Origin of the sequence: Acetobacteroides hydrogenigenes (assembly GCF_004340205.1) — a bacterium.
Lineage (GTDB): Bacteria > Bacteroidota > Bacteroidia > Bacteroidales > ZOR0009 > Acetobacteroides > Acetobacteroides hydrogenigenes.
Genome location: NZ_SLWB01000004.1, coordinates 173,015 through 256,303, shown reverse-complemented (window position 1 = coordinate 256,303; position 83,289 = coordinate 173,015). Strand labels below are relative to the sequence as shown.

Annotated in this window: 65 protein-coding genes, 4 tRNA genes and 1 rRNA gene (1 of these 70 running past the window's edge); 37 read left to right on the top strand and 33 right to left on the bottom strand. The window is 44.6% G+C overall.

Going from position 1 to position 83,289, the window contains the following annotated elements:
* The first annotated feature begins 226 nt into the window (after positions 1-226).
* The 3 genes from rrf (at position 227) to CLV25_RS06475 (ending at position 3,807) form a co-directional block, all read left to right on the top strand.
* Positions 227-338 (top strand): 5S ribosomal RNA (rrf, locus tag CLV25_RS06485).
* A gap of 48 nt (positions 339-386) precedes the next feature.
* Positions 387-2,399 (top strand): putative porin, encoded by a 2,013-nt coding sequence (locus tag CLV25_RS06480; protein ID WP_131838816.1) that lies wholly within the window; start codon positions 387-389, stop codon positions 2,397-2,399.
* 73 nt (positions 2,400-2,472) lie between these two features.
* Positions 2,473-3,807 (top strand): transglycosylase SLT domain-containing protein, encoded by a 1,335-nt coding sequence (locus CLV25_RS06475; RefSeq protein ID WP_131838815.1) that lies wholly within the window; start codon positions 2,473-2,475, stop codon positions 3,805-3,807.
* Here CLV25_RS06475 and CLV25_RS06470 read toward each other — a convergent pair.
* The 4 genes from CLV25_RS06470 to CLV25_RS06455 form a co-directional block, all read right to left on the bottom strand.
* Positions 3,804-4,433 carry an NUDIX hydrolase gene (locus CLV25_RS06470; RefSeq protein ID WP_131838814.1) on the bottom strand — a complete coding sequence of 210 codons (630 nt, stop codon included), beginning with the start codon at positions 4,431-4,433 and terminating at the stop codon, positions 3,804-3,806. The two genes, CLV25_RS06475 and CLV25_RS06470, sit on opposite strands and share 4 nt — an antisense overlap.
* Position 4,434: 1 nt before the next feature.
* A complete protein-coding gene (locus tag CLV25_RS06465) occupies positions 4,435-5,607 on the bottom strand; it encodes an ABC transporter permease (protein WP_131838813.1) in 1,173 nt (390 codons plus the stop codon).
* Positions 5,608-6,216: 609 nt separating this feature from the next.
* Positions 6,217-7,416: a pyridoxal phosphate-dependent aminotransferase gene (locus tag CLV25_RS06460; RefSeq protein WP_131838812.1), complete on the bottom strand. Its 1,200-nt coding sequence runs from the start codon at positions 7,414-7,416 to the stop codon at positions 6,217-6,219.
* Positions 7,417-7,442: 26 nt separating this feature from the next.
* Positions 7,443-7,832, bottom strand: a complete 390-nt coding sequence (locus CLV25_RS06455) for a DUF1573 domain-containing protein (protein ID WP_131838811.1) — start codon at positions 7,830-7,832, stop codon at positions 7,443-7,445.
* Positions 7,833-8,178: 346 nt separating this feature from the next.
* Here CLV25_RS06455 and secDF point away from each other — a divergent pair, with 346 nt between their 5' ends.
* The 5 genes from secDF to CLV25_RS06430 all read left to right on the top strand — a co-directional run bounded on the left by secDF (position 8,179) and on the right by CLV25_RS06430 (position 13,957).
* The gene (gene secDF / locus CLV25_RS06450; protein ID WP_131838810.1) at positions 8,179-11,163 is read left to right on the top strand and encodes a protein translocase subunit SecDF; all 2,985 of its coding nucleotides are present in this window, start codon (positions 8,179-8,181) and stop codon (positions 11,161-11,163) included.
* A 153-nt stretch (positions 11,164-11,316) separates the two neighbouring features.
* The gene (locus tag CLV25_RS06445) at positions 11,317-11,973 is read left to right on the top strand and encodes an ABC transporter ATP-binding protein (protein WP_131838809.1); all 657 of its coding nucleotides are present in this window, start codon (positions 11,317-11,319) and stop codon (positions 11,971-11,973) included.
* Positions 11,966-12,748, top strand: a complete 783-nt coding sequence (locus tag CLV25_RS06440) for a TIGR02757 family protein (RefSeq protein ID WP_131838808.1) — start codon at positions 11,966-11,968, stop codon at positions 12,746-12,748. The genes CLV25_RS06445 and CLV25_RS06440 overlap by 8 nt, the downstream gene beginning before the upstream one ends.
* A gap of 48 nt (positions 12,749-12,796) precedes the next feature.
* The gene (locus tag CLV25_RS06435; RefSeq protein ID WP_131838807.1) at positions 12,797-13,204 is read left to right on the top strand and encodes a GxxExxY protein; all 408 of its coding nucleotides are present in this window, start codon (positions 12,797-12,799) and stop codon (positions 13,202-13,204) included.
* Between the two features lie 36 nt (positions 13,205-13,240).
* Complete coding sequence (locus CLV25_RS06430; protein WP_131838806.1) at positions 13,241-13,957, top strand: tRNA1(Val) (adenine(37)-N6)-methyltransferase; 717 nt, start codon at positions 13,241-13,243, stop codon at positions 13,955-13,957.
* 159 nt (positions 13,958-14,116) lie between these two features.
* Here CLV25_RS06430 and CLV25_RS06425 read toward each other — a convergent pair whose 3' ends face one another.
* The 10 genes from CLV25_RS06425 to CLV25_RS06380 all read right to left on the bottom strand — a co-directional run bounded on the left by CLV25_RS06425 (position 14,117) and on the right by CLV25_RS06380 (position 32,701).
* Entirely contained in the window at positions 14,117-14,623 is a 507-nt protein-coding gene (locus CLV25_RS06425; protein ID WP_131838805.1) for a lipid-binding protein, read from the bottom strand.
* A 69-nt stretch (positions 14,624-14,692) separates the two neighbouring features.
* A complete protein-coding gene (locus tag CLV25_RS06420) occupies positions 14,693-16,156 on the bottom strand; it encodes a SusD/RagB family nutrient-binding outer membrane lipoprotein (RefSeq protein ID WP_131838804.1) in 1,464 nt (487 codons plus the stop codon).
* Between the two features lie 25 nt (positions 16,157-16,181).
* Positions 16,182-19,394 carry a SusC/RagA family TonB-linked outer membrane protein gene (locus CLV25_RS06415; RefSeq protein WP_131838803.1) on the bottom strand — a complete coding sequence of 1,071 codons (3,213 nt, stop codon included), beginning with the start codon at positions 19,392-19,394 and terminating at the stop codon, positions 16,182-16,184.
* Between the two features lie 588 nt (positions 19,395-19,982).
* Positions 19,983-20,177 carry a hypothetical protein gene (locus CLV25_RS06410; RefSeq protein ID WP_131838802.1) on the bottom strand — a complete coding sequence of 65 codons (195 nt, stop codon included), beginning with the start codon at positions 20,175-20,177 and terminating at the stop codon, positions 19,983-19,985.
* Between the two features lie 232 nt (positions 20,178-20,409).
* The gene (locus tag CLV25_RS06405; RefSeq protein ID WP_131838801.1) at positions 20,410-21,198 is read right to left on the bottom strand and encodes a hypothetical protein; all 789 of its coding nucleotides are present in this window, start codon (positions 21,196-21,198) and stop codon (positions 20,410-20,412) included.
* Between the two features lie 25 nt (positions 21,199-21,223).
* Positions 21,224-22,771, bottom strand: a complete 1,548-nt coding sequence (locus CLV25_RS06400) for a RagB/SusD family nutrient uptake outer membrane protein (RefSeq protein WP_131838800.1) — start codon at positions 22,769-22,771, stop codon at positions 21,224-21,226.
* 21 nt (positions 22,772-22,792) lie between these two features.
* Positions 22,793-25,939 (bottom strand): SusC/RagA family TonB-linked outer membrane protein, encoded by a 3,147-nt coding sequence (locus CLV25_RS06395; protein ID WP_131838799.1) that lies wholly within the window; start codon positions 25,937-25,939, stop codon positions 22,793-22,795.
* 493 nt (positions 25,940-26,432) lie between these two features.
* Complete coding sequence (locus CLV25_RS06390) at positions 26,433-27,059, bottom strand: hypothetical protein (protein WP_131838798.1); 627 nt, start codon at positions 27,057-27,059, stop codon at positions 26,433-26,435.
* Between the two features lie 772 nt (positions 27,060-27,831).
* A complete protein-coding gene (locus CLV25_RS06385) occupies positions 27,832-29,430 on the bottom strand; it encodes a RagB/SusD family nutrient uptake outer membrane protein (protein ID WP_131838797.1) in 1,599 nt (532 codons plus the stop codon).
* Between the two features lie 10 nt (positions 29,431-29,440).
* Positions 29,441-32,701: a SusC/RagA family TonB-linked outer membrane protein gene (locus CLV25_RS06380; RefSeq protein WP_131838796.1), complete on the bottom strand. Its 3,261-nt coding sequence runs from the start codon at positions 32,699-32,701 to the stop codon at positions 29,441-29,443.
* 547 nt (positions 32,702-33,248) lie between these two features.
* On the opposite strand from CLV25_RS06380, the gene mutS reads away from it, so the two are divergent.
* From mutS to CLV25_RS06365, 3 genes are all read left to right on the top strand, one after another.
* Complete coding sequence (gene mutS / locus CLV25_RS06375) at positions 33,249-35,828, top strand: DNA mismatch repair protein MutS (protein ID WP_207895597.1); 2,580 nt, start codon at positions 33,249-33,251, stop codon at positions 35,826-35,828.
* A gap of 101 nt (positions 35,829-35,929) precedes the next feature.
* Positions 35,930-36,002 (top strand) — tRNA-Gly (locus tag CLV25_RS06370).
* A gap of 6 nt (positions 36,003-36,008) precedes the next feature.
* A tRNA-Leu gene (locus CLV25_RS06365) sits at positions 36,009-36,093 on the top strand.
* A 900-nt stretch (positions 36,094-36,993) separates the two neighbouring features.
* On the opposite strand, the gene CLV25_RS06360 is transcribed toward CLV25_RS06365, so the two are convergent.
* The 3 genes from CLV25_RS06360 to CLV25_RS06350 form a co-directional block, all read right to left on the bottom strand.
* Positions 36,994-37,500, bottom strand: coding sequence for an RNA polymerase sigma factor (locus CLV25_RS06360; protein WP_131838794.1), 507 nt, complete (start codon positions 37,498-37,500; stop codon positions 36,994-36,996).
* Positions 37,501-38,025: 525 nt separating this feature from the next.
* Positions 38,026-38,667: an O-methyltransferase gene (locus CLV25_RS06355; protein WP_131838793.1), complete on the bottom strand. Its 642-nt coding sequence runs from the start codon at positions 38,665-38,667 to the stop codon at positions 38,026-38,028.
* 1 nt (position 38,668) lies between these two features.
* On the bottom strand, positions 38,669-39,889 hold the full coding sequence (locus tag CLV25_RS06350) for a M16 family metallopeptidase (protein WP_131838792.1): 1,221 nt from the start codon (positions 39,887-39,889) through the stop codon (positions 38,669-38,671).
* A 222-nt stretch (positions 39,890-40,111) separates the two neighbouring features.
* Between CLV25_RS06350 and CLV25_RS06345 the strand changes: the two genes are divergently transcribed.
* The 3 genes from CLV25_RS06345 to CLV25_RS06335 all read left to right on the top strand — a co-directional run bounded on the left by CLV25_RS06345 (position 40,112) and on the right by CLV25_RS06335 (position 41,251).
* Positions 40,112-40,187: transfer RNA gene (locus tag CLV25_RS06345), tRNA-Phe, on the top strand.
* A 68-nt stretch (positions 40,188-40,255) separates the two neighbouring features.
* Positions 40,256-40,328 (top strand) — tRNA-Phe (locus tag CLV25_RS06340).
* Positions 40,329-40,438: 110 nt separating this feature from the next.
* Positions 40,439-41,251 carry a M48 family metallopeptidase gene (locus CLV25_RS06335; RefSeq protein WP_131838791.1) on the top strand — a complete coding sequence of 271 codons (813 nt, stop codon included), beginning with the start codon at positions 40,439-40,441 and terminating at the stop codon, positions 41,249-41,251.
* A gap of 76 nt (positions 41,252-41,327) precedes the next feature.
* On the opposite strand, the gene porE is transcribed toward CLV25_RS06335, so the two are convergent.
* The gene (gene porE / locus CLV25_RS06330) at positions 41,328-43,307 is read right to left on the bottom strand and encodes a PorE family type IX secretion system protein (protein WP_131838790.1); all 1,980 of its coding nucleotides are present in this window, start codon (positions 43,305-43,307) and stop codon (positions 41,328-41,330) included.
* A gap of 68 nt (positions 43,308-43,375) precedes the next feature.
* Positions 43,376-44,575, bottom strand: a complete 1,200-nt coding sequence (locus CLV25_RS06325) for a lipoprotein N-acyltransferase Lnb domain-containing protein (protein WP_165877013.1) — start codon at positions 44,573-44,575, stop codon at positions 43,376-43,378.
* 477 nt (positions 44,576-45,052) lie between these two features.
* On the opposite strand from CLV25_RS06325, the gene CLV25_RS06320 reads away from it, so the two are divergent.
* The 4 genes from CLV25_RS06320 to CLV25_RS06305 all read left to right on the top strand — a co-directional run bounded on the left by CLV25_RS06320 (position 45,053) and on the right by CLV25_RS06305 (position 50,197).
* Positions 45,053-45,502 (top strand): alanyl-tRNA editing protein, encoded by a 450-nt coding sequence (locus CLV25_RS06320; RefSeq protein WP_165877012.1) that lies wholly within the window; start codon positions 45,053-45,055, stop codon positions 45,500-45,502.
* A 386-nt stretch (positions 45,503-45,888) separates the two neighbouring features.
* Positions 45,889-48,075: a glutamine synthetase III family protein gene (locus CLV25_RS06315; protein ID WP_131838788.1), complete on the top strand. Its 2,187-nt coding sequence runs from the start codon at positions 45,889-45,891 to the stop codon at positions 48,073-48,075.
* Between the two features lie 213 nt (positions 48,076-48,288).
* Positions 48,289-48,840 carry a CAP domain-containing protein gene (locus tag CLV25_RS06310; protein WP_131838787.1) on the top strand — a complete coding sequence of 184 codons (552 nt, stop codon included), beginning with the start codon at positions 48,289-48,291 and terminating at the stop codon, positions 48,838-48,840.
* Positions 48,841-49,483: 643 nt separating this feature from the next.
* Positions 49,484-50,197, top strand: coding sequence for a DUF6261 family protein (locus CLV25_RS06305; protein WP_131838786.1), 714 nt, complete (start codon positions 49,484-49,486; stop codon positions 50,195-50,197).
* A 146-nt stretch (positions 50,198-50,343) separates the two neighbouring features.
* Here the strand turns inward: CLV25_RS06305 and CLV25_RS06300 are convergent, their stop codons facing one another.
* The gene (locus CLV25_RS06300) at positions 50,344-50,610 is read right to left on the bottom strand and encodes a hypothetical protein (protein ID WP_131838785.1); all 267 of its coding nucleotides are present in this window, start codon (positions 50,608-50,610) and stop codon (positions 50,344-50,346) included.
* 485 nt (positions 50,611-51,095) lie between these two features.
* Between CLV25_RS06300 and tnpA the strand changes: the two genes are divergently transcribed.
* Positions 51,096-51,542, top strand: coding sequence for an IS200/IS605 family transposase (gene tnpA / locus CLV25_RS06295; protein WP_131838784.1), 447 nt, complete (start codon positions 51,096-51,098; stop codon positions 51,540-51,542).
* Between the two features lie 455 nt (positions 51,543-51,997).
* Here tnpA and gpmI read toward each other — a convergent pair whose 3' ends face one another.
* The gene (gpmI, locus tag CLV25_RS06290) at positions 51,998-53,515 is read right to left on the bottom strand and encodes a 2,3-bisphosphoglycerate-independent phosphoglycerate mutase (protein ID WP_131838783.1); all 1,518 of its coding nucleotides are present in this window, start codon (positions 53,513-53,515) and stop codon (positions 51,998-52,000) included.
* 213 nt (positions 53,516-53,728) lie between these two features.
* A complete protein-coding gene (locus tag CLV25_RS06285) occupies positions 53,729-54,802 on the bottom strand; it encodes a CDP-glycerol glycerophosphotransferase family protein (protein ID WP_131838782.1) in 1,074 nt (357 codons plus the stop codon).
* Positions 54,803-55,087: 285 nt separating this feature from the next.
* Between CLV25_RS06285 and CLV25_RS06280 the strand changes: the two genes are divergently transcribed.
* A complete protein-coding gene (locus CLV25_RS06280) occupies positions 55,088-56,125 on the top strand; it encodes a glycosyltransferase family 10 domain-containing protein (RefSeq protein WP_131838781.1) in 1,038 nt (345 codons plus the stop codon).
* Positions 56,126-56,262: 137 nt separating this feature from the next.
* Positions 56,263-56,991, top strand: coding sequence for a glycosyltransferase family 2 protein (locus CLV25_RS06275; RefSeq protein ID WP_131838780.1), 729 nt, complete (start codon positions 56,263-56,265; stop codon positions 56,989-56,991).
* Between the two features lie 22 nt (positions 56,992-57,013).
* On the opposite strand, the gene CLV25_RS06270 is transcribed toward CLV25_RS06275, so the two are convergent.
* A complete protein-coding gene (locus tag CLV25_RS06270) occupies positions 57,014-58,147 on the bottom strand; it encodes a glycosyltransferase family 4 protein (protein ID WP_131838779.1) in 1,134 nt (377 codons plus the stop codon).
* A gap of 186 nt (positions 58,148-58,333) precedes the next feature.
* Between CLV25_RS06270 and CLV25_RS06265 the strand changes: the two genes are divergently transcribed.
* The 3 genes from CLV25_RS06265 to CLV25_RS06255 all read left to right on the top strand — a co-directional run bounded on the left by CLV25_RS06265 (position 58,334) and on the right by CLV25_RS06255 (position 60,603).
* Positions 58,334-59,011, top strand: coding sequence for a CAP domain-containing protein (locus tag CLV25_RS06265; RefSeq protein WP_165877011.1), 678 nt, complete (start codon positions 58,334-58,336; stop codon positions 59,009-59,011).
* Positions 59,012-59,202: 191 nt separating this feature from the next.
* Entirely contained in the window at positions 59,203-59,823 is a 621-nt protein-coding gene (locus CLV25_RS06260) for an ATP-binding cassette domain-containing protein (RefSeq protein WP_131838777.1), read from the top strand.
* Between the two features lie 3 nt (positions 59,824-59,826).
* Positions 59,827-60,603: an ABC transporter permease gene (locus CLV25_RS06255; protein ID WP_131838776.1), complete on the top strand. Its 777-nt coding sequence runs from the start codon at positions 59,827-59,829 to the stop codon at positions 60,601-60,603.
* A gap of 118 nt (positions 60,604-60,721) precedes the next feature.
* Here CLV25_RS06255 and CLV25_RS06250 read toward each other — a convergent pair whose 3' ends face one another.
* Together CLV25_RS06250 and CLV25_RS06245 are read right to left on the bottom strand one after the other, a co-directional pair.
* Positions 60,722-62,266: an arylsulfatase gene (locus CLV25_RS06250; protein WP_243649602.1), complete on the bottom strand. Its 1,545-nt coding sequence runs from the start codon at positions 62,264-62,266 to the stop codon at positions 60,722-60,724.
* Between the two features lie 388 nt (positions 62,267-62,654).
* Entirely contained in the window at positions 62,655-63,320 is a 666-nt protein-coding gene (locus tag CLV25_RS06245) for an NAD(P)H-binding protein (protein WP_131838775.1), read from the bottom strand.
* Between the two features lie 210 nt (positions 63,321-63,530).
* On the opposite strand from CLV25_RS06245, the gene CLV25_RS06240 reads away from it, so the two are divergent.
* Positions 63,531-64,709, top strand: a complete 1,179-nt coding sequence (locus CLV25_RS06240) for an AIR synthase related protein (RefSeq protein ID WP_131838774.1) — start codon at positions 63,531-63,533, stop codon at positions 64,707-64,709.
* A 77-nt stretch (positions 64,710-64,786) separates the two neighbouring features.
* On the opposite strand, the gene CLV25_RS06235 is transcribed toward CLV25_RS06240, so the two are convergent.
* Entirely contained in the window at positions 64,787-65,788 is a 1,002-nt protein-coding gene (locus CLV25_RS06235) for a hypothetical protein (protein WP_131838773.1), read from the bottom strand.
* 125 nt (positions 65,789-65,913) lie between these two features.
* Between CLV25_RS06235 and CLV25_RS06230 the strand changes: the two genes are divergently transcribed.
* The 7 genes from CLV25_RS06230 to CLV25_RS15920 all read left to right on the top strand — a co-directional run bounded on the left by CLV25_RS06230 (position 65,914) and on the right by CLV25_RS15920 (position 71,811).
* Positions 65,914-66,567 carry a lactate utilization protein gene (locus tag CLV25_RS06230; RefSeq protein ID WP_131838772.1) on the top strand — a complete coding sequence of 218 codons (654 nt, stop codon included), beginning with the start codon at positions 65,914-65,916 and terminating at the stop codon, positions 66,565-66,567.
* Positions 66,568-66,660: 93 nt separating this feature from the next.
* Positions 66,661-67,173 (top strand): AmmeMemoRadiSam system protein A, encoded by a 513-nt coding sequence (amrA, locus tag CLV25_RS06225; protein ID WP_131838771.1) that lies wholly within the window; start codon positions 66,661-66,663, stop codon positions 67,171-67,173.
* A gap of 114 nt (positions 67,174-67,287) precedes the next feature.
* A complete protein-coding gene (gene amrS / locus CLV25_RS06220; RefSeq protein WP_131838770.1) occupies positions 67,288-68,289 on the top strand; it encodes an AmmeMemoRadiSam system radical SAM enzyme in 1,002 nt (333 codons plus the stop codon).
* A 21-nt stretch (positions 68,290-68,310) separates the two neighbouring features.
* Entirely contained in the window at positions 68,311-69,144 is an 834-nt protein-coding gene (gene amrB / locus CLV25_RS06215; RefSeq protein ID WP_131838769.1) for an AmmeMemoRadiSam system protein B, read from the top strand.
* A gap of 153 nt (positions 69,145-69,297) precedes the next feature.
* Positions 69,298-69,882: a DUF3109 family protein gene (locus tag CLV25_RS06210; RefSeq protein WP_131838768.1), complete on the top strand. Its 585-nt coding sequence runs from the start codon at positions 69,298-69,300 to the stop codon at positions 69,880-69,882.
* Positions 69,883-69,990: 108 nt separating this feature from the next.
* The gene (locus CLV25_RS06205; protein WP_131838767.1) at positions 69,991-71,364 is read left to right on the top strand and encodes a dipeptidase; all 1,374 of its coding nucleotides are present in this window, start codon (positions 69,991-69,993) and stop codon (positions 71,362-71,364) included.
* 282 nt (positions 71,365-71,646) lie between these two features.
* The gene (locus tag CLV25_RS15920; protein WP_165877010.1) at positions 71,647-71,811 is read left to right on the top strand and encodes a hypothetical protein; all 165 of its coding nucleotides are present in this window, start codon (positions 71,647-71,649) and stop codon (positions 71,809-71,811) included.
* A 27-nt stretch (positions 71,812-71,838) separates the two neighbouring features.
* On the opposite strand, the gene CLV25_RS06200 is transcribed toward CLV25_RS15920, so the two are convergent.
* The 4 genes from CLV25_RS06200 to CLV25_RS06185 form a co-directional block, all read right to left on the bottom strand.
* Entirely contained in the window at positions 71,839-72,144 is a 306-nt protein-coding gene (locus tag CLV25_RS06200; RefSeq protein WP_131838766.1) for a nitrous oxide-stimulated promoter family protein, read from the bottom strand.
* 106 nt (positions 72,145-72,250) lie between these two features.
* Entirely contained in the window at positions 72,251-73,081 is an 831-nt protein-coding gene (gene pyrF, locus CLV25_RS06195; protein ID WP_131838765.1) for an orotidine-5'-phosphate decarboxylase, read from the bottom strand.
* A 57-nt stretch (positions 73,082-73,138) separates the two neighbouring features.
* Positions 73,139-74,227, bottom strand: coding sequence for a peptide chain release factor 1 (gene prfA / locus CLV25_RS06190; protein WP_131838764.1), 1,089 nt, complete (start codon positions 74,225-74,227; stop codon positions 73,139-73,141).
* A gap of 273 nt (positions 74,228-74,500) precedes the next feature.
* Positions 74,501-75,574, bottom strand: coding sequence for an alkaline phosphatase (locus CLV25_RS06185; RefSeq protein WP_131838763.1), 1,074 nt, complete (start codon positions 75,572-75,574; stop codon positions 74,501-74,503).
* A gap of 246 nt (positions 75,575-75,820) precedes the next feature.
* Here CLV25_RS06185 and CLV25_RS06180 point away from each other — a divergent pair, with 246 nt between their 5' ends.
* The 4 genes from CLV25_RS06180 to CLV25_RS06165 all read left to right on the top strand — a co-directional run bounded on the left by CLV25_RS06180 (position 75,821) and on the right by CLV25_RS06165 (position 79,094).
* Positions 75,821-76,540 carry a LiaF transmembrane domain-containing protein gene (locus CLV25_RS06180; RefSeq protein ID WP_165877009.1) on the top strand — a complete coding sequence of 240 codons (720 nt, stop codon included), beginning with the start codon at positions 75,821-75,823 and terminating at the stop codon, positions 76,538-76,540.
* Between the two features lie 15 nt (positions 76,541-76,555).
* Entirely contained in the window at positions 76,556-77,620 is a 1,065-nt protein-coding gene (locus tag CLV25_RS06175) for a sensor histidine kinase (RefSeq protein WP_131838761.1), read from the top strand.
* Entirely contained in the window at positions 77,617-78,357 is a 741-nt protein-coding gene (locus CLV25_RS06170; RefSeq protein ID WP_131838760.1) for a LytR/AlgR family response regulator transcription factor, read from the top strand. Before CLV25_RS06175 ends, CLV25_RS06170 begins: the two co-directional genes overlap by 4 nt.
* A gap of 122 nt (positions 78,358-78,479) precedes the next feature.
* Entirely contained in the window at positions 78,480-79,094 is a 615-nt protein-coding gene (locus CLV25_RS06165; RefSeq protein WP_131838759.1) for a YqaA family protein, read from the top strand.
* Positions 79,095-79,508: 414 nt separating this feature from the next.
* On the opposite strand, the gene CLV25_RS06160 is transcribed toward CLV25_RS06165, so the two are convergent.
* Both CLV25_RS06160 and CLV25_RS06155 read right to left on the bottom strand, forming a co-directional pair.
* Positions 79,509-80,885: an NCS2 family permease gene (locus CLV25_RS06160; protein ID WP_131838758.1), complete on the bottom strand. Its 1,377-nt coding sequence runs from the start codon at positions 80,883-80,885 to the stop codon at positions 79,509-79,511.
* Positions 80,886-80,907: 22 nt separating this feature from the next.
* Positions 80,908-82,026, bottom strand: a complete 1,119-nt coding sequence (locus CLV25_RS06155; RefSeq protein WP_131838757.1) for a DEAD/DEAH box helicase — start codon at positions 82,024-82,026, stop codon at positions 80,908-80,910.
* A gap of 220 nt (positions 82,027-82,246) precedes the next feature.
* Here CLV25_RS06155 and CLV25_RS06150 point away from each other — a divergent pair, with 220 nt between their 5' ends.
* Complete coding sequence (locus tag CLV25_RS06150; protein WP_131838756.1) at positions 82,247-82,975, top strand: YjjG family noncanonical pyrimidine nucleotidase; 729 nt, start codon at positions 82,247-82,249, stop codon at positions 82,973-82,975.
* Positions 82,976-83,088: 113 nt separating this feature from the next.
* On the opposite strand, the gene CLV25_RS06145 is transcribed toward CLV25_RS06150, so the two are convergent.
* A protein-coding gene (locus CLV25_RS06145) for a Crp/Fnr family transcriptional regulator (protein WP_131838755.1) crosses the window boundary here: on the bottom strand, positions 83,089-83,289 show its end. 498 nt of this gene lie beyond the right edge of the window; only the last 201 of its 699 coding nucleotides appear in the window; its start codon lies beyond the right edge, outside the window — the gene reads right to left on this strand; the stop codon is at positions 83,089-83,091.

The window sequence follows — 83,289 nt, the reverse complement described above, 5'->3', positions numbered from 1 at the left end:
TAAGGCGCTCAGCCGAGCGGTACTAATTGCCCAGTAGAGCTCCGAGAGGGCCGCGCCCTTAGCGGGCAGACGCCGCTTCGTCCGAAGAATGTCAAAATACCAGACATTAGATATGAGATATTAGATTTTAGATGGCTAACGCCAGAAAGGTCTAACATCTAGGTACTAAAATCTAACGTCTAAAAGAAACCTGGCGATGTCCTATACGGACGTAAGCCGAAAAGACTTAGGTGGCTAGGCGGCGGGGCTCCACCCCTTCCCATTCCGAACAGGGCCGTTAAGCCCGCCAGCGCCGATGGTACTGCTACACCAAGCGGGAGAGTAGGTGGCCGCCAAACCTATAGAGCCCCAGAATTTTTCTGGGGCTTTTTTACATTTAGTATACTATGCTAATAAGGACGTTAATTCTCACTCTTTTCTGCCTTATTTCTGCTACATCGTTCGCTCAATCTAAGAAGGGAGGTCGTGATGGTGGTGGTGCCAAGATAAATGTGCCAGATTCAGTCCTCAAAAAGAAATTAAGTAGTTTATATTTTGATGACTCGCTAAACAGAGTTCGTGTTTTTTCATGGAAAATTAACTCCTATACGAATACTCCGACACGAGTTGCCATTGATACAGGGCAGCGAAATCTGCAAAAGATTTATCCCTTTTATAAAGATGAAAATGTAGGTGCAACCTACCTTGGAAATATTGGTGGAGCACAGGTTCTATATGATTTTTTTAGAGTAGGCGCTCCGACTTCTTTTATATTCCAAAATCCTTATCAGGTATTTACTGAAACCCCCGAAAATGTCAAGTTCTATAATACGAAAGTTCCTTATTCGAATTTGCGCTATTCGATGGCGGGCAATAGAACTGAAGCCGAGGAAATTTTTGGACTTACGCTGGCCGAAAATGTAAATCCATCTCTGAGTTTTGGAATAAACTATAACCGTTTTGGAACAAAAGGTCTTTATAAGAATCAGCGTTCTAAAACCAAGGGATTTAGCGGGTACGTTTCTTATTTAGGTAAAAAATACTCTGCTTATGCTGGTTACATCTATAATCTTGTGGATGTAAAAGAAAATGGAGGTATTCAAAATGATGGGGATATTGTTGATACAACTATAAAGCCAAGTTACATATCTGTAAACTTGCAGAACGCCTCTAATCTTATTAAGAATAACTCTTTCTTTCTATCACAAACCTATGGCGTTAGGCTTTCGTCCTCGGAATCGTTTGTTAGGAATGGCATTTATTCTGGACCATTGATTTTGGCAGGGATGTATTCGCAGTACTCTATCTATCATCGTGTTTACTCTGATGAGACAAATAAAATAAATTTAGATAGGCCAGATTATAAGGTTGTTGCATACTATAAGAACTTCTACATCAACCCTAATTCCAGCTACGACTCTACTCATTTACGCGAGTTTGAAAATCGTATTTATTTGCAACTTCGTCCTTATACGGATAAGTCGTTGCTGAACTTATTTGGAGGTGGAGTTGGCTATCAAAACTTGCGATACTACATGTTTAACCTCAGTGATTATCTTTTTGGTAATAAGAAAACAAGCCATTACAACATTTATGCATATGGCTATGCTTCTGGTGTGTTTAGGAAATATGTAGATTGGAGTGGATTCGCAAAACTTGTTCTTACAGGGCATAATGCAGGTGATATAACCGCTCGAGGTTCTGCTGCTTTTTCAGTCTATCCGTGGGGCCGAGAGGTAAAGCTTGTAGGTGATATTAAGTTTGCTTCGGAAACTCCGAACTTTTATCTTGATAACTACTTCTCGAATCACTTTGCTTGGGCTAATAACTTTGATAGAACCGTTGATACGCGTTTAGAGGCAAAACTGGAAGTTCCTTCGATATCTCTGGATATGGGGATTCGACAGGCAGTTGTCAACAAGTACATCTTCTTTAATAAAGATGCTTTACCTGAACAAATTGGGGGTTCTGTAAGTGTTACCTCTGCTTTCTTTAAGAAGGATATAGCCATTGGGCATTTGCATATAGATGGGCAGGTTCTTTTTCAAAAATCTTCGAACGAAGCTGTATTGCCTCTTCCATCTATTGCTGTTAATGCTGGGGTCTACTATCAGTTTAATATCGTGAAAAATGTGCTTAAATCACAGTTTGGTGTAGACGTTCAATACACCAATAAGTATTATGCATATGCCTACAATCCAGCAGTAGGTCAATTTTATGTGCAAACCGAAAGAAAAATAGGGGATTATCCTTGGTTAGATGTGTTTGCAAACTTTAAGTGGAAGCGTGCGGCTATATTTATCAAGGTTCGTAATCTAGGGGAAGGAATATCTGGTCCTGGTGATTATTTCTCTGCATTACATTATCCTCGTGTTCCTCTTCAGCTTCAGTATGGACTCTCTTGGTCGTTTTACGACTAGCATTTGGCAATAATTCGAACATAGTTCGATTCGTTGTTGTTCTGTCTGTACCGATTTTATCAAAAAAGTAGGTATGAAAGGTATAAGATTATGTGCCTCGATTGCTCTTCTTGTTGCTCTACTACTTTCGTGCTCGAATGAAGTAGGTACAAAGGGGAGTATTAGGGGAAATAAGTTAAAACCTGTAAAAAGCTATTTAACCGCAATTCTTGAGGTAAATACGCCCGGTTATTTTTTGAAGAATGGTCTTCCTACAGGGTACCATTTTGAGATGATAAAGAGTTATGCCTCGAGTAAAGGTATGCTGGTTAAGGTTATTCCATTTACTTCTATAGATGCTGCTACAAAGTTGATAGCATCAGGGAAGGCTGACGTTCTTGCCGTTGAGAATGCAAGTCTTTCGAATGGTACATTACAAAAAACGGTTCCTCATTGGAAGTTGCGCTATGCAACTATATCATTCAGCCGAAAGGTTATGGGTAGGAATGATAAAATATTCGTTCCTAACAACGCATTTGCCGATCAAGAACTACTTCAACTAAAAGAGCAGTTTCCCAACATTACCCTCTTTGATGGGTTGAATATGGGGCTTCTACTTGACCATTTGCTTAGCGGAGGAGAGGCCTATGCTATTGTTCAGGCATCAATTGCCGAAGCAACTAGAATAAAATATCCTGAAATTTCTGTGAACTATATGCAGGAGTCTGCCAGTAGTTCATGGTACGTGGCGAAGAGCTGCGTTTTTTTGGATGATTTAAACAGATGGATTGCGGCTCGTCGCAATACGGCTTTACATCCAACGTTCTACTCGTCATTTTACCAAAACTACAAGGTAAATCGATCGTTATCCGAAGGTGCTAGCATGAGGGGAGAACCGTTGCTATCGGATTACGACCAAGAAGTAAAGAGGTACAGCAAAAAGATTGGTTGGGATTGGCTTTTAGTTTCGGCTCTTATTTATCAGGAGTCAAAATTTGAGCCTCACGTGCAATCGGGTAAAGGTGCTAAAGGTTTGATGCAGGTTATGCCTGCAACAGCTAGCTTATTTGGTTTTGAGGCATCTCATTCGCCAAAGGCTAACATCTACATTGGAACAAAACTATTGGCAAGGCTTACAAAGGCTTTCTCAAAGTATCCAATTCCAGTTGAGGAAAGGAATAAGTTCGTTTTAGCTGCGTATAATGGAGGTATGAGCCATGTTTTGAAGGCGATGAATCTTGCTTCTCAATACAGGCGTAATCCGTACTTATGGGATGATGTTTCGTTATTTATTAGGGCAAAACGAAATTCAAGCATATTCCGGAGCAAGTATATTAGCCAAAGCTACAGGAATGACAACGAAACAACCCGTTTTGTGGTAGAAGTGCTCGATCGCTATACGAGCTACAAGTCTTTGACATTAAACTAGAAGGTTGTACTGAGCAGGTGCTTTAGCTCTGTTAGAATCATAGCTGTACCACCCCATATATTCTCTTTTTTGATGATGTAGGCCGGCGCTTGCGACACTCCTTTTGAAATGGTAACCTCTACTTCGGTTAGCTGGCATTCCATCAAGTCCTTCAGTTTGGCCTCTATGATGTAGTCTACCTCTTTGGGCTCAGTCCTAAACACGGGAGTAGTTGCTGATATTGCAATATAGGGTTTAACGATGAAGTCGCTTACTGGAATGAATATGGGCGTTAGCTCGTTTATAACCTCAATCTTTTTTAGTTCTACCCCAACTTCCTCGTTAGCCTCCCTAAGAGCAGTGTTAAGCAGGTTTCCGTCTTTATCCTCGTACTTGCCACCGGGAAAAGCGACCTGTCCGCTATGGTGCCCCTTGTACGTAGGCCTTTTGATTAGGCAGAAGTATACCTCCGAGTTCTTTTCGTAGAAAAGGATAAGGACCGCACTTCTTTTGGTCTTTTCCGTTGGCTTTGTGGTGCGGAATAGCTCGAGTCTGAACTTAGGGAATGCCAAAATGTGCGCTTTTTCGCCCTCTAGGTCGTCGGGATTGTATCCTTTTAGGATGTTTGTAAGGTCTCGAAGCGTCATGCTATTCGTATCTTATGATTTCTGAAGGAGAAATCTTGTTGATAATAAGCAATGGAATTAGCATAAAAAGTGCAAGAAGTAGGAATGTTGCTACATTTAGCAGCAAAATACCGGCGATATCGATGCTAATGGGTACGCTCGAAAGGTAGTAGGTAGACTCTTCTAGCCCTACCAGCCCCGTATACTTTTGGAGAAGGCTAAGCGATAGCCCTACGATGTTGCCCCATAGCAAGCCTTTTAAAACGATTGCCGATGAGAGGTAGATGAATACGTATCGCAGCGAGCCAAGGCTCATTCCGAGCGCCTTGAGGATACCTATCATACGAACCCTGTCGAGGAGAAGTATAAGTATTCCCGTAATCATGTTTATGGCGGCAACAAATAGCATCAGCGTAAGCACCACAAGCGCATTGGTATCTTGTAGGCTGAGCCAGTCGAATATGTTGCTCATGCTCTCCTTGATATTTTCAATTTTAAGGCGCGATCCATCGGGGTAGATCTTATACCCGGCAGCATCAACAACGGCCTGTGATGTTTGGGTTAGCTTGCCAAAATCGTCAATAAGAATTTCAAAGCCGGCATACTGGTTGTCCTCCCATTGGTTAAGCTTTTGGGTATGCCTAAGGTCGCTAATGATGAACTTGCTGTCGAACTCCTGTAGCTTAGAGTCGTAGATTCCTACAATATCAAATGAGCGCATTCTAAATGGATGCTGAACGAAGTAGGTCTTAACCTTATCGCCCACCTTAAGCTTTAGCCTTGCCGCGTTGATCCTGGATATAAGCACTTCTCTTGATGCGGATGAGCTTTTATAGTTGGGAAGCCTTCCCTCCACGAGGTTTGAGGAGAAAAACGACCAGTTGAAGGTGCTATCTACGCCTTTGAGGATAACGCCCTGAATTTCTTCGTTTGTTTTTACAATACCAGCCTTAATGGTATAGGGGTGGATCGATTGGACATTCGGTATCTTTTGCAAATCGCCGATCGGAACCCAATCTTTACGGAGAGGCGGAATCTCCAGCGAGCTGTTTTGGGATAGCTTGGTGATCAGAATGGGAGCGCTGAAGCCGGTAACCTTTTCGCGTATTTCTTTTTTAAAGCCAACTACAATGGATATTGCCAAAACCATCACAGCCGTGCTAATCGCTATGCTGATGGTGGCTATTTTGCTCATTCTTTGCGCAATCAAGCCCTGGAAGGAACGTTCTTTTACGAGCCTTTTGGCGATAAAGAGTTCAGTGTTCAACGGATTGTGTTTCTTGTAAGGTGACGAATTTGCGATGAAATTACTTTTTTTAATGCAACGATGGCGCTGTCGCTGTTTTTTTCTGATCGAAATTGGAGGAAATTAACATGGGGTTGGCCGTCGCTGCTGCTTTTTCGAATGCTCCACCAGTCCCCTTCGGCTGCTATTCGCTCCTTCGTAAAATACCGACCCCATCCCACACGGGAGAGCATCCATCCCGAAAATGGAGGACCTATCCCGGCAAAAGAAGCACCGATCCCCCAAGTAGGAGGAGGTATCCCATCTGGAAGAGCAGCTGTCCCAGAAAAAAAGTAGCTGTCCCGCCCAGAAAAGGACTTGTCCCGGGAAAAAAGGACCTGTCCCAGTAGGGAGAGTAGCTGTCCCAAAGATGGAGAAGCCTATCCCCCCGTTAGCGAAGCCTAGATTCCCGGATAAGCGGTGCGGTGGGGGCAACGAAGGTCTATTCGTAAGCGGAGGTCGATAAAAACGAAAAGCTGCCCAAGTTGGGCAGCTTTTCTATGACGCTCGATGAATTGGTTACAATGTTTTTCCAGGGTATACCTTAAGAGCTTCAGCAAGGCACTCCATTGCGCTCTTCAGATCCTCTTTCTTAAGGACGTATGCGATACGTACTTCGTTTTTCCCTAGTCCCTTGGTGGCATAGAATCCGGTTGCTGGTGCTACCATCACGGTCTGTCCCTTGTGCTCGAACGATTCAAGTAGCCACTGGGCAAACTTATCGGAATCGTCGATTGGCAGCTTAACAACGGTGTAGAAAGCTCCCTTTGGCGTAGGACAGTAAACACCCTCCATTTCGTTTAGGGCCTTTACCATAAAGTTACGGCGCTCAATATACTCGTTGTAAACCCCATCAAAGTACTCTTTTGAAGTCTTTAGGGCTGCTTCCGAGGCTATTTGACCCAGCGCAGGAGGACATAGGCGAGCTTGTGCAAACTTGAGGCATGCTGTGATAACATCACGGTTGCGCGAAATTAGCGCTCCTACACGTGCCCCGCACATGCTGTAGCGTTTCGAAACCGAATCGAAGAGCACCACATTCTGCTCGATACCCTTCAGGCTTAGGCAAGAGTGGTGGCTATGTCCATCGTAGCAGAATTCTCGGTATACCTCATCAGCAAAAAGGTACAGGTCGTACTTTTTTACGATGGTGGCAAGCGTTTCTAGCTCTTTTTCCGAGTAGAGGTAGCCGGTAGGGTTGTTCGGATTGCAGATAACGATTCCTTTGGTTTTGGGCGTAATAAGCTTCTCAAACTCCGCAATTGGAGGCAACCCAAAATCATTGCTGATGGACGATGTAATAGGCTTAACCTCTACGCCTGTTTGTATGGCAAACGAGTTGTAGTTGGCGTAGAATGGCTCAGGAATGATTACTTCTTCGCCAGGGTTGAGGCAAGCCCCAAAGGCAATTGTAATGGCCTCCGAACCCCCAGTTGTAATAATCATATCGCTTGACGATATGTCTATTCCTAGGTTCTGGTAGTATTCTGCTAAGCCTTTACGATACGACTCGTTACCGGCCGAGTGGGTGTACTCGATAACCGTTTCGCTTAGGTTCTTTATTGCATCAAGAGCAACTTGAGGGGTAGGAATGTCGGGTTGACCAATGTTAAGGTGGTAAACCTTAACGCCCCTTTTTTTGGCAGCATCAGCAAAAGGTACAAGCTTCCTTATTGGAGAGGAAGGCATAACCCTTGCTTTTTCTGATAAATTTGGCATAAATCCGTCTATTTTATATGGTTTCCCTACTTAGGGGGTAAAATTTCGCCTTTTATTGTTAGCGTTACCATATTGGTAGATGCGTTGGAGTATACGTAGATTAACTTTGTAAATGCTCCAATAATCTGAGAATTATAGGTAACCTTAATCTTTCCTGTCTTTCCTGGAAGGATTGGTTCTCTAGGCCATTCTGGAGTTGTGCATCCGCAAGATGCCGAAACGCTCGTGAGTATTAGGGGAACCTTGCTGGTGTTCTTAAACTCAAACGAGTAGGTTGTATTTGCTTTATACTCTTGCTTCTCGAAGTTGTGCTCAATCGTTTTAAACTCGATGGTGGGAACCTGTGGTGCTTGAGCGTATGCAACAGGAGCAAGAGTGCATAAAACTAGCACTATAGCTGCTATAAAACCTTTCATTTCTTGTGCGATTTTGTTGATTAACTAGAAGCAAAGGTATACTTTATACGCATTCAATATCTACAAAAGCAAAATTTTTATCTATGGGTTTCTTTTCTAATGCTTATGTCTGATATTTTAAGGCTAACTTCGAGATGGATTATGGGGAGAATCTGGTCCTCTAGGATGCATGTTTCGATATTTTGTTGCACCTTTACACGTTAGTACCAAGATGATTTTTGTTTTAGGGCTAATAGAAGGCAGCAACAGGCATTATTTTTTAATAGGAATTCGAAAAAAATAATAAATTTGCGCCTTACATGTACAGGAGTGTAATCAAAGGAGATAATTAATAAATTTTCAACCAATGCAGAATAGAGGCGCGATATCTTTTATCGCAATTGTATTAGCCATTGCCTGCTTGTACCAGCTATCGTTCACCTTTGTGGCGAATAGAGTGGAGAAGAAGGCAGAGGAATACGCGAAGGGAGATCAACAAAAGATGTCCAACTATCTTGATTCTATGAAGAATCAGCCAGCGTATCCATTTAACCTATACACTTATCAGGAGTGTAAGGATAGAGAAATAAACCTTGGTCTTGACCTTAAGGGAGGGATGAATGTTACGCTTGAGGTTTCGGTTGCTGAAATCTTAAAGAGCTTATCCAACCACAGTGTTGACACATCGTTTAACAAGGCCCTTGATCTTGCAACTCAGATGCAGGCATCAAGCAAGGATGATTTCATTACTCTATTCAGCAAGGCTTATGCTCAAGTAGCCCCCAACGGTAAGCTAAGCAAGGTTTTTGGTACCTACGGACTTAAGGAGCAAATAACACCAGAGTCAACCAACGAACAGGTTATCTCGGTGCTTCGTAAGCAGACCGATGGAGCTATTGCAAACTCGTTTAACGTTCTACGTAATCGTATCGACCGTTTCGGTGTTGTTCAGCCAAACATTCAGCGATTGGGCAATACGGGGCGTATTCTTGTAGAACTTCCAGGGGTTAAAGATCCATCGCGCGTACGTAAGCTTCTTCAAGGAACCGCAAATCTTCAATTCTTCGAAACCTATGAGCTGTCGCAGCTGGTACAGCCACTTGTTGCTGCCAATGCAAAGGTTGCTGAACTTGCAAAAGGTGGTGTAGTAGCTGTGGATACGGTTAAAAAGGACGATTCTACAAAAGTAGCCGCTGCGGAACCTGCTGCTAAGCCAAGCACGCTTAAAAAAGAGTTAGGAAAGGGCAAAGAGGGTACTTCTGTAAAATCGGAGCAGTCGTTGTTTTCTGTCCTAGTTCCTTACATTAGCGATCAAGGCGTTATGCCTGGTTCTATAGTAGGAAGTGCACGTATTTCGGATACAGCTAAGGTTAATAGATTCCTTGCAATGCCAGCCGTTAAGGCTCTATTCCCTCGCGATTTAGCTTTGATGTGGAGCGTTAAGCCAATTGTAACTGGGCCAAATAAGGTTGAAACCGACAGAATTGAACTTTACGCCATAAAGATTACAGGGCGCGATGGTAAAGCACCTCTAGATGGTTCTGTAATTGTTGATGCTTCGAAGCAGTTCGACGAGAAGCAAGGCTCTGTAGAAGTATCTATGCGCATGAATGCAGAAGGTGCTAAAACTTGGGCCCGCTTAACTGGCGATAATGTAGGAAAGCAAATTGCTATCGTGCTTGATGGCCTGGTGTACTCTGCACCTAGAGTAAACCAAGCTATTGAGGGAGGTAGCTCTTCAATCTCTGGTAACTTTACAACTCAAGAGGCAGACGACTTAGCCAACGTGCTTAACTCTGGTAAACTTCCTGCTTCTGCAAAGATTGTTCAGGAAGAAGTTGTAGGACCATCTCTTGGACAGGAATCGATCAATGCAGGTTTAAGCTCGTTTGTTATTGCATTTGTGCTTGTTCTTGTTTACATGTGGATGTTCTACAATAAGGCAGGTATGGTGGCCAATATTGCTCTTGTTGGAAACGTATTCCTGATTTTTGGAGTATTAGCCTCATTCAAGGCAGTGCTTACACTTCCTGGTATTGCAGGTATTGTGCTTACCATGGGTATGGCCGTGGATGCAAACGTTATTATCTACGAGCGTATCAAGGAAGAGTTAAAAGCAGGAAAAGGTCTTGGGCTTGCACTTGCTGATGGTTACAAGCATGCGTTAACCGCAATTATAGACGGTCAGCTAACTACGCTTATTACGGCACTTGTTCTGTTCGTTTTTGGTTCTGGCCCTGTACAAGGTTTTGCAACTACCCTTATTATCGGTATCCTGACCTCGTTGTTTACCGCAATCTTTATATCTCGTATCATCTTTACTAAGATGCTCGATAAGAATAGAAAGATTACGTTCTTCCATCACTGGTCAGAAAACTTCCTTGCAAAGGCTAACTTTAACTTTATTGGATTTAGAAAGTATGCCTACATTTTCTCCATTTCGGTTATTACCATTGGAGCAATCTCTTGGGTGGTAAAAGGCTTCAGCTATGGTGTAGATTTTACTGGAGGTAGAACTTATACTGTTCGCTTTGATCAACCAGTGAAGACCAACGAAGTGCGTAGCGCTCTTGATAAGGAGTTCGGCGAAAGTTCTGAAGTTAAGCAGTTCGGTCCAGCATCTCAGGTGAAGATTACAACAAAGTATCTGATAAAGAGCAATGCTCCTACCGTAGATAGCATCATCAATACGAAGATCTATAAAGCAGTAAATGGGTTTAACAAGGTTCCTGTATCATATGGAGATTTTGTAACAACTACCCGAACCCCTATAGGTATACTTTCTTCTGCCGTTGTAGGTCCAACTGTGGCTGATGATATCAAAATTGGCGCTGTTATTTCTGTTATTCTTTCGTTGATTGCAATCTTCATTTATATTGCAATTCGATTCAAGAAGTGGCAGTGGGGACTTGGAGGTATGGTGTCTCTTTTCCACGATACAATGTTCGTTTTGGCATTCTACTCGTTATTCTCGAACATCATGCCATTTACCATGGACGTTGACATGACGTTTATTGCAGCGTTGCTTACCATTATTGGTTATTCGATCAACGACACCGTAATTATCTTCGACCGTATCCGCGAGTACCGTCGTGATCATCCAAAGCGCGATCTTAAGGTTAATATCAACTTGGCAATTAATAGTACACTTGCGCGTACTGTTAATACCGCAGGTTCTACGTTGATAGTTCTTATTGCCATCTTTATTTTTGGTGGCGATGTTATCCGTGGGTTTGCCTTTGCTCTTATAGTTGGTATATTAATCGGAACATTCTCATCTGTATTTGTTGCAACACCTGTTGCTTACGATATGATTAACGATGGTGATGAGCAGAAAAATATAGGAGAGTAACACTTCTTCTTTTTTGAATGGAAAGGGCTACCCCAATGGGTGGCCCTTTTTTGTGCTATAGTCCTTTATTGCAAAAAGAACCGATAGAGGAATGCTATTGACCACTTTTTTACTTCTTATTCTTATCTTCGCAGAGCATGTTACAAAAAGCCAATGATTTCAGTTAAGAATATACGCAAAGTGTTTGGCCAACTTGAGGTGCTTAAGGGTATAAACCTTGACATAGAGTCTAATCAGGTGGTAAGCATAGTTGGAGCTAGTGGTGCTGGGAAAACTACGTTACTACAGATTATGGGTAGCCTTTTGAATCCATCATCAGGAGATGTTCTTATTGATGGAGCAAACATTTGTTTGATGACCGACAAGGAACTTTCTTCGTTCCGTAATGAGAAGATTGGGTTTGTTTTTCAGCAGCACCACCTGCTTCCCGAGTTTACGGCATTCGAAAATGTATGTATTCCTGGGTACATTGCAAGGAAAGATAATCGTGAAGTTGAACAGCAGGCTAAAGAACTGCTTGAACTATTAGGCCTTTCGCATCGACTTTCGCATCGACCTCAAGAACTATCGGGAGGAGAACAACAGCGAGTGGCCATTGCCAGGGCGTTAATAAACAACCCTTCGGTGATTTTTGCAGATGAGCCTTCCGGAAATTTGGACTCGCACAATAAGCAGGAGTTGCATAGCCTCTTTTTTAAGCTGCGCGATCAGTTTGGGCATACCTTCGTGGTGGTAACGCACGATCTAGAGCTTGCCAAGATGTCTGATAGAATTATTACCCTTAACGATGGACAAGTGGTAAATGGATAAGGATTTGTTGTGTGTAAAGCAGCTTCTTGACGAACAGTACAGAAAATACTGCTGCTCATCTTTTATAGATGACGATCCTATTCAAGTTCCACATCTTTTTTCTAGTCAGCAGAACCGTGAGATTGCTGGCTTTTTTGCGGCCACTTTTGCGTGGGGCCAGCGAAAAACGATTATTGCTAAGTCAAAGGAGTTGATTGCTCGTATGGATAGTAATCCTGCTGATTTTGTTATTAATTATTCGGAGTCAGATCTTAGGGTGCTAAAGGGTTTTAGGCATCGAACCTTTAGCGAAAATGATGCAGTAGGTTTTGTGCGTGGATTGGCATCAATTTATCGATACTATAGTAGTATGGATGAGTATTTAGTTTCTCGAGGGGGAACTACACCGCTGGTTGCTCTTCGTTTGCTTAGAAGTCACTTCGAATCTGAGTCTGGTGTTCTTCCAACAACCCTTCGGCATATTGCAAATGTTGATGCAGGATCGGCTGCAAAACGGCTAAACATGTTCTTTCGATGGATGGTTCGATCCGATCAAGAAGGGGTTGACTTTGGTCTGTGGAAATGTATTCAGCCAAAGTATCTGCTAATTCCTCTAGACTTGCATGTGGGGAATGTTTCGCGGGATTTGGGTATTCTAAAGCGTAGACAAAATGATTTAAAAGCAGTTTTAGAGCTAACAGAAGTCCTAAAGCAATTTGACGCTTCAGATCCGGTGAAGTATGACTTTGCGCTGTTTTCATTGGGGGTGAATAGGAACACTGATTGGACTGATTAGGCTGATTTACACTGATTATTTTGTATTTTTACTGTAAATCGTTAGCTAATGGGGACTCAGTATATTAACTCTAAAACAACAGAGATAATAATAAAATCCTACTATGCTGTTTATAATGCATTAGGGTATGGTTTCTTGGAGAAGGTTTACAAAAATGCGTTGTATTATGAGTTGAAATCGCATGGACTAGGGTGCAAGGTTGAACATCCAATTAAGGTTTACTATGATGGATGTATAGTTGGCGAATACTTTGCTGATATTATTGTTGATGACACCATAATTCTAGAGTTAAAGGCTTGCGAATCGCTCAGAGAAGAGCACGAACTGCAGCTCGTAAACTATTTAAAGGCAACGGATATTGAAATAGGGTTGCTGCTGAATTTTGGGAAAAAGCCTGAAGTTAAGCGGAAAATTTTTACGAACGACAGAAAGAATAGCATTATAAATAAGCAGTGAAAATTTGTAGAATCAGTTAAATCAGTGTTCTAATCAATGGCAAATAGTTGGTTTCAGTTTAAGCAGTTTAAAGTAGAGCAGGGTAAAACGGCCATGAAAGTGGGTACCGATGGTGTTCTGCTTGGTGCTTGGGCTAGCGTAGGCGATGCAAAGAATATTTTAGATGTAGGAACCGGAACTGGGCTAATAGCGTTGATGCTTGCACAGCGCAATCAAAATGCCGAAATTACAGCTATCGACATTGATCGCAACGCCGTTGAGCAAGCTGCGGAAAACGCAGAACAGAGTCCCTGGTCTGGACGAATTTCTATATTTGAATCGGACTACAACCATTTCAGGGTAGGCGAGAGTAGCCTATTTGATCTTATCGTATCAAACCCTCCATACTTTAAGCAATCGCTTAAATCTCCTACAAAATCGAGGTCAATTGCTCGTCACGATCATATGCTTTCGCACGATGATCTTATAGACCACTCCATTCGCCTGCTTAAGGACGGTGGACGCTTATGCGTTATTCTGCCTTACGTAGAAGGTAGTGTCTTTATTGCGCTTGCAGCCTCGAAGGGGCTTTTCTGTACTAAAAAAACAAATGTATTTGCCACTCCTAATGCGGAAGTTAAGCGATTGCTTCTCGAATTCTCGAAAATGCAGGTTAAAATGCAGGAGGATAGCTTAGTTATTGAGGAGGGGGGAAGGCATGCCTACTCGAAGGAGTATTTGGTGTTGACGAGGGAGTTTTATTTGTTTGGATAGATTATTTGCAGCAATTTTTACTGATGTTATAGATTTAGTTGGAAAGATAGAGGATCGTCAAGTCTTAGGTTATTTCAATTTTGGATTGTATTAATAAAAGAGGCTGTTCAAAAGAAATTGAACAGCCTCTTAGTTTATTAAAGGTCTAGAAGTTTACTATTAAGGCATATCTTCTGGCCATGCAGTGCGTCTAAATCCTTTTATCAAATAGGTAACAGTACTATTTGTTGTAGCTTTCATCTTAAACGAAATAAAATCACTTTTACCTCCAGATGGAGTGTCAAAACCGTTTAATACAACCTTACCTTCAGTAATCGTTAATTCATTATCTGTCGTAAAGTATGTATTAATCCCCTTCGTAATGCTGAATTCTTTATTGGGTACAGAACAATTTACTTTTCCAAGAACACCAAATGGATTGTTTTTGTTAGATAGTTTAACCCACATTATATTATCAGCATTTGATGCAGTATTATAGGTGTAAAGGGTATAACCTTCACCATCTGGGATTAGGTTGCCTGTGGCAGCATCATGAATGCTTACTACCCATTGTCCACATAGAGGAAACAAAGGTGAATATTCAACTTTTTGATCCTCATAAGTCTCGCAGCTTGTAAGGGCTAAGGCGAAGAGACTTATTAATGCAAATAACTTTAATATCTTCATTAATGAAACTTTTTAACGTTAATAACATAAGATTGCGTAAGAAACCAATAGATTTCCTACCTCTCTTCTTTATTTCTTATGCCACCACATTTTTTGTGCTAAAGGAATAACCTTAGGCGCGTTGGTGTTATAGTCAGAAGAACTCTTAGGAATAATTAGTCTTCGTGGAAGTTCTCCTGCATTAAGTACGCTGTGAGCAGCAGGAACAAGTTGACCAATAACATAGCCGGCATCTGTAGTCTGCTTTGTGCCTAGTTGTGGATATCCAGTTCTATTAATATCAAAGAAAGAATCCCACGCTTGGCATCTTGTAGAGGCTACCCACTTTTGGGTAATGATTGCTTCAACCATTTTTGTATTATCGCTAGGGAATTCATACACACCTCCAGCTTTGGTGAATTCAGAAGCATTGGTGTAACCCCAGCGTAGGAATGCCTCATTTACGGCTTTGTCATAAAACTCTTTGGCTTTTCCGGCATTAGGTATTCTTGCATAGTATTCGGCTATGGTAAAGTATGATTCGGCAACCGATAAGAAATACACAGGATCCGTTGCTGCTAGCATAGCACGCGAAGTTGTATTACTTGGCGTTGTTGCCGTAGGTACACTTGTATTGCCATATGGGAGTCCTTTATAAATTCCCTTGGCCTTCTCAAAGAAGTTGGCAATACGAGGGTCCTTATTAGCAGTAAGGAATGCGATTAATGTGTTTGATGCCTTAATGTTGTTTGTTGTATTCAGTTTTCGTCTATCATTCTCGTAAAGAGGATTTGACTTGTTTTCTTGATCAACAAAGCCATTCATTCGAGCATCAACGGTCACAAAGTCGTTCTCGGCAATAAGTTCAGCAAGGGCATCTTTATTTGCTTCATAGTCGCGCATCAGCACCTTGAATTTTAGCGATTTTGCAAATTGAATCCACTTTTCAAGATCACCTGCATAAACATAATCTTCAGATCCAATAGGAATCTCTTCGTTTGCTGCTAATGCTAAATCTTTTTTTGCAATAGCTTCATCAAGTAACCTGATAATTCCTGCATAAACAGTCTTCCCATCATCATACTTTGGCTGCATGTTATCTGCCCCTTGAAGAATTTCGTTGAAGGGAACGGTTTCGTAAAAATCGGCTAGGATATGGAAGTTGAAGGCCATAAGAATTTTGGCAGGAACATAGTAGTTCCATTGCTTTTCGGCTTCCGATGTCTCAACTATAGATTTTAGATCTTTTAAAGCACCTGCATATGCTGCAGACCAAACTCCGTTGTAGCTGGAATAGGTTAGATCGTAGGTAACCGTTGTGTTGTACTGGTTTGAACTATTGTTTTGTGTGTAATGCTGACACCAGAAACCACCAACCATTTGGAGGTCTGATCCAACCCTGGAAGCTGTCCATGCAATGCTTGAAGGAAGCAGCAACTTAGGAGATGCTTTTCCTGGGTAGTTAGGATCTTTATTTATATCCAAGAAACTTTCGCATGCGGTGAGCATAAAGAAAGCGGATATAAGCATTATAAGGATTGAATTTTTTCTCATCTCGTTTAAATTTTGAATTTATGTGCTAAAAAACGATTTTGATACTTCCCCCGTAATTTCTTGTAGTAGGGGCTGCTGCAAATTCTCCAAGTTCAGAGGTGATGTCATTCCCGTAGTTGGTTGCTTCTGGATCAACAAAGTTGTTGTCCTTAGGTGTCCAGAGGAATAGGTTACGACCTACTACACCAATGCTAACTCCTTTAACATATCCGCTCTTGAAGAACTTTTTAGGTAAAGAGTACGATACAGCAATTTCTCTCAGTTTTAGGTAATCTTTAGGAAGCACAAAGGTTTTTTGTATTGGAGTGTTTTTAGAGTTGTTGTAATAATTATACGTCTCATAATTGGTGATAGGAATGTCATTTTCTACATAAATAGGTTTACCATTAGCATCAACTCCTGCTTGTTTTACAGAATTTGGAATTACAAATGGTTGCCTTTCATTAAATGTAGTCTTGGTTGCATTACCGTTAAAATTCATAATGTGAGAAGTGTAACTCCAGAATTGTCCGCCTTTTCTCCAATCAAATACACCACTAAGGGTTATGCCTTTGTAGGTTAAACGAGTATTGAAACCCATGGTGAAGTCAGGCTGAGAAGTCCCTACGTTGTCCTTTTTTCCTGCGTCAACAAGTGGCCTTCCTGCCGAGTTGACAACAATCTTACCAGCATGCTCTCCTTCGGCAACTCGTAGCTCGGCTGGGGCAAGGAATTGTCCAAGAGGCTGACCTACGATGGCCATAAAGTCGATCTCGTAGCCAGAAGCAATACGGTACCTATCAGTACCAGCCCAAAGTTCCTTTACTTTACTTTTGTTTTTGGCAAAGGTTACTCCAACTTCCCATTCTAAATCAGATGTACGAACAGGTATGATGCGAACGTTTGCTTCTACACCTTGGTTCTCAATTTTCCCGATATTCTGAGTCCTCGATGTGTAACCTGTTTCAGGAGCAACCGTAGCAGAAATGATTTGATCCTTAGTTTGCTTGTTATAATAAGCAACATCAAATGTTAATCTATTCTTAAAGAAGCGTGCATCAATTCCAAACTCTAGTTCAGTGGTGATTTCAGGCTTTAAGCCCATATTTCCTAGGCGGTTGCTTTCTGTTAAACCTAAAACACCAGCGAATGGTAAGTATAAATCTCCAAATCCAACACCAATCTGAGTTGGAAAGTATGCTGAATATGTTCTATAAGCAGGAGCATCATTACCTGTTTGACCATAAGCCGCTCTTACCTTTATAAAGTTAACGTAGTCATTTTGTAATGACTTAAACATATCAGTTAGGATTGCTGAAGTGTTTACCCCCCAGTAGAAGAAGCTGTTTTTATTCTTGGGTAGAGTAGAAGACCAGTCGTTTCTTAGAGAAAGCGTTAAGAACCAGTAATTTCTAAAATCAAAGTTCATTTGACTGAAAGCGCCAATCAATCTTCTTCTAGAAATACCAGAACTGGAAAGCGGCATAACCTCTCCATTCTCTAGACTATACCAATTAGGTTGTACTAGCCCTGATAGCGACGAATTATGGAAAGATGAAGAGCGCTGGTTAAAGTTATAACCTAAAACACCATCAAATCCCAAATCATTCGATAGTTTATAGTTTCCAGATAGCAGACCTGTGAAGTCAATTTGATCCCAAGCATCATTCCTTTCGTTGTAGTAGCCTACTTCGTCTTTTTTTCCACCTTCATAGGCATAGCTACCAACGGTTCTTTTAGCTATAGCATTCCATCTTTGTTGACGTGAATTGGTAAAATCGCCGCCTAATCGAGCTGTAGCTCTAAGCCCTTTTAGAATTTCGTAATTCACTTCGGCTTTTCCATAAATACGATCATCCTGATATTTGTTGCCGTTGTTTTTTACAACCCACCAAGGATTTTCAGCATAAACAGTGTAGTAGTTGTCCGTATTGTTATAAATGTTGTTCAGATCTTTTGTGTCTTGGAAGTCAACATCTACAGCATGCTGCAGCAATTCTGGGAATATAGTAGCACCATTATCTCCCTGACCAGCACTAACATTGTTCATGTCCTTGCGTACGTAGTTAATGGAGTAGTTAATGTCGAAATTGTTGTACTTCGTATTTCCCCTAAACGAGAAGGTATTCCTGCTATACTTGTCGGCATCGGTAGGGATAACTCCATTAGCATAAGAGTTTCCGTACGAAAAAACGAATCCTGTATTCTTAGTTCCACCTTTTACGCTTACAGTGTTGTTGGTTTCAAATCCTGTTTCATAGAAGTTCCTTAGGTTGTCTTCTACATATGAGAATCTTTTCTCACGTCCTGTTGCTTTTGGATCAAATTTGCCATTTGCATCTAGAGGTGCTCCCCAATCATGCATACGTCCGTCCAATTTTGGCCCCCATGAACCATTTTCCATTCTATCCCAATCTGGCCATCCTTGACCAAAAACATTTTGAGTTTGAGGAACTCGGAGCACATCGCTAGCCATAAACGAACCGTTATACTCAACAGTAATTCGCTCGTCTTGTTGTGATCTTTTGGTGGTAATCATAATTACACCATTAGCAGCTCTAGAGCCATAAAGTGCGGTTGCTGACGCTCCTTTTAAAACAGTCAACGACTCAACATCATCAGGGTTAATGTCTCCTGCTTGGTTTCCGAAGTCTACAGCATCAGAGCTGCCGTCGCTTCCCGAAAAGTTGTTCTGGATTGGAACACCATCTACAACATACAATGGTTGATTCTCAGAGAAGGAAGAGTATCCGCGAACAATTACTTTTTGAGATGTTCCGGTTTGACCTGACGAGGATACGTTTACCCCTGCAACTTTACCTGCAATACCCGACATTACCGAAGCAGAACGACCCGCTAGTAAATCTTCGCTTTTTACAGTTGAAGCTGCATAGCCTAACGTTTTCTCCGATTTTTTCATGCCCATTGCAGTTACCACAACTTCGTCGATCTTTTGGGTTTCTGGGATCAATGAAACATTAATCTCCCCACCTTTAATGGCTACCTCTTGGGTTTGAAAGCCAACAAAGCGGAATACTAAGGTTTTTGCATTTGCTGGGAGGTTTTTAAGGGTAAACTGTCCATCAATACTGGTTGACGTACCAATGGTGGAAGCCTCCTTCACGAAAACACTAACACCAGGAATTGGCTGCTTGTCCTCAGCGGACAACACCTTTCCTGAAACTTGCTTTCCCTGTCCTAATGCCGTACCGGCGCCAAAGACAAGCAGCGTTACGAGTAACGTTAAAAATCGCCTCATAATAGTTTGTTTAGCAGTTTGTAATTTGTTTGTTTGTAGTTGTCTATTACGCCTCTTGATCTAAAAGGTATTTTTGACATTTGCAAAGCTATAACAAAATTTGACATATCCAAGAAGAGGACGGGAAATTGTAGAAAAACATATTGGACAATATTCTTCTCGTAATTTGTGTGGGTGTGTGATGAAAATGGATGCAACGGTTTGTTATACGGCTATTTTTTTTGTGATGCCCCTTTTAAACGGAGAGGGGTGGGTGAAATAATTCTGTTTGTGACGAGTTTTTTGTTATATAAAATTAATATCATACATGTAGATATAAGTAATAAAATGTTAAATATGCGGTTGCCTTAAGTTGGGGGATTGATGCTTATATTTCTTTTTATTTATAGCTGAACCTAAGTTGAGGGAACGGTTTTGTAAGTGAATATGCATGTATGAGCTAAAAAATAAAGGAGTAAATAGAGGGAATTCTGATTCCTATTTTAGGAGTAAATAGGAACCGGCAACAATATGATATTTGGAAATTGACATAGAGGATAAGAAAAGGACAGAAGCTTATATTCCTGTCCTTTTCTTACATAATGCGCTTTAGCGTGCAAGTACTGTTATGGCATCGCTATAAACGAGCTTGCCTTTTGGTCCCATATAGGCGCATCGGCATAAATACTCAACCCCATGCTTAAAGCCGGTTACCTCCTTCTTACTTGATGTGAGCGAACCTGTGCCCATGTCGATAAATAGGAAGGTGCTGTAGCGATAGGGGTAAATAGAAATTTCGAGCAACGACTGTTTTGAGGGGCTTGTGTTTAAAATTGGGAATCGCACATCAGGGCTCGGTATCCCATGATCGATTAGGAGTTTCCTTAGTTTTACGGAAGAATAATAGCGAAAAATGGATGAGTAAATGTAAAATTGTGCGGTGTTTCTAGGCCTAATGCTAATATTTTTTCAACCAAAAAGGGCTATTCTATATTAAGAATAGCCCCTCTTTTAATTATTGGATGAGAATCTTGATTTACTTGTTTGGCATTGTTAGTCTTTCAGTAAAGCCACTCCATAAGGTTGCAAGTTTACCGTTATATATAACTCTACCTAACATGTCGAATTCTAGCGTATTCCCATTCCTAACCATAGATTTTGCTTGGAAATAAACCATACCATAAGTAGCATGCTTGTAACCCATTGGTTGAGCAGCCCATGATAATAGTGTTTGGTTATCGTCACTTAAAACAAAAATTAAAGGATAACCAGCATAAAAACAATCAGGCAGGCGATAGATATTTCCTTCCTTTGCCTTTTCGATTGGCTGATCCCAAGAATCTTCAAATAGCTCAGATTCGTATTTTCCAATGCCGTAGGTTTCCCAAGTTAGCTTGCGCTGCACAGAAATCTTTATTTCTTTTACACCTGATACAGAAACCTTCGCTGGATCTGAAATTGAAACTGTTGCTTGATATTTATCCGTTGCTCCAAGATTGTTTATATTCCCGAAGGATATCTCGGCATATGCAACTGTTTCCCCGTTGCGGAACGTTACTGTTGGTGTCGTTAAAGTGAGGATGTTGGCATTGTTTGATAAGGTAAGGTCAACAGTCAGTTCTCCCGTTTTCTCTCCACGGTATACTGGAACTTTGACTATTCCATTATCTTGAGCTGTTACTTCGTTATTCATTTGTGTTGAAGCAAACGAAGCCGTATTGCGATTTCCTCCGTAAATAACACCTTCTGCATCGGTATTACAGGATGTAAATCCAAACAAAACAATGGATAATACCGATAAAAAACTTAATATGTTCGTTTTCATAACTTTTTATCTTTTAAGTAGCAAGCTATTGCACAATCGGATTTTGATCTTCATCTGTAATATTTTCATTACCATCGATCTCTGATTGAGGTAATGGAAATATAAACAATGGCGATGCGGCTGATGTATTCTTGGTCGTTACTTTTTCAGTGTGATTAGAGTTTGCATAAGAGCGGTTATAGCCTAAAGCTAACCTCTGCAAATCGAATATGCGACCAGCCTCTCCCCATAGCTCTAAACGGCGTTGGAATAAAATCTCATCCATCAAAGTTATGAGTGGTGCATTTGTGTTAGTGTTGTACTCCTTGCTATCTGTTCTATCTGCTAAGCGAGTGTCAAAATTGCTATCACGTTTGCTACCCAGCATTTTGATCGTAGTACGAGCTTCTGCGTATTTTTCTAGATGGCATTCTGCTTCTGCTTTGATCAAAATCATCTCTTCTGCGCGCATCAAAAGGTAATCTCCGGTACGTGTTACAGGATCTGCCATCTTAAATTTAAGCTGGCAATAGCTGATGTTTGAACCATCTCCTTCAACAGAAAGTTTTCCTCTAAACCAAGCAGCCTTACGTAAATCTGTATTTGGGATTAAATCGTACAAGCCAGAACTGATACATTGACGAGCTTTTGAACCATACGAACCTGTAACATCAGCATCCATATGAGAAAAGAATGATGCAGTTCCTGCTGTTTGATCCTTAGTAATCTCAACTCCCCAAAGAACTCCAGGAGCTTTTACGCTATTGTTACCGCCTAACTCGCTAACTGTAGCGACCTTTAGTCCTGGTCGGGTAAGCGCTTCTGCGGCAGCGTCCATTGCCTCTTTGTAGCGATGCTGAACCAGATTTACACGGGCTTTTATGCCATTGGCAACGTAGTAGTCGACATGTGAAGCATGCGTTTGCACTTTGTTTGTTACACCACCTAGAAGTGTAATTGCTTTATCTAAATCCTGATTGATTAAGTCGTAAACTTGTTGTACGGTTCCTCTTGGTTTCCCAACAGTACCAGCAACGGTAGGTTCAGTGTAAAGTGGAATACCTGGGGCATTTTCGTGTCCTATATAGGTTTGCTGGAATAGCTGGATAAGGTTGCTATACGCAAATGCACGTAATGCATAGGCTTGTCCAATGATACTTTGCTTAAGATCTGGATTGCCACCCATGGTTGCTTCAGATGCAATAATATAGTTAGTATTACAAACTATAGTATAGTAAAAATTCCAAACAGAATAAGATCTTCCGCTTTTATGAGAATAGTCACCATGTACATTTAGACGGTAATCTTCGTAGAACCATCCAGAACCTTGACCTTGCATCAGATGGTCTTCGCCCATCAAGTCTGCCATTAGGTTAATCGCTGTTTGTCCACAGTTTTCAGAAGCCCAATTCGTGCTCCATCCCGCAACAAAAAGTGCACGATAAATACCGTTAATAGCTGTTTCGGCACTAGTTGCATCCTTAAACATAGTTGATCCGGCAACTCTATCGGTTGGCTCGGTATTGAGCTCATCGGTACAACCGTTTAACCCTAACAACCCAAATAGGGCAATTATGTATAGAATCTTTTTCATTTTTCAATTTTTTAAGTTTGGTTAGAATCTAATGTCAACACCAAATGTGATATTTCTTGTTGGCACATACCCAAAATTAGTACCTCCGGTAAAGTTATACTGAGGGTTCATCCCTTTTAGATGGGTAAACATAACCACATTGTCGGCAGCAGCACTAAAACGAATTGCTTCAATTCCTGCAGCTTTAATCCATCTTGATGGTAGGGTATATCCTAGGGTGATGTTTTTAAATGCAAAGTAGGATGCATTTATTAGATCGTTGTTTGTGTTAACGTGGGTCAAGCCTATTTCTATACGAGGTATATCTGTTACGTCTCCAGGCTGTTTCCATGCGCGTTCGAGATTCTTGCTTCTTGCTTGGCCAATGTAGTTGCTATATAGCAGCGTATTGTAAACTCCGTCAAGAATTTTTCCACCAATTGAGTATGTGCAAAGAATGCTTAGGTCAAAGTTTTTATAGCTAAACTCATTCGCTACAGAACCATAGAAATCAGGTATACGGCTGCCTTGGATTTCTTTACAAGCAGTTGCTTTTGTTGGATTGTCGGAAATATACTTTTCTCCTCGTACACCGTTTGCATCAGTATCCCATACCCAGTAAAGTTGCTTTCCAGTTGCAGGATCAACACCTGCTGCACTTGGGGTATAGTATGAATTTAGGGTTTCTCCTTCACGGATAATATAGCTTCCTGTAATAATTTCAGGTTTATCTGCTAGTTGAAGCACCTTATTCTTTATTGTTGATCCAATTAGCGTTGTTTTCCATGAGAATTGATCGTTTCTGATCAGATCAATTCCGATAGTTACATCTAGCCCCCTGTTACGCATTGTTCCAACATTCTTACGGTATCCATCAAAGCCCAATGATGAAGCCATTGGAAAGTCCATTAGCATATCCTTGGTTTCTCTTTGATACCATTCAATAGTAGCGGATACTCTATTCATCAATCTGAAGTCCAATCCAATGTTGAGGTTAGAGTTCTTTTCCCATTTAAGATTCTTGTTTTCCAAAGAGCTGATTAGAGCACCACTCATTGATGCATTTGGATATCCTAGGTTGTAGAATGATTGCCAAGCGTATAGTGTATTCACATTATCATTTCCTTGAACTCCATAGCTTGCTTTTAACGCCATGTTGTCTAGCCAAGTGAAGCTTTTCATGAATGATTCCTGCGAAATTCTCCAGTTACCTCCCACGGACCAGAACTTTCCCCAACGGTTATCTTCGTGGAAACGAGACGAACCATCAGTACGGAAGCTCGCTGATAGGTAGTACTTATCAGCATAGTCGTAACCAACTCGAGAAAGAACAGATTCAATTGCGTAGTTGTTTTGATAGCTTCCAGCATCAGTAATAGAGGTGGCTGCATCTAATTCGTAAAGTCCTCCAAATGGGAATCCTGTTTTAGATGCGTTCAGGTAGTCATACTGGTACTTGTAAAACTCATGTCCAACTAAAGCGTCAAAATGATGTTTCCCAATATTACGATCGTACTTTAAAATTTGGTTGAAGGTGTAGCTAAAGGTTCTTCCATTGGCTTTAGCAAGCGATCCCTTAACTGAAACTGAGTTACCATTATATGGGTTATAGTAGGTCGCAGAAGAGGAATTTACAAGGTCGAAACCGTAGCTTACAGAAAGTGTAAGGCCTTTTAGTGGACCATCCTTAAGATTGCCAATGTCTGTAAACATACGACCACTTAAGTTATCGCTTTTAGAGCTATACATATCATCGTATAGTGTCGCAATTGTATTCCAGTTTGCACTTGCACCTGCAGGACGATTTGCCCCATAATCAAAGATAGGTTTTCCTAAATCATCATACAATGTTACTCCATTAGCATCTTTCTTGTAAACAGGGAAAATTGGAGCCATTAGTTGGTTTGTATACCAAACATTCGAGTATCCTGATGAGTTTTCAACTGCAGTATTGCTTTCATTACGAGAATAACTAGCGCTCATACCTGCTTTCATCCATTTTGTTACATCCGAATCAATATTCAATCTGCCATTATAGCGATTGAATTCGGTTGTTTTTAGCAATCCTTGCTCTGTTAAGTAGCCTAACGAAAACATGTATCTAGTTTTGTCATCACCTCCAGAAAAGGACGTAACATACTCTTGACGTAATGGATTTTTCTCCATTGCTTCATCCAGCCAATCTTCGCTGTATCGAAGTTTAGCATCAGATCTAACCTTTCCGGTTGAAGGGTCTATTAGATCTGTAATGGTGTAGTTGTAAGGATTATACTCTTCGTTTTTCCCAAAAATGGCAGTGGATCCATTCTTCATTTTTTCTAGCGCTACTATAGCGGCAGTTTGAGGAGATAATCCATTTGAAATAATCTCACTATTCTTATAAGATTGGAAGACGGTTTCAACATAACCAGCTTCGTTCATCGTTTCATAACGAGGAATTGATCGAGAGGCAACTCCCCAGTTGGCCTTGAAGTTAACCTTCATTTTTCCGGTTTTACCCTTCTTGGTTGCAATCATGATAACACCATTGGCACCACGAGCTCCATAAAGAGCACCAGATGCTGCATCTTTTAGAATCGTCATTGATTCAATGTCATTTGGATTGATCGATGAGATGCTTCCATCGTAAGGTACTCCGTCAACAACGTATAGCGGTGCCTGAGATGAATTGATAGAACCATAGCCACGAACCACAATAGAAGATCCTGAACCAGGTTGTCCTGATCCTGATGTGGCTTGAACACCTGCTACAATACCATCAAGAGCCTTAGTTACATTCGCAATAGGCCTTGTGCTTAATTTCTCAGATTTTACAGACTCTGCTGAACCTGTAAATGAAGCCTTTTTAGTAGTTCCGTAGGCAATCACCATCACCTCTTCAATCTGTTTGGCTTCAGGGGTTAACTTTGCATTAACCGTTGCTGAAATTGGCATTTCAAGCGTTTGGTAGCCAACGAATCTGAAGACAATTGTTTTGGCTTTCGCAGGAATGTTTTTTAGAATAAAGTTACCGCTGGCATCGGTTGTTGTTCCAATCGTAGATGCCTCCTTGATAAAGACACTTGCTCCAATTATTGGTTGGTTGTCGTCAGCACCAACCACCTTACCAGAGACTTGCTTTACTTGTCCTAGCGCCGAACCAACGCCGAAGACAACCATCGTTACGAGTAACGTTAGAAATCGCCTCATAATAGTTTTTTTAGCAGTTTGTAATTATTTTGTAGTTATCGCTTACACCTTTGACATAGAAAGGTGGTTTTGATATTTGCAAAAATATAACATAATTTGACATTACCAAAGATGTGTTAGGAAATTACATAAATAGTGTGGAATGACTTTTTGCAGATTGTTTATATTTCTATATGAATAAAAGTGGTTAATAGGTTTTTAAGGCGGTTTTTTACAGAACTCTTTCAAAATAAATGGGGGGAGACGATAAACGATCTTGTTTGCATCCGGTGGCTTATTATATAATTTTATGTCTTTTGTGTTGTTGCAAATAGTAAAATATCAAACGGTCAATCGGTTTAAATTTAAATAGGTGCTTATTATGGTTGCTTGAAATAGGATTAGATTTTGAAGCTAATCCGATGTTGTTTAATCTTTAATGATCTAGCCTTTGTCTAACATAAGTACGGCAGAAGCTTATGCTTCTGCCGTACTCTAATATAGTAATGTAGATCTAACGAGCTAGTACTGTTATGGCATCGCTATAAACGAGCTTGCCTTTTGGTCCCATATAGGCGCATCGGCATAGATAGTCAACGCCATGCTTAAATCCGGTAATTTCCTTCTTACTCGATGTTGAGCTAACCTGTGCCCATGCCGATAAATCGGAAGGTGCTGTAGCTATAGGCGTAAATAGGAATACGTAAACCCTTGCATCAGCATGCGACTTTACCGAGAAGATAAGCGAACCTTCGTTTATGCCATACTCCACCTTAAAGTTGCTGGGCTTAGGAGGCTCTTTCCCTTTTTCGGTTTCCTTTACTAAGTTAAAGCCTGTAGTAGCAAGTTTTTCCCTATCGCCTTTGGCCATTACGCAAAGCTCTATGGCCATTTCGTTCAGCTCGGTTACTAGGGTTGCCTTTGCCTCATTTTTCATTAGAACATCGGCTTTGGTACCATCAATACTAGCAATTTGCTTCGTTTCGTAATCATCCTTACAAGTTTTAAGCCTTGCAAGACGTTCAGAGGTAATTGTAAATAGGCTGTTCCCGGTTAGTTGAAGGATAACATTTCCGGTAAATGGGCCAATTTCTCCATCCTTAAGGTAGGCGTGGGAAGTCACTAATTCGATTATCGCCATATCTTACTATGCGTTAAAGGTTAATAATATGGTTTGTTAATAGTACGAACAAGCGCTATTGCTGATGGTTCAAAAATGGATTAAAAAGGTTTGACAGTAAGCGTAATATGTATCAATTCTAAATAATAGGATTGGTTAGAGAGTAAAAAAGCTATATACATAAACGATATGCTTAACTAAAAGAGTAGGATTCTGCTGAAATGATTTTTTATGGCAGCAAAGCTTGTCGTTCTGCAGGGTATTGGAATCAGTAGGCTGAGTAACCGAGCGTATTCGTCGAATCAGATGCTGTTAGCCGTGCGATTCCGATATAAAATGCCCCATTTTCTATAGTAAATAGTTTATTTCCTATCAAGGATGGTATATTTTCTATAAGAAATGGATCATTTCCGATACGAAATGCTCCATTTTCTATTGGAAATAGATCATTTTCGATCAAGGATGGTTCATTTTTAATAAGAAATGAACCATTTCATATTAAAAGTGGCATAGTTTTAATAAAAAGGAAGCCCAATCGTATCGGTTTCTTTATCGCTTGGGAAAGGGTAGGGGGGATAGAACTATTGGTGTAGGTTTTGTTAATAATCAAAGGAGCTGGAATTTAAAGCATACGAATATAGAATTGAGATTTGCCGATGCTATCTAATGGAAATAATTCCTTATCGGGCTCGAATGGTAGGCTGCAAATTACTTTTGAATTTGGATTTCTATAATATAGAAAGAGGGTGTTCGTAAATAACGAACACCCTCTCTATTCCTAATTAACTATATTCTAGTTATTCTGCTTTACCTCAGGATTTGAGTTTATTTCATCCTGTGGAATAACCCATTGCCATCTAACATCTCCAGCATTTACGCTAGTGGTATAGCACAATGTTGGGCTGTGATGACCTGCATAATCGGTATATATATGCTTTTTCTTATATGCCTTAAGCTCATCTTCTGTTGGATTAACAGGAGCTGCGGGATCTACAACCTTATCTATATTTCTTTCCAAAGAAGAATTTAGACGCTTAAGATCATAGAATCTAAAGCCTTCACCCCATAGTTCGATTCTTCTCTGAAGAAGGATCTCATTGATTAAGGCATCATCGGTACTAGTAGACTTTACATATGCATTGTCTCTTGTTGATACCAAGTCAAATAGAGTTTGTTGTGCGTCAGCGAATTTATTGCTTCTTGCTTCTGCTTCTGCTTTAATTAGGTACATTTCAGCAACTCTGATATAAGCAATATCTCCACGGCTATCGGAGTTCGCAGCCGCTCTAAACTTTCTTGACATGTAGGAGCAAACCAGAGCACTTGTGTTTACTTCAGGTCGAGCCTTTATGTCCATTCCGGTTAAAGAGAACATTGATTTACGAGCATCTGTTGCAGGCATTGCTTCGTATAGCTCTCGTGTAATAGACTTTGGATTCGTTCTAATGTTGGTAGAGCTGAAGTTCCAAGACATAAACGCAAAGTACGAGAAGAAATAGGTGGGCTGATCAGATGCTTGCTGTGTACCCCAGATCCATTCAGAGCCTTCTCCTGGATATGAGCTAAATACGCTGGGATAACCAGAGTCTTGCTGTAAATCTTTCTTGCTGAACAGCGAATGGCCCTTTATTGCAGCTGTAGCATTGGAAATAGCATCAGCCCAACGACCTGTGGTTAGAGCCACTCTGGCCTTTATGGCCTGTGAAGCTTGAAGGCTAATATCCGAGATTTGATTTGGATCTTTAGCATCTGCTAGTAGAATAATTGCCTCATCTAAGTCCTTGTTGATTTGGGCATATACTTCCTCTACGGTAGCTCTAGCTTGTGGGGTTACCGTCTGGGTTGTACGTAATACTACTCCTGGTTGTGAATTTGTCACGTTGGGATAGTCGTAACGCTGAGCATAGAGTTGAACAAGATTAAAGTAAGCCCAAGCTCTGTAGGTAAGGGCTTGCCCCATGATTTCCTTAAAGTTTGGATCAGTCTCTTGTGCCTTCAGGTTTTTATTTAATCCTTCGATTATTCCATTCACATTAAATATAACCCTATAGTAGAACTTCCAAGCATAAGTGGTATTTGTAGCTCTGGCATTTCTATGAGCATTCCACTTATAAGTATCATTCCACCATCCGTTACCAGCAGCACTCATGCACAAGTCTTCGCCAAGCAGATCTCTGATAATCATGTGCGATTGTTCCCCATTCTGATCCATCTGATCGCCTTGAGAGTATAGCAATCTGTGAATACCATTCAGTGCCGCACGTGCATTCTTCAAATCTGTGAAAACGATGCTCTCACTAATCTGATCTGTTGGTTTCGTGTCTAAAAAGTCTTTTTGGCATGCCCCAAGTGTGGTTAATGCCACTATGCTTAAAAGAAGTAATTTTTTCATCATCCAAATTTTAAAGCGTCAAATTAACTCCAAACGTAAAAATTCTGGCCATAGAGTAGGTGTTGCTGGTTACACCAGACATTGCCTCTTGTGGATTCATTCCCTTTCTTTTGCAGAAAAGGCTTAGGTTGTCACCAGAAACATAAGCGTTCATTCCTTTTATACCCATCTTGCTTAAGATAGATTCAGGGAAAGTATAGCCTAGCGAAATGTTTTTAATCGCTACATAGTTTGAGCTTGTCAGCCATCTTGTAGACGATGCCGTAAAGTTCGAGTTCTTAGCAGCATCAATTCTAGGGACATCTGTAATGTCGCCAGGCTGTTGCCATGCGTTTTTCAGATCAACATGCATAGCACCTCCTGCTGAATATCCCATAAGGCCGGCATAAGAATTATCGTAGGTTTTCCCCCCAAAAGCATAGGTTAACAAAACAGAAAGGTTTATACCTTTATAGCTGAAGGTGTTTGTCCATCCTCCAAAAACATCAGGGATCGAAGATCCTGAATACTCATACTTTGCCTTGTTTGGATCTGTAGTGTACTTTTTCCCATCGATAGTTCTGTAAATGTAAGGGGTTGCAACTTCATTAAAGGCAGCATCTCCTAGCTCATCATTATAGATGTACAGTCCTGCTCCATCGCGAGGATCTACTCCCGCCCATTGACGAAGGTAGTAATCGTAGATGCTATGACCTTCTTCCCATCTTTTGGTGCCACTAATTATCGTAGGATTCTCCTTTGGCATCTTTGTAACTTCGTTCTTGTAGCTAGTTGCATTTATCGAAGATGTCCATCTAAAGCCATCAGCCGTGTTAAGAACATTAGCGGTTAAGGAAACCTCGATACCTCTATTGTACATTGAGCCAATATTTTGAGGTTGGTAGAATACGCCCGCAGATAAAGGCATTGGAACATAGAACAGAAGATTGTCTGATTGTCTGTTAAACCATTCAACCGAACCAGTAAACCTATTTAGGAATCCAAAATCAACACCAATGTTGGTTTGCTTATTTGTTTCCCATGTTAGATTGTTGTTTCCCATTGTGGTTTTGGCGAGCATCCCAGTAACATTGCTCATGCCATTGTTATATCCTAATTCATATAAAGATTGATAGGGATAGAATGTCGAATATCCATCAGGATCGTTTAGCGAATTGTTGCCAGTTTCTCCGTAAGAGGCTCTTAATTTCAAAGAGTTAAGCCAATCGATATTGCGGAAGATATCCTCCTTGTATAGGTTCCAACCAAGGCTACCAGAAAAGAAGTTTCCCCATCTTACATCATCGCTAAAACGAGAAGAACCATCGCGTCGGAACGAAGCGGTTGCAAAGTACTTATCGTCATAGGTGTAGTTAATTCTAGAAAGGTAGCTTTCGATACGATCTTTGTCGGTCTTAGAGTTTAAATCGCTAATGTTTGTAAAGTTAGGGAATTCATTAATGCCTTCAAGAACTTGTCCTTGTTTCATTCCGTAGAGATAGTTGTACTCATACGAATAGAACTCGTGGCCAACAAGAACGTCTACGTTATGCTTACCAAAATCGTGCTTCCAAGTTAGCAACTGGTTTAATGTGATGCTGGTATTAATCCTGTTCGTTTTTTGGAAACGACCAGCAGGAGCACCATCTCCTAACTTTGTATTCTCGTACTTGCTATCAAGTCGGCTGCTCACGTAGTAACCTCCATTCAAAGAGAATTTAAAATCATAAGGAAGCATGATGTCGGCAAATGATTTGGCATCAAGCACGCTAATTTTCCTCTTTTGATTGTTCCACATCATCTCTGCTAATACGTTACGGCCTGCACTTGCACCCGAACCACGAGAACCATTTTGTCCATAATCGTATTGCTTATTGCCGAATGCATCTAGATCATAAGAGCCATCAGCGGCATGAAGATACACAGGGTAGATAGGTCCTATGCTTTTGGCAAAGAAGAATGGGTTTGCATAAGAACTGGCATCATCGCTTGTTGCGCTCAATAGGTTAGAGTTGGTAACCGTACCCGATAGGTTTGTACCTATCTTTAACCATGAAGTTGGGGTTACGCTTACGTTGGCACGAGCAGTAATTCGCTCATAGTCGGATTTCTTTACGTAACCATTTTCATTCAAGTAGCCTAAAGAGAAATAGTAATCAGAACTTTTAGAACCACCACTAGCAGATACGTTGTAGTCACCTCTTTGTCCTAAACGAGATAGCTCGTCAAACCAGTCTAAATCGTTGTAAGAAGAAAGAACTTTACCTCCAGCAATAAACTTGCCATCTGTGCCTACCACAGCATTGTCCGCAACCTTTGTCGTACCATCAGTTGTGATGATATTATACTTTAAAGCTTCTGCTATTAAATTTTTAGAGGCATCGGCGTTTGCCTTATCTAGAACTCCAGCACCAAGAACTCCCGCTTGCCATGTAGCCGCATTTGTATAAGTTGCAGCTCCGTAGCTGTAAGAGTTTCTTAAGCCTTGCCAAACTAATGGATAGTACTCAGTAGCGCTAACTCTTGAGTACTCTGGAATACCTCTGGTCGAAACACCATAGTTAACCTTTGCATTTACGGTGAATTGGTCGGTCTTTCCCTTTTTTGTAGTTACAATAACAACACCGTTGGCAGCTCTACTTCCGTACAATGAGGTTGCAGCAGCATCTTTAAGTACAGTCATACTTTCGATATCCGCAGTGTTTATATTAGAGATTCCACCATCATAGGGAATTCCATCTACTACGTATAAAGGATCGCTAGACGCATTAATAGAGCCAATACCTCTAATTCTAATTGTAGGAGCAGAACCTGGAGCTCCTAGACCTGGAGATACCTGCACCCCTACGGCTTGACCTTCTAGTGCTTTAATAGCATCAGATACGGGTCTTGTTTGCAACTCCTTGCTGCTAACAATGGCCGCAGATGTTGTCATGTTTGACTTTTTTACTGTACCGTAAGCCATTACAACAACCTCTTCGATCTTTTGGTTGTCTGGAACTAGACTGGCATTAGCGGTAGCACCTGTAATAGGAATTTCAAGTGTTTGATATCCCACAAATCTAAAAACAATAGTTTTAGCGTTAGCAGGAATGTTCTTCAGCAGGTAGTTACCGTTAACATCGGTAGTGGTACCTACTGTTGGTGCTTCTTTGATAAGCACACTTGCTCCGATAATAGGTTGGTTGTCGTCCGAGCCAACAACCTTACCAGAGACTTGCTTGGTTTGTCCTAACGCCGAACCAACGCCGAAGACAACCATCGTTACGAGTAACGTCAGAAATCGCCTCATAATAGTTTTTTTAGCAGTTTATTATTCGTTTGTTAATTTGGAATAGGCGTAGATTTGCTACATGTCAGATCAGGCCGTCATCCGGGGGGCAAAGATATAACAGACATTTGCAAATCCTAGTGGATTGAAAGCGTTTATGGGCATTCAGGCTTTCTAAAATATTGAATAAAAAGTTACATTTAGCAGTATTCTGCTAGGCTGGTTTATGAGAATGTGCCTTGTAATGTATAGAAATACAAATACATACTAGTTTGTTGGCTTATGTTGTTTTTTGTTATTCTACCATTAGATCTAGAGTGTTAAATTTAACGCATAAAGGCGAAAGTGGTGATGAAAAGCCTTTTTAAACGGTGAAAACTGTAACAGAAATAAAGAAAATGCGGGCTATTTCTTTTAGGTTAAAATTTGGAGGCCTTATTTTGGTGGAGGTCGTATTGCTACCAAATATGAATGTACCTCGGGAAGTTTGCCATGTTTTACTATTTTTGAATCTTCATTTAATAAAACAGCGTTGGCAGTGGAAAAGAAATACGTAGAAACCCCCTTGATGAAGCAGTACTACGATGTAAAGTCAAAGCATCCGGATGCTATTTTGCTTTTTAGGGTGGGCGATTTCTACGAAACGTTTGGGGATGATGCAATTCGTGCAAGCGAGATACTCGGGATTACTCTAACCAAAAGGGCTAATGGTTCAGCTTCTTCTGTCGAATTAGCCGGCTTCCCTCACCATGCGATAGATAACTATTTGCCAAAGCTCGTTAGGGCTGGACAACGTGTTGCAATATGCGAACAGCTCGAAGATCCAAAGCTAACCAAGAAAATAGTTAAGCGTGGGATTACGGAGCTGGTGACTCCTGGTGTGTCGTATAACGATAACGTTCTTGAACATAAGGAAAACAACTTCCTTGCCTGTGTTAACATTGATAAAAAAGTTGCAGGAGTTGCATTTCTTGATGTGTCGACAGGCGAGTTTTATGCAGCGCAAGGTGGATTCGACTATGTAGATAAGCTGCTCTGTAACTTTTCGCCTAAAGAGGTTCTATACCAACGTGGATTTGAGCATGAGTTTGAGTCTCATTTTGGATCAAAATATTATACCTATAAGGTTGACGAATGGGCTTTTGGTAATGAGATAGGTTATGAGAGGCTGCTGCGTCATTTTCAAACATCATCGCTTAAGGGTTTTGGAATAGAAGATCTTACGCATGCCATAGCTGCGGCTGGAGCCATTCTTTACTATTTAGATATCACACAGCACCATCAGCTGGCTCACATACGATCAATTGCAAGGTTAGAAGAGGATCGGTACGTTTGGCTCGACAGGTTTACCATTCGTAATCTTGAGCTGTTTTCTTCGGTTAATGAAAATGCAAAGACGCTTATCAGCGTCATCGATCAAACCATATCGCCTATGGGAGGGCGCCTAATTAAGCGTTGGGTTGCTCTGCCTCTAAAGGATATAGCTTCGATTAACACTCGCCTTAATGTTGTAGAATACCTTATTGCTAATGAAGTATTCCGCGAGGATTTGGCACAGCATATCTATGAAGTTGGCGATTTAGAGCGTATAATATCGAAGGTTGCTGTTGGTCGAGTTAGCCCCCGTGAGGTTGTTCAGCTTAAGAGTGCTCTTTGGGCAATAAAGAAAATCAAAGAGAAAGGCTTGGCTGCTGAAAATAACGCATTAAAAGATTTGGCGGAGCAGCTAGCCTTGTGTGAGGGGATTCGTCATCGTATCGAAACAGAAATTCTCCCAGATGCGGCAAGCCAGCTTGGTAAAGGAAGCATAGTAGCCAATGGAGTTAGTCCTGAACTTGATGAACTTCGTGCTATAATGATGCACGGAAAGGATTTCCTTCAACAGATTCAGCAGCGCGAAATAGAACGTACGGGTATAACTTCCCTAAAAATCAGCTATAACAACGTATTTGGCTACTATATCGAAGTTCGTAATACGCATAAGGAGAAAGTCCCTGCAGATTGGATACGAAAGCAAACATTGGTTAGCGCAGAGCGTTATATTACAGAAGAACTAAAGCTGTACGAAGAAAAAATACTAGGGGCAGAGGAAAAAGTGCTGGCGATAGAGCAGCGCCTTTTCAACGATTTAGTATCGGCCATTGTTGAATATGTTGCTCCAATACAGTTAAATGCGTCGTTGGTTGCTCGGCTAGATTGTTTGATCGGATTTGCAAAGGTGGCGCTTGCTAATGATTACTGTCGTCCGCTACTTGTCGATTCTGATGTTCTTGATATAAAGAATGGTCGACACCCCGTAATTGAGAAACAGCTTGCGGTAGATCAGCAGTATATTGCAAATGACGTTAGCTTGGATTCTAAAAATCAGCAGATCATAATAATTACAGGACCTAATATGGCAGGTAAGAGTGCTCTGCTTCGGCAAACAGCGCTCATTGTGCTTATGGCACAGATTGGCTGTTATGTTCCTGCTTCTTCTGCTAAAATTGGAGTTGTCGATAAAATATTTACAAGAGTTGGTGCTACAGATAATATATCGCAGGGCGAATCAACGTTTATGGTTGAAATGTTGGAGGCTGCCAGCATCTTGAACAACTTATCCTCACGAAGTTTAGTGCTACTTGATGAAATAGGAAGAGGAACAAGTACATACGATGGAATCTCGATAGCATGGTCTATGGTGGAGTACATCCATGAGCATCCTCATGCTAGAGCCAAAACCCTTTTTGCTACCCACTACCACGAGCTTAACGAGATGGAGGCCTCGTTTGATAGAATAAAGAACTACAACGTTTCTGTAAGAGAAGTGGATGGAAAGGTTCACTTTTTGCGAAAGTTGGTAAAGGGCGGAACAGAGCATAGTTTTGGTATTCACGTGGCGCAGATGGCTGGGATGCCTCGTAGTGTTGTAGAGCGTGCTAATGAAATTCTCAAGGAACTGGAGAAGGCTCATCGACGGAGTTCGTTGGAGAAGCCTGTTGACCAATTGGCTTCGCATCGGGAGGGACTTCAGCTCAGTTTCTTTCAGCTAGATGATCCGGTTCTGAAAAAAATTAGAGATGAGATAAAAGGGTTAGATATCAATAATCTAACGCCTATAGAAGCGCTTAATAAACTTAACGATATAAAGAAAATAGCAGGGCTTTAGATAAAATGGTCTAATTGTCTTTGGAGATTAGATCAAAAAGGCTAAATTTGCACTCGCAAATCGGAAGTCGTAGAGTTTCGATTCTGTTCGTTGAAATAGTTGCGGAAATAGCTCAGTTGGTAGAGCACAACCTTGCCAAGGTTGGGGTCGCGAGTTCGAGTCTCGTTTTCCGCTCAAGTTGCCTGGATGGTGGAATAGGTAGACACGCAGGACTTAAAATCCTGTGGCCATTGCGGCTGTGCGGGTTCGATTCCCGCTCCAGGTACTTTTAAGAGCCAATTGCTTAAAGTAAAGCAGTTGGCTCTTTTCTTTTTAAGGTTGTTCGTAGATTAATCAAAAGTACTACGTTCTGTATATTTTGAAAACATGTGAATCGTAAGTCGTGTAGCGAAGGAGCAGGCGCAATTTTCGACTAATCTTGAGATTCTGCGAATGGGGGGGCTTCGTGCCTAGAGTCTCTTCTATATAGTCGCTCCAATTATATTGCAGTGCTCGCCATCTCATAAGCGTGTAAACGTTCAAGGCTGGAAGGGGGGCTGCATTAAGTTAAGTCTGTTATTTTGGAGAGCGACGTTGGCTGGTTGCACAATATAAGGTTGCTAAAGAGGGGGGCACGCCGCTTAGTAGGTTATTTACTTATGGGGCACTAGGGAAAATTTATCTATAATTGACACCTTCCGTCAATGAGCCTTTCCTGAGGCCGATAAGCAAGGCTTGACTGGGATAGTATACTTCGAAGAGTTTTAAAATTGGGAGCAAAGGCCTTGTTGATACAGTAAATTTCTTAAATTGTGCGGATGAATTGATGCCGAAAGGCATACGTCTAAAGGATAAAATATGGCAACTTTTTCTGTGGTAATATCAAGGGTTAAGAATTCGGTTCCTGATTTGTCGAATTTGGATTGCAGTTTTGACAATTTTAGGGATGCGTTCGGATATTTTGGTGAGTTATGTGACAGATATGACGTTGATTATGAGTTTAAGGGTGAAACGACAACTACTGCAGGTGGTGCCGGCTATGACTATTCTATTCGATTGAATGTAGAGGGAGTAGAAGAACCGCAATTCCAGAACTATTGCATATGCGGCTGCTGAACAATTGAATGTTCTTGCTGAACAAATAAAGAAACAAGGAGCACGTTCTGTACCCCTTGCTTATATTATATTAGTACTTGTACTCAAAATCTTTCAGAGAGCCCATTAGTTTTTGGCGTGAAAAGAAGATGCGGCTTTTAACCGTTCCTATTTTAAGGTTTAGCATTTCGGCAATTTCCTTGTATTGAAAACCTGAGTTATGCATTTGAAAAGGTATTCTAAACTCGTCTTCGAGGAGGTCAACCTTTTTGCTTATTTCACTGTGAGAAAACTCCGCTTCTGGATTTATTTGGTCAGGTTTGCTATTCATCAAATACTGGTTGTCGCTTGTATCAAAAGTTGTATTCTGCTTTAGATTTTTGCGGTAGTTGTTGATGAAGGTGTTTTTCATGATGGTGAAAGTCCATGCCTTCAAATTGGTGTTGTCCTCGAACTTGTCCTTGTAGGTTAATGCCTTCAAGAATGTTTCTTGTAGTAAGTCTTTGGCATCCTCTCTGTTTGCAGTGAGGCTGTACGCGAAGCGTTCAAGACTAGGCTCTAAGTTGAGCAATTGGGTACTAAATTCAGCTGCAGTCATGGATGTAGTTTTTTTGTTGTGTTTATTTAAACTAAATCAATATAACATTGACAAATTTACCTGTTTCTACAGATATTCAAACATCCCATTGTTGGTTGATCCTTGTATCTAAGAATCAGTCTAAATAACAACAGCCAGTATTGTTGAGAAATCAAACAGTTACACCTTTTGTACGAATTGATTCTAAATAGACAATTCCTTAGGGGGACTGTTATTACAATTTACAAATAGGGGCACCGCTAATTCAGCTCTTTTAAGCTAATAAAAATTAATAGAAGATTTTTTTGTAAAAAAAACATTTTCGCTTATAAAAAACTACGAAATGAGGCATATTGCATTTTTTACAATTGTCACATATTCAATGTTTTGTATTTATAGGCTGGCTTTGTGGAGGTTAATGTAAATTATACTTACAGGTTTTTATTCTGGTTGCAAGCAACCTTACAAAGGTTGCTTGCAAGATAGACGCCTAATAAGAAAGGGGGCGTCTTTATTTCTAATGTGGTATAAGATAAGTTGATGCAATTAGAGCATTCTTATAATTGTCATGCCATCTCTGAGAGGCATAATCACATTTTGAACATGAGGATCGTCCTGAACAATCTTGTTGAACTCTAGGATTCCTCTTGTGTAATCATCAGTGGGGGTAGGTGTTTCGATAACTTTACCATCCCATAGTACATTGTCGGCTAGTATAAATCCATTGGGCTTGATAAGCCTCTTTGCCATTTGATAGTATTGAGGGTACTCTCGCTTATCTCCATCTATGAATATAAGATCGAATTTGATGCCTAGCAAAGGGGCTAGGTCTAGAGCCGAACCAATATGTTGTACAATTCGATCTGTAAGGTTGCTTTGGGATATGAATTGGGCAGCAAACTCCTCGAGTTCATCATTAATCTCGAAGGTGTGCAGCACGCCGTTTGGTGCAAGTCCTTTTGCAAGACAGATGGCTGAATATCCTGTAAATGTGCCTATTTCCAATATGGTTTCAGGTTTTACCATAAAGCTTACCATCTCCAAAATCTTTCCTTGCAGATGACCTGACACCATTCGAGGTTGAAGAACCTTTAAGTGGGTTTGCCTATTGAGTTCTGTAAGTATGCCATCTTCTTTTGTTGTGTGGCTGAGAATGTAACGCTCAATTTCTAAGTCTTTTGCTAGCATTCTAGTTGTATGTTAACGATGAAAGGGTGCTTGTGTCGAATATCTCGTTTGCTATATCAAGCAGTTTTTCTGATGTTATGGCATTTATTTTGGCTGCAATAGTCTCCATGCTGTCGATGGTGTTGTAAACGAGTAAACTTTTGGCATTGGTGAGCATAACTTGCTCGTTGCTTTCTCCCGAAATGGCAAGCTGGCCCAAGACCTGCTTTTTGGCTTTGTGAAGCTGCAATGTTCCTAGTTTTTCATTCTGAAGTCGCTTCATTTCGCTAAAAATTAGAGCACTACTTTTTTCAAAGTTGGTCTTGTCTGTTCCAAAGTAAATGGTAAAGGTCCCAGTATCGGTATATGGAGTAAAGGAAGATTCCACATTATAGGTTAGGCCATGTTTCTCTCGTAGTGCGAGGTTAAGGCGTGAGTTGGGTGCTGGACCTCCAAGTATATTGGTGAGTAGCAGTAGCGGTATGCGCTTTTCGTCGCTGTAGGCATAACCGCGTCGGCCTATAATGCAGTGTGTTTGATAAGTATTTTTTGAAATGGTTTTAGTAAAGGGGGTGTAGGGTAAAACTTCATTTCGGATGTACTGTCTTGGATTAGCAGCGATTCCTCCAAAATGCTTTTCTACAATTTTGAGGGCTTTCTCGGGACTAATTTTGCCAATGCTCGAAAACACCATTTGATCGGTATTGTATGTTCGTGCAATGAAGTTTAGGATGTTGTCCCGGGTAAACTGTTTGATTTGCTTTTTCGTACCAAGAATGTTGTGCCCTAACGAAGTTCCATTGAAAAGCAAATCCTCAAAATCGTCAAAGATAAGATCTGCTGGGCTATCCTTGTACGAGTTTATTTCGTCTATAATTACTTCTTTTTCTTTTTCCAGCTCTTTTAGTGGAAATGTGGAGTTAAAGACTATGTCCGATATTAGTTCTACTGCTTTTTCGAAGTCTCCTTTCAAAATGGTTGCATGAACCGCAGTGTCTTCTTTTGAGGTATAGGCATTTAACTCTCCACCAACATCTTCTAATCTAGAGTTGATATGAAAGGTCTTTCTTTTTTTAGTTCCTTTAAATATTACATGCTCGATAAAGTGGGCTAACCCATGCTCGTTGGCCAGCTCGTCGCGAGTCCCGGTGTTAATAGTAAGTCCACAGTGTGTAACTGCCGATTTATTGTACTGATGTATGAATCGAATCCCGTTTGAGAGTTGGGAAATATGAATGTTCATATGCAAAGTTTGAGCAAAGGTAGCAATCTTAATAGTAAAAGTGGCTAGAGTTAGGATGTGGAGTGGTGTTTAACCTTCTTTTGTCTGTGGGATATACTTGATTCTTAGAATTTGTTGAAAATCGTACGGGTAGATTCAAAAAAATGCGTTGGTTGCTGTTGCAGAATTGGAAATTTGAAGTACCTTTGCAACGTCTTTGAAAGAAGGCAGATTTGTAAAGATGGTGCCATAGCTCAGTTGGTAGAGCAAAGGACTGAAAATCCTTGTGTCCCCGGTTCGATTCCTGGTGGCACCACCATCAAAGCGCAGCAGTAACGTTGCGCTTTTGTTTTGAAAAAATCAGGTAGCATCAGCCTGAATATAAAAGGTGCCATAGCTCAGTTGGTAGAGCAAAGGACTGAAAATCCTTGTGTCCCCGGTTCGATTCCTGGTGGCACCACAAGCCTAAACGAAAGTTTAGGCTTTTTCGTTTCTGAACCTCCCCTTCATGCGTATATTTGCAATACAATCTTTTCTTTGTACAGGGAAATTAATAAAACAATTTGCGATATGAGAAAATTACTTGTTTGTACTGTTGTTGCAGCAGTGTTTTTGGCGTCATGCTCTACAGTGCCTGTGACGGGGCGTAGGCAGCTATCGCTGGTTTCTTCTGGCGAAATGGTTACCCTTGGAGAGCAAAACTACAAGCAAACCTTGCAGCAGTCTAAGCTGTCGACAAATAAAGCTCAAGTTGATAGAATAAAGAGAGTAGGTAGTCGAATACAAAAGGCTGTAGAGCAATACATGAGCCAAAACGGAATGGCCTCTCAACTGGAGGGTTTTAATTGGGAGTTTAATCTTATAGAGAATGATACGACAGTCAATGCATGGTGTATGCCAGGTGGTAAAGTTGCATTTTATACAGGTATTCTTCCTATTTGTAAGGATGATAATGGCATTGCTGTTGTCATGGGTCACGAAATTGCTCACGCAATAGCTAACCATAGCGGGGAACGTATGTCGCAGGCAATGGCATTAGAACTAGGGGGACAAGTTGGTTCTATCCTGTTAAGTGGGAAAACTCAACAAACCCAGCAAGCGTTCCAGCTTCTTTATCCAATAGGATCTCAGGTTGCTGTAATTCTTCCTTACAGCCGTAGCCATGAGCTAGAGGCCGACAAAATGGGTTTAATATTCATGGCAATGGCTGGTTACAACCCCGAAACTGCAATTCCTTTTTGGGAGAGAATGGCTGCTTCTAGTGGCGGAGGAAGACCTCCTCAGTTCTTGTCAACTCACCCTGCCGAGCAAGCTCGTATAGATAAGATTAGAGCAGTGCTCCCAGAAGTCATGAAATACTACAAGCCTGCTAATAATAAGTAGGACTAAAGAGGTTTTGACATAAAAGAGGCGGTGGACATGATCTACCGCCTCTTTTTTTGCTATTTGAATTAATTCTTTACTCTTTCGATACGTAGGTTGTTGATATAACCTTAAACTCAGTGCGTCGGTTTAGCTGATGGGCGATGTCTTTTTTCTCGTCGCTATCGAGGATGGCTATATTCTGGTCGTTTAGTACTGTGCCTATGGTTAAGAACGGGTATTGCTTGGCAATTTGCTCGTCAACGATTTTAGGGGCTGACGAGGCATAGCCCTTTGCCCGTAATCTCTCGATCGGAATACCTTTTTCTATAAGATAGTCAACGGCAGCCTGTGCTCTATTTTGCGAGAGCTTGTAGTTGTACTCTAACCCCCCGCGGCTGTCGGTGTGGCTACCTAACTCTATAATAATTGAGGGGTTGTCGTTTAGCGTTTCTATAAGCATGTCAAGAGCAGCGGTAGATTCGGGTTTAAGTTCCCACTTGTTAAAGTCGTAGAATATGTTTGGAACCTCTACCGGCTTTTCGTAGGATGTCATCTCTACATTATAGGTATACTCTTTGCTTCCTTTAATGTCGAAAGTACTAACCTTATACTTGCCATTCAAGTATCCTTTTCGGGTAGAGATTACTATGTAGTCCGTATTAGGCTTCATCATAAACTTAAAAAAGCCATCAGCCCCCGTTTGGGTGTTAACGGTGGTGCCGTCGTTGCCAAGCATCTTTACAATAGAGCCATCTAGCGGTTTCTTGCTTTTTGAGTCTACTATAGTTCCTGAAATATTGATGGCAATAGGAGGGAGATGGAACATGTATACGTCGTCTTCACCTTTTCCTCCTGGTCGGCGAGAGGTAAAGTATCCAGTTTCCTTTCCTGGTAGGAATGTTATTCCAAAATCGTCGGACGAAGAGTTTATTGGGTATCCCATATTTTCAACTACGTAGCCGTTCCCTTTTTGTTTGGAGAGGAAGATGTCGTATCCGCCCATTCCGGGACGTCCGTTAGATGCAAAGTAAAGGGTGCCATCTGGATGAATGTAAGGGAACGCCTCGTTGCCAATAGTATTAATCTCTGCACCTAGATTTTGAGGTTTTCCCCATTCTCCTTTGTCGCTGTCTCTAGTAACTTTCCAGATGTCAAGGCCGCCGATGCCTCCGCTAAGGTTTGATGCAAAGTAAAGCGTTCTCCCATCTGCAGAAAGAGATGGATGTGTTACCACCACGCTGTCTGCGGCAATAGGGATTAGGATCGGATTGCCATATCTGTCACCTTCCTTTTTGGCCATGTATATCTCGCATCCCATTTGCTTACGCTTGGCTATACGCGCGCGCGAAAAGTAAACCTCTGAACCATCTTGGTTGAACGTGCAAGTAGCTTCTTCAACGTCGCTGTTTATACCGGGTACGGGTTTGGGGGCAATCCATTTTTCCCGTTTGTCGAGTTCGCTTACAAAGATGTCAGAAAACTCTTCGCCTGTAGCGTAATGTATGTTTATTCCTGTTGATGTTATTCGCGATGATGAAAAAAAGAGCTTTTGAGGCTCGCTTGGAATTATAGCTGGCGAAAAATCGTTTGTTTTACCATTGATAAAAGGTAGGGGGTCAATTACGTAGCTAGTAGGGGCTTGCTTAAGCTTTTGAGCGAGTTCTACAGATTGAATTCCAACGTTGGCAATAGGGCTGTTGGGCTTAAGTTTTTTATACTCTTCGAAGTTGCTTTTTGCCTTTTCGTAATTCTCGTTGGAGAGTAGCGTGTTGGCATAGTTTAAATAGAATTCGGGAGTATTAAATCCTTTTTCTTCTGCTTTTTCGTAGTAGATTTCAGCTTGACGGGTTTGGCCAATAAGCCTGTAGGCTTCGGCTGTTTTATAGAATATCTCGCCTCTGCGCTCTTTGGGCATTGCCTGTACAAAGTCCGAATTTCTGTACGTTTTTATGGCTTCGGTGTACGCGCCTGCTTTGAATAATGCGTTAGCTTTATCGTACAGTTCTTGTTGCCCGAATGCGGAAATGCTTAAGCAAACCAGCGTCAATACTACTATAGGTACTTTTTTACTCATAATCTTTATATTGTTATGATGGCTATGCTCTTCAAATATAGCGTATAAGAGCAAATTATTAGCACATTTTATACAAACATCTTCTTTTTCTTTATTGCTGTTCCTTTTTCTTTTAGCGGAACGTATCGTTGGATGCTTATTTGTATTGAGGTTACTACAATTGTAAGTAGAATAGGTATTATCGAGTTGTTAAATTGCTGTGGAAAGTTGCCCCAGAGTGCAAGTAGGAGTAAGGCAATTATCCCAACTGAAAAAAAGTAGTAGCGGGAGAATTTGCTGATAGCCTTTTTCCCTGCAGCACGAAACATGATGATGTTGAAGGGAAGAGCCCACAATAGGTTTAGATTGTTTCTTAGGGCATCGTGATCTGTTGCAAACGAGGTGAGCGTTAGCACTATCCCGAGTAGCCCTAGCGAAAAGTAGAAAATAGCGCTGAAGATTCGGGAAAACTGCTTTGCCGAAAAACCAATCAGCGATAGCGTTAGTATTGCGAAGAAAATGGAGATTGGGGTAATAAAGTTTACCGTTTCAAATGGCTCTTTAATGTCGGTGAGCAGTGATCGTGATTGGATGGCTAATTTTTCTCCATTTTTTAGAGAACTTGCTTCTACGAGCTGTTTCATGTACTCGGGCAGAAACATTTTTTCCCTATTGTTGGTAACCTTATCGCTAGGAAGGCCTATGGCTAGGTCTATTCCGAGGTCGACCCATGGGTAGTTGGTAAGGAACTGCTTTAGCAGCTGCCTATAGGAGAGCTGCGCGTAGCTGGTTTTTGCTGAACTAAAAACGGTGCTGTCGGACAATCCCTCTTCGATGACATCTCTTATGCGGGTTGCGCAGTTGTCGTCTAAAAAGGCATATCGATAGAACCTGTTCTCGGGGCGATAATTTTCCTCTAACAAGGATATTATTTTCTTTTTTTGATCGCTTGTTAGGTTCAGAATTTGCTCTGTCATCGCCCTTTCTTCCCAAAGATAGCTTTGGTACACCTGGCTGAATGTATTTAGAGCGAGCATGTAGTCGAGGCGACCCGATACAAACTTTAAGCCAAAATTAGGCGTGTCGAAATCAAATGTTCCAAAGTTATAAACGTCGTCTATTCCATGTAGAGGATCTTGGATTCGAATGGCGCTATGGCCGAAAAGCGAGTAAAGTTCGGTACCTGGCGATACCGTTAGTAAGCTTACCGATACATTCCTGTAGCTTTCGGCTTTTAGAAAAATGCTTGATAGCAAAATACTTGCAACAAGTAAAAGGCGTCTAATCATTTCTGCGAAGGTTACTTCAAAAAGCATTCTAAGATAGACAAAGAATTAGGAAATTCAGCGTTTTAGGATGGGATATAAAACAAAAAAGCGTCCGCTACTCCGCGGTCGCTTTTTTTCGGTTAAGGTTTAGCTATAAGAAAGTTTGAGGTTTGAAAGGTTTTGCTACCTAAACTTAAATATATAAGACCAACAGCCAAATAACTTTTCATTAACTTAACTGCTTGCAAAGATATTATTTCTATTGAAGAATTAACTTTTTTAAGCAAAAAAAAGAAGAACAAATGCAAAAAAATAAATGCAGAAAGGGGCGGACTAGTTGCAACGATTAGGGAAACAGACCAATACTTTATTGGCTACGGCCGTGTTTTTGGAGCAATGAAATGGTTTTTGGAAATGTTTTTGTCTGTTAATGGTTGTTGTTGATTTTTTGTGGTGCTGTTGCTGTTGTAAGTGTTAGATTCGCATAAAAAAAGAGATATGGCAAGCGAAAAAAACTACGACCCCCAAATGCATAGCGCGGAGCACATCCTAAACCAGACGATGGTTAGAATGTTCGGAACATCTCGATCGTTTAGCAACCATGTTGAGCGCAAGAAAACGAAATGCGACTACCATTTTGACAGGGGTCTTACCGAACTCGAAGAGCTTGCTTTGGCCGACGAGGTGAACCGCGTGATAGGGTTGGATCTTCCTGTTCGCTCTCGATTCGTAAGCAGGCAGGAGGCTGAGGTGATGTTTGACCTGTCGAGGTTGCCCGAGGATGCCGGTGATGTGTTGCGTATTGTGGATATTGGCGATTTTGATAGCTGTCCATGTATTGGGCCGCACGTTGCATCGACAAAAGAAATAGGAGCGTTTAGGTTGGTTTCGACAAATTTTGAGGAAGGCGTGTTGCGCATCCGCTTTAAGCTAGATAGGCCTGCTTGAAAATTGGTGGGGCTTTTATAGTGCAGGGGTGGTTTCTGTAAACTCCTGATTTTTCAGGTTGGGGGTGGCTTTTTTTATAGGGTGTAAGCAAGAATACAGCAAACAGCTTCAAGGGAAAACCTATATGTGGGTTTTCCCTTTTTAATTGATACTTGCTGTATTTTTATATTCCATGAAATCAACAATGTAGTATTTGTTGTGTAAAGTGTATCGTTTTTGAGAAAATAGGGGTTTACTTTGACATGAGTTGCTTTTATTTTGAATGGTTTGGCTTTAAAATAGGGGTGTCTGCGTAAAAAGTGCTAAAAAATCGAGAAATAAGTCTGAAAAATATGGGTGGTGATGATAAATGTATATTTTTGAAGCCGGAACTAAAAAATTAGGTTATGGCAACGCTTCGCTTTAGAGCACTATCAGAATTGGCAAGCAAGAAAGCTGAACGATTTTCTCCGAGCACTGAGAATATCTCAAAGTATTTCAGCGAAAATGTATTTAACCGCGCAAAAATGCGTCAGTACCTTTCTCCAGAGGCATACGATGCAGTAATAAGCGCCGTTGAAGAAGGACGTAGAATCGATCGTAAGGTGGCCGATCAGATTGCAGCGGGCATGAAGGCTTGGGCAATGGATCGTGGAGCAACCCACTACGCTCACTGGTTCCAACCCTTGAATGATACTACCGCAGAGAAGCACGACTCGTTTTTTGAGCCTCTTCGTAGCGGAGGTTCTTTCGAAACGTTTAAGGGATCGATGCTCGTTCAGCAGGAGCCTGATGCTTCCAGCTTTCCAAGCGGAGGACTTCGTAATACCTTCGAAGCTCGCGGGTATACCGCGTGGGATCCTTCATCGCCTGCCTTTGTGCTCGAAGGAACATTGTGTATTCCTACCATTTTTGTAGCCTATACCGGCGAAGCGCTCGACTTTAAAACGCCCCACATCAAATCGCTTAATGCGCTTGACAAGGCGGCTACCGAGGTATGCCAGTACTTTGATAAGGATGTTAAGAAGGTAAACGTAACCCTTGGCTGGGAGCAGGAGTACTTCCTTGTAGACGAGGGGCTGTTCCTTGCACGTCCTGACCTGATGGTGTCGGGCCGTACCCTAATGGGCAATATCTCGGCAAAGGATCAGCAGCTCGAGGACCACTACTTTGGTTCTATCCCCAATCGGGTTAAGGCCTTTATGGAAGACTTCGAGGTTGAGTCGTACAAGCTGGGCATTCCGTTGAAAACCCGCCACAACGAGGTTGCGCCAAACCAGTACGAGTGCGCGCCAATGTTCGAGGAGGCTAACCTGGCTGTAGACCACAACCTGCTTCTTATGACCCTGATGCATCGCATCGCACGTCGCCATAAGCTTCGCGTTCTTTTCCACGAGAAGCCATTTAAGGGAATCAACGGATCGGGTAAGCACGCTAACTGGTCGCTGATGACCGACAACGGCACCAACCTGCTATCTCCAGGGAAAACGCCAAAGACCAACACCCAGTTCCTGACCTTCCTGATTAACACCATGAAGGCCGTAGACGAGCACGCTCCGGTTCTGCTTAGCAGCATCGCCAGCTTCTCGAACTCGCACCGCTTGGGCGGCAACGAGGCGCCTCCATCAATCATGTCGGTATTCCTGGGTACAACCCTGTCGAACATCCTCGATCAAATTGAGGAGCGCATTACCGACAAGAAGCTGAGCCCCGACGAGAAAACCGAAATTAAGCTGGATATCGGCCGTATACCGGATATCCTTTTAGATAATACCGACCGTAACCGTACGTCGCCTTTTGCCTTCACCGGAAACCGCTTCGAGTTCCGTGCCGTGGGCTCGACCAGCAACGTGGCATCGCCGCTACTGGTGCTTAACACCGCAGTTGCCCAGCAGCTGGTTAAGTTTAAGATAGAGGTTGATGCGCTTATCGAGAAGGGCGTAAAGAAGGATGAGGCAATTCTTCAGGTGCTTCGCCAGATTATCGTAGAAACCAAGCGTATCCGCTTCGAAGGGAACGGCTACAGCCAGGAGTGGAAGGAAGAGGCAGAGCGCCGCGGTCTTGCCAGCATCCAGGATCTGCTGGTTGCCCTTAAAGGCTTCCTCGATCCTAAGGCGATTGCCCTATTCGAGGAGTTTGGCGTGCTCAACCTTTCGGAGATCCACTCGCGCTACGACGTTCGCCTAGAGGCGCTGGTTAAGAAGATTCAGATTGAGGCTCGCCTGCTGGGCGATTTGGCAACCAACCACATCATCCCAACGGCAATTAAGTACCAAAACACCCTTATCGACAACCTTAAGGGGCTGAAGGAGGTGCTCGGCAACGAGGCAAAGTCGTACTCGGAGCCTCAAATCGAAACCCTGAAGATGATTTCGGATCACGTTATGGTAATCCGTACCAAGGTAAACGAAATGGTAGAGCAGCGTAAGGTGGCCAACAACACCGAAGAGCTCGAGGCTAAGGCTTCGCACTACTACTACAAGGTGCTCCCCTACTTCGAGGAGATCCGCTACCACATCGACAAGCTGGAAACGCTTATCGACGACGAGCTGTGGCCTCTTCCTAAGTACCGCGAGCTGCTGCTGCTCATCTGATAGTATATAAAAGAAATCCTAAAAGGTCAGCTTTAGGTTTATAGTCCGTCCTTTCCCACAGGAAACCGCGAAGGTCTCTTGTGGGATTTTTTTATTCCCACCGTTAGCTTATCGTTCGCTATAGAGTGCGAATGTTGCCTAAAATGGCCCTCCCGCTGCTGGCTGTGGCACGGCTTATGATACGGAGGTGGAGGAATCTTTAAACTACACTGAATGAGGAAGACTGCACTAGCAATGCTGATGCTGGCCCTGCTGGCCGGGGCTATTGGCTGTACGAAGGACGACGACGTGGCTCCGGCACCTAGCAGCACGAGCACCCCAGCGCCCAGCACGGGCTCCTCGGGCTCCACCACCGGGACATCAACCGTCGATAAAACAACCATGCTTAGGCTGGTGAACGAGGCTCGCAAGAAAGGGTGCAGCTGTGGCGCTACCTACATGCCGCCTGTCGATACGGTTGTGTGGAACAGCAAGCTCGAGCAGGCCGCGCTGCTCCACAGCCAGGATATGAACAAGAACAGCTACTTCGACCATACGGGGCTCGATGGATCGACCCCCGCAACGCGAATAACCGCCGTAGGCTACACATGGCAGGCCGTTGGCGAGAATATCGCCCGGGGGTACACCTCCGAAAAGGCCGTTGTAGATGCCTGGCTCGCCAGCGAGGGGCACTGCAAGAATATCATGAACAAGCTCTTTACGGAAATGGGCGTTGCCCGCGACGGCAACTACTGGACCCAGGAGTTCGGCAAACCCCTAAAGTAGCTGCTCCTAGGCGCAGCTTACATGAGGCTTCCCTGCACAGGGAGGCCTTTTTTATGTGCGCCATCTTTAACAAGTTTCCTAAAAAAGGGCAGATAGAGGGGCTGTAGGGCTATTATGAAGAAAAAATGAACAAATAAGCTAAAAATAATTTGCATAATTAATAAGAGTTAACTAGTTTCACGCTTAGATTTTCGAATAACGATACGGCTAAGGATATTTTACGAGATGCAACTGCTAGGGCAACTGGGCCTATTATACTTCCGTAAGCATCCTTCCGCATTCGAGGAAATCAAAGTAGCAAAGAAAATTTTTAAGGACAGGCGTACCAGCCTAGCGTTAGGTTAGTACGAGCAGGTGGCCAAAAGTAAAAACACGCAGAGGTGTTAGTACAAACGGGCGGCCAAAAGTAAAAACACGCAGAGGTGTTAGTACAAACGGGCGGCCAAAAGTACAAACACGCGGAGGTGTTAGTACAAGCAGGTGGGCGAAAGCACAAACACGCGGAGGTGTTGGTACAAGCCGGTAGACGAAATCACAAACACGGGATTGAGTTGGGCTAATTTGGAAGAGGGTGTTGGATACCATGTCAAGAATAGTAAGATTAGACTGATTTGACTTATAGACAACTAAACGCTTTTCTGTTATGAACAAATTATCATTGCACAATTTTGCTGTTGACGACATCAGCAGCGTATGTAGGATTATCGTTGAAGAGGCCGGAAAATGTGTTATCCCCGAGGCCAAAACCCACGAATCGTTTGCCCACCTAAACGTGTGCTACGGAGAGTTTAAGGGTAGCCTACTGCGCGATAAGGCGAGCGAGAATACGAGCAAGGCTCGTGCCGCCGACAAGCGCCGCGACGATGCGGCAGTGGGTATTTTCGTCAACCTCGACGGTATGCTCTACTCGCCCAACGCCGTAAAGCGGGGTAAGGCCGAGGTGCTCAGCGGCAGGCTGGCCAAGTTTAGGGGGATTCAGGAGCTGCCCGACACCAAGGAGTCTTCGCAGGTGATTTCGCTTATAGCCGTGCTCGATGAGGCGGAAAATACCCAGCTTGTGAAGGATTTGGGGCTCGAAGAGTTTGTCGTAGAGCTGAAGGCTGCAGAGGCCGAGTTCGAGAGCTTGTGGAGCGATCGCGAAACCGATGTTACAGCCTATCGCAATAGCCTTGCCGCTACGTCGCTTCGCCGTAGGGTGGAGGCATCCGTAAACCGCTACTACGACTACGTGTTCTTCAACGCCGAGTTCAGCGGTAAGCCCGAGTGGCGCCAGCTGCAGCAGGAGATCTACAGCCGCTACCTCACCATCCGCCAGAAGTACAATACAACTAAGCTCGACGAGAAAAACGTCGGCTAGTCACTGCCCTAGTTTTTAAGTTGTGCAACGGTCTGCCTGCAAGGGTGGGCCGTTGCTTTTTGGGGCGGTAGCCCAAAAGAAAGCGGCACCCGATCCTGCGGATGCCGCTTTGCTTATTTATAGGGTTAAACCTTGTTCTATACCGCCTATCCGGCATGCCGAACCCGATGCCGAACCTGAGGCACCTTGCGGGTTGCCTGTATGATGTGAGGCTCGGAGTGTGGCAGTGGAGCAGAAGTCTCGTGGCCCATCCATAGTGGGGCAGGAGGAGGTGGAAGCATGCCCCAGTCGTGATGGCGATGGTGCTTTGCTTTGGCTCTTCGTACCTTTCGGCTTACGGCCTTTTCGGGAACGCAGTAGGGCCTACCCTCTAGGTCGTAAACAATTCGCATTGGCTTGTCTGGTGCTTTCATAGCTTCGAGCTTTATAGGGAAACATCGTGCTTTACGGTGGTTATACGTAGGTGGGGCGGGTTTGGTTGAGGTTTTTGGGTGGGATTTCGGGGCTATTCAGATTTAATCCCTAGCGGGATTATGCTCCGAATTGAATGGGGGCTTTTCCTGAAAGGCGCTTTTAGTAAAAGAGACGTGATTATTTTGGATCGAAGAGAAACCTGTAGGAATTTAGTGCGAAGTTTACCGGGTTTCCTTTAGTTGGGCTTGAACCTTTCGAATTCAATATATAATGGGAAACAAGAATCCCGATGATTTTAGGTTATTCCCTTCCTTTTTGGGTGAAGGAAAAACCCGTAGGGTTTAACGTGAATAGCCCCGAATGAAATTTTGGGAAAAGAGATGACGAATGTACCAACCGCGAAGCGGTTGAATGTCGTGGCTTTTATTTTTTTGCTAACTTGTTTGCTGTAAACCAATATTCTTAGCCGTTAACGCCAATCGCTATGAAAACATACACCCAAATTATCTACCATATTGTTTTCAGCACCAAGGGTAGGGCAAGATGCCTCCTGATGCCTCAGCGAGAATCGCTGTACCGATATATATGGGGAGTGCTCAAAAACAAGGATTGCCATCTATACCGGATAGGTGGAGTTGAGGATCACATCCATATTCTAACGTCTATTCATTCTTCATTAGCAGTTTCCAACTTGGTAAAGGATCTCAAGTTGGGCTGCACCGACTATATAAAAAGGGAGCGGTTATTCCCTAATTTTGTTGGTTGGCAAGATGGCTATGGAGCCTTTACCCTTGCCTTTTCGGATAAAGATCGCGTAGTTGAATACGTAAAAGGTCAGGAGGAACATCATCAAAAGGTTTCGAGTAGAGATGAGTTTCTCTCAATGCTCCGTGATTATGGTGTTTCGTTCGAAGATGCACATATTGACTAACGCTATTCAACCGCTTCGCGGTTGCTTTTCATCATCGCCATTGTACCCCGAATTTCATTCGGGGCTATTCACATTTAATCCCTAGCGGGATTTTTCCGCGAATCGATAGGCTGCTTATCTGAAAGGTGCTTTTAGCGAAAGAGAGGAGAATACACTGGATCGAAGAGAAAACCCGTAAGAATATAATACGAAGTGTGCCGAATTCCTTTAGTTAGTTTTGAGCCTTTCGAACTCAATATAAGAATCCCGATTATGCCGATGATTCTTGGTTATTCCTTTCCTTTTTGGGTGAAGGAAAAACCCGTAGGGTTTAACGTGAATAGCCCCGAATGAAATTCGGGGGAAAGAGGGACCGAAAATGCCAACCGCGGAGCGGTTGAATGTCGAAATAAAAAGCAAAACCCGCGTCCCAGTTACGGTGGCGCGGGTTTTATGTAGTTGTAGTCAAAAAAAATCTACACTAGCGGAGTGCCGGTCATCTCGGCAGGCGCAGGGATGTCCATCAGCTTAAGGATGGTTGGGGCGATGTCGGCCAGCTTACCGTTCTTCACGCTCTTGATATCCTTGTCGATTACGATGAATGGAACAGGGTTCAACGAGTGTGCGGTGTTTGGCGAGCCATCCTCGTTAACGGCGTTGTCGGCGTTACCGTGGTCGGCCGTAATAAGTACGGTGTAGCCGTTGGCAACTGCTGCTTCTACGGTTTCCTTCACGCACTGGTCAACAGCCTTAATAGCCTTGGTGATGGCGGTTGTATCGCCGGTGTGGCCCACCATATCGCCGTTGGCGTAGTTAAGGGCAACAAAGTCAACCTCGCCCTTGTTGAGCTCGGCCACGATGGCATCCTTAACGCCGAAGGCGCTCATCTCGGGCTGAAGGTCGTAGGTGGCAACCTTTGGAGATGGAATAAGGATACGGCTCTCGTTTTCGAACTCCTTCTCGCGTCCGCCGCTGAAGAAGAAGGTAACGTGCGCGTACTTTTCGGTTTCGGCAATACGGATCTGCTTCTTGCCCGCCTTAGCAACCACTTCGCCAAGGGTGTTGGTTACGTTATCCTTGTCGAATAGGATGTGCATTCCCTCGAAGGTGGCATCGTAGGGGGTCATGGTGCAGTAGTGAAGAGGGATAGTCTTCATGCCTGCCTCTGGCATATCCTTTTGGGTAAGAACAATGGTAAGCTCCTTAGCGCGGTCGTTACGGAAGTTGAAGAAGATAACCACGTCGCCTTCCTGAATGGTGGCTACAGGCTTTCCGGCAGCATCAACCTTAACTGCTGGCTTGATGAACTCGTCGGTAACGCCAGCATCGTACGACTGCTGAACGGCCTCTACCATGTTGGTGGTGGGCGTTCCGGTGCCGTGTACCATTAGGTCGTACGACTCCTTAACGCGCTCCCAGCGCTTGTCGCGGTCCATTGCGTAGTAGCGACCAATCATGGTAGCCAGTGCTCCGGTGTTCTTGGCGATGTGAGCCTCTAGTGCCTCGATAAAGCCCTTTCCGCTCTTTGGGTCGGTGTCTCTACCGTCCATAAAGGCGTGTACAAAGGTTTTGTCGATGCCGTATTCTTTAGATATTTCGATTAGCTTGAAAAGGTGGTCCATCGAGCTGTGAACGCCACCGTCCGAAACCAAGCCCATAAGGTGAATCTGCTTGCCGTTTTCCTTGGCGTAGCTGTAGGCCTTAACGATTTCGGGGTTTTGAAGGATGCTGTTGTCGCGGCAGGCGATGTTGATCTTTACCAAATCCTGGTAAACCACGCGTCCTGCACCGATGTTGAGGTGACCTACCTCCGAGTTGCCCATTTGTCCTTCAGGCAATCCAACGTCTTCGCCGCTGGTGCGTAGTTCGGCGTTAGGGTACTTAGCCTCTAGGCTGTTCATGAACTCGGGTTGGGCGTTGAAGATGGCGTCTGCCTTGTCGTGCTTTCCATGACCCCAGCCATCGAGGATCATCAAGAGAACTTTCTTTCCCATGTGCGTATGTAAGTTTCTGTAATGTAATTCGCGCAATCGCGCAAATTTAGCCACAAAATTCGATTATTGATGTTGAGAAACAGCATCGCATTGCTAAGGTTGACGCTGTTTTAGTTTAATAAGGTTAAATGGGATGGCCGTAAACGAAAAGAACGGCAGCAGTGGATTGCAACCGTTCTTACTATAAAAAAACGTTGTTTTACAGGGTATAACCTAAAAGTGGAAATACTTAAGCTTCCATCGCAGCTGTAGCTTGCGTACTAGGTTTAGCGGTTTGCGCTTAAGCTTGCCGTAGTGGTTTTCCAAGAACCAGTCTATTGCATCAAGTACCCGTTCCGACGATTTGCCGTCGCGGTAAGGGTTTAAAATATCGGAGTTTTTTCTGATGCTTCTGAGCAATTCTTCAGAAGGGCTCAGCGCCTTTTCGATGGATTGCTCCAGTAGTGCAGGGTCGTCGATGTCGATCAGGTAGTCGCCAGGATGGGTATTCTTAAACGTTACAACAGGCTTATTCTGCATCTGAAACTCGATGATAATGGACGAGCTGTCGCAAATCATAACATCGGCTCTTTTTAGTAGCGGAATGTTGTTGTCGCCTTCGTAAAAAATGACGTTGTCGTATTGGGCTAGCTGCTTATACTTCTCAACGGTTTCCCTATCCATTTTTGGGTGAAAGGTGATGAGCCAATCCCATTCTCGAGAAGTAATGAGCCTCTTTATTTCGTCGTACAGGTATGGCGTTGATGTGATCCCCTTTGTAAACGTAGAGGTGTACAGGATGCATGGGCGGCTACTTGGCTTAAGCACCACCTCTTCATTTGGATAATCCTTGAAGAGCGCATCTATTTTAGGCCAACCTGTTTCGTAAGCCTTAAAGTGGCCTTTAAGGTTGGATAGCCGCTCGAATTCTGGTGTCGTATTCTCTCCTTGCGTGCAGTACAAGTCGAAGAGACCTCGGATGTTGAAGTGATCGTTGTAGCTTGGGCTAATGCGCTTATGAATATTGAAACCATGAAACAGTTGAACCTTGATGCCCGGGAAAAAATCGTAGACCTTATTGTCCACAACCAGTACAGCCATTGGATTGTAGTCCATTACCTCAGCAACGGAGCGCAGCCTTCGCTCATCATTTTTTAGGTAGTGGGCATATGGCTCTTCTACAAACCATGCTACCTCGCAGTTTTCTCGTTGCCTTATGGCATCCTGTACTGGACGTAAAACAGGAAACGCATAGGGTAGCGAAACAAAAAGCAGGTACTTCTTAGGTTGGGTATTTTTTTCAATCATATTAAGAGTGCTCTAAAAGGATTGTTTTATGTTAGTGCGATTAAAAACATAAAATTAGCGCTATATAATATGTTTCTCTATTACTATGTTGATGTTTTTTTTGATTTACTGCAATTTCTTTACATTTTTGCCATCCGATAGTTTACAGGTAGAATGCTGCATCGATATCTATGCAAAATTGGTACGGCTATTGCTGGGTTTGGCTGTTGTTTTATGACGATGTGTTAAAATTAGCGAGCGTTTGATGGGTGTTGTGGCTTACAAAATGGTTTTTAATCTATAGCGATGTATAAGGTTAAGGTAACTTCAGGATACGGTAATAGAGATCGGATACTTCGACAGACTCCAGGAGGCAAGGGAATTTCTTCGTGTGGGAAGTACCAGTTTTTTGTTGATGACGATACTACTGATGTCGATTTTTGGGTGGTCAGAAATAAGACTGTCAAATCGAAAACAACATGTAAAATAGCCCAAGAGAATACTATTCTTATAGTGTCGGAGCCTAAGAATGTTGTAAACTATCCGAAAAGATACCGCGATCAATTTGGGCTAGTGCTTTCTTGTCAAGAAGAGCTAGAACACGCAAATGTCGAGTATACGCCTGCAATACTTCCATGGTATGTTGGAAAGCAATCTCAGCAGGGCGCGTATTTACCAACCTACGATCAGCTGAAAGAAAGTCCTTTCCCTGAAAAAACTAAGTTGATCTCGGTAATAACGAGTAATAAGGCGTTTACTCAGGGGCATCAAGATAGAATTGATTTTGTAGAAAAGCTGAAAGCCCATTACGGCGATAAGCTGGATGTATTTGGGCGTGGAATCAACGGTTTTGAAGATAAATGGGACGTGCTGGCACCATACAAGTACCATATAGCCATAGAGAATTCGGCCTCTAAGTTCTATTGGACGGAGAAAATTTCCGATTGCTACCTAACCGGAACTTTTCCAATATACTTTGGCTGTAAAAACTTAAAGGACTACTTCCCCGAAAATGCTTACAAGGAAATTGATATTTACAATTTTGAGGAAGCCGTTGCCATTATTGATGGGGTAATTAACAACGAAACCTTTGAGAAGAGTCAAGGAGAGCTGGAGCATTGCAAAAAAATGGTGCTGGATGACTACAATTTCATAAACCAGATTACGGCCTATTGCGATAAGCTCGATCCTAACCGACCTAAAAGTTTGGTAACGCTCAAGCCGTCTATTACGGTGTTAGATTGGCATAACTTTTATCTCTATTTTATAGAACGAAATCTATTGGTGGCCAAAAGGTTCTTCAAATTGCTATTTCGTAAAAAGTCAATACTGAAGCCCTCCTGATGATTTGCATCGATGCCGCATATTTTTGCTTATATAGGTGTCGCGGTTAGCAGTACCAATAGCGCTAGTCTTCTTTTCAATAGCCTTATGGCTTTGCTAGAATTTAACTAGGTTACACTTAATTCGTAATATTTTAAATGCCACTATTTACCGTCGTAACAGTTTCCTATAATTGTGTTGAAACAATAGAAAAGACCATTTTAAGCGTTATATCTCAGAATTGCACCAACTATGAGTATATTATAATTGATGGCGGCTCTACCGATGGAACTGTTGATATTATAAAGAAATATCAAGAACAGCTTGCTTACTGGTGTTCGGAGAAAGATGGTGGCATATACAATGCGATGAATAAAGGATGTGGGAAGGCTAGCGGGTTATGGATAAACTTCTTGAATAGTGGAGATACGTTTGCCGATAGTCAAGTACTTTCCTCAGTTGAAAGGGAGATTGTAAACACCCCAAGTGCCGATGTTGTCTATGGCAATATTTATATTGAGAGGAATGGTCAACTAGCGGTTCGACAGGCTGAAAATCCATGTAATAAGCAAAGAATGTACTTTTGCCATCAGAGTTCTTTTGTTAAAACAGAGCTGTTGAGGCTGCTGCCGTTTAATGAAAAGTATAAAATGTCAGCAGACTTTTCCTTCTTTAAGCACCTTTACTACCTGAATAAGGGTTTCCATAAAATTGACAAGGCATTGGTAGTTTACGATCTTCGAGGTATTTCTAATACGCAAAGAATTGCAGGTTTAAAAGAAAATATTGCAATCATAAAAGAACAAGATACCATGCCTAAGAAAGTGGGATTCTTAATGCGCTTGTATTTTGTCGTTTTATGGAATACGCTAAGAAATAAATCCTAGCGCATTCTTTTTTTTAGAGTTTTTACTGGAGCGTTTTCCTGTAGGTTGCCAAAACCTGCTTTGCGTAGTTTTCGTGCGAAAAGTTGTTTATGGCGTATTGATATCCCTCTTGTTTCATACGAGTTGCAAGTTGATCGTCAGAGAGTAATCTTTCTATAGCAACGCTTAGCTCTTTCGGGTTAGAGGGGTTTACGTAAAGCGTGTTAGGCCCTCCTGCTTCTGGAAGCGACGAGGTGTTCGAAGCTATCACAGGCGCTTGGCAAAGGAGTGCTTCCACAATAGGCAATCCAAACCCTTCGTAGAAAGATGGAAATATTAGCCCTTTGCTTTTTTGGTAAAGCGATTGCAGATCCCGGTTGTCGTTTAAGTCGCAAATCCAGATGAAATACTTCTCTAGTTTATGTTTGGCAATCTGCTCCAACACTTCTTTTTTGTAGCAGTTGTTCCCGCGGCCAATAATTAAAATAGGAATCCTAAGATCGGAAGGAAGAGTGCTATAAACTTCAACAACAAGCTTTAAGTTTTTGTTAGGTTCTGCGCTGCCCACAAACATAAAGTAGTCAAAATCAATTCCTAGTTTTTTTAGAACGTTTATATTGTCTTCTTCTCCTCTTGGATTGTAAAAAAGGGAATTGCAGGGCTGGTAGATAACGTCGATCTTATTTGGATTTATCCCATAGAATCGAACGATGTCATTTTTTGTATTCTCGCTTATGGCAACAATCCTATCCGCATGCTTGCAGCTATGCCTATACTTTATGTTGTAGAGGTTTCTATCTATGAAAGAATGAGCGTTTGTATTTGCCCTGAATATTAAATCGTGCATGGTAACAACGCTCTTTATCGATGTTTTGTGCAAGTTAATCGGAATTTCATGGCTCAGTCCATGATAGATTTCAATCCCATCTTTTCGAAGTTGATCGACAATTGAAAAGGATCTCCAATAAGAGTGAAATGAAGAGGTAGGTAAGTGTAAAGCATACCGGTAGGGGTCAAGAAAATCTTGAGTTTGCTCAATCCTATTAATTCTGGGAGTGTAGAGGTGGTACTCATTTTCTGGAAAATGCTTGTTTAAGCTGTTTAGAAGTGTCCTACTGTAATTTCCAAGCCCTCTAAGATTGCAAAATAGACGTTTTGCGTCAAAGCCAATTCTCATGTTGATTAGTAATAATAAGTCCCTGTTAACCTTAGTAATGATAGATCACGCGTCGTCAAAGATAGTATTAATAAAGGGTTTCTTTTGGAGACGCATTCTTTTACGTCCTTTTTCAATTTTTTTATGTGTTGTTTGGACAAGTTGTTAACTTTAATAAGCCTATTTTTGGCGCAAAACCAGCGTGCCATGAGAAAGATTCTAACTGCCTTGTTTTTGCTAGCACTTTATTCTCCGATTGTTGCAAATTCTCAGTGGCCTGATTTGTTGAATACGGCAAAGGATGCTGATTACCTAAGCGCACAGGAGCGTGCCGTTATTTTTGAGATGAATAAGGCACGCAGTAATCCCAAGCGCTATGCTCTCGAGGTTATCCTTCCCATGAAAAAGCGTTTTACCGATCCTGAGAATTCTCGCATTTACTACAACTCCGACAGCATGCGGATAATGACCCAGGAGGGAACCGCCGCCATCGACGAATGCGTAAAGGAGATGATGGGGACTGCTCCTATGGGGATGCTTTTACCATCGAAGGGGATGAGCCGTGCAGCCCTAGATCATACCAAGGATCAATCGCGAACTGGGAAAACAGGCCACACGGGCAAGGATGGTTCTACTCCTTGGAAGCGTATGGAGCGTTACGGGCGATGGCTGGTAACCTGTGGCGAGAATATCGACTACGGAAATAAGGACGCCCAAGCCATTGTGGTTAGCCTTTTGGTGGACGATGGCGTACCTTCAAGGGGGCATAGACGCAGCATTCTTAACGGAGCTTTTAAGGTGGCAGGTGTTGCCATTGGCACTCATCCAAAGTATAGGGATATGTGCACCATTAACTTTGCTGGTGGGTACGAGGAGAAGAAGTAGTGGCACAAAAGAAGAAGTTAAGCGGAAATAGACGGAAGTTATACTGTAGTTAAACGGAAGAAGAATAAAGAAGTCAAAGAAGTCAAAGAAGTAGCGTCAAGACACAAGACACAAGAAGCAAGACGAACGCATTGCGATAACGAACTGCTAGCATCTAACATCTAAAGTCTAAAATCTAACATCTATTATAAATGATCCAATTCGAAAACCTCTCGGTTAGCTACGGCGACGAGCGGGTGATATCGAACCTTTCATTCATCGCTAGGAAGGGTGATAAGGTTGCCCTGTCGGGTCCTTCGGGAAGCGGCAAGTCGAGCATCCTTAACCTGCTTATGGGCTTTGTTTATCCCTTTACCGGAAATGTTACCGTAAACGGAGCCGTCCTCAACGAGCAAAACATTAACGCCATACGCCAGCAAATATCGTGGCTTCCGCAGGAGCTGTCGCTTAAGATAGATACGGTAGAGGAACTGTTCTACTATCCTTTTACCTTTAAGGCTAACCGCCACCTGAAACCGTCATCAGCAGAGGTAAAGAAGCTGTTCGACGAACTATTGCTAGACGTATCTCTGCTAAAGAAGTCGCTGAGCGAAATCTCGGGAGGGCAGAAGCAGCGGGTAGCTCTGGCATCGGTGCTCCTTCTGAAAAAGGAAATCCTACTGCTCGACGAGCCCACCTCGGCGCTCGATGCCGAGTCGCGCACCGCCATAATCAACCTTATAAAAAGGCTCGATGGGGTAACGGTAATAGCCTCTTCGCACGACGAGGAGTGGCTGGCCGCAATGGATACGGTTATCAACCTAAAAGCGTAGAGTATGGGAGTTCAAGATATTTCGTGGATCGACTTGGGGGTGGGATACCTCCTTATTATCATTCCGCTACTGGCATTTCGCTACTACCAAACGGGGCTGGTGCGCAGCACCCTTATCGCCATTGCACGGATGACCGTTCAGCTGCTGATGGTGGGGGCTTACCTTGGAGTCATCTTTAAGTGGAACAACGCCTGGATAAATATTCTATGGGTGGTTGCGATGGTGGTTATTGCTGCCTTTACGATTGTTAAGCGCAGCGAGCTAAGCCGTAAGCTATTCCTCATCCCGGTGCTTATTGCCATTGCCGTAAGCGTGCTGCTGGTCGATCTGTACTTTTTAGGCGTGGTGGTTCGGCTCGATTTCCTTTTTGATGCCCGCTACTTTATCCCAATAACCGGGATGCTCATCGGCAACTGCCTCTCCAACGATATTGTGGCGCTGAACACCTACTACCACAGCCTTACGCGCGAGCAAACGCTCTACCGCTTTGCGCTGGCCAACGGGGCCACAAGGGGCGAGGCGCTGGGCGGTTTCATGCGCGATGCCCTGAAGAAGTCGCTCAACCCAACCATAGCCACTACGGCGGTGGTGGGGCTTATCTCCCTTCCGGGGATGATGACCGGTCAGATACTCGGCGGCTCGGATCCTATGGTGGCCATCAAGTACCAGATCATGATTATGATTACAATTATGGTGTCGACGCTGCTGACGGTTATCCTATCCATCCTCATCTGCAACCGCTTTGTGTTCGATGGGTTTGGGATGATGAAGAAGAAGTAGGAGTTAGAGGGAGTTATTTCAGAAGTTAAATGAAGTTACAGGAAGATTGCAGAGCGTATAGTATGCACCCCCTCATATTTCTTTAACTTCGTCTAACTTCATCTTATTCTTTTAACTTCTATTCCTTAGGAAAATTCGGCGAGTAGAGCAGAGGCTTGGTACGAATCTGCAGCTTGCCATCCTTCACAAACGACTCTCCACGCTCCTTGAGGTGCTCTACCATGCGTTCGCGCCACATGGCCAGCTGCTTTTGGTGTGCAGGCTTACCGGAAAGGTTGTTGCACTCGTAGGGGTCTTTCTTTAGGTCGAAGAGCTGCTCGTGGCCATCGAAGAACCAGATGTACTTCGTCTTTCCATCGGTTAGGGCTGCCCAGTAGTTAGCCGCCTCGTAGGTTGTCGTATGCTCTAAATCGATGTACTTGCGCCATGGCGCTTTTTTGCTGCGAATGGGGTTTAGTAGCGAAACGCCATCCATCTCGGAGGGAATTGGCGCTCCGGCAGCATCAAGGAAGGTGGGGAGTACGTCGCGCAGCTCCACCGGAATATCCATCTTGCTCCCCGGCTTTACGGTTGCCTTCATCCCCTTGGGATACTTTACCAGGAATGGAATGTGTGCCGATCCCTCGTAGGCGTAGGTCTTGCGCCAGTGGTAGTGGTCGCCCATCATATCGCCATGGTCGGAGGTAAAGATGATAATGGAGTTATCGTACATCCCCTTATCCTTTAGGGCTTGAATTACCTGTCCAATCTGCTCATCAATAAACGTAACCGAGGCGTAGTAGTGGCGGCGCGAGTTGATGGCGTACGCATCGCCGAGGTCGGCAAAGGCGGCATCGGCAGGACCTGTTCTACCCTTGAAAAGGGTATCCCATCCACAGGTTGCTGGTGCCGGAATCTTTGCGTTGGCATACATGTCCAAAAATCTCTTGGGTGGATCGTATGGGCTATGCGGACGGGCAAACGATACCTTTATGAATAGAGGCTTGTCGCTAGGTGTTTTTTTAATTTCCTCGATGGCGGTTTGGCCTGTCCAATAGGTAGGATGGATATTCTCGGGCAGGGCGTAAACGCCTGCCGCATGATCGTTCCAGCCAATACCTGTAGCATCAGGATTTAGCGTTGGGGCCTGCTCCGCAAACCACTTGCGGTAGTCGCTTTGGAATCCCTGCGATTCTACGCGGCCCGACTCGTCGAGCAGGAGCACCTCGAATCCGCGTGGGTTGCGCTGCGGATGCCAGTGCATCTTGCCCACGCCAACGGTGTGGTATCCGGCATTAAGCAGCAGCTGGGGCATCTCGTTGGGGTAGCGTACGGCTTGCTGTCCGTATCCCAGCATGCCGTGCCTCCAGGGCGATTGTCCCGTTAGCAGCCCTGCGCGTGCAGGTGTCGAGCTGGGGGTCGATGAGTAGGCGTTGCAGAAGCGTACGCCATCTTTCGCTAGCGCATCAAGGTTTGGGGTGATGACCACCGGATTGGCATAGCCAACGGCATCGAAGCGCTGCTGGTCGGTCATTATAAGGATGATGTTGGGCTTTTGCGCCTTCTGCTTGTGCTGGCACAGCGCCGGAAACGATGCTGAACATAGGGTGAGCAGCGTTGCCCCTCCCGTTGTGATGGTGTTTAAACGCATAGTAGTAAAAGTGGCCTCCTTGGCTTTAGCCATAGAGAATGTTTAGAAGTAGGGGTAAAGGTATAAAAAAGTGAGATGACGTCGACCTTGGATATTCTGCCTTCACAGGCTGTGAGGCGGAAATCGGAGGGTCGAATATGCTTCTCACAAGCCGTGAGACGGAGATCGGAGGGGCGAATCAGCCACATCTAATTTAGATTTTTAAGATCGGAGGGTCGAATGGGGTAAATCTAATTTAGGATTGGCAGATTGGAGGGTCAAATCAGCCAGATCTAATTTAGATATTTATAATCGGAGGGTCGAATGGGATAAATCTAATTTAGGATTGGCAGATTGGAGGGTCGAATCCGCCAAATCTAATTTAGATTTTCATGGAGGGAGGGTCGAATGCGCCCTTTCTAAATTAGGGAAACGGGTGCCGCTATCGCTTTACCCGTTTTATCTGGTCGTAGTGGATGATATCGACTCCTTTAATATCGAGGTTGAGGTAGTGGATCATGGCGGCGGCCACCTCTGAGGCCTTTACGGCGCGGTACTTGCGCATCTTACGCCCCCAAAGGAACAGGTTGGTAAGCGGCGCCAGCTTGCGGCCAATGCTTTCGGCTATGCGAACCTCCTTGCGATCGCCCAGCAGCAGCGACGGGCGAAGGATGACGGTGCGCTTAAACGCTTCGCTAATGATGGCCTCCTCCATCTTCCCCTTCATCTTTAGGTAGAAGTTGCCCGACTTGCGGTGCGACCCAACCGACGACACTGCGGCGATGCTCTTTACTCCGTTCTTGCGGGCAAATTTGGCGATCTTTTTGGGGATGGTGTAGTCCACAAAACGGAAGGCCTCTTGGGTCTGCGCCTTCTTGATGGTGGTTCCGATGCAGATGAAAAGGTCGTCGCCAAAGAGGAACTCGGCGGCCGTTTTAGGTGCCGACAGGTCGTTTTCGACGTAGGAGATCTTCGGGCTTTCGACGGATGGCTTGCTTCGCCCTATGGCAACAATTTCGCTGTACCTGCTATCGGCAACCAGCTGTTCTAAAAGCGATGTTCCAACAAGGCCCGTGCCCCCAATTACAATTGCGATTTTCCCTTCCATACGTCTGCTACGGCTGTTTTTCGGCTCTATATTACTACTCCAGAAATGGGAAGTAAAGATAGGCAACCTGCGCGAAATGGCGGTTTCGAACGGGAACGGGGCGATTAATAAACGTTAAATAGATGGTTTTAAGGATTGATAGAGGTTGAGGGTTTCCGGTTTGCGGTTTCAATTGTATCTTTGCTAGGCAATTCAAAAATACGACAACCGATGACCAACTCTTCGAGGTACGACCAACGTGGCGTATCCGCATCCAAGGAAGATGTGCATAGCGCCATCAAAAATCTCGACAAGGGCCTATTCCCAAAAGCTTTTTGTAAGGTAGTTCCCGATATTCTTACCGGCGATCCAGAGTACTGCGTGGTGATGCACGCCGACGGTGCCGGAACCAAATCGTCGCTGGCCTACATGTACTGGAAGGAGACGGGCGACCTTTCGGTTTGGCGTGGGATTGCGCAGGATGCCATTGTAATGAACATCGACGACCTGCTTTGCGTGGGCGTAACCGATAATATTCTACTCTCGAGCACCATTGGCCGTAACAAGCAGCTGGTACCGGGCGAGGTAATTGCCGCCATCATCAACGGAACCGAGGATTTCCTTCAGGAGCTGCGTAAGGTTGGGGTTGATATCCTTCTTACCGGTGGCGAAACGGCAGATGTGGGCGACCTTGTTCGTACTATTATTGTTGATAGCACCGTAACTGCCCGCATTAAGCGTAGCGACATCATCAGCAACGATAATATTCGCCCTGGCGATGTGGTTGTTGGATTGGAGTCGTACGGACAGGCAACCTACGAGAGCGAGTACAACGGCGGTATGGGCAGCAACGGCCTAACCTCAGCCCGTCACGACGTGTTTGCCCACGATCTTGCTGCTAAGTATCCAGAGAGCTACGACTCTGCAATACCAGAAAATCTTGTTTACTCAGGAAAATATAACCTTACCGATGTTGATCCCGAAACTGGTGTGACCATGGGTAAGCTGGTGCTATCGCCAACCCGTACCTACGCCCCTGTAGTTAAGACGGTGCTCGATAAGATGCGTGCTGATGTTCACGGAATGGTTCACTGCTCGGGTGGCGCACAAACCAAGGTGCTCCACTTTGTAGACGACGTGCACGTAATTAAGGACAACCTATTCCCAATTCCTCCGCTCTTCCGTTACATCAAGGAGTGCTCGGGAACCGAGTGGAAGGAGATGTACAAGGTGTACAACATGGGCCACCGTATGGAGTTCTACGTTGCACCAGAGCATGCGCAGGCAGTTATTGAAATTAGCGAATCGTTTGGCATCAAGGCTCAGGTGATCGGTCGCGTTGAGGCATCGCCCGAAGGCGCCAAGGTTACCGTTCGCAGCGAAGCTGGCGAATTTGTTTACGAAAAATAGTGGTAGAGACGCGATTCATCGCGTCTTGATGAAAATAAAATAAGTAGCGCCAAGGCATTGCCTTGGCGCTTTTCTTTCTACAGCTTGGCTCTTAGGAACTGCGCAAGGTTGCTGTTCGTTTCATCGGCTTTCTCAAAATTATCCTCGATGTACTTTTTGATATCTAGGGTGGCGTCGCATTCGGCTTGGAGAAGCCGCTTTACTTTTTCCATCCCGAATTTTTTGTACCAGTAGGTCATGGTGAGCTGGGCCAACGCGTACACGCTTTTCCGCTCTAGGTTGGCGCGCGAAAAGGTCGCTCCGTCGAGGTATTTTTGGTAGCCCCCCTCGTTGAGCAATGCCAAAACTTCAGCCGCCTTTTGGGGGCTTTGGCTCATGTCGCTATTGCCAAAGGTGGTTGCAACCCCTTCGTCGACGAACGGATTGCCATTCCCGAATTCGAAGGCGTAGATGTGCACAAGTTCATGAACGTGGTCGGCGCACTCCACGGATTTAATCGCCCGATACCGAGCCTTTCCCGCGCCCTTGTTCATTTCCCCAACGATGTTCGAGGCCTCTTCGCCCACTTTGGCGTAGTAGTAGTGGAAGTCTGGGAGATTAATGGCAAAGAGCTTTTGTAGCTCATCATTTTTTCGGACGAATGTTTCTGCCTCTTTAAGCGCTTCGGGGGATAGGGGGGCGCTACTTACGTAGATAACCCCTCCAATCTCAGTTTTTATCCAAGATGCGGTGAGGTGCTCAAGCAGCTCGTTTTCGTCCATCGTCATAACCCATCGACCATCAATTTTTTTGAAGGCAATCCAGGTTTGGAATTCATATATCTTAAGGAAGAGCCTTCCCGAATTCCCGAAGGTATCTTCCTTTATGGGTTCGAACTTGGATATCAACTCCGATTCCGGCTGTACGAAGGAGTAGATGGAGGAAAAGTTGCGCTTGTCGATGAAGAGTTTTGCCTCTTCGACGGTTTCACATTTTTTGTAGCTGTTCCATCTTTCATGCAGTGGTTGGTTGGTTTGGGCGTAAGCGGTACAGAGAAGTAAAACAAGAAGAACTGGCATTGCAAAAAATTTAAGTTTCATTTTTTTAATAAAGTTAGGGCACAAATGTAGGATTCCTATGCCGATATAATTTACTTGACTTCATTTTATGCTTTTATTCCAACAAATTGTCACTTTTGCCTTAGATTTAAACTAGAACAACCGGTATGGGAAACTTCTTCGAGCAGTTCTGGGGAACCAAGCTGCGCACCGCCGCAAAAGCCTTCGAAAAAAACGGATTCGACGTAACCATCTGCCAAACGGTGGATGAGGCACGCCTACAAATACTACAGATTATAGAGCAGGAGCAGCCCAAGGTTGTGTCGATGGGCGATTCGATGTCGCTGCGCAAAACCGGGGTATTGAAGGACGTGATGGCGATGGAAGGAATCCGCTTTATTAACGGATTCGATAAGGAGAAAACCCGCGAGGAGCGCATGGCCCTGCGCCGCGAGGCCCTGATGTGCGACCTGTTTATGACCGGGGTAAACGCCATGACGGCTAAGGGGCAGCTGGTGTGGCTCGATATGATAGGCAACCGCATTGCCCCCGTGGCGTTTGGCCCAAAAACTGTGGTAATCGTTGTAGGCCGCAATAAGTTAACCCCCAACCTCGACGAGGCCATGAGCCGCATCCGCAGCTACGCCGCGCCGCTTAACGCCATCAAGCATACCGACTTTAAAACGCCCTGCCAGACAACCGCAACCTGCCACGATTGCTCCAGTCCCGATCGCATCTGCAACTCGTGGCTGATTATGGAGAAGTCGTTTCCGGTAAAGCGCGTAAAGCTGATTTTAGTAGACGAAGATTTGGGTTTGTAATAACCTAGTAGGGCTTTTATACGTATCAAAACTTGTAAATGGTAGAGGTCTCTTGCTCTACCTTATGCGAGTAAATGTAAAATATAAGTAGCTATGTCGACTCCATCAACCGTATTTGCTAAGCTGGCAAGGGAAACCCTCGAAGCTGCATTTGGAGGGAAAGACCCCGAGCCATCGCCATCGCACGAGCTGGCAAGGCGGGCTGCCTGCTTTGTATCGTTGCATACCTCCGATGGCTCGCTACGCGGATGCATTGGAACCCTCGAACCCCGGAGATCTTCGCTTTACGAGGAGATCAAAACAAACGCCATTTCGGCAGCCTTTAAAGATCCTCGGTTTCCTCCCTTGAGCGAAGAAGAGCTGGATGATCTAGAGATATCCGTGGATATCCTGCATAATCCCGAGCTCATAAAGTCGGAAGATGAGCTCGATCCCGACATCTATGGCGTTATAATGGAGAGCGGGTACAAGCGTGGAGTGCTGCTGCCCAACATCCCCTCGGTTACTTCCGTACAGGAGCAGCTCCGGATTGTACGTAGGAAAGCAGGTATTCTGCCCGAGGAAAAGGTTAAGCTATACCGATTTATGGTGGATAGGTATTATTAGTGAGTAGTGAGTAGTGAGTAGTGAGTAGTGAGTAGTGAGTAGTGAGTAGTGAGTAGTGAGATATCCTTAACCATCCCATATCTCACATCTCAAATCGCATATCGCAAATAGTATATGGAAGCCAAGTTTTACTCAACAATCGATGGTCAGGTGCACTGCGGCCTATGTCCTCATCGCTGCCATATTTCCGATGGCAAGAAGGGGATATGCCAGGTTCGCAAGAATGATGGGGGGAAGCTCTATAGCCTTAACTATGGCGTTGTGTCTGCCATGGCGCTCGATCCCATCGAAAAGAAGCCGCTATACCACTTCCATCCCGGATCGTACATCTTTTCGATAGGGAGCGTTGGGTGTAACTTCCGCTGCCTGTTTTGTCAGAACTACAGCATTGCTCAGGTTAAGGGCAATGGATGGACCGAGTCGTTTCCGGTAATTCCACCGCAGGTTATCCTGCAAAAAGCCCAGGAAGCCGTGGCACAGGGGAATATTGGCGTAGCCTACACCTATAACGAACCAACGGTTTGGTTCGAGTACATGTACAACATTGCCGAGCGCGTTAGCGAAGCCGGACTTAAAAACGTTATGGTATCGAACGGCTATATCGAGGCTATTCCGCTCGACTACCTATTACCGCTGATGGATGCCTTCAATATCGACCTAAAGGGGTATTCGAATTCGTTTTACAAAAGGATGCTGGGCGGTACCATCGAGCCGGTGCGGAATACGCTCAAGGCAATTGTTCGAGCCGGAAAGCATCTGGAGGTTACCTATCTTGTTATTCCTTACGAGAATGATAATCCGGCACGCTTTCGCGAGGTCGCTATCTGGATATCGGAGATACTGGGTCCTGATACCGTTCTCCATGTAAACAGGTACTATCCCAGCTACATGCTCGACACTCCGGCTACGCCTCTTAAGACGCTGCTGGAACTCTATGCGGTTGCCAAGGAGCACCTCAATAACGTTTATATAGGGAATACAGGGATGGCAGAGTATAATAACACCTACTGCCCTAAGTGCGGTAAGCTTGTGGTGGAGCGCCATGGTATGCACGGCAACCCGGTTGGGCTAACCAACGATGGGCGATGTAGCGGATGTGGCAGTCAGATTATGTAGAAAAGATAAAAATCGAGCCCTATGTCAGTAAGAGCAAACTATGCCGAAGGTCGGTTCTACTCCGATAAGCGGGCTGATATCGAAAAGCTATTCGGTATCGAGGTGACCATGCAAAAGGATGAGATATGCTACTCGTTAAAGGATTATGCCTTAATCGGTGGGGTTGTTCCGCATGCCGGACACATTTTTTGCGCCCATCAGGCCGTCCATTTCTTCGAGATTGTTCGCGAAAGCCAGCAGGTGTTCGATACGGTGGTGGTGGTATCGCCAAACCATACGGGCATGGGCAACAGCCCGATGTCGCTCGATAGCCATACCCAGTGGCAGTCTCCCTTAGGGCTTATTGATGTTGATATGGAGCTAGCTCGCGAGTTGGGACTTCCCTTTAACGATGAGGCACAACGGTACGAGCACTCGGCCGAGGTTGTCGTTCCCTTTATCCAGTATTTTTTGGATGGAAAGGTTAAGCTGCTAACCATAAACATGCTCGAGCAGAATCACCACAACGCCCGTACGCTGGCCGAACAGCTCAAAGCCGCCGCCGATAAGCTTAACCGAAGGATTCTGCTGATTGCCTCGTCCGACTTCACCCATTTCAAGAACTCGAAGGTGGGGTACGAGCTCGACAGCATGGCCCTAGAGCCGCTGCTGCAGTTCGACTTGGGCGAGTTCGAGCATCGTGTGCGAACCATGCATATCTCCATCTGCGGTTTTGGTCCGATAATGACGTTGTTAGCCTTCGCCAAGATGGTCGATCAAAGCGCAAAGGTTGATGTGCTTAAGCGCGGGCATTCCGGCGAGGTTTATCCATCTGCCGAGGTAGTCGATTATGTCTCGATGCTAGCGTATCACTAGTGTGGAGGGGATCGTAAGTTCTGTTGGAATTAAACTAAATTTTGAGGTCAAAGAAGTTAAAGAATCTAATCTACGCGGGTATGGTGTGGTCTAACGTCTAATATCTAACGTCTAACGACTCAAAAATTCTATCTTTGACGAAATTTTGCGAGCATGATTCAAATCGACAACGTTATATTCAGCCTTAACATCTTCGAAAAACAGTTTTGCTGCGACCTGTCCAAATGTAAGGGCGAATGCTGCGTGAGCGGCGATTCGGGAGCCCCTGTTAACGAGGATGAGATGGATGTGATGGAGAGCGAGTACCCCAGTTGGAAACCCTACATGACACCACAGGGCATTGCAGCTGTAGAAGCGCAGGCGGTTGTGGTAAAGGATAGCGATGGCGAGTGGACAACTCCGCTTATCAACAAGGGCGAGTGCGCCTACACCTACGTGGAGGATGGCGTTACCCTTTGCGCCATCGAGAAGGCATACCGGGAGGGAAAGACCGTTTTTCAGAAGCCCATCTCGTGCTACCTCTACCCAATTCGAATTAAGGAGTTCTCCAACGGTCTTATCGGCGTAAACTACGACGTATGGGATATCTGCAAGCCCGCCCGTATTCTTGGAAGCAACATTGGTTTGCCCGTTTACAAGTTTCTAAAGGAGCCGCTCATCCGCCGTTTTGGCGAGGAGTTCTACCAAAAAATAGAGGATGCAGCCAAAATGCTTGAATTAGAAAACCAAAACGAGTAGAATAGTTGGTGTTTGTAGCTAAAGGCGACGATTTTAATTATAATTTGTAAAACGATCCCCGAAATTTGCGGGGATTGTTTATTTTAGGGCAAATTTAAAATTGATACAATGAGTAACATCAAAACGTATATCGAAGAAAACAAGGAGCGCTTCCTTGACGAGCTTTTTGGGTTGATTCGCATCCCTTCTATCTCATCGCAAGCTGAGCATAAGCCGGATATGGTTCGTACGGCGGAGTATATAAAGGACTCAATTCTTTCGGCTGGTGCCGATAGGGCAGAGGTAATCCCATCGTCGGGCAACCCTGTGGTGTTTGGCGAGAAGATCGTTGATCCTACTGCACCAACCGTTCTAATCTACGGTCACTACGACGTAATGCCGGTTGATCCCGTAGAGCTATGGAACAGCAACCCTTTCGAGCCCGTTATTCGCGATGGCCGTATTTGGGCTCGCGGTGCCAACGACGACAAGGGTCAGATGTTTACTCAGATCAAGGCTTTCGAATACCTGGTTAAAACTGGCCAGCTGAAGAATAACGTGAAGTTTATGATCGAGGGCGAGGAGGAGATCGGATCGCCAAATCTCGAGGAGTGGTGCAAGAAGTACAAGGATTTGGTTGCTGCCGACGTAATCCTTATCTCGGATACCAGCATGATTGGCGAGAATACCCCAACCCTTACCCAAAGCCTCCGCGGCTTGGCCTACATGGAGGTTGAGGTTACCGGTGCAAACCAAGACCTACACTCGGGCATCTTTGGTGGTGCGGTGGCCAACCCAATCAACGTACTGGCTAAGATGATTGCCTCGTGCATCGACGATAACGGTCACATCGCCATTCCAGGCTTCTACGACGATGTTCTAGAGGTATCGGCCGAAGATCGCGCCATGCTCGCCAGGGCACCCTTCAACCTGGATGAGTACAAGAAGGCCCTTGACATCGACGAGGTGCAGGGCGAAGCAGGCTTCAGCACCAACGAGCGCACCGGTATACGTCCATCGCTCGACGTAAACGGTATTTGGGGTGGCTACACCGGCGAGGGCTCTAAGACGGTAACCCCTTCTAAGGCATTTGCAAAGATCTCCATGCGCCTGGTGCCTAACCAGGAGCATCATAAGATATCTGACCTGTTTAAGGCACACTTCGAGGCTATCGCGCCAAAGAGCGTAAAGGTAAAGGTAACTGCCCATCACGGTGGTGCTCCTTACGTATCGCCATCCGAGCATCCCGGCTACCGTGCAGCTTCAAAGGCATGTGTCGATGTGTTCGGCGATCAGCCAATTCCACTCCGTAGTGGTGGAAGTATCCCTATTGTGGCTGTATTCGAGAAGGTGCTAGGCATTAAGTCCATCCTAATGGGGTATGGGCACGAGTCCGACCGCGTTCACTCGCCCAACGAGAGCTTCTCGCTCAACCGCTTCTTTAAGGGAATCGAGGCCAACACGCACTTCTACGGCCACTACAACGAGGAGATGAAGAAGTAAGCTTCCTACACCATACAAAGTAAAGGGTCGTCCACAGCTGGACGACCCTTTTTGCGTTCTGGCGATGCCGCTATTGGATTAGGCGCTGCTGCGAGGTGATCCGGTTGCGTGGTGATGCTGCTTTTGGTTGCCGATGTGTAAGTCGGTGCCACAGAAACGAAACATGACGCCCCCGAAATGGGGTTTGATGCCACATCAATTGAATGTGTCACCCCCGAAGTGTAAGTTGGTGCCACAGAAATGTAAGTTAACTCCACAGAAATAAAGCTTGAACTTGCAGAAATGAAAGTCAGCGCCACAGAAATAAAGCTTGTTCTTACCGAAATGAAAATTAGCGCCCCCGAAATAGAATTTGAAGCCTCTGAAATGAAAATTGATGCCACAGAATTGAAAGTCGGTGCCACAGAAATAAAGCTTGATGCCACATCAATCAGCGGTGATGGTTGAGGATATTTGGTGGGGCTGTGTGCGAGGCTACCGCTTCCGCCAGCTATCGATGATGTGGCAGATGGCAAGGTAGGGCGATCGGTAGAGCATGCGAGGACCTGAGAATCGCATCACCTGGCGTACCTGCTGGCGCATGTCTGATTTATAGCAATGAATGGTGCACTTGGCGCATACGGGCTTGTGGGGGCCGAACTTGCAGCTGTCGATTCGGCGGGTGGCGTACTCGAGGAGCGAGGTGCAGCTGGTGCACAGCGTTTCGCCCTTGCCGTGGTGGTGGCGGCAGTATAGGCCTATCATTACGGCGATGGTGCGCTTTTCGCGGAGGAGGTTCATGGGGGAAGTTTGCTGGTGATTAATAAAACCTGACAGGTCTTGAAGACCTGTCAGGTTTTATATGGATTGTCTAATATCTAAAATCTAACATCTAGAGTCTTTTCTTCTACAACCCTTTTTCCTTTAGCAGGATGTCCATCTCGTCGCGCACCTCGCGGGCGGCTTTGGCTGCTGCTGCGGCAAAGTTCTCGGTGGTGTCGGCGTAGATGATGGCGCGCGAGCTGTTCACCAGCAGGCCGCATTGGCTGTTCATCCCATGCTTAGCTACCTCGCTAAGGCTTCCACCCTGAGCGCCTACTCCTGGTACTAGCAGGAAGTGGTTAGGGATCAGCTGGCGAACATCGCCCAGCATCTCGGCCTTGGTGGCGCCAACAACGTACATCGTGTTGTCTGTAGTTCCCCACTGTGCAGATGTGGTAATCACATCCTCGTAAATCTTTTTGCCGTTGGCGGCATCCTCCAGCAGCTGGAAGTCGGCGGCCGACTTGTTGGAGGTAAGCGCTAGGATGATGCTCCACTTGCCCTCGTACTTCAGAAATGGGGTAACGGTGTCGCTGCCCATGTAGGGGGCAAGGGTTACCGCGTCGAAGTCGAACCCCTCGAAGAACGCCTTGGCGTACATCTCGGAGGTGTTGCCGATATCGCCGCGCTTGGCATCGGCAATGATAAACTGCGAGGGGTAGCGCTCGCGGATGTACCTAACGGTTTTATGCAGGCTAATCCAACCGGCAACGCCCAGCGACTCGTAGAAGGCCAAGTTTGGCTTGTAGCTTACGGCGTACTCGGCGGTAGCATCAACAATCGCCTTGTTGAACTCGAAGATGGGATCTTCTGTGCTGAGAAGATGTTGAGGTATCTTGGTGATATCGCTGTCGAGCCCCACGCAGAGGAAGCTGCGCTTGGCCTGAATCTGTTCGAATAGCTGCTGTGCGTTCATGTTGGTTGTGGTATTTGATATAGAAAGAGCGGGCAATAACCCGCTCTTTAGAGTATGCTAGCTCAATTCTGTTTCCTTCAAACGTTCCGAATTTTCGGCAAACTGTAGCTTGTCGATCAGGTCCTGAATGTCGCCATCCATAAACACCGGAAGGTTGTACACGGTGTAGTTGATACGATGATCGGTGATACGGCCCTGTGGGTAGTTGTAGGTGCGGATCTTGGCCGAGCGGTCGCCGGTAGATACCATTGTCTTACGCTGCTTCGAAATGGCATCCATGTGCTTTTGGTACTCCATGTTGTAGATACGAGTACGAAGCTCGTTGAGCGCCTTGTCGAAGTTCTTGATCTGCGACTTTTCGTCCTGGCACTGTACCACAATTCCGGTAGGGATGTGGGTAAGGCGCACGGCCGAGTAGGTGGTGTTCACCGACTGACCTCCAGGACCCGACGAACAGTAGGTGTCCTTGCGGATGTCGTTCATGCTGATCTGTACGTCGAACTCGTCGGCTTCGGGTAGCACGGCTACGGTTGCAGCCGATGTGTGTACGCGTCCTTGGGTTTCGGTTTGGGGTACGCGCTGTACGCGGTGCACGCCCGATTCGTACTTCAGCGTTCCATACACCTTATCGCCCGATACCTTGATTACGATTTCTTTGTAGCCGCCTGCAGTACCCTCGGAGAAGCTGGTAACCTCGGTACGCCAGCCCTTCTTTTCGAAGTACTTCGAGTACATGCGGAAGAGGTCGCCGGCAAAGATGGCTGCCTCGTCGCCACCGGTACCACCACGGATTTCGAGGATGGCGTTCTTCTCGTCCTGTGGATCGGCAGGGATAAGCATGAACTTGATGTTTTCCTCAAGTTCAACCTTTTCGGTTTCGAGCTCGTCGATTTCCATCTTGGCCATGTCGCGCATCTCCTCGTCCTTTTCGTTGGCAAGAACGTCCTTCGAAAAGGCAAGGTTGCTAACAACAATTTTATATCGTTCGTATGCTGCTACAATGGGTTCTAGCTCGCGGTACTCCTTGTTCAGGGCCACGTACTTTTTCATATCGGCGATTACATCCGGGTCGGTGATCTGCTGACCAACTTCCTCGAACTTAATCTTGAAAAACTCTAATTTGCTTAAGAATGAGTTCTCTGACATAGTGTTGAATCCTTCTAAAATTGGTTGCAAATTTACAACTTTCCCTCAAATAGCCGTGCTAATTGGATAAATTAGTATTTATTGGTAATCAGAAGGAAATGGTGATGTCCTTTTGGTTGTTGGCGAAAATAAAAAAAGACCTCTCTTTCGAAAGGCCCTTATGAGGATGTGTGATTTGCGATATGTGATTTGAGAGGTGAATAAAGAGGCCTATTCTTTAATTCCGCTTAGGCGGGATGTCGCTTCGCGCCACTTCCGTTTAACTTCTTCTTCCTACTTTCCCCACTTCTTCAGCTGCATAATCTTGTGGAAAACGTCGCTATTCTGGTAGATGCCCTGGAATTTTTCGGCGCCGGGGCCATAGGCAAATACAGGGATAAGGGTTCCACAGTGCGCTCCGGTAGAAAACTTAACGACGTAGCTGCCGTATTCTTCGCTAAGGTTGTTCACCTCGGTAGGAGGAAGGGTTAAGCCTCCGGTATCGTGGTCTGCCAAAACAATAACAAGGGTGTTGCCATCCTTTTGGGCGAAGTCAAGAACAGCGCCAATGGTTTTGTCGAAGTCTGCCATTTCGGCCTTTATCTGATTGGCGTCATTCCCGTGTGCAGCCCAGTCTATTTGCGATCCTTCTACCATCATAAAGAATCCTTTTTTATTATCCCTAAGGAGTTCGATCGTTTTCATAGTTGCGCGGGGGAGGAAGTTGCCCCTTTCCTTGTCGGCTGCTTTAAGGTGTTCGTCTGCGACCAGCACCATTGCCTTTTGAGGTGTTGCGCTAAAGTACGACGTGGTATCGGTAAATACGTTGTAGCCCTTTGTTTTTGCTTCGTCAAACAGGTTGCGTCCATCTTTTCGCTTGGTGAAGTGCTTTATACCGCCACCAACAAGCAGGTCAATATTGGAGTTGATGATGTCGTTAGCAATCTCTTCAGCCATTTTTCGTTTTGGCTGATGTGCCGAAAATGAGGCAGGAGTTGCGTGGGTAAGCGCGCAGGTAACCACAATACCCGTTGCCTGCTTATTCTTTTGGGCAACCTCCATTAGGTTCGTTTTGGGCTGAAGGTTTGCGTCCATGCCCACAACGCCATCCTTGGTTTTTTCGCCAATGGCAAATGCCGTTCCTCCGGCAGCCGAATCGGTAATGCCGCCATCCGAGTTGTAGGTTTTAATGGAGCCTATATGGGTAAAACGTTCGAAATTGGAGGTTCCGTTGGCCTCCAAGATGCGAAGAGAAACCGTGTTGTACCCCATTCCATCACCAATCATAAGAATAATATTCTTAGGCGATTTCTGTGCGTTGGCAAAGGACGCAGCCAGCATTAAGCCAACAATAAGCAATCTTTTCATTGAGGTCTGATTTTTTTGGCTACTAAGATCAGTTTTTTTTAATTAAAACAAGCTCGAGAACCAATATTTCGTAAAAAGAGTGGAGCGCTCATCCTCCAAAACAGGCGGTTTATCTAAACCTTCCTCCAACTTGTCGATTAATTATTGAAAGGGAAGCCCTGCAATTTTAATTTTGGAGCATAAAAAGTTGTTACCTTTAATACCTCTTTACATATGAGACCCTGTTGTAGTTCACAATCTAGAACCATGAAAAAGATTGCATTCGGATTTGTACTGATAGCTGCAGGCTTCATCTTGATGCTTGAGAAGATGAACCTTATTAGCCCAGAGATAACCCACTGGATTTTCACCTGGCAGATGCTGCTGATTGTTATTGGCTTTGTAAACATATTTAGCCGAGAAAGCTACGTCTCGGGGTTGATCCTAATTATGATAGGAGCATTCTTCCTAGTTCCTCGCATTATCGACTTACCCTTCAACTTTATTGGGATGTTTTGGCCTATACTGCTGATTGGTGGAGGAGTGCTGCTTATCCTAAAGCATAGCATAAGGCGACCTTCCGATGAAAAAAAAACGGAGGGCTACTTTGAGAGAAACTTTTCGCAGTCGACCACGGTAGAAACCGACGGAGTGGTTGATGACTTTAACCTCTTTGGCGGATCGAAACGTCGCTATACCTCTAAGTTTAGGGGAGGGAAGTTTACCAACATCTTTGGGGGCTCTGAAGTAGACCTATCGCAAGCTCAATTCGAGAATGATATTGCCGTAGTTGAAACAATTTGTGTTTTTGGAGGCATTACCCTCTACGTTCCATCCGATTGGGAGGTTCAGGTTGAGGTGGTATCCATCCTTGGCGGATTTAGCGACAAGCGTAGCTTTGTTCGAACGTCGGCAGTTGAGCCTCGTAAGCGCCTTATCGTAAAAGGAGTTTGCGTGTTTGGCGGAGGTGAAATTAAGAGTGTGTAGTTTTATTTTAAGTAGATGTTTGACCATCCCATTTTTAAAAGTAGGGTACTTGGCATTGGTTATGCGGTTGTATGGGGCTTCATCCTGACACTAAATAGCTCTCTCGAATACTTTTACGGCAGTTCGCCGATCGAGGAAGTTTTTTTGGGGAATCTAGTATTCAGTACAGTCTTTGCGGTCCTCGCCATCCCGTTGTGGTATCCGGTAAGCAGCTGCCAAAAGCAGGAAGGATGGATAATGATAGCCTTTAACCACTTAGCAACTGCATCGGTGTTCATCATAATCTGGTTTAGCATTAGTTTCCATATTGTAATAGCCATTTTTCCTACCGGAAAAACAGCAACGATACCGCTCGAAGAGCAGCTTTCCTTCGGGATCTTTCAGGGGATTATGGGGTATGCTATTGTAGTTCTCTCGTACTACCTCCACATTTATGCGAGGAATCTTCGAGAAAAGCACGAGACCGAGCTGCAGCTGCAGCAGTCGCTGAAGGAGGTTGAGATAAGCATGCTACGATCTCAGATTAATCCACATTTCCTATTCAACAGCCTTAACTCGATTAGCTCGCTAACAATGGTTGATGCCGATCGGGCGCAGGAAATGGTGGTTAAGCTCTCCGACTACTTGCGCTATACCGTATCGCAGGAGAAGGCTGCCATTGTGGCGCTAAGCAAGGAGATCGAAAACATCCATAGGTACCTTGAGATTGAGAAGATTCGCTTTGGGGCTAAGCTGCAGTACCGCTTTTCGCTTACCAACGATGCGCTAGCGGCCGATATTCCGGCTATGATCCTCCAGCCCTTGTACGAGAATGCCATTAAGCACGGGGTTTACGAGAGCACAGAGCCTATCATTATTGAAACTAACGCTTACATGGATAACGATATTCTGATTGTATCCATAAAGAATAACTACCAAGAGGGAGCCCCAATGGGTAAGGGTGCAGGCATTGGGCTTCGCAACATAGCCGAGCGGTTAAAGCTCATATACCAGAACGAAACGCTGCTCCATATAAAGAATGAGAATCAGGTTTTTGAGGTTACCCTCATTATACCACCTGCAAAAAAGAGTGTTGCATGATTCGTACGTTAATTATTGATGATGAAGAGCCCGCTCGCATGCTGGTTCGGAAATTCCTGGAAGACTTCTCGGAGATTGAGGTTTTGGGCGAATGTGCCGATGGCTTTACCGCTGTAAAGAGCATTAACGAGCACAATCCCGACTTAATATTTTTGGATGTCCAAATGCCGAAGCTTTCGGGATTCGAGCTGCTCGAGATTATTGAGCATAAGCCTCATGTCATTTTCACCACGGCCTACGACAGCTACGCCATAAAGGCTTTTGATGAGAACGCGGTTGACTACCTGCTAAAGCCCTTCTCGCGCGAGCGCTTTGCCGATGCGGTTAAGAAGGTAGTGGGGCGTATTGCATCTCAGACCGAGCAGAACTTTACCGAAGTTATCGCCTTGGCCGAGGAGAAAACCGAAATTTTGCAGCGCATCGCCGTAAAATCGGGATCAAAGATTGAGATTATTGCCATCGGAGATATCGTATACCTCGAGTCGGAGGGCGATTACGTGATGATCCACACCAAAGAGGGAAAGTTCCTTAAGGAAAAAACCATGAAGTACTTCGAGCAGCATCTCGACCCCGATACGTTTATCCGAATACACCGCTCGTACATCATCAACATAAACGAAATAAGCCGTATCGAGCTCTTCGAGAAGGAGAACTACATCGTTAAGCTGAAAAATGGCGATCAGGTTAAAGCGAGCAGCTCGGGCTACAAGGCGCTAAAGGATGCGCTTAAGCTATAGGACTCCTTTTGATGCTTAATTTTTGTTGCATAGCCCCAGGTTTAGCTTTCTTCTGTTGGGCAACGGCCTAAGTGGCATCTTAATTGATGATGAAATAACCTTAAAGAAATCGTTAGGCTTCCATGTCGTACCTCCGTAGGCTATTTGAGTGGATCATAGAAAAGGCGCACTCCCGTTATGGGGTTGCTATCCTATTTATTGCTGCCTTTTTCGAATCGGTGTTCTCGGTATTCCCGTTTATGCTGCTTTTCATCCCGCTCATAATCGCCAATCTCGATAGGGCAATGTTCTACGGCAAGGTTGCCGCCATTGGGGGCATATTGGGCGCAACCGTTGGCTACTTTATCGGATATTTTGCGTGGGTTGATGCTAGCGGAGACTACACGGCCATCGCCCGCTTCTTTTTCGACCATCTGCCGGGATTCTCCGTGGCTGCCTATCAGAGCATACAGGGCCTTTTCGACAAATGGGGAGCTCTTTTGGTATTTGCGGCAGGGTTTGTGCCCATACCCTTCGAGCTGGTAACCATTTCCTCGGGCGTTTTCGATGTCAACTTCTTCTTCTTTATCCTCTCCGTTATTGTTGGACGTGGCGGCCGCTACCTGCTGATCGCTTTTCTGATATGGCGATTTGGAGCCGGCGTCAAGGTGTTTATCGAGAAGTACTTTAACTGGATCGCGCTTGGGGTCGTTGCCTCTATTGTAATTGGGGCTGTTATGTTCAGCATGGTGCTTTAGGCCGAACACTGCGGTTGTCCTGTGTGGGGCAGAGCATTCCTCCGTAGGGGGGATTACGCAGGCGGATTCTGAAGCTAACGGGGGATTTTCCGTTTCACCGCTTTGTGAAGGGCACATCCGACCCTCCGATCACTGTTTCCCAGCTTTGTGAAGGGCACATCCGACCCTCCGATCACCGTTTCCCAGCTTTGTGAAGAGCACATCCGACCCCCCGATCACCGTTTCCCAGCTTTGGGAAGGGTACATTTGACCCTCCGATCATCGTTTCACAGCTTTGGGAAGGGTACATTCGATGCTCCGATTCCCCGTTTCATCGCATTGCCTTTTGCATTGCATACCACGCATCGCACCTCCCAAATAAAGGAAGCCCCCGCTTTTGGGCGAGGGCTTCTTTTGTATAGTGCTTGCTATCGGCTAGTGTTCGGCTAGGAAGATATAGCGGACGATTACGAGTACGAAAAGTAGGTACATCATCCAGTGCACCTGCTTCCACTTTCCGGTAACCACCTTGAGGGCGGTGTAGAATACGATACCTGCGGCAATACCGTTGGCGATATTGTAGGTGAACGGCATCATAATAAAGGTCATAAATGCAGGGAAGCCTTCGGTGAAATCGTTGAAGTCGATCTCATGAATGCTCGAAACCATTAGAAGACCAACGATGATAAGCGCTGGTGCGGTTGCAGCGTTGGGGATTAGTCCTGCAAGAGGCGCCAGGATTAGGGCCAACAGGAACAGAATACCCGTGGTAACTGCAGTAAGCCCCGTACGTCCGCCCTCGCCGATACCGGCTGCGCTCTCTACGTAAGCGGTGATGGTCGATGTTCCGAGGAATGCGCCAAACGATACCCCAAATGCATCAACAAGCATGGCCCTACCAATCTTTGGCGAGTTGCCGTTCTTGTCGATGAGGTTGGCCTTGCGGGCTGTACCAACAAGGGTGCCGAAGGTGTCGAAAAGCTCAACGAAGGTGAAGGTGAACACAACCGTCCAGATTCCCATGTTGAGGGCGGCCTTAATGTCGAGAGCCCCCACCGCTAGGTTGTTGAAATCGGGGAGCGCAAATGGGGAGAAATGCTCAGGGATAACGGTTACCCCCATAGGAATTCCTATAAGCGTAGTGATTACGATCCCGATAAGCAGCGATCCTTTTACGCGTAAGGTCATCAAAAGAACCGAAATGAATAGGCCGATAACCGAAAGCGCCATTGCCGGGTTCGTGAAGTTTCCTAGCCCGATGTTCCATTCGAAGAACTTGAGCGCTGCAGGGGCGGCTGGGTTGGCGTTAATCTGCTCAAGGGTTGGAGGAATGAGCGATGCCTTTACCACCATAATCTCCGAAAGCTTAATGCCGATAACCGTGATAAAAAGTCCAATACCCACGGTGATGGCCACCTTAAGCGAGTTTGGAACGGCAACAACCAGCATCTGGCGAACCTTGGTAACGGTCAGGATAACGAAGATGATACCTGAGATAAACACGGCACCAAGAGCCGCCTGCCAGGGCATTCCGGCGCCTTGTACGGCAATAGCGGCAAAGAACGCGTTCAATCCCATTCCAGGAGCCAAGGCAATAGGGAAGTTGGCTACAAATCCCATTGCGATCGATACCACACCGGCAGCAACCGCCGTTGCAAAGAACACGGCGTTGTGATTCATCCCTGTTCCCGCAAGAATGTTCGGGTTAAGGAAGAGGATGTAGGCCATCGTTACAAACGTAGTAATACCAGCAACGATCTCGGTTCTGACGTTTGTGTTCTGTTCCTTCAGCTTGAAAATTTTTTCCAACATAGGGAGCTCGAGTTGTTAGTTATTAATGACGATAATGATAGATCTTATTCCCAAGGAACTTCTCGATATTGTCGAGTAGGCGCTTATCCTTCTTGTTAACAAAGGTAATGGCCACACCTTCGGCCTGTGCGCGGGCCGTACGGCCTACGCGGTGTACGTAATCTTCGGGGTCGTGGGGTACGTCGAAGTTTACCACCATGTCAATATTTTCCACGTCGATGCCGCGCGAGATGATGTCGGTGGCTACCAGCAGCTGGATGTCGCGCGAGCGGAAGCGGCGCATAACCTCTTCGCGCTCCTTCTGTTCGAGGTCGGAGTGGATGGAGGCGGTATTTAGCTTGGCCGCTCTAAGCGTCTTTTCAATCTCCTTTACCTTGGTTTTGGTAGAGGAGAAGATGACCACGCTTTTGATGTTGGGCTTATCCTTTAGCAGGCTGATCAGAATCTTCACCTTTTCGGGGTCTTCGGCCATGCAAACGGCCTGAAGCACGTTTTCGGCGGGCTTGGAGGTTGCCAGGTTTATTTCGACAGGATTATGCAGAATCTTTCTTGCCAGTTTTCTGATCTTATCGGGCATGGTTGCCGAGAACATCACGGTTTGCCTCTTGGCTGGAAGCTTAGCGGCAATGGCGGTGATATCGTCCACGAAACCCATGTCGAGCATGCGGTCGGCCTCGTCGAGGATAAAGTGCTCGATGTCCGATAGCTTAAAGTAGTCGAAGTTGAGGTGGGTAATCAGCCTGCCCGGCGTTGCAATGATGATGTCGGCACCGTTGATGAGCGCGGTTTTCTGCGTTTCCCACAGCATCGAGTCGTTTCCACCGTACACCGCTACCGAGGTGGCAGGGGTAAAGTAGCTGAAGCCCATAATCTGCTGGTCGATCTGGATGGCCAGCTCGCGGGTGGGCACTAGGATAAGGGTTGTCGCTTTGTTGTGGTTCTCGCGGTTGGCGAGTTTGTCGATGATGGGCAGTACGAAGGCGGCGGTTTTACCTGTTCCGGTTTGAGCGCAGGCGATAAGATCTTTCCCTTCGAGGATTACCGGTATTGCCTTCTCCTGAACAGGTGTTGGGGTAGTGATGTTCATGGCCTCTAGGCCTTCGAGAACTCCGCTACAGAGGTTTAAGTCTTTAAACTCCAATTCCTATTGATTTAGTTGCTTGCAAAAGTAGTAATTATCGTGGGAAATGTAGCATCTTAGACGGGGCTTGACAAAATATAAAGCTTTGTAGGTGTTTAGTATCCTTGCAAGCCAAACCGTTTGTCGCTGGTTTTTCCGACCATTTAGGGCGATTCTTATATTACCTTAAAGTAGCTCAACGGGGGGAGGCTATTGGCTAAAACCGCTATTTTTACATCCCATGAATCTGAAACCCATCATCCGGCAGCTAGGTGGCAAGCCTTACACCCATATTTTCTTCGACCTCGACCGTACGTTGTGGGACTTTGAGGGCAACGCGCGCGTTACGCTTAGCGATCTCTACCAGGAGTTTGAACTCTTCCGCCACTTTAAAACCTTCGATGAGTTTCACGAGATATTCCAGAAGCATAACGAGCGCCTTTGGGCCGAGTACCGCCACGGTAGGGTGGCAAAGGATACGCTCCGAAAGATGCGCTTTTCACTGACCCTTAAGTCGGCGAAGGTGAAGGACGAGGTGCTGGCCCAAACGCTCGACGTGCGCTACATTGCCGACAGCCCAACCAAAACGTCGCTGATGCCGAATGCCATGGAGGTGATGGAGTACCTCCGGAAGCGCGGCTACCGCATGCTGATTATCACCAACGGCTTTAACGAGGTGCAGTGGATTAAGCTTAAGGCGTGCGGGCTAGAGCAGTATTTCGATCTGATGCTTACCTCCGAGAACGTGGGGCACCAGAAGCCCGACGTGCGCATCTTCGAGCAGGCGCTTCGCGAAGCGGGGTGCAAACCTAGTAGGGCGCTGATGGTGGGCGATGACTTTGAGGTGGATATCGTGGGGGCTCGCAACGCGGGTATCGATCAGGTGTTCTACACTCCGCAAGGGGACGAGGGCTCGTTTGCTCCTACCTACCAGATTCGTGATCTGATTGAGCTCAAGCGGCTGCTGTAGGCTTCCGCTGGCAAGCTAACTATCATGTTTGAATCCTTGGCGACCACTACTATTTTATTAGCCGCCACGTCTGAATCTTTGGCAGCCACTTCAGGTTACTTCAAGGTCTAGCATTATCCGTGCAGGCAGATCATCTTCAGCTTATCGGCATCCTCAATCTCAATTTCCTTACCGTTTATCCGAATGATGTGCTCCTTCCGAAACTCGGAGAGGATGCGGATGACGTTCTCGGTGGTCATCCCGATGAGCTCGGCGATCTCCTTTCGCGAGATGGGCAGCTCGAAGAATCGGTTTTTGTAGATGTCGTTGGAAAA

Bases quoted from the DNA above. Each gene is read 5' to 3' on its own strand.
- amrA (WP_131838771.1), top strand. From the start codon at position 66,661: ATGTCGACTCCATCAACCGTATTTGCTAAGCTGGCAAGGGAAACCCTC.
- CLV25_RS06350 (WP_131838792.1), bottom strand. From the start codon at position 39,889: ATGAACATTCATATTTCCCAACTCTCAAACGGGATTCGATTCATACAT.
- CLV25_RS06445 (WP_131838809.1), top strand. From the start codon at position 11,317: ATGATTTCAGTTAAGAATATACGCAAAGTGTTTGGCCAACTTGAGGTG.
- CLV25_RS06175 (WP_131838761.1), top strand. From the start codon at position 76,556: ATGTTTGACCATCCCATTTTTAAAAGTAGGGTACTTGGCATTGGTTAT.
- secDF (WP_131838810.1), top strand. From the start codon at position 8,179: ATGCAGAATAGAGGCGCGATATCTTTTATCGCAATTGTATTAGCCATT.
- CLV25_RS06235 (WP_131838773.1), bottom strand. From the start codon at position 65,788: ATGAAACTTAAATTTTTTGCAATGCCAGTTCTTCTTGTTTTACTTCTC.
- CLV25_RS06390 (WP_131838798.1), bottom strand. From the start codon at position 27,059: ATGGCGATAATCGAATTAGTGACTTCCCACGCCTACCTTAAGGATGGA.
- tnpA (WP_131838784.1), top strand. From the start codon at position 51,096: ATGAAAACATACACCCAAATTATCTACCATATTGTTTTCAGCACCAAG.
- CLV25_RS06460 (WP_131838812.1), bottom strand. From the start codon at position 7,416: ATGCCAAATTTATCAGAAAAAGCAAGGGTTATGCCTTCCTCTCCAATA.
- CLV25_RS06300 (WP_131838785.1), bottom strand. From the start codon at position 50,610: ATGAAAGCACCAGACAAGCCAATGCGAATTGTTTACGACCTAGAGGGT.
- CLV25_RS06280 (WP_131838781.1), top strand. From the start codon at position 55,088: ATGTATAAGGTTAAGGTAACTTCAGGATACGGTAATAGAGATCGGATA.
- amrB (WP_131838769.1), top strand. From the start codon at position 68,311: ATGTCAGTAAGAGCAAACTATGCCGAAGGTCGGTTCTACTCCGATAAG.
- porE (WP_131838790.1), bottom strand. From the start codon at position 43,307: ATGAGTAAAAAAGTACCTATAGTAGTATTGACGCTGGTTTGCTTAAGC.
- CLV25_RS06425 (WP_131838805.1), bottom strand. From the start codon at position 14,623: ATGAAGATATTAAAGTTATTTGCATTAATAAGTCTCTTCGCCTTAGCC.
- CLV25_RS06305 (WP_131838786.1), top strand. From the start codon at position 49,484: ATGAACAAATTATCATTGCACAATTTTGCTGTTGACGACATCAGCAGC.
- CLV25_RS06210 (WP_131838768.1), top strand. From the start codon at position 69,298: ATGATTCAAATCGACAACGTTATATTCAGCCTTAACATCTTCGAAAAA.
- CLV25_RS06260 (WP_131838777.1), top strand. From the start codon at position 59,203: ATGATCCAATTCGAAAACCTCTCGGTTAGCTACGGCGACGAGCGGGTG.
- CLV25_RS15920 (WP_165877010.1), top strand. From the start codon at position 71,647: ATGAAAGTCAGCGCCACAGAAATAAAGCTTGTTCTTACCGAAATGAAA.
- CLV25_RS06435 (WP_131838807.1), top strand. From the start codon at position 12,797: ATGGGGACTCAGTATATTAACTCTAAAACAACAGAGATAATAATAAAA.
- CLV25_RS06395 (WP_131838799.1), bottom strand. From the start codon at position 25,939: ATGAGGCGATTTCTAACGTTACTCGTAACGATGGTTGTCTTCGGCGTT.
- amrS (WP_131838770.1), top strand. From the start codon at position 67,288: ATGGAAGCCAAGTTTTACTCAACAATCGATGGTCAGGTGCACTGCGGC.
- CLV25_RS06255 (WP_131838776.1), top strand. From the start codon at position 59,827: ATGGGAGTTCAAGATATTTCGTGGATCGACTTGGGGGTGGGATACCTC.
- CLV25_RS06360 (WP_131838794.1), bottom strand. From the start codon at position 37,500: ATGACTGCAGCTGAATTTAGTACCCAATTGCTCAACTTAGAGCCTAGT.
- CLV25_RS06475 (WP_131838815.1), top strand. From the start codon at position 2,473: ATGAAAGGTATAAGATTATGTGCCTCGATTGCTCTTCTTGTTGCTCTA.
- CLV25_RS06385 (WP_131838797.1), bottom strand. From the start codon at position 29,430: ATGAAAAAATTACTTCTTTTAAGCATAGTGGCATTAACCACACTTGGG.
- CLV25_RS06160 (WP_131838758.1), bottom strand. From the start codon at position 80,885: ATGTTGGAAAAAATTTTCAAGCTGAAGGAACAGAACACAAACGTCAGA.
- CLV25_RS06320 (WP_165877012.1), top strand. From the start codon at position 45,053: ATGGCAAGCGAAAAAAACTACGACCCCCAAATGCATAGCGCGGAGCAC.
- CLV25_RS06150 (WP_131838756.1), top strand. From the start codon at position 82,247: ATGAATCTGAAACCCATCATCCGGCAGCTAGGTGGCAAGCCTTACACC.
- CLV25_RS06405 (WP_131838801.1), bottom strand. From the start codon at position 21,198: ATGAAAACGAACATATTAAGTTTTTTATCGGTATTATCCATTGTTTTG.
- CLV25_RS06180 (WP_165877009.1), top strand. From the start codon at position 75,821: ATGAAAAAGATTGCATTCGGATTTGTACTGATAGCTGCAGGCTTCATC.
- CLV25_RS06285 (WP_131838782.1), bottom strand. From the start codon at position 54,802: ATGATTGAAAAAAATACCCAACCTAAGAAGTACCTGCTTTTTGTTTCG.
- CLV25_RS06170 (WP_131838760.1), top strand. From the start codon at position 77,617: ATGATTCGTACGTTAATTATTGATGATGAAGAGCCCGCTCGCATGCTG.
- CLV25_RS06380 (WP_131838796.1), bottom strand. From the start codon at position 32,701: ATGAGGCGATTTCTGACGTTACTCGTAACGATGGTTGTCTTCGGCGTT.
- CLV25_RS06415 (WP_131838803.1), bottom strand. From the start codon at position 19,394: ATGAGGCGATTTTTAACGTTACTCGTAACGCTGCTTGTCTTTGGCGCC.
- CLV25_RS06440 (WP_131838808.1), top strand. From the start codon at position 11,966: ATGGATAAGGATTTGTTGTGTGTAAAGCAGCTTCTTGACGAACAGTAC.
- CLV25_RS06400 (WP_131838800.1), bottom strand. From the start codon at position 22,771: ATGAAAAAGATTCTATACATAATTGCCCTATTTGGGTTGTTAGGGTTA.
- CLV25_RS06245 (WP_131838775.1), bottom strand. From the start codon at position 63,320: ATGGAAGGGAAAATCGCAATTGTAATTGGGGGCACGGGCCTTGTTGGA.
- CLV25_RS06310 (WP_131838787.1), top strand. From the start codon at position 48,289: ATGAGGAAGACTGCACTAGCAATGCTGATGCTGGCCCTGCTGGCCGGG.
- gpmI (WP_131838783.1), bottom strand. From the start codon at position 53,515: ATGGGAAAGAAAGTTCTCTTGATGATCCTCGATGGCTGGGGTCATGGA.
- CLV25_RS06355 (WP_131838793.1), bottom strand. From the start codon at position 38,667: ATGCTAGCAAAAGACTTAGAAATTGAGCGTTACATTCTCAGCCACACA.
- CLV25_RS06420 (WP_131838804.1), bottom strand. From the start codon at position 16,156: ATGAGAAAAAATTCAATCCTTATAATGCTTATATCCGCTTTCTTTATG.
- CLV25_RS06315 (WP_131838788.1), top strand. From the start codon at position 45,889: ATGGCAACGCTTCGCTTTAGAGCACTATCAGAATTGGCAAGCAAGAAA.
- CLV25_RS06275 (WP_131838780.1), top strand. From the start codon at position 56,263: ATGCCACTATTTACCGTCGTAACAGTTTCCTATAATTGTGTTGAAACA.
- pyrF (WP_131838765.1), bottom strand. From the start codon at position 73,081: ATGAACGCACAGCAGCTATTCGAACAGATTCAGGCCAAGCGCAGCTTC.
- CLV25_RS06205 (WP_131838767.1), top strand. From the start codon at position 69,991: ATGAGTAACATCAAAACGTATATCGAAGAAAACAAGGAGCGCTTCCTT.
- CLV25_RS06335 (WP_131838791.1), top strand. From the start codon at position 40,439: ATGAGAAAATTACTTGTTTGTACTGTTGTTGCAGCAGTGTTTTTGGCG.
- CLV25_RS06455 (WP_131838811.1), bottom strand. From the start codon at position 7,832: ATGAAAGGTTTTATAGCAGCTATAGTGCTAGTTTTATGCACTCTTGCT.
- CLV25_RS06240 (WP_131838774.1), top strand. From the start codon at position 63,531: ATGACCAACTCTTCGAGGTACGACCAACGTGGCGTATCCGCATCCAAG.
- CLV25_RS06185 (WP_131838763.1), bottom strand. From the start codon at position 75,574: ATGAAAAGATTGCTTATTGTTGGCTTAATGCTGGCTGCGTCCTTTGCC.
- CLV25_RS06230 (WP_131838772.1), top strand. From the start codon at position 65,914: ATGGGAAACTTCTTCGAGCAGTTCTGGGGAACCAAGCTGCGCACCGCC.
- CLV25_RS06465 (WP_131838813.1), bottom strand. From the start codon at position 5,607: ATGAGCAAAATAGCCACCATCAGCATAGCGATTAGCACGGCTGTGATG.
- CLV25_RS06165 (WP_131838759.1), top strand. From the start codon at position 78,480: ATGTCGTACCTCCGTAGGCTATTTGAGTGGATCATAGAAAAGGCGCAC.
- CLV25_RS06480 (WP_131838816.1), top strand. From the start codon at position 387: ATGCTAATAAGGACGTTAATTCTCACTCTTTTCTGCCTTATTTCTGCT.
- CLV25_RS06470 (WP_131838814.1), bottom strand. From the start codon at position 4,433: ATGACGCTTCGAGACCTTACAAACATCCTAAAAGGATACAATCCCGAC.
- CLV25_RS06270 (WP_131838779.1), bottom strand. From the start codon at position 58,147: ATGAGAATTGGCTTTGACGCAAAACGTCTATTTTGCAATCTTAGAGGG.
- CLV25_RS06325 (WP_165877013.1), bottom strand. From the start codon at position 44,575: ATGATTAGACGCCTTTTACTTGTTGCAAGTATTTTGCTATCAAGCATT.
- CLV25_RS06250 (WP_243649602.1), bottom strand. From the start codon at position 62,266: ATGGCTAAAGCCAAGGAGGCCACTTTTACTACTATGCGTTTAAACACC.
- CLV25_RS06200 (WP_131838766.1), bottom strand. From the start codon at position 72,144: ATGAACCTCCTCCGCGAAAAGCGCACCATCGCCGTAATGATAGGCCTA.
- CLV25_RS06430 (WP_131838806.1), top strand. From the start codon at position 13,241: ATGGCAAATAGTTGGTTTCAGTTTAAGCAGTTTAAAGTAGAGCAGGGT.
- mutS (WP_207895597.1), top strand. From the start codon at position 33,249: ATGAAGCAGTACTACGATGTAAAGTCAAAGCATCCGGATGCTATTTTG.
- prfA (WP_131838764.1), bottom strand. From the start codon at position 74,227: ATGTCAGAGAACTCATTCTTAAGCAAATTAGAGTTTTTCAAGATTAAG.
- CLV25_RS06265 (WP_165877011.1), top strand. From the start codon at position 58,334: ATGAGAAAGATTCTAACTGCCTTGTTTTTGCTAGCACTTTATTCTCCG.